Source organism: Sphingomonas guangdongensis, from assembly GCF_900199185.1.
GTDB classification, from domain to species: Bacteria; Pseudomonadota; Alphaproteobacteria; order Sphingomonadales; family Sphingomonadaceae; genus Sphingomonas; species Sphingomonas guangdongensis.
In genome coordinates this window covers 337,712-450,962 of the sequence record NZ_OBMI01000001.1, presented here as the reverse complement: position 1 = coordinate 450,962, position 113,251 = coordinate 337,712, and the positions used below count along the sequence as shown (strand labels likewise).

Genomic DNA, 113,251 nt, shown 5'->3' with positions numbered 1-113,251 from the left:
GCATGGCCGACGGGATCGGCACCGCGATCATCGACGTCCACGACGGCCATGTGACGGTGCTGGAGGCGGAGGCCGGGCACAGCGACTTCGCGCCGCAGAACGACCTGGAGTTCGCGCTGTGCAAGGCGATCGCACCGCTCGGCGGGCCGGTCACCTACGAACAGGTGCTGATCGGCGGGGAGGGGACGGCGGGTGCCGCCGCCGTGCTCGCGAAACTGAGCCCGGCGCAGCAGGCGGAGCTCCGCGGCAACATCCTGGGGCGCCTCGCCTCCAACCTCATCCTCGCGTCGGGCGCGTGGAGCGGGGTGATGCTGGACGGCCGCTCGCTGCCCACCTTCGATCCGGCGACCCGGCGCGCGTTCGACGCCGGCTTCGTCGCGCGCAAGTCGTTCCGGCGGCTGATCAATGCCGCGCCGTGCTGGCGGATCGAGCAGCAGCGCGAGGCGGTGCTGGCGGGTGCCGCGACGCTGATGCTCCAGCGTACCCGTCCGCAAGGCACCTGATCGCGCCACCGGCACCGACTCCACTTGCGTCAGAGATCGATGAGGATGCGTGTCGGATCCTCGATCGCGTTCTTGAGCGCGACCAGGAAGGTCACCGCCTCGCGCCCGTCGATCAGGCGGTGATCGTAGGAGAGCGCGAGGTACATCATTGGGCGCACCACGACCTGTCCGTCGCGGACGACCGGACGATCCTCGATCCGGTGGAGGCCCAGCACCGCCGACTGCGGCGGGTTGATGATCGGGGTCGACATCAGCGACCCGAACACGCCGCCGTTGGAGATGGTGAAGGTGCCGCCCTTCATCTCGTCCATCTTGAGCGTGCCGTCCTTGGCACGACGGCCGAAGTCGCCGATCGTCTTCTCGATGCCCGCGACCGACAGGTCCTGGGCGTCGCGGATCACCGGCACGACCAGCCCGTTCGGCGCGGAAACCGCGACCGAGATGTCGGCATAGTCGTGATAGACGATCTCGTCGCCCTCGATCGAGGCGTTGACGGCAGGAATGTCCTTCAGCGCCATGGTCGCGGCCTTCACGAAGAAGCCCATGAAGCCCAAGCGCACGCCGTGCTTCTTCTCGAACAGGTCCTTGTACTTGGCGCGCGCCTCGATCACCGCGGTCATGTCGACGTCGTTGAACGTCGTCAGCATCGCGGCGGTGTTCTGCGCCTCCTTCAGCCGCTTGGCGATGGTCTGGCGCAGGCGCGTCATCTTGACGCGCTCTTCCTTGCGGCCGCTGGTGGCGGCCTGTGCAGGGACGGCAGGTGCCGCGGCGGGGGCGGGAGCCGACGCGGGCGTCGACTTGGCGGCGAGCACGTCCTCCTTGGTGATCCGGCCGTCGCGGCCGGTGCCGCGGACCGTCGCGGGATCAACGCCGGTTTCCAGCACCGCGCGGCGGACCGACGGGCTGAGCGCGGCCGGTGCGTCACCCTGCGGGGCAGCCTCGCCGTGGTTGCCGTAGCCGCCGGCGACCGGGGCGGCAGCCGGTGCTGCGGCCGGTGCGGGGCTGGGCGTCGGGGCGGAAGCGGCCGCCGGCGCTGCGGCAGCGGCAGCGCCGTCACCCGCCTCGATCACGCCGATCGTCGCGCCGACCGACACCGTGTCGCCGACCGCCACTCCGTGGGCGCCCATGACGCCCGCGACCGGGGAGGGCACCTCGACCGAGACCTTGTCGGTCTCCAGGCTCGCGATCGGCTCGTCGGCGGCGACCTTGTCACCCGGCTGCTTCAGCCACTCGCCGAGCGTCGCCTCGGTGATCGATTCGCCCAGGACGGGAACTTTGATTTCGGTCGACATTCTCTCTTCCTGCCTCCCCGGCGAAGGCCGGGGTCCAGTTGCGAGACGCTCAGTGGCGAGCGCCGCGCTTCGTTACACCCTTCACCGCACCTGCACCTCAACCTCCGCCGGGGTGGCAGGCGCATTACATCTACGACCCGGCCTTGCCGGCGGTCTTCGGGTCCTCGCTGTCGCGAGCGCGACGTACTTCGGATCGGACGCTGTGGCCGAGCGCGTCGGCGATCAGCGCGCCCTGCTCCAGCTGGTGGCGCTTCATGAGGCCGGTCGCGGGCGACGCTGCCGCCGCGCGCCCGGCGTAGCGGGCCCGCGCGATGGTGGAGGTCGACGCGGCGAGTGCCTCCTCGATCAGCGGCTCGACAAAGAACCAGTAGCCGTTGTTGCGCGGCTCCTCCTGCGCCCAAACGACCTCCTCCAGGTTGGTCATGCGGTCGATCCGGGCGGTCAGCGGCTCGCCGGGGAAGGGGTAGAGCTGCTCAATCCGGATGATCGCGGTGTCGGTGTCGCCGGCCGCATCGCGCGCCTCCATCAGGTCGTACGCGACCTTGCCGGTGCAGAGCACGAGGCGGCGCACGTCCGCGTCGGCCGGCGCCTTCGGGTCCGACAGGAGCCGCTGGAAGTGGCTGTCGCCTTGGAAGTCGGCGGCGCTCGACACCGCCAGCTTGTGGCGGAGCAGCGACTTGGGCGTCATGACGATCAGCGGCTTGCGGAACGGCCGATGCATCTGGCGGCGCAGCAGGTGGAAGTAGTTGGCGGGCGTGGTGCAATTCGCGACCTGCATGTTATCGCCCGCGCACAGCTGCAGGAACCGCTCGGGCCGCGCCGACGAGTGTTCCGGCCCCTGGCCCTCATAGCCGTGCGGCAGCAGCATCACGAGGCCGTTGGCGCGGAGCCACTTCGCCTCGCCCGCGGCGATGAACTGGTCGATCATGATCTGCGCGCCGTTGACGAAATCGCCGAACTGCGCCTCCCACAACACCAGCGTCTTCGGGTCGGCGAGCGCGTAGCCGTACTCGAAGCCGAGCACGCCGTACTCGCTGAGCGGCGAGTCGAGCACCTCGAAGCGGCCGTGCTCGACGGTCGAGAGCGGCACGAACTTGTGCTCGTCGGTCTGATCGACCCACACCGCGTGGCGCTGGCTGAAGGTACCGCGACCAGAATCCTGCCCCGACAGGCGAACGCCGTAGCCCTCCGACAGCAGCGACCCGAACGCCAGCGCCTCGCCGGTCGCCCAGTCGAAGCTCGCGCCCGTCTTGAACATCTCGCGCTTGGCCTGGAGCACGCGATCGAGCGTCTTGTGGATCGTGATCGAGTCCGGAACCGCCGTCAGCGTCCGGCCGAGCGCGTCGAACAGGCGCTGGTCGATCCCCGTTGTGACGCCGCGGCGCGCGCTCTCCTCGTCGGCGGGGGCGTGAAGGCCCGACCAGCGGCCGGCGAACCAGTCCGCCTTGTTGGGCTTGTAGGAGGCGCCCGCCTCGAACTCGCCCTCCATCTTCTCGTCAAACTCGCGCCACTGCGCGTCGATCCAGGCCTGGTCGACGACGCCCTCGGCCAGCAGCCGATCGCCGTAGATCTTGCTGACGCCCGGGTGCCCCTTGATCTTGGCATACATCAGCGGCTGGGTGAACGACGGCTCGTCGCCTTCGTTGTGGCCGAAGCGGCGGTAGCACCACATGTCGATCACCACGTCGCGGTGGAACTGCTGGCGGAACTCGACCGCCATCTTGGTCGCGAAGGTCACCGCCTCCGGATCGTCGCCGTTGACGTGGAAGACCGGCGCCTGGACGCCCTTGGCAACGTCGGACGGATAGGGCGACGAGCGCGCGAACTGCGGCGAGGTCGTGAAGCCGACCTGGTTGTTGATAATGAAGTGGACGCAGCCGCCGGTGTTGTAGCCGCGGATGCCGGAGAAGCCGAGGCACTCCCAAACAATGCCCTGACCCGCGAAGGCCGCGTCGCCGTGGATCAGGACGGGCAAGGACGCCTTGTGCTCCGACAAGTCGTTCGCGAGCGTCTGGATCGCGCGGGTCTTGCCGAGCACGACAGGGTCCGCCGCCTCCAGGTGCGACGGGTTGGCGACCAGGCTCATGTGGACCTTGATCCCGTCGAACTCGCGGTCGGTGGAGGTCCCGAGGTGGTACTTCACATCGCCCGACCCGCCGACATCCTCCGGGTTGGACGACCCGCCCGAGAATTCGTTGAAGATCGCGCGGTAGGGCTTCCCCATGACGTTGGCGAGCGTGTTGAGCCGGCCGCGATGGGCCATGCCGAACACGATCTCGCGCACGCCCTGCTGGCCGCCGTACTTGATGACGCTCTCCAGCGCCGGGATCATGCTCTCGCCGCCGTCCAGGCCGAAGCGCTTGGTGCCGACGTACTTCTTGCCGAGGAACTTTTCATAGCCCTCGGCCGCGATCACCTTGGACAGGATCGCCTTCTTGCCCTCCGGCGTGAACTCGATCGCCTTGCCGCGTCCTTCCATCCGGTCCTGGAGGAACTTGCGCTCCTCCACATCCGCGATGTGCATGTATTCGAGGCCGATGTTGCCGCAGTAGTTGGCGCGCAGGATGTCGACCAGCTCGCGGATCGTGGCGCTCTGCAGCCCCATCGCGCCGCCCAGGAAGACGGGCGTGTCGATGTCGGCGTCGGTGAAGCCGTAATATTCGGTCTTGAGATCCTCGGGCAGCTCGCGCTTGGCGAGGCCGAGCGGGTCGAGCTTCGCCGCTAGGTGACCGCGGACGCGGTAGGTGCGGATGAGCGTCATCGCCCGGATCGACGCGTCGGCGGCCTTGCGGATCTGGTCCTCGGACGCGGGCGCCGCCGCGGCGGGGGCAGGCTTGCCGCCGCCCTTCGCGGGCTTGGGCGCGGGCTCCATCTGCGTCGGGTCGAGCCCGGCGGTGAGCGCATCCGTCTCGGACAGCGGCCAGTTCTTCTTGGCCCAGGACGGACCGGTGGCGACGCCCTCCAGCCCCTCGAAGAAGTCGCGCCAGCCGGGCTCGACGCTCGCTGGGTCGGCCTTGAACTTGGCGTAGAGCGTGTCGACGAACGCCGGGCTCACGCCGCCGGCGATGTCCGAGAAATCCTGGCCTTCGTAGCCCATCTTGCACCTACCCCGTCATCCCGGCGAAGGCCGGGATCCAGAGCCAAGAACGAGTCGTGCGTGGCTCTGGACCCCGGCCTGCGCCGGGGTGACGTTCTAAAGTTAACCCTTCAGCACCTGCACCAGCGTCTCGCCCAGCAGGCTGGGCGAGTCCGCGACCTTGATCCCGGCCGCTTCCATTGCCGCGATCTTGCTCTCGGCATCGCCCTTGCCGCCCGACACGATCGCGCCGGCGTGGCCCATGCGGCGCCCCGGGGGCGCGGTGCGGCCGGCGATGAAGCCCGCCATCGGCTTGCTCCGCCCGCGCTTCGCCTCGTCGCGCAGGAACTGCGCGGCCTGCTCCTCGGCGTCGCCGCCGATCTCACCGATCATGATGATCGATTCGGTCGCGTCGTCGGCCAGGAATAGCTCCAGCACGTCGATGAAGTTGGTGCCGTTGACGGGATCGCCGCCGATCCCGACCGCGGTGGTCTGGCCGAGGCCCGCGTTGGTGGTCTGGAACACCGCCTCATAGGTCAGCGTGCCCGAGCGCGACACGACGCCGACCGAACCCTTGGAAAAGATGGACCCGGGCATGATCCCGATCTTGCACTCGCCCGGCGTCAGCACGCCCGGGCAGTTCGGACCGATCAGACGCGACTTGCTGCCCGACAGCGCGCGCTTGACGCGGACCATGTCGAGCACCGGGATGCCCTCCGTAATGCAGACGATCAGCGGCACTTCGGCGTCGATCGCCTCCAGGATCGAATCGGCGGCGAAGGGCGGCGGCACGTAGATCACGGACGCGTCGGCACCGGTCTTCGCAACGGCTTCTGCCACGGTGTCGAACACCGGCAGGTCGAGGTGGGTGGTCCCGCCCTTACCCGGCGTCACACCGCCGACCATCTGCGTGCCATACTCCAGCGCCGCCTTGGTGTGGAAGCTGCCGGTCTCCCCGGTCATGCCCTGGGTGATGACCTTGGTGTTCGAATTGACGAGGATGCTCATGTCGGCGTCGGCCCTCTTCTTAGCCGTCACCCCGGCGCAGGCCGGGGTCCAGTTGCTACATCAGCGTCGGGTAGAGATCTTGCCAGTCGGGGTTGCTCGCCTCGATCTGGCGCAGCTTCCACGCTCGCCGCCACTCCTTCATCTGCTTCTCGCGCCGGATCGCATCGTCGATGCGGTCATGGGCCTCGAACCAGACCAACGTCCTGCACCCGTATCGCTTGGTGAAACCGTCCGCGATACCTTCACGGTGCTCCCACGTTCGCTTCAACAGGTCGCTGGTTACGCCGATGTAGAGCGTGCCGTTTCGACCACTCGCCATCATGTAGACGTACCCGCGCTTTTCCAATCATTGTTCCCGCTGCATCGTCGAGCTGGACCCCGGCCTTCGCCGGGGTGACGGCTGGATATCACTTCAGCGTTTCGTCGATCCCCTTGCACGCCACCAGCAGTTCCTTCACCGCGTCGACCGAAACCTGCAGGTTCTGCTGGGCCTCGTCGCTCAGCTTGACCTCGACCACCTTCTCGACACCGTCCTTGCCGATCACCACCGGCACGCCGACGTAGAGGTCGTCGACGCCGTACTGGCCGGTCAGGTGCGCGGCGGCGGGCAGGATGCGCTTTTGGTCGTGGAGATACGCCTCCGCCATCGCGATGCCGCTGGTCGCGGGCGCGTAATAAGCCGATCCGGTCTTCAGCAGCGCAACGATTTCGCCGCCGCCGCCGCGGGTGCGCTTCACGATCTCGTCAACGCGCTCCTTGGTGGAGAAGCCCATGGCGATCAGGTCGCTGACGGGAATGCCGCTGACGGTCGAATATTCGAGCACCGGCACCATGGTGTCGCCATGCCCGCCGAGCACGAAGGTGTTGACGTCCTTGACCGACACCTTGAACTCGTCGGCCAGGAAGTGGCTGAATCGCGCGCTGTCGAGCACGCCCGCCATGCCGACGACTTTCTGGTGGGGAAGGCCGGAGAACTCGCGCAGCGCCCAGACCATCGCGTCGAGTGGGTTGGTGATGCAGATGACGAAGGCGTCGGGCGCGTTGGCAGCGATGCCCTCGCCGACCGCCTTCATTACCTTAAGGTTGATGCCGAGCAGGTCGTCGCGGCTCATTCCCGGCTTGCGGGCGACACCGGCGGTTACGATGATCACGTCCGCGCCAGCAATGTCGGCATAATCGTTGGAGCCGGTGATCGTCGCATCGAAGCCCTCGACCGGGCCGCACTGGCTGAGATCGAGCGCCTTGCCCTGGGGCACGCCTTCCACCACGTCGAACAGGACGATGTCGCCCAGACCCTTCAGCGCCGCGAGGTGCGCAAGCGTGCCGCCGATGTTGCCGGCGCCGATCAGCGCGATCTTCTTGCGAGCCAAGCCAACTCTCCTTGTTGCGTCCGATTGGGGCGTGGGTGCGCCCGAAACGATCCTCAGACGCGCGAAAGTTCGCAGGCCCCATAGGCGTATTGCCGAAGCGGAGCAACCGCTAATGCTATAGCCTTATTGCGAGTTATCCGCAGTATCATTAAGCGGCGGATTGGGCACGTCGGTGATCCGCCACCCGGCCAGCGGCGTGATGACGAAGCGGCCGCTCAGATGATTGCCGCCGGCGCCCGAACCCTCGATCTCGTACCGACGTCCAGGCACGAGCGGGCGTTTCCGGACGACTGGACCAGCGGACTGGCCGTACCAGATCGGCAGGCTGGCGATGCAGTCGCCCGTGGCGGCGCGGCCAATCGCCCACATCTCCTCGCGCGTGTTCGCGTCGATGACGGCCAGGGTATGCACACAGTCGACCGCATTCCCGCTGACGGCCACGAAGGCCAACCGCGCGCCGATGAAGCGCGCGCTGACGTCGGTCCACTGCGAGCAGGAGCCGAGCAGCAGGACGAGGGCAGGGGCGAGCCGACGCATGTCCGACCCTACGCCGCGCCGTGCCCTTTCGCCAGATAGTCGTCGCTGCCCATCTCGCGCAGGCGGCTGACCGTCCGCTCAAATTCGAAGGCGCCGTCGCCCGCCACGTAGAGCGCCTCGGGCTCGGCGTCGGCCATCGCCAGCAGCTTGACGTTGTGTTCGTAGAGCGCGTCGATCAGCGTCACGAAGCGCGCCGCTTCGTTGCGGTTCTCGGGCGTGAGCCGCGGCACCGCCACCAGGACCACTGTGTGGTAAGCCCGCGCGATCGCGAGATAGTCGGGCGCACCGCGCGCGTCCCCGCAGAGCCGCTTGAACGAGAAGACGGCGACGCCCTTCAGGCTCTTGGGCACGTGTAGCGAACGCCCTGCCGACACGCGCAACTGCTCGGACGGCACATGCTCGCTGTCCTCCGGCGGGTAGTCGGTGAGGCGGAAGAAGGCGGCCGAGAGCGTCGCGGTGTTGGCGGGCGAAATCGGCACCAGCCAAGTCTGCACCTTGCCCAGCCGGTCGAGCCGGTAGTCGACCGGCCCATTGAGCGGCAGCACGTCGAGCTGCCCCTCCAGCAGGGCGACGAATGGCAGGAAGCTCTCGCGTTGCAGCCCGTCCTTGTAAAGTTCGGCCGGCGGTCGGTTGGAGGTTGCGACGACCGTCAGCCCATAACCCATCATCTCGGTGAACAGCCGCGACAGCACCATCGCGTCGGCGGTGTTGTTGATCACCATCTCGTCAAAAGCGAGCAGCCGCAGCCCGTCGGCAAGCGCCGCGGCCACAGGGGGCACGGGGTTGCCCGCCTCCTTCCGACGCTCGATGCTCAGCCGCTCGTGCACCTCCAGCATAAACTCGTGGAAGTGGACACGGCGCTTCTCGGCAATCGCGACATTGTGGAACAGCAGGTCCATCAGCATCGACTTGCCCCGCCCGACTCCGCCCCACAGGTAGACGCCGCGCGGGGGCGGTGCCGCCTGCCCGGTCAGCCGCGCCAGCAGCCGGCGGCGCGGCGGCCCGGCCTCCAGCGCCGTTGCGAGCGCATCAAGCCGCTTCGCCGCCGCCGCCTGTTCGGGGTCGCTGCGCAACTCGCGCGCGACGACGAGCGCGTTGTACCGGTCGAGAACGCTGCCCACGCGCGGATCAAATGATCCGCTCGACTTCCATCTTCTTGATCTCTGCGATCGCCTTGGCCGGCGACAGGCCCTTCGGACAGGCGTTCGCGCAGTTCATGATGGTGTGGCAACGATAAAGGCGGAACGGATCCTCCAGCTCGTCGAGCCGCTCGCCGGTCATCTCGTCGCGGCTGTCGGCGAGGAAGCGGTACGCCTGAAGCAGGATCGCGGGGCCGAGGAACTTGTCCGAGTTCCACCAGTAGCTGGGGCACGACGTCGAGCAGCAGGCGCACAGAATGCACTCGTACAGCCCGTCAAGCTTGGCGCGATCCTCCGGACTCTGGAGCCGCTCCTTGCCCGCGGGCGGCGGCGTGACCGTCTGCAGCCACGGCTTTACCGAGGCGTACTGCGCGTAGAAGTGGGTGAAGTCGGGCACCAGATCCTTGATCACGTCCATCGCGGGCAACGGCGTGATCCGCAGTTCGCCCTTGATGTCCTCGATCGCGGTGGTGCAGGCGAGGCCGTTCTTGCCGTCCATGTTCATGGAGCAGGAACCGCAGATCCCCTCCCGGCACGAACGGCGGAAGGTGAGCGAAGGGTCGTGCTCGGCCTTGATCTTGATCAGCGCGTCGAGGACCATCGGGCCGCAATCGTCCAGGTCGATCTCGAACGTGTCGTAGCGCGGGTTCTCACCCGTGTCGGGATCGTAGCGGTAGATCTTGAAGGATTTGACGCGTTGTGCCCCGGCCGGTGCCTTGTGCACGCGGCCCTTGCCCGTGATCCTGCTGTTCTTGGGAAGGGTGAACTCGGCCATCTGTTGCGTCCTTCGCGTCTGCGATGTTCCCGAAAGCGCAAGGAGCGGCGATCGTCAACCGCTTAGCCGCTCGCAGGCGCGCTTCGTCTCGCAGCTGCGATATAGGTCAGATGACGTCCAAAACCAACCCAAGCTCGCGCGCTTCCTCCGCCTCGATGTACCAATTGGACGGCGCGCGCTCCTTGAGGTCGTCGAGCGTCACGCGGCTACCCGCGACAATCGCGGCAAATCCTTCATCCTGGATCTGAATCGAATGCTCGATCTCGTGGAGCTTGGCCTTCAGCGTGTCGGGCAGGTCGCTGAGTGGGCCGGACAGCTGAAGCGTCGAGCTCATCAGCCGCTCGTGCAGCATTAGCCGCGTGCCGCGGGTCAGGAACCGCTTGTCGTTGGGGAAGGCGGACATGAGCGTCGCACCGGCCGAGTAGACCGCCACCTTGCCCAGAAACAGCGTCTCGCGACCGGTGTACTCGCGCAGCAGGCGGATGTCGTCGCCCATCGCGCGCGCCATCTCTGGATCGCCGCCGAGCGTGGTGATCGACAGCACGAGCGGCCCGTCGAGCGGCGCGGCGAGCAGCTGCTGCTTGAAGGTCGTGTACATGGCGTCGTCGACCGTCCCGTGCAGTTGCACGTGCGGCCGGGCGAGCAGGGGATAGTTGACGGCGTTGGAACGCTGATCGGTCATTCCCCGGCAACAGGCGGCGACCGGGCCGGTTCCTTTGCGCGGCAGAAATAGTTCAGGCGGCAGGCTGCTCGAACTGCTCCAGCACCCATTCCTCCTCCTGCGCGGCCGCGATCCAGTCCTGAATGAAGGGGTGCTGGAGCACCGCGTTCATGTAGGCGGGCGCGAAGCGGGCGACGGGCAAAGAGTAGGTGATCAGCCGCGTCACGACGGGGGCGAACATGATGTCGGCCGCGCCGAACTCGCCGAACAGGAACTGACCCTCGCCACCGAACCGCGCGCGGGCCTGCGCCCACAGCTCCATGATGCGGTTTAGGTCGGCGAGCACGTCGTCGTCGGGCGTCTTTGCCGAATAGACCTGGCGCACGTTCATGCTGTGCTTGCGGCGGAGCGCGGCGAAGCTCGAGTGCATTTCCGCCGCCATCGAGCGCGCCATCGCGCGCGCGGCGCGGTCCTCCGGCCAGAAGCGCGTGCCGCCGGTCGCCTCGTTGAGGAACTCGACAATGGCCAGGCTGTCCCACACCACGCAGTCGCCGTCCCACAGGATCGGCACCTTGCCGGAGGAGGGCGCGAACTCGTCACCCGCGCGCCGCTGTTCCCACTCCGAATCGTAGAGCGGGACCACGATCTCCTCGAACGGCAGACCCGACTGCTTGCACGCGAGCCAGCCGCGCAGCGACCAGGAGGAATAGGCCTTGTTACCGATGAAGAGCTTGAGCATGGGCGCGAGGGGTAGGGGAGCCGACCGCCTCCGTCCAGCGCCGGAATCCTAGCCGACCGCCTCCAGCACCGCAGCGCGCAGCTCGGGGATGCCGAGCCCGCCCTCGCTCGACGTCGGGATGATGTCGGGGTGCGCGGCCGGACGCGTGCGGACTTCGGCGGCGGTGCGCTCGGTCACCTCGGCGAGCGCGCTCGCCTTGACCTTGTCGGCCTTGGTGAGGACCAGGCGGTAGCTGACGGCGGCGCCGTCCAGCATGTCCATGATCTCGCGGTCGACTGGCTTGATCCCGTGTCTGCTGTCGATCAGCACCAACGCCCGCTTCAGCACCGCCCGCCCGCGCAGGAAGTCGTTAACCAGGAAGCGCCACTTCTTGACCAGATCCTTGGGCGCCTCGGCGAAGCCGTAGCCCGGCATGTCGACCAGCCGAAAGCGCGGCGGATCGCCGACGTCGAAGAAGTTCAGCTCCTGCGTCCGGCCGGGCGTGTTCGACGTGCGCGCAAGGCCGTTGCGGTTGGTCAGCGCGTTCAGCAGCGACGACTTGCCGACGTTCGACCGCCCGGCAAATGCCACTTCCGGCACCGTCATGTCGGGCAGGAAGTTGAGGGAAGGCGCCGACTTCAGGAAGCCGACCGGGCCGGCAAAGGCCTTGCGCGCGGCCTCCACCAGCTCCGGGTCAAAGGTCTCGCTCACTTTGCCGGAGCCGTCTTCAGCGCCGGATGCTTCGAGTAGAGCCACTGCTGCTGCAGGATCGTCAGGACGTTGGACGTGATCCAGTAGACCTGCAGCCCGACCGCGAACGGCGCCATGACGAACATCAGCACCCACGGCATCAGCGCGAACACCTGCTTCTGGACGTCGTCCATCGGCGCGGGGTTGAGCTTGAACTGGAAGTACATGGAGATGCCGAGCAGGATCGGGATCACGCCGATCGCGATGAACGCCGGCGGCGTGAAGGCGAGCAGCCCGAACAGGTTGACTGGGGTCAGCGGGTCGGGCGCCGACAGGTCCTTGATCCACGCGACGAACGGCTGGTGCCGCATCTCGATCGTCAGCATGAGCACCTTGTACAGCGCGTAGAAGATCGGGATCTGGAGCAGGGTCGGCGCGCAGCCGGCGAGCGGGTTCACCTTTTCCGTCTTGTACAGCGCCATCATCTCCTGCTGGAGGCGCGGCTTGTCGTCCTTGTAGCGCTCCTGCAGCGCCTTCAGCTTGGGCTGGATCGCGCGCATGGAGGCCATGGAGGCGAACTGCCGCTGCGCGATCGGGAACATGATGAGGCGAACGGTGAAGGTCAGCAGGATGATCGCGACACCGAAGTTGCCGAGCACGCCGAACAGCCAGTGCAGGTACTGGAAGATCGGCTTCATGATGACTTCGAACCAGCCCCAGTCGATCGCCTTGCCGAAGTGGGTGATGCCGAGCGTGTCCTCGTACCCGTCGAGCAGGTCGACTTCCTTCGCGCCCGCGAAGAACCGCGCGGTGGTGGTCAGCGCGGCTCCCGGCGCCAGCGACTTCGGCGCAACGGTGTAGTCGGCCTGGTAGCTCTTGTTCGCGCCGCCGCGGAACTGCGCGGTCACGTCCGCAGCCTGGTCGGGAATGGCCGCGGTCAGCCAGTATTTGTCGCTGAACCCGTACCAGCCGCCCTTCGACGTGTAGGTCGCGGGCGCCTCATCCAGGTCCTTGAAGTCGAGATCGTAGTCCGCGCCGCCGTTGTGCGCGCTCATCGGGCCGGTGTGGATGGTCCAGCTGTCCGGATCCTTCGAAACGCCGCTGCGATTCACGAAGCTGTACGGGGCGACCGGCACCGCTGCGCCGCCGCCGTTCGAAACCGTCTGCGTGACGGTGAACATGTAGTTCGCGTCGACCGCGATGCGAATTGCGAAGCGCTGCCCGGTCGCGTTGCTGGCGGCGAGCGTCACCGGGCGGCCGGGCGCGAGCTCGGTCCCGGTCGCCTGCCAAACCGTGTCGGCGGCGGGCGGCGCGAAGCCGCCGACGCCGCGCCAGCCGAACCCTGCGAAATAGGCGTCGCGCGTACCCGACGGCGAGAGCAGCCGGATCGGTGGCGAGTTGGCGGCGATCGATTCCTTGTAGCGGGTCAGCACCAGGTCATCGATCCGTGCCCCGCGCAGATTGATCGAGCCTTGAAGCGTCGGCGTGTTGATGCGGACCCGCGGCGATTCGGCGAGCACCTGCGCGCGGTCGCGGAGCGCGGCCGGGCTGTCGGCAGTCGGATCGGCCCCCGGGTTCGGCAGCGGCTGCTGCTTGCCCTTCTCGATCTTCGTGACGGGCGGGTTGGCGACGGGGAACACCGTGCGTGCGATATAGGGCCAGCCAAACAGGATCAGCGCCGCGAGCACCGCGAACAGCACGAAGTTCTTGTTGTCGTTGTTCACCGACGTGGTTTCCTCAAGATCGCCTCAGGGCACCGGATCATGGCCGTGCCCGCCCCAGGGATGACAGCGCGCGATCCGCTTCGCGGCAAGCCACCCGCCCCGTGCGGCGCCATAGCGGCGGATCGCCTCGATTGCATAGGCAGAACAGGACGGCGAATAGCGGCACGAGGGCGGGAGCAGCAGCGACGGCCCGAGCTGCCAGCCGCGCGCGAGCAGGATGAGCAGGCGGGCAGTCATCGCTAAGCGCCAACCCAACTAACAACCATTCGTGTCGAGTAGCGACCGAGTAGCCGCTGACGCGCTACTCGACGGCTACTCGAAACGAACGGGTGGGTGGTAAGGCTCACCGCCGCACCTTCGCCAGCGCCTTGACCAGATCGGTCTGGAGCGCCTGCCAGTCCGGCTCCGCCGTGCCGCCGCGCCCGATCAGGACATAGTCGGTCCCCGCCCTGGCGTGCTCCGGCAGCACGGCGCGGGCGAGTTCGCGGAAGCGGCGCTTCATGCGGTTGCGCACGACCGCGCGGTTGCTGACCTTCTTGGAGACGATGATGCCGATCCGCACCGTCGCGTCGTCGTCGCCGCGCGGGCGCGCCAAAAGAACGAAGCCGGGCATCGCTGCCCGGCGTCCGCCGTTTACCAGGAGGTAGTCGGCGCGGCGGGTGAGCCGCGCGAGCGCGTGGGCGCTTACGCCGACAGCTTCTTGCGACCGCGCGCGCGGCGGGCGCGGATCACGTTGCGGCCGCCCGGCGTCGCCATGCGCGAGCGGAAGCCGTGACGGCGGGCGCGCACCAGGTTGCTCGGCTGAAAGGTCCGCTTCATCGTTCATTCCCGCAAATACAGATGCCAAAAGGCCGCCCAGGCGGACGGCCGAACAGCCGTGCCCCATAGGCAGGTGGCGGGGGCAAGTCAACGCACCGCGTCGCGTTCGCGCCGTCGCCGGGCGCTCGGCCGACGCAGCCCGCGGTCGGCCAGCGCACCTGCGCGCGGGTAGCGGCGCTTGCCCCGCGCGAACTGACGCTTCGCCCACAGCGAGTTCTGGAGCACCAGGCCGAGCCCGGCCGCGAAGGAGAAGATGCCAAACGGGCCGGGCAGCAGCGCGACGACCGGGGTCAGCAGGATCAGGACGACGCCGCCGATCAGGAACGCGCCGCGGAGGGCGGGGTGGCGGGCGGCCGGTCGACTCACCCGCGTTCATGTGGTCGCGCCGTGTTGCACCTGCAAGACACTTCCGTACGCGCCATGTTCCGCTATGAGGTCAATCGGGGCAGGGGGAGCAGGCGCTTGGTCGCGATCGTCTCGACAGTGGCGTATCTGGGGCTGGAGGCGCGCAGCGTCGAGGTGCAGTGCACGCTGGTGGCGGGGCTGCCGGCGTTTGTGGTCGTCGGCCTGCCCGACAAGGCAGTGGCGGAAAGCCGCGAGCGGGTGCGCGGCGCGATCGCCGCCATGGGGCTGGCGCTGCCGCCCAAGCGGATCACGATCAACCTGTCGCCGGCCGACCTGCCCAAGGAAGGATCGCACTTTGACCTGCCGATTGCGCTCGCGCTGCTGGCCGCGATGGGCGTCGTGGATGCCGAGGCGCTCGCCGACTATGTCGTGGTGGGGGAGCTCGGGCTCGACGCGCGGATCGCCGCGTCGCCGGGCGTGCTCCTCGCCGCGCTGCACGCGAGCGGCGAGGAAAAGGGGCTGATCTGCCCCGCGGTGCAAGGGTCGGAAGCGGCGTGGGCGGGATCGATCGAGGTGCTCGCCGCCGCCGACCTGATCGGCCTGATCAATCACCTGAAGGGTACGCAGTTGCTCGGCGCACCGGTGCCGGGCGAGGCGGTGGCGGCGGGGTTCGGCCCGGACCTTGCGCAGGTGAAGGGCCAGGAGACCGCCCGGCGCGCGCTGGAGATCGCGGCGGCGGGCGGGCACAACCTGCTGCGGTCCTGGTCGCCGCTAAATGGAACGCACCGAGAACGACTTGACGACTTCGGCTTTCGGTGTCTTGAGCACTGTGGCGGGAGGGCATCGCGCCTGTTTAAGCAACAACTCACTTCCGCTTTGGGTAAAAGGCTGCCCGTCCGCTTTCGGGCAAAAGACGGGTTATCGGCCGACCGTACATCCTGTCCAAACGGCAGCTTGCCTATTGCAGAAAGTGTCGTCCAGTCTGTGCTCATGACCTTGCCGAAAAGGTCAGCGCGCTAGAGTCGCCGTAAGCAACAGCGGTCCATGTTTGATCTTCAGAACACCCAGTCGACTCCGACTCGCACGCTGCGCGGCTGGAGCGGGGTGATGTGCTGCTCGTCGCGGATAAGGAACGGCGAGCCGAGCGCGAAGCGGTTGCCACGCGAATCGAGCAGGTTGGTCGCCGTCAGGCTCACTCCGCGCCGCCCGTCGCCGACCCGCAGCTCCAGCCCGGTATCGAGATAGTCGCCCTGCAACCGACCGAGGATCGAGCCCACACCAAGCGACGATTGGCCGATGTAACGGCCGTACCCGGTCAGGTCGAAGGATAGTCGGTCGGAGAGGCCGCCCGAGTAGGTGAAGCCGAGCCGCCCGCTTCGGTCGGCGACGTTGGGCAGGCGCGATGCGTCGATCGCGCCGGTGCTGACCGGCAGGATGGTGAAGGCCGTGCGCGTCACCCGGCTGTCGTTAATGTAGAGCGCGGCGTCGATCTCCAGCCCCGGCACCGGACGCCAGCGCCCCGATCCACCAACCGACCAGATCTGGCCGTCGCCGATGTTGGCGGTGGTGGGAAAGCCGAAGCCATCAACGATGTCGGCCTGGATGTCGCGCCAGCGCGTGTAGGACAGGTTCAGCGCCAGATCGAAGCCGTTGCCGCCGATCCGCGCCCCCGCCTCCGCCGTCGACACCCGGTCGCCGTCGAAGCGCTGGATATAATCCTGACGTACCGCGATGCCGCCGGGGCGGAACCCCTGCTGGTAGCGGGCGAACAGCGTGACGCTGTCGTTCGGCCGCCAGGAGAGCGCGGCTGAGGGCAGGAAGCGCGTCTCCTCGCGGCGGTTGGAGGCGTTCGGATCGACCCGCAGCGCCACGGTGCGCAGCACGTCGCGCGACTCGCCGCCGAGCTCGGTGCGGGTGAGCCGGCCGCCGAGCGTCAGCGTGGTGCGGGCGAGCGGCACGATCGCATACTCACCGTAGAGCGTCTGCTCTTCCACCCGGTTGCGGACGCCGGTCAGCGGCGAGCGCATGCCCGGATCGCGCATCTGGCGCGCAACCCGGGAGGTATTGCCGAGGGTGCTTGCCGCCAGCAGCCAACCGCCGCCGTCGTCGCCGCGCCGCGACAGCCGCGTCTCCGCGGTGACCATCTCGATCCGGTTGTCCTGGGTGAACGCCGCCCGCGGCGCGTCGGCGCGTGGCGCCACGCCGGGGCTGAAGACGTCGAACAGCTCCGGCCCCTCGAACTGCTCGAACACGCGCTGGTTGGCGTAGCCGATCGACGACGACCACTCGAGCGCGCCCCAGCTCTTGCGGACGACCAGGTCGGCCAGCCAGTAATCATTGCGGTACGGCTGAGCGATGCTGCTGTCGCGCGACAGGCCATCCTCGACCCGGTCGGCGTACTGGCTGTCGTCGCCGCGGATGCGCTGACCGAGCCCGGTCAGGTCGACCGTCCAGCCGTTGCCCGGTGCAAGCCTGAGCGTCGCGCGTCCACCGGCGGTCACCACCCGATTGACGTCGTCGAGCCCCCGGCCGCGATCGTCGATATAGCCGCTATCGACTCCGCCGAAGCCGAGTACGCGCAAGCCGAGCATGTCGGAAACGAGCGGCAGGTTCAGCACCGCACCGCCGTCTACGCCCACGTCGCCGTGCTGCACCGCCTGTGCGCCCGCCCAGACGTGCCCGCCCGCAACGCCGAGATCGGGCGCGTTCGGAACCACGCGCACCAACCCGCCGAGCGAGCCCGCACCGTAGAGCGTGCCCTGCGGCCCCTCCAGCACCTCCACGCTCTTCACGTCGTAGAGGCGCAGGCTGGGATCGGGAGCACTGTAGGTGATGCGGCTGTTGCCCCAATACTGCCCGACGGTCGCCTGGGTCGGGCCGACAAAACTGGAATCGGCGATGCCGCGGATGAACAGCTTGTTGCGGCCGGGCCCCAGGTGGGTCGAGGTGACGCTGGCGGCGCGCGACTCGATCAGGTTGGTGCCGCGCGCCGCCTCCGCCAGCGAGAGCCGATCGCCCTCGATCACCTGCGCGCCGCCTGCGTAGAGATCGAGCGGCACGCCACGTTTCGAGGCGGTGACGACGATATCCGCGGCGACGGGCTCATCCTCCGGCAACGGAGCCGGACGGGGGCGCGCCGTCGGCGTCGCGGCGACGCGAGCACGCGTCGGCGCACGCTCGATCACGAAGGAGGAGGGAGCGACCCGGCGCGCGCGCATGGCAGTCCCGCTCAGCAGCCGGTCGAGTGCGGCGAGCGGCGTCAGCGTGCCGCGGACGGCGCGCACGGGGACGAGGGTCAGTCGCGCGTCCCGAAAGCCGATGGAGACCCGACCCTGCCGCCCGAGCACGCGGATCGCCTCGCCCGCGGATCCCGCCGGCACGTCGATCGCGACCGCGCGGTCGCGCGCCTGCGCCGGCACGGCAGCCACAATCGTTGCGAGGACGAGCGGGAGGCTAGCGGTGGCGCGCATCGCGTGATGTCATCGTCCATCCGTCACCCGCGCGGCGCAGCTGCACGTCGAGCACCGGCGCGATCTGCGGCATGACCGTTTCTGCGCCGCCCTCCAGTGACAGCGTGCCGGAGAAGCGCCGGTCGGCAAGCGCGCTGTCCACCGCTACCGGTACGCCGAGGCTGCGGGTCAGGTCGGTTGCGACGCTCGGCAGGGGCGCGTCGGTGTACTGAAGGTAGCCGGTCTGCCATCCGCCGACCGTCTCGCGATCAACCGGGCGCTTGACTGGGGAAGCGTCGGTTGCGGCGCGGGTCAGCATCTCGCCCGCGTCCAGCCGCACCTCCCGCGCCTGGTCGACGCCGCGGTAGACCACGGCTCCCTCCGACACACCGACGTCGAGCGCGCCGCCGTTCACCTCCACGTTGAAGATCGTGCCGACATCGACCAGCCGGGTGCCGTCGGCCGTGGTGACGACGAACGGATCGGTGGCGTCGTGGCGGACCTGGAACAGCGCCTCGCCATTCGCCATCGCCACAACGCGCGGGCGATCGGGATCGAGCGACAGGCGGGTGCCGCCGTTCAGCACGATCCGCGATCCATCCGCTAGCGCTACCGTGCGCCGCTCGCCGGGCTTGGTTTCGTACGTCTGCAGCTCGGCCCCGTGATCAAGCGTCAGCCAGCCGCCCACGCCGGCGAGCAATGCCACGCTTGCCGCGATCGCCGGCAGCCGCCAGCGCGGCGCGCGTTCGGGGGCGGTCGCGACCGGTTGGGCCGGCGTCACGTCGAACAGCGCGTCAGCGGCTTCCTGTTCGTCGAGCGCTGCCTCATAGGCTGCGTTGTTCGCGAGATCGGCCTCCAGCCACGCGGTGAAGCCGTCCCAGTCGGCGAACGCGGGATCGCGCACGCGCAGTGCCCAGCGCGCGGCCTCGTCTGCCGGCAGGTCGTCAGGTCGCGCTGTCATGGTCCGTTCCCTGTTGAGACGGCGCCCCTCCGTCGGTTCTATTCCTCATCGAATTTCCGCCGCAGCTCGGCGAGCGCGCGGTAGGCGCGCTGCAGGTCCTTCTCGACCGAGCTCAGGCTGACGCCGAGCTCCCGCGCGATCGCCGCCTGGCCGATCCCGTCCAGCCGGTAGCGCTGGAATACGTGCGCGACCCGTCCGCCCTGCGCGGCGAGCACGTCCTGCGCCTCGCGCAGCCGCTCGCGCGCGATCAGCAGGCGCTCTCCATCCGCCTCCTGATGCGTGCCGACGTGCGCATCCTGCCAGTCGGTCTGTCGCCGCTCACGGCTGAGCGTGCTGCGGCGGCGATCGCGTAGCAGGTTCTCCGCCGCGCGGAACAGATAGGCGACCGGATCGGCGACCGGCGCCTGCGGCGCTTCCGCGACCCGGCTCCACAGGTCCTGCAGCACGTCCTCCGCCTGGTCGCCCGCGCCACGCGCGGCGAGGAAGCGCAGCAGGCGCGCGCGCTCGGCGACGAGCACGCCGGCCAGTCCGCTCAAGACCCGTTCCTCCTGCATCGCGCGCGGCAAAGCACCGCGGGGCCGCGTTGCCAAGCACCCGATCGGGTCGAGGCGAGGCGCCAGCGCGATCATGGGCGAGCCCGTGCGACGTCGATCCCGCTTGGCAACCCGGCGTTCGCTTCCGCCGCGTCGCGCAGCGCGGCAAATTGCGAGCGATGCGGCTGCTCAAGCATGTCGGGCGCGCGCCGACGGGCAAAGGTCATGGTGCTGCCGGCTTGGAAATAGGGTGTGGGGTCGACGGCGGCGCCGGCCAGCCGGTATTCGAAGTGAAGGTGGTTGCCGGTCGAGCGCCCGGTGGAGCCGATCCGCGCGATCACCTGGCCCTGCGCGACGCTGTCACCCGGCCGTACCTCGATCGCCGACAGGTGCGCATAGCGGGTCGCGCTGCCATCGGGATGCGCGAGCTCGACGAGGTTGCCGTAGCCGCCCCGCCGCCCGGCGAAGCGCACCACGCCCGGTGCTGCCGCCAGCACCGGCGCGCCGGCCCGGCCCGGCAGGTCGAGGCCCTGGTGCACCGCGCGCCGCCCGTGAAAGGGATCGGAGCGCGCGCCAAAGCCCGACGACACGCGCGGCGCCTCGTTCGCTGGCACGGCGGTCGGCAGCACGAGCAGCAGGGCGACGGCGATCCGCATGCTCCACAAACGGAGTCGGGCGCCCGAACCCGGAACACGGCTCGTCGCACACCGCGATTTTATTCGCGGAACTTTTTGCGGGATGGCTGCGATGGCCGCGTCTTGCTCCCGAAACACCCACGCTAACCATTCGGGAGCCCCTCATGAACCCCACCGAGAGCGCGATGCTCGACATGCTCAAGAAGGGGCGCGACCACTACGGCGTCGTCGCCGTCAAGGCCGAGTTCGAGGCGGAGGGCACGCGCCCGGACGAGCTGCTGCGCCTGCTCGACCTCGCCCGCCGCGCCGACCTGAAGGTCGCGCTGAAGATCGGCGGGTGCGAGGCGGTGAGCGACCTCAGCGCCTCGCGCCTGTACGGCATCGACTACATCATCGCGCCAATGGTGGAGACACCCTACGCCCTCTCCAAGTTCGCCGACATGCGCGACAAGGTGTACGGCAAGGGGGCGACCGCCACCGACTTCCTGTTCAACCTGGAGACGGAGAGCGCGCTGGCGCAGCTCGACGCCATGCTGCCGCTCGCGGCGGAGCGGCTCGACGGGATCGTGTTCGGCCGGGTCGACTTCACGCTGTCGAAGGGCCTGCCGCGCGGTGCGATCAACGACCGCGCGATCACCGATGCGGTGCTCGTCACCGCCGAGGCTGCGCGACGCCATGACCTGGACCTGGTGGTCGGCGGATCGGTCGCGGTCGAGGCGGCGGGTGCGCTTCGCGAGGTCCGCCAGGTGCGGCTCGACCGGTTCGAGACCCGCAAGGTCATCTTCGACGGTGCCGCCGCGGAGAGCGCGTCGTTCGAGGACGGCATTGCCCACGCGGTCGCGTTCGAGCTCGCCTGGCTGGAGAACAAGCGCGACTATTACCGCGCGCTCGCCGAGGAGGACGCCGCCCGCATCGCGATGATGCGCGAGCGTCGCGCCCGCACCGACGCGCGCGAGCTGCAGGCGGCCTGAACACCATGAGTCTCGCCGATCAGGTCGCCGCGCTGATGCGGACGGTGGCGGAGCAGGTGATCCTGCCGCGCCACCGTGCGCTCGCGGCCGGCGACGTCACCGAGAAGAGCCCGGGCGAGCTGGTCACGATCGCCGACCGCGAGGCGGAGGACGCCTTGCGCGACGGCCTCGACGCGCTCGGCACCGGCGCGCGGGTGATCGGCGAGGAAGCGGTCGCGGCTGACCTGGCGCTGCTCGAGGGCGTCGGCCGCGGCCTGGTCTGGCTGGTCGATCCGCTCGACGGCACCGCCAATTTCGCGAGCGGCGCTGGCGCGTTCGGGATCATGGTCGCGCTGATCGCCGACGGCGATCCGATCGCGTCGTGGATGCTCGATCCGGTGAGCGGCCGGCTGTGCCACGCCGAGCGCAACCTCGGCGCCTGGATCGACGGCCGGCCGGCGTTCGCGCGCGGCAGCGGGCGGCTGCGGCCGGTCGCCTCGCTCGCCACGCAGTTCATGGCCGCGGACCAGCGCGCGGCCATGCACCGCGCGGCCGAGACCCGATTCACGCTGGAGCCGATCCCGCGCTGCGCGGCGGAGAGCTATCCGCGGCTCGTCACCGGCCGCAACGACGTGGCGCTGTTCCAGCGCATCCTGCCGTGGGATCACGCCCCGGGCGTCCTGTTCCTGATGGAGGCCGGCGGCCATGCCGCGCACTGGGACGGCAGCCGCTACCGCGTCGGCTCGGGCCGGGCGGGCCTGCTGGTCGCGGCCGGTGAGCGGCACTGGCATCACGCCCGTGAGGTTCTGTTCGACGCCCGCGAGAGTGCGCTTGCCGCATGATCGTCCGCGCGCGTTTCCTGCTTGCGAGCGCCACGCTCGCCCTTCTTGCCGCGCCGCTTCCGGCGCAGCTCACGTCCCCCGTCGCCCAGACGGGTGGGGCGGGCACGGCTGCGGGCCAAGGCCCCGGTACCGCGTCCGGAATCGCCGTGCCCCCCACGGCGCCCGCCCCCTTCTTCCCTGCCCGGATCGAACAGGCGTCGCCTGATCCCGATCCGGCAGCGCCTCCGGCCACGCCCCGGCCGGAGGCCCCCCCGCCTCCGCCGAGCGAGTTCGAGTCGCATGTCGCCGCCGTCGCCGGGAAGCCGCTCCGCCGCTTCGGCGCCGAGCTGCTGGTGCCCGAAGCGCGCGACTTCACCACGCCGGCGACCACCGCGATCCCACCCGACTATCTGCTCAGCCCCGGCGACCGGCTGCGCGTCAATCTGTCGGGATCGGTGCAGGCATCGAACCTCTCGCTGGCGATCGACAGCGAGGGACGCATCTTCATCCCCAGGGTCGGCGCGGTGATGGTCGGCGGCGTGCGCTACGGCGACGTGCGCGACGTGATCGCCCGCGCGGTATCGCGCCAGTTCCGCGGCTTTGACCTGGAGGTCGCGATCGCGCGGCTGAACGGCCTGACCATCTACGTCACCGGCTTCGCGCGGCGGCCGGGCGCGTACACCGTCGGCAGCGTGTCGACGCTGGTCAACGCCGTGCTGGCGGCGGGCGGCCCGACCGAGGGCGGCAGCTTCCGCTCCATCCAGCTGAAGCGCGGCGGCCGGATCGTGTCCGACTTCGACCTGTACGATCTGCTGCTGCGCGGTGACACCAGCGGCAACGCGGCGCTGCGGAACGGCGACGTCATCCACGTCAACCCGGCCGGCGCGCAGGTGGCGGTGATCGGCAGCGTCAATCGCGAGGCGATCTTCGAGGTCGGCCCGGGCGAGACGATCACCGACGCGGTCGGCTACGCCGGCGGGGTCAGCACGGTCGCCGACGCGTCGCGGCTGCTGGTGCTCGACTCGCTCGGCCAAGGCAACGGCGGCTGGCAGCAGCTGAGCGCCGCCGACGCCGCGACCCGCACCGCCCGCCGCGGTGACGTGGTGCGGGTGCTCTCCAACGTCGGCATCGCGCGGCCGCTCGCGCAGCAGCCGGTGCTGGTGACGCTGTCGGGTGAGGTCACGAAGCCCGGACGCTACTATGTCCAGCCCGGCACGCCACTGTCGGCGGTGATCGAGCAGGCCGGCGGGCTGACCCGCGAGGCGTTCCCCTACGCCAGCGTCATCACGCGCGAGAGCGTCAAGGCGCAGCAGCGCGCGAGTTTCGCGCGAGCGGTGGACGACATGGAGCAGCTGCTCCGCACCCAGCCGCTGGTGTCGGTCAATCGTGCGCAGCTGTCCTCCGCCGGCAACCTTCAGCTGATCGATCAGGTCGTCGCGCAGATGCGGACGCGCGAGCCGAGTGGGCGGCTGGTATTCGACCTGCCCGTCACCGCCGCCGCCCTCCCCGCCGATCTGGTGCTGGAGAACGACGACAGCGTCCACGTGCCGACCCGTCCCGTGACGATCGGGGTGTTCGGCGCGGTCGCGAGCCCCGCCTCCTTCGCCTATCGCGCAGGCCAGACCATCGGCGACGCGGTCGGCATGGCGGGCGGAATCCAGTCGCTCGGCGACAAGGGCGAGATCTTCGTCGTCCGGGCGAACGGCACGGTGCTCTCCCGCGGGAAGGCGACGCTCAAGGCGCCGGCGCTGCCGGGCGATCTGGTGTTCGTGCCCGTCGACGCCAACCGCGGCGAGTTCTGGGCGCGGCTGCGCGACATCACCGGCAGCCTGTTCGGCGGCGTGATCGGCGTGGCAACGGTCGCGAACGCGATCAACTGATGGCGCACGCGGTCACCTGGCTGCAGGACGCGCGCTGGCGCCGGCGGACCTATGCCGTGCTCGCCCTGCTGCTCGCGGTCCTGTGCGTCGTACCCCAGCCCTACGAAGCGCGCGCCAAGCTGTCGCCGCAGGAGCCGACCTCGCTCGGGCTCGGCTCGGCGCTGGGCGGGGCCGGCGGGCAGCTCGGCGGCCTCACCGCGCTGCTCGGCGGGTCCAAGCAGCCGATCGACCTGTACCTGGCGGTCGCGCGCGGGCGCGAGGTGACCGACGCGGTGATCGCACGGCTGAAGCTGGTCGAGGCATACGGCTCGGCGCGAAAGGCGCGGATCGCGCTCGGCACCAAGGTCGACATCCACTCGCTCACCGGCGGGATGCTGGAGGTGGAGGCGCGCACCCATGACGCGGCCGAGGCGGAGGCGCTGACCGCCGCCCATGTCGCCGCGATCACCACCCGCCTGAACGCGCTCTCCCGCGACCGCGTCCAGCGCAAGGAGCGGGTGGTGCGCGACCGCTTCCGCGAGGCTGGGACGCGCGCGGTGCAGGCGGAGGCGGCGCTGAATGCCTTTCGCCGCCGCAACCGGCTGGCGGCCCCGGAGGCGCAGCTCGGCGCCGAGCTGTCGCTGCGGGCCGGGCTCCAGGCGCAGCTCCAGGCCAAGCAGGTCGAGCTGCAGACCGCGCGCCAGTTCCAGGGCAGCGAGAACCCGCAGCTGCGCGCGCTCGAATCGGAGGTCGCGTCGCTGCGCGGCCAGATTGCGCGCGCCGGCAATCCGGCGTCCGGCGCCGCGGGGCCGAACGTCGCGGCGCTGTCCGAAGTGTCGGGCGAGTATCTCGACCTCTACCGCGACTACCGCTTCGCCCAGGCGCTGTACGAGGTCTACGCCCGTTCGTCGGAGGAGATCGCCGCCGAGGCACTCGCGGCGGAGAGCGCGTCGGACGCGCAGGTGGTGGAGGCGCCGCGCCTCGACGCCGACCGCAAGTACAACGTGCCCGCGGTCGCGCTGCTCGCGCTGGTGCTGCTGCTCGCCGTCTTCACGGAGCTGTACGCGCCCGCCACGGGCCTGCGCCTGCCGCTGATCGGCGGGGGGCCGCGATGACCCGTCCCGAGCTGTCGATCGTCATCCCCTGCTTCAACGAGATCGAGAATGTCGACGCGATCGTCGCCGCGGTCCAGACGGAGGCGGAGGCCCATACCTACAGCTACGAGATCATCCTGATCGACAACGGATCGACCGACGGCTCCCGCGACGCGATCCGGCGGATCTGCACGGTAAACCCTTATGTCCGCGCGATCCTGAACACCCGCAACTTCGGGCAGATGCGCTCCCCCACCCACGGCATCTACCAGGCGCGGGGCTGCGCGGTGATCGGGATGTGCGCCGATTTCCAGGATCCGCCGGCGGTGATCGGCCAGCTGGTCGCGCTGTGGCGGGGCGGGGCGAAGGTGGTGCTGGCGCAGCGCCGGGCGGAGCAGGGAGCGGGGCCGCTGCTGAAGCTCACCCGCGGCGCCGGCTACCGCGTCCTCGCCGCGATGTCCGATCATCCGCCGCTCCCCAACGTCACCGGCTTCGGGCTCTACGACCGCGAGGTCGTCGACACGCTGAAGCGCTGGAACGAGCCGGAACCATTCTTCCGCGGGATGCTGGTGGAGAGCGGCTATCCGATCGCGCTGGTGCCCGTCGAGCGCCCGGAGCGCGCCCGTGGCGAGAGCAAGAACGGGTTCGCGCCGCTGCTCGGCTTCGCCCTGTCGGGGCTCGCCGCCTCGGGCAAGTCGCTGCTGCGCCTGCCGATCATCCTGTCGCTGTGGGCGTTCGCGATCGCCGGGCTGCTGCTGCTTGCGTCGCTCGTCCTGCTCAGCGCAACCTTGCTCGGGTGGAGCGTCGGCCTGGCGGGGTTTGGCGTGCTGCTCCTGATCCTCGGCCTGATTGGCGATCAGGTGCGCCTCCTTGCGGAGCGGACCCGCGGGATGCCGCTGGTGATCGAGGAAGCGCGCCTCAACTTTCCGCCATCGTCATGAGCGCGCGCGCGCACCCCTCCGCCGAGTGGCTGCCGGCCGCGGCCGTGGTCGCCAGCGCCGCCTACACGCTCTGGTTCCTGCTCGCGCGCGGCTACCTGCCGCAGCCGTTCGTGTTCGACACCAACGACACTTTCATGGACTGGTTCAACACCGCCTATTGGGCGAACCGACCCGGCGCCTATGACGTATGGCGGTCGATCTACCCGCCGCTGTCGTTCGTGTTTCTCGACCTGACGACGCTGCCGGGCTGCTATGTGTCGGGGCCGTTCCACGCGCGCGACTGCGACTGGCTGGCCAAGGCGGTGATCGGCGGCGCCTACGCACTCGACGCGGCGTTGCTGTGGATCGCCTTCTCGCGCAGCGATCCCCGAACCGCGCTGCCCCGAACGCTCGCCTTTGCCCTTGGGCTGCCGATGCTGTTCACCTTGGAGCGCGGCAACCTGATCCTGGTCGGGTTCGCCGCCTTCGTGATCGCCTACGGCCCGATCACCCGATCGCTCGCGTGGCGAAGCGTCGCAAGCGCGGTGACGATCAACTTCAAGCCGTACCTGATCCTGCCCGCGCTCGCCGGCGCGGTGCGGCGCGAGTGGCGGCCGCTGGAGCTCGCCGGAATCGCGACGGTCGCCCTCTACCTGCTGACGCTCGCTTGGGTGGGTGCGGGGTCACCGGGCGAAGTCGTGTCGAACATGGCCAACTGGGTGCAGTTCCTGACCGGGCAGGTGTGGAACGAGGTCAACTATTCGACCAGCTACGCGCCGCTGCTCCAGATGCGCGGCGCCGGCCTGCCGCTGCTCGAGTTCCTGCCCTCGCGCACGGTGGAGGGGATCGAGGCGGTACTGCCGATGGTGATCCGCTCGACCCAGCTGGTCGCGCTCGCCGCGCTCGCGGCCGCGTGGCTCCAGCCACGCGCGCTGCCGCACGCCCGCATCGCCGCGATCCTGCTCGGTGCCTACCTCGTCACCCAGTCGCCGGGCGGCTACACGCAGGCGTTCCTGCTGTTCCTGGTGCTGCTCGAGCCCGCGAAGGGCGGCGCGGCGGTCGCGATCGGGTGCGCCTACCTGCTGTGCCTGGTCGGCGACTGGCCGCTCGCGACGATCCTGAACCTGGAGCTGAAGAGCTGGCTGACCGACCGTCCGGTCACGCCGCAGTTCGGGCTGACGGTCGGGCACTTCGCGCGGCCGGGGCTGATCGTCGCGATCGTGTGGGCGCTCTCGCTCGACGCGATCGTGCGGGTGGCGAAGGCGCACCGCTGGTACCAGCCGGTGCTGGGGTTCGCGGCATGATCCCCGACGAAGACCTGCGGGCGATCGACGCCGCGCTTGCCTCCCACTGGCCGAAACTCGACGGCGCGCGATTGTTCTTCACCGGCGCGACCGGGTTCATCGGGCGCTGGATGCTGGAGGCGCTCGCACGCGCACCGATCGACGTGGACGTGACGGTGCTGACCCGCGATCCCGTCGCCTTTGAGCGGCGCGCGCCGCACCTCGCCTGGCGGTACGAGCTGATCGCCGGCGACGTGCTCGATCTTCCCGCGCTGCCCGGCGGCTACAGCCACGTGATCCACGGCGCGACCGACGCCAGCGCGGCGCTGACCGCCGACGACCCGCGGCGGATGTTCGACACGATCGTGACGGGCACCCGCGCGGTCCTCGAGGTCGCGCACGCGGCGAACGCGCGCTTCCTGCTGATGAGCTCGGGCGCGGTCTACGGCCCGCAACCATGGTCGCAGGAGCGCGTCGGCGAGGACTGGATGGGTGGCCCCGACTCGCGCGATCCCCGTTCGGCCTACGCCGAGGGTAAGCGCGCCGCCGAAGCGCTGACCGCGATCTACCACCACCAGTTCGGGCTATCGACCACGGTCACGCGCATCTTCGCGCTGCTCGGGCCCGGCCTGTCGCTCGACACCCACTTCGCCGCCGGCAACTTCATCCGCGACGCGATTGCGAAGCGCGAGATCGTCGTGAACGGCTCCGGACAGGCGGTACGCTCCTACCTTTACGCCGCCGACCTTGCGGTGTGGATGTGGCGTCTCCTTCTCGATGCGCCGCCCGGCCGCGCGTACAACGTGGGGTCGGAAGAGGGCGTGTCGATCGCCAACCTCGCGCGCCGCACCGCCGCGCTGCTCGGCGCGCCGGACGTGGAGATCCGCGGACGCCCCGATGCCGGCTGGAACCTCGGCCGCTACGTACCTGCAACCGACGCGATCCGCCGCGACCTGGGCGTCGCCGCGTCGGTCGGCCTCGACGACGCGATCCGGCGCACCGCCGCCGCCAATGGATGGACCTCATGACTCTCGTTAAACTCTCCGACTGGGTGGCGGAGGCGCTGGCCGATTACGGCATCGCCGACGTGTTCATGCTGACCGGCGGGGGTGCAATGCACCTCAACCACTCGCTCGGCACGCACCCGCGGCTGAAGACGACCTTCTGCCACCACGAGCAGGCGCTGGCGATGGCGGCGGAGGCGTATGCGCGCTTCACCAATTGCCCCGCGGTGGTCAACGTCACCTCCGGCCCGGGCGGGACCAACGCGATCACCGGCGTCTACGGTGCGTTCGTCGATTCGGTGCCCATGATCGTGATCTCGGGTCAGGTGAAGCGCGAGACGACGGTGCGCGCGAGCGGGTTGCCGCTGCGCCAGCTCGGCGACCAGGAACTCGACATCGAGCCGATCGTCACGCCGATCACCAAGTACGCCGCGATGGTGGCCGATCCGCAGACAATCCGCTACCATCTGGAGAAGGCGCTCTACCTGGCCAGCAGCGGCCGGCCCGGGCCGGTGTGGCTCGATATCCCGCTCGACGTGCAGGCGGCGAAGATCGACCCCGCGACGCTCACCGGTTTCGACCGAGCGGAGCTGAACGAGCCGTGGCGCGCGACGCGACTGGATGCAACGGCGCGCACGATCCTCGATCGCATCGCCGCGGCGGAGCGACCGGTGGTGCTCGCGGGCACGGGCGTGCGGCTGAGCGGCGCGCATGAGGACTTCCTGCGCGTCATCGATCGGCTGGGCGTGCCGGTGGTCACCGCCTGGAACGCGCACGACGCGCTGTGGGATCATCATCCGCTCTACGCCGGGCGGCCCGGCACGGTCGGTGACCGCGGCGGCAATCTGGTGACGCAGAGCGCGGACCTGCTGCTGGTGCTCGGCAGCCGGCTCAACATCCGCCAGGTCAGCTACAATTGGGCGAGCTTCGCGCGCGCCGCGTACAAGATCTGGGTCGATATCGATCCGCTCGAGCTGCAGAAGCCGACCGTTCGCCCCGACCTGCCGGTCGTCGCCGACCTCGCCGACCTGCTCCCGGCGCTGCTCACCGCCGATTATGCCGGGCCGACCACCTCGCATACGGAGTGGCTCGGCTGGGCGCGGGCGCGCGGGCCGGCCTTCCCGGCGGTACTGCCCGAGTACCGCGAGCATGGCCCGCTCTGCCACCCTTATGTCGCGATGGAGGCGCTGTTCGATGCGCTAGACGCTGACGACGTGGTGGTGACCGGCAACGGCACGGCCTGCGTGGTCAGCTTTCAGACCGCCCGGCTGCAGCAGGGGCAGCGGCTGTGGACCAACTCCGGCTCGGCGACGATGGGCTATGACCTGCCGGCCGCGATCGGCGTCTGCGCGGCGACCGGCGGCAAGCGGCGCGCCATCTGTATCGCCGGCGACGGCAGCATCATGATGAACCTGCAGGAAATGCAGACGATCGCGGGCTACAACCTGCCGGTGAAGGTCTTCCTTCTCAACAATTCCGGCTACGTTTCGATCTTCCAGACCCACCGCAACTTCTTCAACGGCGTGGAGGTCGGCGGCGGACCCAAGAGCAACGTCACCTTCCCGAGCTTCGAGAAGGTCGCGGGCGCGTTCGGCTTCCACTACGCGCGTGCCGACGGCCACAACGACCTGCCGGCCGCGATCGCGGAGACGCTGGCAGCACCAGGACCGGCGTTGTGCGAGATCATGATCGACGAGCATGTCGCGTTCGCGCCCAAGCTCGGCGCCAAGGTGCACGCGGACGGCCGCATCACCTCTCCGCCGCTGGAGGACCTGTCCCCGTTCCTGCCGCGCGAGGTGCTCGCCGCCAACATGGCGATCCCGCTGGTGGAGGAGGGGTGACCCGCGCGTCCGCCGCGGGGCGGCCGCTGCGCTTCCTGGTCGCGGGCGCAGTGAACACCGCGTTCGGCCTCGCCATTTATCCGCTGCTGATGTGGAGCGTGCCGGGGCTGGACACGCGCTACCTGCTGGCGCTCGCGCTCGCGCAAGGCATCTCGCTCGTCTTCGCGTTCACGACGCACAAGCTCGGCGTGTTCCGCACCCGCGGCAACGTGCTGCGCGAGTTTGTGGCGTTCGCGAGCTTCTATCTCGCCAACTACGCCGCCAACTGGGTCGCGCTGCCGCTGCTGGTGGAGGTGGCGGGGCTGGCGCCCGTGGTCGCACAGACCGGCTTCACCGTGGTGCTGATCGTCACCAGCTGGTTCTGGCACAGCCGGGTCACCTTCGCGCGCGCCGCATGAGGGCACGGCTACTGCTCGCGGGCGTGCTGCTGCTCGCGCTCGCGCTCAGGCTGTACCAGCTCGATTTCGGCCTGCCGTCGCTCAACGATCCGGACGAGCCGGTGTTCGTGATGACCGCGCTCGACATGCTGCGCGAGGGGCGGCTGAACCCCGGCTGGTTCGGGCACCCGGCGACCCTGCTCTTCTACCTGCTAGCGCTGATCGCCGCCGGCGTCGCCGCGGTCGGCCTGGCGGCGGGCAGCTGGACCGATACAAGCGGTTTCGCTCAGGCGGTATTCGCCGATCCCGGTACCGTCGTGCTGCCGATGCGGGTCTTGAGCGCGCTGCTCGGCACGCTGAGCGTGTGGCTGACCTGGCGGCTCGGGCGGAGCGTCGCGGGGCCGCGAGCCGGGCTGATCGCGGCACTGCTGCTCGCCGTGTGCGCGCTTCACGTCGACTATTCGCAGGTCGTCCGGACCGACATGCTGGCGACGGTGCTGATGACGGGGTCGCTGCTGCACGCGCTGAGCATCGCGCGGGGCGGGAGCGTGCAAGATCACCTGCTCGCGGGCATAGCGGCGGGGCTCGCCTGCGCGACAAAGTGGCCGGCGGTGCTGGTTCTGGTCGCGCCCGCCGCGGCAACGCTGTGGCGACTGCACGACGATCGCAGGGCGTGGCGGTGGCTCCCGGTCGCGCCGCTGCTGGCGGCAGTGACGCTGGTCGTCACGTCACCGTACCTGCTGCTCGACTGGCCGGTGGTGCTGCGCGATCTTGGTGGCGAGGCGCGGCCGGTGCATCTCGGTGCGACCGGCTTCGGGCTGGTCGGCAACCTCGGCTGGTACCTGGGGCATCCGCTGCGCGAGAGCTTCGGCATCGCCGGCCTCGCGCTGCTCACCATCGGCTGCGCGGCTGTCTGGCGGCAGCGCGCCGCTGCAGTGGTGCTGCTGCCGACCGCCGCAGTGCTGCTCCTCGCGCTCGCGGCGCAGGCGCTCGTTTGGGCGCGGTGGATGGTGCCACTCCTGCCGATCGCGGCGGTGCTGGTCGCGCTGGGAATTGAGACGGTCGCGCGCGGTCACCGGATCGCCGTACCCGCCGTCGCGCTGCTGCTCGCCGGAACGATGGGCCGGGAGGCGCTCGCGCACGTCGCCGCGCGCACGGACGATCCCCGGCAGGCGGCGAGCGCGTGGGTGCTTGCCAACCTGCCGCCCGGTCGCACGCTGCTGGTCGAGCACGCCGCCTTTGACCTGCTCCGCTACCAGGGACGCCTGCTGTTCCCGATGGGGAGCGCCGGCTGCATCGACGTGCGGGCGGCGCTGCGCCGCGCGCCGAGCCACGCCAGCGTCAACCAGGCGCGCACCGGCCGCGCCATCGTCGACTTAGGGAATGTCGCTCCAGATCGGCTCTCGACCTGCCATGCCGACTACGCCGTCTTGTCAAATGTCGCCCGCTACCGCGTCGAGGCGAGGAAGTTTACTCAGCAGAATATCGTGTATCAGCGATACCTCACACGCTACGTCCGTGTGGCAGCGTTCACGCGAGGTGAGCTCAACATTGAGGTTTATGAACGATCGTCGGTCGCACGGGCTGAGCGTTGAAATTTCGAAGACGTGACACGGTGCGAGGAGTCGCCGTGAGATCCTTGCCGTTCAGAAAGTTTAGTCAATAAAGGAACTTCGGGTATGAACGTACGACCGAGTTTGGGAAGGAACGGTCGGCTGATAAGCGGCCGACCTGGGGTCGTAAACGACAGCCGCCCTCACGAAGACTTGAGGGTGTAGCCATATCCGACCTGCTGTGATCCTGATCGCCGCTTGATGGAACGCATTAAGAACGAGTTGACGGCTTCGGCATTCGGCGCGTTGAGCACTGTGGCGGGACGGCATCGCGCCTGTTCAAGCAACAACTCACGTCAGCTTCTGGGTGGAAAGCGGCCCGTCAGCTTTTGGGCGCTAATGCCGCGCAAGCGGGCGCTCGTTCATCAAGCGAGCAGCGACCGCTTTGCGCCTCATGGGCGGCCATTCACCTGCGCGAAGGGGATGCCTAAAAGCTGCCGTTCGACCGACGGACGCTGATCGTTCGCTATTGCGTGACCAGCGGGCGAGCGCGAGAAGCCCCAGGGGGCCGCTGCGGCCCGATATTCCAGATATAAGCCCGATGTTAACACGCTATCGGTAGTGGTTTTCCTTTAAAACAGGGAACTGGACCGGTGCCATGCGTGTCGCAACCGCAAAAATCCTGTGCGCGATCGGCTTCGCTCTGATTACCGCTTCAGCATTTTTCATCGCAACCCCTTTTGACTTGGGCGGGACACGCGAATGGAAGCGCTGCGAGAAGGAGCGGAGAGTTCATCAGCGGGGCATCTATGCTCGATCGCCGCGCTGTCTCGAACTTGAGGATCGCTTCAAAACCGGCGCAACCCTGGCGGCGGGCGGACTGGCGCTGGTGTTTGTCGCCCGCCCCGGCAGCCGCAAGCGCAGGGCGGCGCAGTCGCGCGCCGCTTGAAAGGTTGAACGTCAGGCCCGAGCAGCTTTGAAGCGGGTAGAATGGATTGACCGCGCTTCATGCGAGGAGGCGAAAAAGCCACAGAGAGATTTGGGTGACTGTCGTGTCCTGGCTGCTGCCGGCTATCCTGCTCGAGATAGCAATCCTCATGTTCCTCTGGTTTCGCCGAAGCCGGCGAACGCACCTGTTCATGATCGTGCCCGCCCTATTCGGCTTCTTCAGCTTGCTGATGTTCCTGTTAGTGATCGCCAGCTATGCGGCGAACGGTCCGCTAGACATTGATCCGCAGAGCCAAGCGGTTTTAATCACGACCTTCGTCGTCCTGCTTGTCCTGATCATCATCCTGCCGCGCAACAAGTCGGACTATGCGCGCAATCAATTCGGTGATGCGGCGCGCCAGCGTGATCTGCGAAATCCGCCGCGCAAACGGTCACGAATTGTTGATCTCCTTGGCTGCCTGAGCCTCGGCATTCTCGCGATCCTGATGCTGGGCCTGTTAGTGGCGTTTGGCAGCAGCGTGGGACACTAGGCGATGTTTCATCATACTGCGTCAGTCACGATTGCCGAGGATGTTGAGTTGTTCGAGAACTTTCGTCGCTTGTGAACGTCCACAATGGGATCGGCCAGAGGTCCGCTACGCCCCCCACAAGCGGGCGCTCGACGTTCAATCCGCCGATCCCGAAAGCGGACGCCCGCTGCGCACTCTCGAGGGCCTGACCTGCTGCCTGTTTCTTGGACCGCTTTGAGCTGGAAAATTCCAGTTATGACTGGAGGAGATTTGGGGAGCACGTCAGAGTGTTCCAACCGGCGAAGGCAGCGGTGAGAGCGACGACCGGGATCGGCGCCGCGCCACGAACGAGGAGATCGCGCATCGGGTGATCTAGTCGGGATCGTCGTTTGAATCACTGGCTAGTCCCGTCGACTGGGACCAGATGAAGGTCGTGATAGTCGTAGCTAAAATCCGCTGTTGGAGACAGCGCGCGCATGGTCACGTGCGTCACCCGTCGACCGTCGTTCGCGAAACTGATTATCGCGTCTTCCCCTATATCGGGGGCGAAGCGCGTTCGGAATGCATCCGGTCCCCACGCTTCAAGCACACTCGTAAGGGTAGGAGTCGGGACAAATCGCACCCGCAATCCTGTTGGCTGCCTTGTGATTTCGACATCACCGTACCAGGGATCGCGATATCGCCCGACATACGTATCTAGCGGCAAACTCGGGCTGCCTGCCGGCCTTGCTAGCGGTGAGGACGCGCCGGCTATACGCAATGACGCTTCCCGCTCGTCGAACTTGGCGACCTCGAATTCGAGCCAATCGTACGGGGGCGTCCCGATCAAATGATCGAGGATTGCGTTGCGAAGACCAAATGAATTGCGTCCGTTTGCGTTAGTATAGACGGCGATCCCGCAACCCAGATCGGGCAAGAGCACGTGGTGAGTCACCTGACCGATATCGCCTCCCTCGTGGTAGATCATCTTATGGCCGCGAAAAGACTGCACGAACCAGCCTAACGCGTAGGCGTTCAGGGCCGAGGCGGCAGGTGTGCCGGCGTAACCGAATAGGTCATCATTGATGAGGGTCTGAGGGGTCCACATTGCGTCGGCTTGACCCTCGCTCCAGAGCCTTCCGTTTGCCGTAAGGCCCTTGCTGAGTTGAACCGAAAGCCAGCGCGCAGCGTCACGGGCGCTGCAATAAACACCGCCGGCTGGGTCTGTTTTCCCATCATCGGCCATGGATACAACGCTCATCGGGCCTGTGCCGATCACCGGTCCACCGCGACGCGAATGCTGGCTGACCACGTTGTTCGTCCGTATCAGCGAGCGCGTCGGCACGCTGTCGATCATGCCCAATGGCTGCAGAACATGCGTGCTTACAAAGTCACGCCAGCTCAAGCCCGACACTTGGGCGATGACCTCACCTGCAACGACATAGAGAATGTTGTCGTAGGCGAACTTCTCCCTAAATCCGGTCTTGAGCGGCAGGTAGCGAATTCCGTGGACGAGATCGGCGACCGTCTTCGTCGTCGGCGGCGACCACATCAGGTCACCTGCACCCAATGGTAAGCCGCTACTGTGGATCAGAAGGTCACGGACGGTCATCATCTCCGTCACGCGAGGGTCGCTCATCGCGAAGTCGGGAAGGTAGCGGGTGACCGGTTGGTCCCAAGCAATCTTGCTATCGTCGACTAGGATGGCGAGCGCGGCGGCAGTCATCGCCTTGCTGTTCGATGCGATCGCAAAAATGGTCTTTTCGTCGACAGGTTCTGCCCGTCCGATCGTTCGTAGGCCGTAGCCACGAAATAGGGCCGGCCGGCCGGGGCGAACGATCGTCACGGCAATACCAGGCGTCTCGAAGCGCTCCATGAAGTCGCGCACGAGAGTGTCGAGCCAGGCCTCCCTTATATCACGTACGCTGCCGCCGGCTGAAGCAGGAACTAGCGCGCTGACGCCCGCTCCGATAAACATCTCACGCCTGTTCAGCTGGACCATCGGCATACCTTCGCGCCCATCCCAACCCGTTATTGCTGATGGGACAAGGGCTCCATGTATCATTCGATCATGGATCGACAACGATCGATCTGCGCCATCCGGCTTTCGGTCTTTGCCATCGTTTCAGGACTGTCGGTGTAGCAGTGCGCAGCAGCGTGGCTCAGCGATCCCGCTACCGGATTATGAACGAGCGGCAGAAATTGGTAAGGCAAGAGCAGGCTATGCGTGACTGCTTTTGGGTCAGCCTGGCGACGAATGTCACGACGTCGCAGCCGGCTGTGACCTGATCGCGATGGCGGCGTGGTCCTGTGCGGTGGTGATGCCGGCTGACTTCCGTTCGGAATAACGGTCGACAAGCTTCGTCGCGTGCGGGCGAAGCAGGACCGTGAAGCGCACCAGCTCCTCCATCACATCGACGATCCGGTCGTAATAGGCGGACGGCTTCATGCGCCCGGCTTCGTCGAATTCCTTGTAAGCCATTGCGACTGACGACTGGTTTGGGATGGTGAACATTCGCATCCAGCGGCCCAGAAGGCGAAGCGTGTTGACGGCGTTGAACGACTGCGACCCGCCCGAGACCTGCATGACAGCGAGCGTGCGGCCCTGGGTCGGACGCATGCCCTTCATCTCGAGCGGCAGGTGGTCGATCTGCGCCTTCATGATGCCGGTGATCTGGCCGTGCCGCTCGGGGCTGCACCAGACCATGCCCTCGGACCAGAGCGCGTGCTCCCGAAGCTCGTGGACCGCGGGGTGGTCGTCGCCGGGCACCTGATCGGGTAGCGGCAGATCGCGCGGGTCGAAGATGCGCGTCTCAGCGCCGAACAGTTGCAGCAGCCGGGCAGCCTCCTCGACCGCGAGGCGGGAGAAGGACCGCTCGCGCAGCGAGCCATAGAGGAGGACGATGCGCGGCGGCGGTTGATCCTCGCCAAGCCCCGCGGCGGGGCGCCGGATGACGAAGGCAGGATCGAGCGCGGGCAGATGGTCGGCGTTGGTCAGCGTGCGCAGGCGGCTCATGCGCTTGCTCCCTCGTACCATCCGCGCGTCCGCTTCACGATCGCAACGACGCTGAGCATCACCGGCACCTCGACCAGCACGCCGACGACGGTGGCGAGCGCGGCGCCGCTCTTCAAGCCGAACAGGCTGATGGCGGCAGCGACCGCCAGCTCGAAGAAGTTCGACGCGCCGATCAACGCGGCGGGTGCAGCGACACACCAGGCGACACCGAGCCGCTTCGACAGCCAATAGGCGATGCCGGCGTTCAGATAGACCTGAATGAGGATCGGCACCGCGATCAGCGCGATGACGGCGGGCTGTGCGAGGATCTGCTCGCCCTGAAAGCCGAACAGCAGAACCAGCGTCGCGAGCAGCGCGACCAGCGACGCTGGCCCGAGCGCCGCCAGCAGCCTATCGAGTGCTGCCTGACCGCCCGATACAAGCACTGCCCGGCGCACGACCTGCGCGGCGATGACAGGCACGACAATGTAGAGCGCGACCGACAGCAGCAGCGTGTCCCACGGCACGGTCACCGATGCGACGCCGAGCAGCAGCCCGACCAGCGGTGCGAACAGGAACACCATCAGCACGTCGTTCAGCGCGACCTGGCTTAGCGTATAGGTCGGCTCGCCGTCGCACAGGTTCGACCAGACGAAGACCATCGCCGTGCACGGTGCCGCCGCGAGCAGGATCAGTCCGGCGATATAGGACGAGATCTCGCCCGCGGGCAGCAGCGGCGCGAACAGCCAGCCGAGGAAGAAGGTGCCGAGCGCCGCCATCGAGAAGGGCTTCACCGCCCAGTTGACGAACAGCGTGACGCCGACGCCCTTCCAGTGCCGGCGCACCGACCCGAGCGAGCCGAAGTCGATCTTGAGCAGCATCGGCACGATCATCAACCAGATGAGGCCGGCAACAACGAGGTTGACCCGCGCCACCTCGGCCGCTGCGATCGTCGCGAACGCTCCGGGCAGAAGGTGGCCCAGCCCGATGCCCGCGACGATGCAGAGCGCTACCCAGACCGACAGATACCGCTCGAACGTGCCGATGCCCGGCCGCTTCGCCTCGCTTGCCAGCGTGTCCATCAGCGCACCCGCTGTCCGGCGGCATCGATGACCTGCTCGCCGTCTTCCTTTACGAACGCCGCCCGCTGCGGCTCGGGGAGGATGTCGAGCACAACCTCGGACGGCCGGCACAGGCGAACCCCGAGCGGCGACACGACCAGTGGCCGGTTGATGAGCACTGGATGCGCCATCATCGCGTCGAGCAACGCTTCGTCGGACAGATGCTCGTCGGCGAGGCCGAGCTCGGCATAGGGCGTGCCCTTCTCGCGCAGCAGCGCGCGCGGCGTCAGTCTCGCCCGTTCGATCAACTGGACCAGCATCGCGCGCGAAGGGGACGTCTTGAGATACTCTACGACGTGCGGCTCAATCCCGGCATTGCGGATCATCGCCAACGTGTTGCGCGACGTGCCGCACTCGGGGTTGTGATAAATGACGATGTCAATTGGCATTTTGGCTTCCTCAGCAGCAGGTCAGATCGGCGATCAGCGGCTCGCACAGCTCGGCCCGGCCCTCGCAGCAATCCTTGGCGAGGAAGGTCATCAGCTGTCGCAGGGTATCGAGCCGGGCGTGCTGGACCTGCTGCCGGCCGCGCTTTTCGGCGGACACGAGGCCGGCCTTCGCCATCACCGCGAGATGGGTCGAAAACGTGCTTTGCGTCAGGCCGCTTGCTTCGACGAGCGCGCCGGTCGGAAGCCCGCCCGGTGAATGCCGCACCAGCAGCCGAAATGCATCGAGGCGGGTCGGATGGGACAGCGCGGCGAGTGCCGCTAATGCGTCAGTCGTATCCATATATCGGCTTTAGCCGATTGGTTTAACCTGTCAATTCTGATCGGGATTTGTCGATACGTCCTGAGTGAGCGCTGCGTGAATGAATGTCCGCAACTCGGCAGTGCCTATCCGCAAACGGATGACCGAAACTGGGTCGATCCGAACTGACGAGAAATGAACCATCGAGTTACAACGAGCTCTCAGCCCGCATAATGGTCACCTGACGTTTGAAGACATCAGGCTGGCCACCGTCCGGACGATAGATCTCCAGCGTGTTGCCGAATAGGCGCGCGCGAATAGCATCGACGCCTTCCAGAGCGAAGCGGCCGTCACCGGTGAGCGGCGTGAGGATCGCACCTTGGGGCCAGCGCGGACGATCCTCTCGGTACAATCGAAGTCGGCCTTCAGCGTAGCGAATCTCGATCGGACCATAGCGACCGGCATAGCCGCGCAGCGCTGCATCGGTGACGACCGGCGGATCGATCCGCGCGTCAAGCAGGGAACTGCGCCAGCGGTACTGCGCGAGTCGGTCGAACGGCACGCCTGGCGCTGCCGCCAATCTCTTCAGGGCAGCTTGCTGGGCAACCTCGGACGCCAGCCGGGGTTCGCTGACGAGGTCCGGAGTAACGCCCACGCCTTCCCAGTTGGTGCCGCTGAGGGGATGGATCGGTCGGTTGTACGAGACACTCAGGATGAAGCTCGGGGCAATCGGGAGCAGCCGGTTGTTGTTTGCCGCCCCAAAGGTTCGCGTGCCGACAATGATGGCCCGCTTCTCGAGTTTGGCCGAGTAGGCCACGGCCTCCGCGGCCGAACCGACCAGGCCGTCGACGAGGATGTAGAATGGCCGCGTTCCGCCCAAGCGCCGCACGATTGTGTCCAGGCACGTGTCCGCGGCATCGCTTTCTCCGCCGCCATTGCCCCGCAGATCGAGGATGATGGCGTCGCCATCTGCAAGGAAGGCTGCGGCCTGGTCATAGGCGCGTGCCGTGGATCCGTCAGGAACCCACTTGAAGCCGGTGATCTTCAGATAACGGATGTTTCCGGGCAAGATCGCCTGCTCGGTCAACCCGTGATGCTCGCGAAGGGCCTGCGTGCGAGCAAAGGCGGCCAGTCCGGTGTCGCTGGTGGGCGGCGCGAGCGCGGCGGCATAGCGAGCGGGATCGTTGCGGAGGTACAGATGGCCGTCTCGGCTGACGGTCGCCAGATCGGCGGTGACGCGCTCGGCGAACTCGGCGGGATCGGCCGTATCGTAGCGGTGGTGCTTCGCCGCCGTGCGCAGCCGCGCGACTAGGGACGCGCGCAGATCGGCGAACACATAATTGGCGGTGATCCCGCGCACGATCGCGTCGATCGCTGCCGCGCGATCGGCTTTGCCTAGCGTGACCGGCTGACCGGCGGCGCACGATGGCGTGGCTCCGGCTACAATCATCACCAACGCCACGGCAACTGGAGAAAGCCGATTGCCCGCCAGCGACAAAGCCTGTCCAACATATCTCATGCCGCACCTCCAAACAGTCCGTTTAGGACTATCATGTCTGTCCTCTGATGCAAGCCGATGAACGCGGGTTGCTGAGCGAGCTGGAGGGCGCGATCCTATGCGAGCTCGCGCACCGCGGCGAGCAAACAGCGTTCAGGGTGCGTCGATCATTCGCATCCTCGCCATCGCTAGAGTGGCGCGGAAGCGCCGGCGCGGTCTACGCCGCGATCAAGCGACTGGAGGAGGCGGGCATGATCGCCGGCCAAGACGTCGGCGACAAGCGAGCGTCACGCCTGCTCAGCATCACGGGCCAGGGTCGGGCAATGCTGCATGCATGGGCTTGCGATCCGCAACGCGCGGTGAGCGTCGGCATCGATCCGATGCGCTTGCGTGCGGGACTGTGGCAGACGCTCGACGTGGGCGAGAGGATAGCGGTGGCTGCGCAGATGCGCGCAGCGTTGCAGGCCAGCATCGCCACGCTCGAGTCCTACTCCAATCACGACGACCTCGTCGAGCGCACCGGCCTCGACCTTGCCATCCGCTTACAGCGCAGCAGGCTGGAATGGTTACAGACGCTTGTTCAGGTCGATAAGGGGCGCGGCTCACTGCATGAACAAAGGGAAGAAAACGGGAAGAGCTAAGTTGGTTGCAAACGTCTGATTGTGGGTCGTACCGGACGCAGGCACGCCTTTATATCGCTGCCGGAGGTGCCAGGCGGCGCCTCCGGCGATGTCGGGCTTTGCTTAGATTGCCGACAGGCGAGAGCGACGGGTGTTGTGCCCGCCATTGCGGTAGAGGATGTCTGAGACGTCTTCGGGCGACACGCTGCCACTTGTGTCGACTGACACCAGCACGCCGCCTCGGCCGAGGTGATCGCCGTAGTAGTCAGCGTCCTCCCGATCGATGCCGTGCTTCAGAAGTGCCTCGTTGACGCTTCCGGCTGCGGCACCCGCTGCCGCTCCGATCGCCATTGCACCTGGAACCGCAGAAGCGGCGATCGCGCCTGCAGCGACCAACGGGCCGACTCCCGGGATGGCCAGTGCCGCTACGCCGAGTCCGGCTCCTAACGCACCGCCACCAAGGATGCCTCGGGCGATGCTGCCATGGTCCTCATCGGTGACCTCGCCATCGGCGTCCGCGGTGGTGGTCACGCCTTCGCGCCGCGTCACCACGGACAAGGCGTGATCGGAAACGCCTGCATCTCGAAGATCGGCGACGGCGCGCTGTGCCTCCGCCTGGGTGTCGAAGATGGCCGAAGCTGGTTGTGTGTTCATGGTTTACTCTCCTGTGATCAGCGCACTGCGCCGCGGCGGAAAAGGTTGATGATCGCAAGCAGCACGACCGCGCCCAGCAGCGAGATGAGCACCGACTGGATGCTGATCTCACCGCTCGTGATCGGGGCACCGCCGATCAGCGGCGTCAGGAGGAACCCGGCGAGCAAAGCGCCTATGATGCCTACGACGACGTTCAGGATAATGCCCTGCTGTCCGTCGGTACGCATGATCAGGCTGGCCACCCAGCCGATCAGTCCGCCGACGACAAGAAGCACGATGAGGCCCATGGTCATTCCTTCGCTTGTGATTGGATGCCGCTTCAACACTGCGGTGCGCCGGATCGTTCAGATCAAAGCCGAATGGCCGTTCTAGGGACTGATGCGGGTGCACTAGTGCGGTTGGTAGTACGGTGTGGAACACAGAAGCTGCTGCGGCGCTAATGCAGGATGACGACGGCTCCCCGGACCAGGCTGCGCGAGCCGACGCTCCGCCACCTCGAACAGTTGATCGCGCAACTGCTCGACGGCGTGATCCTGATCGATCCAACCGGCACGATCCTGAGCGCCAACGAAGCCGCTTTGAAGATGCACGGGGTGTCTTCCGCGGCTGAACTTGGCACTACCGCAGAGGAGTACGCCGAACGTTTCTCGCTTCGCTCGGCGGAAGGGCGACCACTCAAGCACCGCGACTACCCGTTGTTCAAGCTGCTCGCGGGCGAGAGCTTCCCCGACCTCGTTGTCCAGGTCGCGCCAGCCGGAGACGACGAGGTCCGGTGGGTTCATCAGGTGCGCGACGTCGTGATGGACGAGGACGGTGGCGAGCCCGACTGCCTCGCGCTGGTACTATGCGACGTGTCGAACCGCTTTGATGCGGAACGCCGGTTCGAGGCGATGTTCAACGCCAATCCAGCTCCTGCGATTGTTGTGCGGCTCTCGGATCAGCGGATCGCGCGAGTGAACCCCGGCTTCGTCGAACTAACCGGCTTCGCGCCTGATGCGGTCACCGGGCGGACGCTGTTCGACAGGGAACTGCTCACCAACATCGTAGATCCGTCGGCGCGCCGCTGCATTGAGGCGGGCAAGGTGGTGCGGCAGACGGAGGCGGAGCTCGCGACGGCGGACGGCAAGCGGCGTCTGGTGCTGTTCGCCGGGCAGCCGGTCGACGTCACCGATGAGGACGCGCTGCTCCTCACCTTCGCCGATCTCGAAGCACGGCGTGAGGCGCAGTCCGCACTAGCGGCGAGCGAACGACATCTCCGTTCTCTGTTCGACCTAGCGCCGGTCGCGATGGTGGTCACGCGTGACAGCGACCATCGGATCGTCAGCGCCAACGACGCCTTTCTTGCGCTTACCGAATACGCGAGGGAGGAGGTCAATGGTCAGTCGGCGGACAAGCTGCCGGTCTGGGCATCGGACGATCATCCGGAGGCACTCGCTCGCGCGCTCACCGGTGACGGAGGCTTTCACGACCTCGACGGACAGATCGCGACCAAGGACGGCAGAACGGTAGATTGTCTGCTGTCAGCCGACACCATCAGCCTTGACGGGGATGCCTGCGTGCTTTGGCTGTTCCATGACATCAGCGATCGGCGTCAGGCCGAGAACGAGCTGGTCGCGGCGGTGGATGCTGCGCTCAAGGACGCGAGCTGGCTTAGTCGTTCGATCCTGGACAAGCTCGCGAACATTCGTCGCCCCGGCGCATCGGCACCGGTCACGGAGCTTAGCCCGCGCGAGCGCGAGGTCCTCGACCTGATCTGTCGTGACGCAAGCGACGGCGAGATTGCCGAGCGACTGAACCTGTCACCAAACACCGTTCGCAACCATGTGGCGCGCCTCTACGCGAAGATCGGCGTCAATCGCCGCAGCGCTGCTGTCGTTTGGGGACGTGAGCGAGGCATGGGTGGTTCAACGCTTGCCCCCTGATGAGGACCGCCGGACTGCTCTAAAGGCTGGCCATCATCGAACGACTGAGAGACCTTGGTCAGCTGGAGGTGACCTGAAGCGCCGTAATGAGGTGAGTGCCGGCTGCTCGCCAAGCGAAGATTCCGAGCGTAAGTGGCAGGGTCAAATCGCTACACAAGGACGACGGCGTTATAACCGACCATATCGCACCTGACGTTTATGGCCTCCTGATACTAGCACCGGAAGTCGCGCTTGGCAGTGGTTGGTTAGGCGGTGACAGGGTTGTTGGCAGAGCAGCGATACGTGACCTCTTCATCAAGGCCGCTCGTTACAGTGACGATGAGCGGAAGAGGCTGAGCATTCATCTGCCCAGCAGAGCACTCACGCTCCGGTTGGATGAGATAGAAGTTGGCAGCCAAGCGTAACGCCACTGCCGAAGACAGGTGAACGAACGTCCGCTTCTGCGTAGCGCTTGCGGTGGCTTGAACGGCTGAAGTTGGGTCTCAGCAGCCGACTGATCAGTCGTTCAGGGCCGGCGACGTCCAGACCTTCGACTTTGTCGATGATCTCCTCCAGCAAGGCAGCCCGGCACTTGTCCGTGCCGACTATGTCGTCGAGTTCATGCTTGTACGACTGGTCCCGGGCTTGTTCCGTTTGTCTGCTGAGCGCCGGCGCTGCCGTCACGGCGTCGGCGCCTCGGGCGCACGCGCGCTCCGCTCCGGATCGGGGCCGAGCCGCTGCTCGGTGAGGATCTGCCAGCCGGTGATGAACAGCGCAGCCGCCGCCGGGCCGACTACGATGCCCGACAGGCCGACGAGGTCGATGCCGCCGAGCGTCGTCACCAGCACCAGCCAGTCCGGGATTCCAGTGTCGCGTCCGACGAGGATCGGGCGCAGGATGTTGTCCGCCAGCCCGATCACCAAGACACCCGATAAAATCACCACTACCGCCTGCCAGATCGCGCCCGTGGCGAAGAGGTACATCGCCACCGGTCCCCAGATGATCGCCGGGCCCACTGCGGGAAGCAGTGCCGCGATCGTCATAAGCAAACCCCAGAGCAGCGCCGCCGGCAGGCCCACGATCCAGAAGGTGATCGTGCCGAGCGCTCCCTGTACGATGGCGACGACCCCCGATCCCTTGATGGTGGCTCGAACCACGGACACGAACTTGGCGGACAACCGCTCCGCCACCGGTGGTTCGAGCGGGAGCGCCCGCACCACGGCCGGCCCGATCTCGTCGCCATCGCGCAGCAGGAAAAAGGTGACGTAAAGGCCGACGCCGAACGCCAGCAGGAAGACGCCGGCGCTGGCACCGATCGATAAAGCGCGCCGCGCGAGGATGCTGGCGCTGCCGCTGAGCGCCTGGCCGAGCCGGGCCTGCACACGCTCCAGGTTGTCGAGGCCCGACCTGTCGAGCAGGGCGCTCAATCGCAGCGGGAGGGCGTCGTGGACCTGCTGAAAATAGGTGGCGAAGTTGATGCGACCGGAGCGAATCTGCTGGTAGACATCCGTGCCCTGATCCACCACCAGCCCAGCGATGATCAGCGCCGGGATGATCACTGCTACGACGATGACGAGTAGGGTAATCAGCGCCGCCCGGTTGCGACGTCCGGGCCAGCGCGTCAGCAGGCGCTGGAACAGCGGCTGGAACATGAGCGCCGCCAGTGCCGCCCAGAGCAGCGCGCCGATGAACCCTGATACGACCAGCGTCAGCGCGATGGTAATCGCCACCAGGAAGAGGATCAGGCCGCCATGCTCAACCTTCGTGCGAGGCAATCCCATGCGCCGTACTTTCATGATGGTCGGCCCACGGGCTCTAGCACCAGCCGATCAGGCGCGGAAAGCACCCCTGTCACGTGGACGAATGTTCGAGGTGAACTCGAAGTTCCGGTGTCAGATGAGGCGTGTTCACAGCCTCGTCGGGTTGATCCTGTCGAGCCTATCACTGGCGGACGGCGGATGCTCCGGCGACTTCAAGCATATGTCTGGCTGAACAAGCGTCCAAAGTTGGGAAGCGGTCTCGTTCTGTCGAACGTCTCTGATTGGGTCAACACGGCGACGTATGTCACGACGTCGCAACCGGCTGCGACCTGATCGCGATCGCGGAGTAGTCGTCCTGTGCGTTGGTGATGCCGACTGACTTTCGTTCGGAATACCGGTCCACCAGCTGTGTAGCGTGTGGGCGAAGCAAAACGGTGAAGCGAACCAATTCTTCCATCACGTCAACGATCCGGTCGTAATAGGCGGACGGCTTCATGCGTCCGGCTTCGTCGAACTCCTTATAGGCCATCGCGACCGACGACTGGTTCGGGATCGTGAACATCCGCATCCAGCGGCCGAGCAGGCGCAGCGTGTTGACCGCGTTGAACGACTGCGAGCCGCCGGACACTTGCATGACGGCGAGCGAGCGCCCTTGGGTGGGACGCATGCCCTTCATCTCGAGCGGGAGGTGGTCAATCTGCGCCTTCATAATGCCAGTGATCTGACCGTGCCGCTCGGGGCTGCACCAGACCATGCCCTCGGACCAGAGCGCATGCTCGCGAAGCTCGTGGACCGCGGAGTGGTCGTCGCCGGGCACCTGATCGGGCAGCGGGAGGTCGCGTGGATCGAAGATGCGCGTTTCTGCGCCAAACAACTGGAGTAGCCGGGCAGCCTCCTCGACCGCGAGGCGTGAGAAGGACCGCTCGCGCAGGGAGCCATAGAGCAGGTGCTGTCAGTCTAATGCGAACTCGTCTTCGATCGACAGCAGTTTGGCTTCGAAGGGCAGGGGCTAGCTCGCGAGGACCTGCCACTCGGCAAGCGCTGCCGAGCGTCGTTCCTTGTAGGTCTGTCGGTCGGTGAGGTGGCGTTCGAGGCTGAAGTGGTTGTGGACGTTGGCGTGAACGGAGGCAAACTTCTGTAAGCTCTTCATCTGCCTGAACCGGAGCATCGCTCGCTCTCGTCGTCGGAACGGCAGGTGTGCGTTCTCGACCCGGTCGTTGGCCCAGCGACCCACCTCCTGACGATCACGACAGCCGAGCTCGTCCATGGCAGCGCCGTAGCTGCGCAGACCGTCGGTGGTGATCGCCTCAGGCGAGCCGTGGCGCTTGAGCGCCTTCTTCATGAAGGTGAGCGCCGCCTGCTTGTCGCGTGATCTCGTAACGAAGCTCTCTAGCACCTCGCCCTCGTGATCGACGGCATGCCACAGGTACACCATCTCGCCGTTCAGCTTCACGTACATTTCGTCCAGGTGCCAGCGCCAGTGCCGGTACCCGCGCATGCGGCTCACCCGTGCCCGGCGGATGTCGCCTGCGAACATCGGACCGAACCTGTTCCACCACAGCCTCACCGTCTCATGGCAGAGGTCTATCCCGCGCTCGAACAGCAGGTCTTCTACGTTCCGCAAGCTGAGCGGAAAGCGCACGTACATGAGCACTACCAGCCGGATCACCTCCGGCGACGAATTGAAGTAGCGGAACGGACTGGCTGGCTTACGGGGGCGGGGCATGCCACGGGTCTAGCCGCGCTCAATTACCAGCGGGTGCACTTGGTTTGACAGTGCCCTCCTCGCACAATGGCGTCAGATCTACATCGGCATCGGCGGCTGTGCTCAGGTAGGAGATCTGAAGCATATGCTACCGTTTGGCATGGATGAGGCAGGCACGCACCATAACCGTCTGGGCGCCACCCATCAGAACATAGATCAACATGCTCGCGAAAGATTGCCGCTGAGATCGCTACGATGATGGTCTGCCGGCTGAGGGTAGCGAGAACAGCAGTCGCACTCGCTCGAACGAACGATGATCTGCGGCTGAGTGTCCGATGTTAAGCGAAAGCGGACGTTCGCTGCCGTCCCGCACCCGATGTCCGCTGTTGGTGGAAACCGGACATCTATCTGGCTTAAAGCTGGTCAATCGCCGCCTTTGTTCGGATCAATGTCACGGCCGGCTTTTGCCAAGTCCTGCGTCTTGGTCTCGGTATCTGCGGCAGAGCCACCTCTGCGCTTCGGGTCGTTTTTCTCAGCCGACGGGAAAGACGGCGCCTTCTGATCTTCATGCAGGTGACTGTCATCACCGTTGCGCTCAGTGCTGCTGTCGTCCTCGCCACCGGTGGAACCAGCAGGTTCGGCTTGAGTGTCCTCAGGCTTGTCGTTCTGGATCATGGTCGGTCCTCTCGCATTACGTAAGTCATACAGCGTCAACAGCAGACCGCTGCCATGCTACTGGTCGGAAAACGGCTTTCTGCTGTCTAGTAACGCGTGACGTCGCGTTAATGTTCGACCCTAAAACGTTTGCTAAGTGAGTCACCATTGAATCATAGTCCTCAATTCTAGTGGATAGTGGAAAACTAACGGTGGACGTCAATCTTAGTTAATGCGATTTGCTCGACGCTAAAACGCGGCCATATATATTTTAGTTCGCCTCTGGCTTAGCAGGCGAGGCGCTCCCATATTAGCTTCATCAATTGTGATCCTTCCGTGAGCACGCGATTGGCAGAGAGGTTAACCTCTCGCTTGCAGAGTTAGGTATCTGCCATGAGCAATGTCCATAACACAGCTGCGTATCCTCAGTTTTCGATGGCTGCGCCGGTCCGTTTGATGGCTGTGGCTCCACCCCTGGTTTCTCCCGATCCGGCAACAGTGATGCTCCAGATGCCGGACGCCTACGCAGTCGGGCGGCCTGTTGGCCCGAGCAAGGATTCGCTCAAGTGATCGGGCGCGGACAGACCGTCACAGACACGGACCGGATCGAGTCTCGCGCGGTCAACATCGACGCGACCCCCACCGACGTCACTACACGATGCGCCGCCATGGGCATCGCCATCAGTTCAATCGAGCCACTCGCAACGCGCGGAACACACGTGGTTCTGATGAATATGTCCGGCGCATCTGCGCTACGACAGGCCTTCGGCGCACGGGTGCTTTTATCGCAGGTGAAACGTAACCTGTGGCAGGCCCGTCGTTCGGACGCTCTCTATGGAGGATAGGCCTATAGGCACCGCGTACGTGTTAGCGCGCCGCCTTGTCGGTGCGCTCGTGACGGTCGATGTCGCATCCACCGCCAGAACTGCGGCTCAGATTCCTTGGAGTAGCGCCGCAGTCGGGAATGGCATGGGTGGAGCGACCCTCTCCCAATGCGTGCATCAATGGGGAAGGCTCAAGACAGCATCCGGACGGGGTGCCGCTACAATCAGGTGCGAGAGCGCAGTTCAGCTGCCCGGCTGGTCAGTGCCACTTCGAGAGTTTGGTGCCGAGCAGATCGGCGATCTCTCACGCCTACTCGATGTGGTCAGACATGCCGGCCCGAGATGGTGAGGGCTCAATCGTGAGCCGCTCACTGCAAGGATAGCGGTGGCGGCAGGAGGCTAGAGATGACGATCAATTACCTACTGCGTCGAGAGCAGGAAGAGCTACATCGTGCAGAGAGCGCGAAATCGCGATCAGCGCGTTTGGTACATAAGGCTCTTGCGCTGGCTTACGGCAAGCTGCTTTCCAAATCGACTTATCCCCACAACCGCTTCGAGAGCGACGCAGAACGTGGCGTCAAGCATCGATCACGCTTGGAAGCTGAGGCCGAAGACGCTTCGTGGGAGAATGAAGGTGGAGCAAAGCGCTGATTTACTCACCAGCTCCGGTGCGCTGAACGTCCGTAACTGGGCGATTGTGTTGAAGAAGGCCGGCTTGAAGTGGTGTCGGTAGTCTAATTCAATCTCTGCAAGGCAAGCGGAGACGGGCCGATGATGGGCGAGCGGACAGTGGCGCAGGAGGCGCTGTTCTACAGCTTCAGCCTGGAGCGGCACGTACCGGGGGACCATCTGCTTCGCTCGATCGACCGGTTCGTGGACCTGTCGGGTATCCGTGAACATCTGAAGCCCTTCTACAGCGAGACGGGACGGCCATCGATCGACCCGGAGCTAATGATCCGGATGCTCGTCATCGGCTATTGCATGGGCATCCGTTCCGAGCGCCGGCTGTGCGACGAGGTGCATCTGAACCTGGCCTATCGCTGGTTCTGCCGGCTGGGATTGGACGGCGCCGTGCCCGACCAGTCGACCTTCTCGAAGAACCGGCACGGGCGCTTCCGCGACAGCGACCTGTTGCGCCGGTTGTTCGAGACGACGGTCGCGCGATGCATGGCCGAGGGTTTGGTGGGCGGCGAAGGGTTTGCGGTCGACGCCAGCCTCATCCGCGCCGATGCCAATCGCCAGACCGGCGGCCCGGGCAGCGACGGCTTGGCACCGGACGCCGACAGCCGTGCGGTACGCGAGTATCTGGCCGTGCTCGACGATGCCGCATTTGGTGCAGCGACACCGGTGATGCCGAAGTATCTGGCGCCGGCCAATCCGGCAGCGCGCTGGACCAGCGCGCATCACGGGCCGGCCTTCTATGCCTACTCGACCAACTAGCTTATCGACCTCGACCACGCCGTCATCATGGACGTGGAGGCGAGCACCGCGGTGGGTCAGGCCGAGGTGACCGCGTGCAAGCGCATGATCGCGCGGGTGCAGGACCGCTTCGGCGTCTGGCCCGAGCGGCTGGCCGCCGACATCGCTTTCGGCTCGGCGGAGATGCTGGCCTGGCTGGTCCATGAGCGCGACATCCAGCCGCACATCCCGGTGTTCGACAAGTCCGCCCGCCGCGACGGCACGTTCGAGCGCGATGCACTCACCTACGACCATGGCGATGACAGCTACGTCTGCCCTGGCGGCAAGCGCCTGAGGCCCAGGAACCGCAACTTCGCGACTTTGGTATGCTGAAAATCAGTTGTCGAGCAGCAGATCAGTGTAGCTATATCGAATTTGCTCAATTCGTTGCCCCCTTGAAGATATATCGTAGAACGTTGAGGGGATGGGTTTGCGTTAACAGGTTTCTCGGCAAGTTTGGTGGGAAGCTGCCCGTCCGTTCTTGGCGCCTCTAGCGCTAAGCTGCCGTTGATTCAGGCTCAGCCGACAGGCAGGTCTGCGCCCCAATATCGGTCGTGTGAACGGTAAGCCGTCGATCTGAAAGCCGTCGTTCGTCCATCTCGCTAACTACGGCCTCTAGAACAGCTGACTGTGCAGGTTCCCCGCCGGACAGCTTTCTCTTCGGCGCAAAAAAGCAGTCCTTCCGCGACCGTCGTGTCACAAAGCTCCGGATGGTGAATGTTTTCATCCTTTGTCGCATCGAACTTCCTGCTCCAAAAAAGCTCCGAAGGACGTAGGCCTCTGCAAAAAGAGTTTTCAGCCACGTCGGCATTTAGGCCAGTAGATGGCATGGTGAAGAACGGCGAGACCGGCAGCTAACCGGCCGATCTAACTCATTGCTAAAACGGAACAGAACCTTCCCGCCACTGGAAGAGTAATCTACGCACAGAGCTAGGGCGGGGGCGCTTGCCGTGGTCGAGGGAATAGCATGGGGGATGCGACGAGCGTATATCACAAGTATCGGGGAGACAGCCCCTTTACGGAAAGCATCCTTACAGACCGCAAGGTGTTCCTTGCGACCGCCCATCAGCTGAACGATCCATTCGAATGCTCCATTGCCGATCTCAGCCGAGATTGGATCAACGAGCAGGTCGAGCAAGCGACGCAAGCCGGTCTCGCTGGGTTCGTTATGGAAGCTGGGCGGACCCTGCGCTCGGGAGAGCCCTTCTTCAAAGCCACCCGCGGTGAGGTACAGTTGATATTAGATGCGATCCGCGCTGCGGAGACGCTGGAAGCCAAGGATGCGATACGGATCCGTTTCATGCTTGAGCAGACAGGGCACGCCCCGACAGATGTCCGGCCATTGTTTGGCAGGCTCGACGCACAATTGGTCGAGATCGGCATCTTCAGCCTGTCACGAGATCCCGTTCAGCCGCTTATGTGGGCGCATTACGCGAACCAGCATCATGGTCTTTGCTTCGGCTTTCGCGCCGCACCAGGCTCTAAGCTTTCCGATCCAAACCATTGCCTGCCGGTACACTACTCAGATGCATTGCCGCACATGGACGACCGCGGACTCAGAACCGTGACTGCGTTCTCGGCCGACGCGCATGGTCGCTTGTACCCTTCGAGCCTGAAGATTGCGTTCGAAGACACCACGCTCCAACGCGTCATCTCAACCAAGTCGACACACTGGACCTATGAAGCTGAAGTCCGGTATGTCGAGCCGTTCGGAGGCCTGTTCGACTGGCCGGGAGAGCTCGCCGAGTGTACATTCGGCTGGCGTTGCCACGACGATCGGCGACGCCACTATATCGAGTTGCTTGAGTCTCATGTGCCGAACGCCGTGAGCCTATTCGAAATTCGCCCAGTCGCTGGAACCAACGCGTTTGAACGCGTGCCTCTCGATCCGTCCGCCACGCAGTCACGGGCCGCCCCCAGAGCGGTTCAGGAGCGCAATGAGACAGGAGCGCTTCCGATCGAAGAGTTCATAAAGCGCATGGAGCGGCTCATGCAGGAGGAGCGCTACGGGGAGGTCATCTATCAGACTGGTCAGAATCTCAAGCGCAGTCCCGACGCGGCGATTTTCTTGCACATCAAGGCCAATGCGCATGGGATGGCCCAAGAGCACGAGGAGGCCCGCGAGATTTTCGACAATCTTTCGAAGACGTATCCGGATAACGGCCAAGTCTGGTATGGTCTCGCCTGTTCCCTGGAAGCACTTGGCAGGATGAGCGAGGTCGTTCCCGCACTGCGGCGCGCAGCCGAGCTAGACAATAAAGACGCAAGTATTGCGCTAAATCTCGGAGTGCATCTCGCACGCGACCTCGAAACTCAAGCGGAGGCGGTCGAGTATCTGCGAAAGGCACAACGGCTTGGGCATCGCAGGGCGGCGAGAATTATCGCTGAGGTTCAACGGGACGCGAGTTCCAAGTAGGCTAGCCATCCAAAATCGCCGGCGACGCGGCAAACCGACCTCAGTCGGCGACAATCGGCTGTGGTGCTTCGACTACGGCTTGATTGGGTTCCTGCGCAGCCAGTCTGGCGTCGCGTCGATGCAGCCATGACGACTGGAACGCTGGACCCCGAGAATCCGGAGGCGATGCGGGGCGTCGGACGAAGATCGGCACCGGCGCGGGTAGCTCGGGCCCGATCACGACGGCCTCGCCCGGCGCAAGCATTGGCACGAACTGCGCGGCGCCGCGATCGAGGTCGCCACAGGCACGTTCGACGGTCTCGCGATCTTGATCGTTTGTCAGACGGTGGACGATGAGCGTGCCAAGCTGGCTCAGGACATCCGCCGGGACGTCTCGGGGGCGTTGCGTGGCGAGTACACAAGTGAGGCCGTATTTCCGCCCTTCCTTAGCGACGATGCCGAACGCGTCCAGCTTCACTGACGCGTATTCGTCGCCGACCGTGCGACCGAGGAATTGGTGCGCCTCGTCGAGAAAGACGACCATTGGTGCCTCACGGAAGCTGCCGCGCCTTGCTTCGGCCAGCAAGAACCTGCCGATGACGTTAAGCAGGATTTCACGCGTGTTGTGCTCGAACCGCACCTCCTTAAACGAGACGACGGCAACGTCGCGTGTTTCGTCGGCGAAGAAGGCGCGGAGCCCGTCGACGAGTGATGCGCCTTGCTGGCCGAATACGCACTGCAGCTCAGGGGACGCGACCAGTGTGTTAATCCGAGCAATTAGCGTTTCGCAATGCGCTAGGGTGCTATGATCGACGTTGCCGTAGCAGTTCGGGTGCTGGTTGCTCATCGCCTGCACGCATTCCTGTTTTATCTGCTCGGCCAACCGCTGGATGTCGAAGGCGCACCCGGGAGCGTGGAGCTGCTGCGCGTTCGCGCGGACAGCGTTCTGGAACGGGGCACGCTGTTTGGCGACCTTCACGATCAGACCTTCATGGACCGTGACGCCTTCCGGCACGTTAGCGCCAACCGCCGTGGCGAGCTTCAGACTGCGGATGGCTTCGCGTAGCTTCGGTCCTTGGCTCTGGCCCGACGGGCGAAACAGCGAGAAGAGGTCGTCCTCGGTCATCTGCTGGTAGGGGAAGTGCGCTAAGATCTGACCGTCGGACTCTCCGAACGTGTAGACTGAATCCACACAATCCATGTCGGCGAACTCGCCCGTCGGATCTAGGACGATCGCCTTGCCGCCCGCCGCTTTCAGCTGCTCGACAAGGGTTGCGACGGTCCAACTTTTGCCGCCGCCTGTTGCGCCGAACACACCGCAGTGCCGACCAAACAGCTTGTCCGGCGGCAGGCAGACGTCGACGCCGTCGGCGGCATCGATCCTTCCGATGCTAAGCGTCAGGTCGTCCGCGTCCGCCACGGCGTTCCTGATCAGCGTGGCAAGCAGATGAGATTTGGCGAGATAGACGCCGTCACCGATGCGCGGAAACTGCACGACGCCGCGCTTCAGCTTGTTCGACTGCTGCTCGACAGCAGCGAGGAGTTGCACTCTGCCGATCGGGTTCACCGCCCCATCGGTTCCGATCAAGGGCTCGACGCTCAGCCGCTCTCCGTCAGGAAGGCGCGTCTCGACGACGCGCCCGAGGATGTATGAGCGCTCGCAGTCTACGAACACGAAGTCGCCGACCGCGCCGCGTGAGGTCCCGCGCTGTTCGCGTCCCGGCGCGGCGTTGGGGAGGTTCACGTGCACGTATGACGCAGTCACCTGCGTCACGGTGCCGACATAGCGGTCGCTTTCGACGGGGTTCGTCAGCGTCACAGGTTGCCTCCGGCCGCGTCTCGAAAGCTGCGCATCCGTTGGACGTGCCGCTCGCGGTCGTCCTCGCCGATTAGATCGGGAAGCGCGGAGGTGAGGTCCTCGAAGCGGCCGTTCATCAGATGGATGCGGGCGTCACCGGCATCGGCTAGCGCTCTGAAGAAGGCGATGAAGCGGTGCTCCGGCGGCGCGCCGGCGGGAATATCATGCCCGTCAGCTTCCAGCGTCTCGTCGCCGAGGAATGCTGGATCGCAGATTACGAGCCGGAGGGACATGTTGGATTCAACCGCCGACATGATCGGACTGCTGATATGGTCGTCATTGAAGCCGAATCCGGACACGAGGAGGGCGGTGTCTGGTTCCCGAAGGGCGGACTGGAACGACGACAGCATGTCTAGGTAAGGAGCGTCGAAGCTCTCCTGATATTTGCTCGATCTCGGGTAGATCAGGACTGGACTGCCGACCTGCTTGCGCGTGCGCAGGATTTCGCCGCCATCTCGGCGCCAGTCGATGGACCCGTGCAGTTTGTAGAACTGGAGGGCGTTCTGGACGTAATCCGGACTATCCCTGCCGCCATCGCGCCTGACCACGTCCAGTCCGAAATTGAGCCGGTCGTAGGTCTGCTGCAGCGTATGCGAGAACCCGTCGATGAGCATGAAGCGTGAGCGCCTCGCCACTTCCTCGAAGCACAGATCGTAGTTGGTCGTGAAGAGCTTCGCGCGGGGCTTTCGCGCCCCCCGGCGACCGATCTTCTGCATGAGGGCAGCATGGGCGTCGAGGTTCGTCGCGGAGTTGACGAAGTCGACCCTACTCAGGATCGCCGTCTCCGCCGCGACGGCGAAGGCTGCGATGCGCTGACGCTCCTCGTTCTGCTGTCCTTGCGGCGCTGCCTCCTTGAGCTCAAGATAGAGGCGGCACATCGACAGGAGCCTCTCGATGTTCTGTCCGATGCGGGCCTCTCCGAACGTCGCGACCACGGCGTTGAAGGCCTCGTCTCCGGTTGCCGCGCGGACTGCCTCCCAGACCTCCCACATGCCCGCGGGCGAAAGCCCTTCCGGCGGGTTAACGGCGGCGAACGAAGATCCGGTTCCGGTCAGGACGACTACGTGTGTCGCGTTCAGGACGTTCAGCAGTACGCTCGAGATCCCGGCCGCGGCGCCGGACTTAGGCTGCTCTCCGTCGACCACCGGCGGTTCGTCCGTAGCTTTTCGCCAGCTTGATCCAGGCACGTAGAGCCGAATGTTGGACGCGCTGGCAGGACGGTTCTCCCAATACGGCATGCTTTCCCCTTCTCAGCAGCATACTAACGGCGAGCTGGGGATTGGCGAGAGGTCTAGGCGGAGCGTTGGGCACACCGAGCGAGACGTGCCAGTACGCATAGCCAGTATTCCCCGACACGCGTCGACTCACGCCGGGCGAACCTGACGCTCCACCACACCAGTCCGCGTTTCCGAGCGGTCTTCGCCCGGCCCACCGCGTCACGCGCTCGTCGCTCGGCCATCCATTTGCGATCTCCTATGCCTCCAGGACTGAGCGGTATCCGGCGGTCAATATCCAAGTTGTCGTGGTATCGCCGTGGTCTGGGTTGGGGAAACAAGCCACCGATCAGAAAGGTTGATCCTCGTCCCCGTCGAGGTCGTCCTCTTCTTCCTCGTCGTCGTATTGGCTTGAGCGCTCTTCGATGGCGAACGCGACTGAGCTGAAGTCGTTCTCGTCGAGATCCTGGAACACGCTCGGAAGCCTATTGGGAGCGAACAGCGTGATACCTTGCTGTGCGAGATCTTCGATGAGTTCGTTCCCGAGCGTCAGGTTAGCGCTGCGGGGCCATTGTCGCGACCGCCATTCCAGAAGCAGCGGCCAATAGGGTCCGGACGCGGTTTCGTTCACCACTATTTCGGCGACAGTCTCGAACACGGCCGGTGCGACCAGCGTCTGCTCCACGCAGGAAAGAAGTGCCATCACGGTTAGGGGGCTGCAATTCTGAGCTATAAAGTTGGCCGTGCTGATGGGGATCTCGACCCCAAGCCGGATCGCGGCATAGAGCGCCCACGAAACCTCACCGTCGTTTCCAAGGCGCCCGTGCCGATCCAGTATCGCCACTAAAATCGGGGACCAATCGGCGATGACGAGGTCGCGGAACGCCAGATGGCGCCAGACGATCATGCGTGCGACGTAGTCGATGGAATGGCCAAAATGCACCGCAGCGCGCTTGAGGAAGGGCTCTGCGACGGACCACTGAGTGGCGGCGAGGTTCGACCGGTCCAAGTAGCGCAGGGTGTATTTGAGCACTCCGTCGTCGCTATTTCTCGCGGTGAGGGAGAACGCATATTCGAGCGCTGCTCGAAGGCGCTCGGGAATTCGCCGATCAAGCGATTTGCTAGCGAACTCGAACTTGGCGGCTATGTCGGTCGGCCAGGTATCCGAGAATGAGAAGTTGTCGGAATAGATCGCTGTCTTCGTTTCGTTGATGTCTAGCTCGAAGAAGCGGATGGCCTCCCTGTATCGCCACAGGGCCTCCTCGGCTGCGGCGTGGGTGTCGGCGCCGATCCATACGTCGTCGACGTGCCGGATTAGGTCGCAATTCTGGCGCCCGCCGCGTCGGACAAATTCTTGATCGATCGCAGTGCCGATTACCTCAGCGACATATCGCGACGCGTCCGGTCCAACCGGAACGCCGACCGTCTGACCGTCCTGTCCGGCTCGGACGATCAAATCGAGACGGTTGGCATAGCAGTTCGTAGATGCGGGAGCGCGATCCGCCTTCGCGGCCGCCCGTCCGTGCACGGCCCAGGGTATCGAGTGGGTATAGATCGTATGGTAGAACCGCGAGATGTCCGTCCGCGCGACGAAGCGATACCGGGCCAGGCGAGAGAGGCGGGCGCTTTCGAGTTCCGAGTGCGATGCGATCGTAACAGCCCTGTCCATATCGGGATCGTGGACAGGTTTTGACAGGCTGAAGTCCGAAAGCGCGAAATGGTGCGTCAGCTCCGCCTCGCGGTCTGCGACGAAACGGGCGAGGTCGTGCGACGTAGATGGATGAACGAATGAGAACTCGCGTCGCGTCATTCCGCGCTTGGAGGCGTTGAACGGGGACGACCGGACCGGATTCCTTCCGTCGGTGAGCCAACCGTTCCGCGCCGCGAGATCGGCACCGATCGCCGTCGTCACGAACGTCGGCGGCAGGTTTTCAGGTAGGTACCCTTTCTTGAGCAGGTCGTCCTTCAGTGCCATCAGTGACATAGTGACACCATGCCTTGATCATGGCCAATGAAAGTCGGCTGCAAGGGAGGCGAATTGATCCGGAAAATGTTCGGGTGATATCGCTGCGGGAGCGAAGGTCCCTCTAGCGATCCGCAGAGGGTTTGCTCGTTAACTCGACCGTCGAAGGGCGTCTGGTCCGTCCGCTTTCACGACCTGCTGTCGCAAACCACCCAATCAGCAATTGGCCCAGGTTCAGCCACGCAGCCGGACATGAACCAACGACCGGTTCCGGGGAGCGATCAACCCGCGACGAACGTCCGCATCCGGGTCTAACCAGCTGTCTACCGAGATGCTTCACGCTGCGGTCGAACGTTCACGACCTTCGATCATAACCAGCGTTAGATAGACTTCGACCCTCATTACTCAGGCGAACCCGATCCTGCGCAGCCACTCGCCGTAGCGCGGGTCGGACCGGATCGGCGCGAGCAACGGGTCGGTCTTGAAACCGTTCAGCCCTGGGTCGAGCCCGTGCCAGGCGCGCCCAATGGCGGCGAAGGCGAGGTCGGGCTCGCGACGCCAGGCGTGAACCTGGGCGATCTGATACTGAGCATTATAGCCATACTTCTCGGTCAGGGCCGCCAACGAGCGATTGGAGGCGGTGCGATCGGTCGCCGAATAGGCCGCGGCCTCGAGCGTCAATCGAAAGGGATCATCGGCAGTAAGCACCGCGAGCGCCTGCAGCGCTTCGCCTGCTCGACCCTTGGCGAGAAGCGCGGTCGCCAACGCCGCGCTTCCCTGCGGATCGCCGGCATGCTCGGCCAGGAAGCTCTGCGCCGAGGCAATCGCATCGTCGAACCGCGCCAGATAATTCTGCATGGAAGCGCGATTCACCGCGTTTCGGGCGCGCAGCGGGTCGAGTGCCTCCGAGCGCTGGTAAAGGTTGATCGCTTCACTGTCGCCGAACTGGGCCAGGAAGTCGCCTCTGGTACGCAGGACGATCGCATCGCCAGGAGAGCGGGCGTAGGCCGCGTCATAAGCCTTTCGAGCGCCGTTGAGGTTGAGACGAGTCTTCAGCACAAGAGCGAGCGCCGAATAGGACTGGCCGAGATCCGGCGCGAGCGCGATCGCCCGCCGTGCATCGGCTTCAGCCCTAACGAGCTCGTCGCGCAGCGCGTTTCCGCCGAAGTTTGTGCCCGCCAGGATCGCCCGGTTAGCCGCCCTGCTCGCGTACGCCTTGCCAAAAGCCGGATCGGCGGCGATCGCCGCTGCATATTCCTCGACCGCGGGCGCGATCTGGTTCTTGCGCGCGAGCTCGGAGCCGCGGAGGAACGCGTCCTGCGCCGCCGGATTGGTCGTGCTGCCCGCCGTCAGCAGCGCCTTCTGCGCCTTGCCGAGCGCGATGCTGAGCGCTCCGGCCACGCTTTCGGCGATGCCAGTCTGGATCGCCAGCGCATCGCCGATTGGGCGGTCATAGGCCTGCGACCAGCGGGCGAGCCCGGTGATACCGTCGACCAGCTCGGCATTGATCCGGATCAGCCCTGCGCCGCGGCGCACGGTGCCGCTCAGGATCGTGGCGACGCCTAGCTTGGCCGCGGCGGTTGGGCCGTCGGCGTCGCGCATCAGCTCGGACGAGCTACGCCCCGCGACCTTCAGTCCGGCGATGCGGGTGAGGGCGTCACGGAGCTCCTGGGCGATGCCATCGGAGAAATAGGCCTGCGCCGGATCGCCGCTCAGATTGTCGAACGGCAGCACCGCGATGCTGTCCCCCGGCGCGCTCTGTCGATTGAACGCCCACCAGCCGCCTGCGCCGAGCGCGGCCACCGCCGCGACGCCGCCGCCGATCACCAGCCGCCGGTCGATGCCGCGCTTGGGCTGATATGCCGGCGGGATCGGCCGCGGCGTGCCCGCGGTCACCGCCTCCACCGCCGCCAACAGCGCTTGGTAGTGCGGGTCGGTCCGGTCGCCCCTCCAGCCGATCAGCGACATGGCCTGCGTCTCGCCGAAGCCGAGCGGCGGCTCGACCGGGTCGATGCGGACGGGCAGGTAGGCGCCGCGCCGCATCGCCCGCGTCGCCTCATCGCGGACGAAGCTGCCGCCGGGGCCCGTCGAGCGCTCGCTCCACACCACCAGCACGCAGCGCGCGGCGTTCAGTTCGCGCTCGATCGAATCGCGCCATTCGGTGCCGCCGCCGATATGGGCGTCCCACCAGACCCCGACGCCGTCCGCTTCCAGCGCGGCGACGAGCGGCGCGACGCGCGCGCGATCCTCCGACTTGTACGACACGAACAGATCGGTCACCGCGGCCCCCATCTTTCCCCGGCTTCGTCTTAGACTTGCTTTCACCGCAAGAATAGCGGCTTTGCGGCCGCTAAATGCTTGGCCGCGGCCGGTGATGATCTTACCGTAGTCACAGCCGGGCAGATGGGGGTTGAGCGCGTGCGTCGATGGAGAATGGAGCGCCTGGGTGGACGCGCGATCGGCACCGGGTGGCCGCGATGAATGCGCCGATGTCCCGCGCGATCGCCGCGGAAAGCGACGACGCGCCGATCGCGGTCGGCGTCACCGGACACCGGCCGCCCCGGCTCGCCGAGGTCGACATGGCGGACCTGCGGGCGCGTATCGACGAGGTAATGGCGGCGCTGGCGGCGGCGTCCCCGACCAGCAGGTTCCGCCTGATCGGGAGCCTGGCCGAGGGAACGGACATGGTCGCCGCTGACGCCGCGTTCGCCCGCGGCTGGCAGGTCGACACGGTGCTGCCCTTCGCCCGCGCCGATTATGCCGCCGATTTCGGTGATGCCGCCGCGGCCGGCCTCCATACGCGGCTGGATCGGTCGACCAACGTGCTCGAACTGCCGGGCCGGCGTGATGAGCCGGGCGGAGAGGCCGCCGCGTACGAGCGGGCCGGTCGGGTCGTGCTGACCCAGTGCGATATCCTGCTCGCGGTGTGGGACGGCGATCCGCCGCGCGGCCGCGGCGGCGCGGCCCAGATCGTCGCGGAGGCGGTCAGCCACGCCATTCCGGTGCTGATCCTGTCCCCCGATCGGTCCAGGCCGCCGGTCCTGCTGTGGAGCGGGCTGAACGAGCATGATTCCGGTCCGGAGGCGGTCGACACGGTCGCGCGCGGCAGCCTGGCGGACCTCCCGCAGTTGCTGACGCGGCTCGACGGAATGGCCGTGAACGGTGGCAAGGTTCGGGGTCGGAAGGCCACACGGACGGCTCCGCCGCTCTTCGCAGTCGCCTACCCCTTGCTGCTCGCACTCACGGGTGTCCGGCGCTTTCGACTTGCCGATCTGCGGCGTCCTCGACCAGCCGGCCGGGTGCCGGCCACCGTCACAGCCGAAGCGATGCCGGCGCGGATCGACGCGCAGCTCTGGCCGCGGTTCGACGCCGCAGATTGCGAGGCAAGCCTCGCCGCGCAGCTGTTCCGCAGCGCCTTCGTCAGCAGCTTTGCGCTCGCGGCGCTGGCGGTCACGCTGGCGCTGCTCGGGCTTGTCGTGCCGGTCGCGGTCAAACCGCTGCTTGCCGCCGGCGAGTTCGCGTCGATCGCGATGATCCTGGTCATCACCAGCTGGGGCTCTCGCGCCGGCTGGCATGGCCGCTGGCTGCAGCAGCGTACGCTGGCAGAGCAGCTCCGCTGCCTGGCGGTGTCCGCGTCGCTCGGAGACCTGTTCCTGCGCGGCGCACAGGCGCACGACGCTGATGACGCAGGGCGCGAACGGCGCCGGATCGCGCGTCGGCTGGGGCTGCCCTCCGCCCGGATCGACGCCGCCTATCTGGCGGAGGCGCACTTAAGCCTGGCGGCGCTGCTCAACGACCAGATCGGCTATGTCGAGCGCGAGGCCGGGCGGATGCGGCGTCTGGAGCATCGCCTCCATCGCCTCGGCGCCGCGCTGTTCGCGACCACGGCGCTGGTCTGCGCCGGCGTCCTCGGCATTGAGGTCGTCTGGACCTTCTCGCACGAGCCGGGCGCCGAGCACTCGCTGCCGCTCGGCGTCACGGTGCTGAGCGCGGCGCTGCCGGCGATCGGGGCGGCCATCTACGGCATCCGCATGCAGGGCGACTTCGCCGGCGCGGCCGAGCGCAATGGCGCCCTGGCGAAGCAACTGGCCGAGTTGCGCCGCGTCGTCGCCGACGAGTCGCCAGGCTTTGATGGACTGAGGCGTTTGATCAGGCGAACGGCCGAACTACTGACCGCCGATGTCTCACAATGGGTCCGTGCCACCCGTGCGCGCCCGCTCAGTCTTCCGGGATAATGTCGTTCCATTTGACAATCCGGCTCCCCCAAGCAGATCATCACGCGTGAGACAGGCTTCTGCTCGTTCACTTCGCGTGTGCGAGATGAACGAACGGCTGCTTCTAGAAAGTGCAGCAGCTGGTCTCAGCGTCCGCAAGTGGGTCTGTTCGGCCGCGAAGCAACTCGACCCGGTGTGCTCATGGTCAGTCGCTGGCTGTAAGCGGGCCCGCAAGCCTGCGGGCCCGTCGGTCACTCTAGCCTGCTTGCGACCAAGCAATCGCGTCGGCGCCCGCAGGCAGATGCGCCGGCGCGCTGATGTCAGTCACCGCGCGCCAGACTGCCTCCGCAACGTCCTCGGATGAGGTGGTCGGTCCGGTGTCCTGCTGCCAGCCCGCCATCACCTGCTCGACCAACGGCATGTAAGGTTCAGGAAAGCCGCCGGTCATCAACGCACGGGCATTCTCGCCAAAACGCGTCGTCGGTGCCCGGCCCGGCAGAACAACCCGGACGCGCACATTAAAGGGCGCAAGCTCCACTGCGACACTGTCCGAGAAGGCGTTCACGGCTGCCTTGCTTGCCGTGTAGACCGACAGCAGCGGCAGCGGCCGGTACGTCACCGAAGAGGTGACGTTGACGACGACGCCGTCGCGCCGTTCGCGCATCTGCGGCAGCACCGCCTGCATCATCGCAATGGTGCCGAGCGTGTTGGTCTCGAAGATTTGCCGGGCAGCCTCGGCCGGCGTTCCCTCTAGTGCGTTCAGGAAGCCGATACCGGCATTGTTGACGAGCACGTCGATCGACCCCGCCGCCGCAACGACTGCGGCGATGCTGTCGGCACTCGTCACGTCGAGCGGGAGCACTCTCACACGCTCCGACGCGGGCAGCACATCCTCGCGCGGGGTCCGCATCGTGGCGACGACGTCCCAGTCGCGCGCGGCGAAGTGGCGGGCGATCTCGAGCCCGAAGCCGGACGAACACCCGGTGATCAATATGGTCGGCATGCTAGCTCCTGTCGTTGGTGCCATCAGATGGCATCCTCGCTGAGACATGCTACGTTCAACCGTCCGCATCTGTTTAGCGAGCGTCCAGAATTGACCGATCCTCTCGCGCAGGTAGTCAGCCTGCTCCAGCCAGACCTCTCCTATGCCAAGTTCGTCGAGGCGGCAGGTTGCTGGCGCGTGCGCCGGGTGGAGGACGGCCGCGCCTTTTTCTTCGCAGGTCTCGAAGGCACGCTGCGCCTCGAGGTCCCAGGTCAGGCAATGCTGCTGATCGAGCCTGGCGATTTCGTGCTGATTCCGGCGGCTTACGACTTTACATCGTCCAGCATCGCCATCGCTCCCCCGACCGGCCTCGACAGCATGCCAGTGGAGGTACGGCCTAACGTCTTCCGCCTCGGCGACCAGGTCGGCGACCCCGATGTCCGAATGCTCGTCGGGCACTGCGCCTTCGCCTCGCCCGACGCCGCGTTGCTCGTGTCGTTGCTACCGTCGCTGATCCACGCCCGCGGGGAGCCACGCCTGACGACCCTGATCCAGCTCGCTGTCGAGGAGTCCCGGTGCGAGCGGGTGGGGCGTGAGGTGGTTCTCGCCCGGTTGATGGAGGTGCTCTTCATCGAGGCGCTACGCTCGTCCGGTCCGCACTGCCCGTCTGGCATGCTGCGCGGGCTTGGTGACGAGCGGGTCGCCGCCGCCATGCGCGCCATCCACGAACGTCCGGCCGCGGCTTGGGACGTGCCTGGCTTAGCCAAGGCCGCGGCGATGTCGCGCTCGGCCTTTTTCGAGCGTTTCCGCCGCACTGTCGGCATGGCGCCGATGGAATACCTCCTTCATTGGCGCATGGTGCTCGCCAAGCGATTGCTCGAGGAGGGCAAGTTGAGCGTCGCCGAGATCGCGCTGCAGGTCGGCTACAGCTCGGCCAGTACCTTCAGCGTCGCCTTCTCGCGCCATGTCGGCGTTTCACCGACCATATACGTACGACAAAGTTTGTTCGGTGACCGGACTGCGAGCGACCCGCTCCTGGATCGTGAACCGATATCGGTTTTCGGATAGCGCCCGAAGAGCGTTGAGTGGCCGGGTTTGGGTCCACCTGTCGCCGGCTGATCTCGGCAACAGGTGGACGGGTCGGTGAAGGTCAGGCTTCCGCAATCCGAGCGGCCATTTCGCGGTAGCTGTGAAGGGGCCGCCCCAGCAGCGCGGTCAGGCGCTCGCGATCGCCGTCCTCGGGGATCATGCCGTCGCTGACGTAGCGCTCGGCCATCAACCGCATCTCATAGGCGGTCCATTTGGGCATGAACGTCGCCATGTTGGCCTCGAACCCACTCGGATCGTCGCCGCCATAGGCGATCGGGCGGCCGAGCACCTCCGACCAGATCGCGGCTACCGCGTCGCCGGTCAGCGTGTCCGGCCCGACGACGTTGATCGTCTCGGTCGGCAGCGCGGCGTCGGCGGCGTCGCGGCGCATTAGCTCGATCGCGGCGACCTCGGCGATGTCGCGCGCGTCGACCATCGCCACGCCCTTGCCGCCGATCGGCATCGGATAGACACCATGGTTCAGGATCACGTCCTTCACCATGACCTCGTTGTCGATGAAATAGGTCGGCCGCAGAATGGTGACGCTGAAGCCCATCGCCTCCAGCATCCGCTCGGCGCCATACTTCACCGCGAAATGGGGCACGTTGACGGCCAGGTCGGCCTCAAACACCGACAGGTACACCACACGCTCGATCCCGGCCTCGCGCGCCAGGTTGAGCGTGATGAGCGCTTGGGTGAACTCGTCTCCGGTGACGGCATTGAGGAGGAACAGCGTCCTAACGCCAGCGAGGGCAGAACGCACCGCATCGATGTCGAGCAGCTCGCCCTGCGCAACCTCGACGCCGGCGGGGAAACTTGCCTTGGCGGGGTCGCGGGTGAGCACCCGGACAGCGGCATCGCGGCTGACGAGTTGGTCGACGACGTGGCGGCCGACACGGCCGGTGGCTCCGATCACGAGAATGGTCATGGCATTGGCTCCTTCGCTGGGTCTTGCTGACGAGGCGAAGATGCGTGATCCAAGGACGTGCAAATAGACGCGCATTCTGGACGCGCCGTCTCACCGGTGGAACGATATGGACCTGCTCGCCCTCGCCGATTTCACGCTCGTTGCCCGGCATGGCGGCTTCGGAAAGGCGGCTCGTGTCACGCGCCGGCCGAAGGCCACGCTATCCCGGCGGGTGGGGGAGCTGGAGGCAGCGCTCGACCTGCGCCTGTTCGAACGGGGACGGCGTGATCTCAAGCTGACCGAGGAAGGGCGCGCGCTGTTCGAGCGCGCCGGTGCGCTGCTGACCGAGCTAGAAGAGACCGCCACGGCGATCGCGTCGGGCAGCGAGCGTGTGCGGGGGCGGCTGCGCATCAGCGCGCCACTCCTGTTCTCGCAAACGGCCATGGGCCGTCTGGCCGCCGAGTTCGCGCGTCGGCACGCGGAGGTCCGGCTGGAGGCGACCACCGACGACCGCGCCGTCGACATGATTGAGGAGGGCTAAGACCTCGTGATCCGCGTTGACCCCGCAGCGGACGATGCGCTGGTCGGCCGCCCGTTCCTGCACGATCGACTGGTGGTGGTGGCCGATCCCGATGTTCCGCGGCGAGAGGGCGGCATCGTGCCGGCGGTGGTGCGCGGGAGCGAGGCCGCGACCATTTGGACCCTGAGCGTTGCCGAGGGGTCATCGACTCTGACGGTCGACCCGGTGCTGCGCCTGTCGTCGCTGATCATGATCCGCGACGCGGTGCGCGCCGGGGCCGGCGTCGCGCGGCTGCCACTGTCGCTGGTCAGCCGCGACATCGCCGCAGGGCGACTGGTACGCTGGGGCGATGTCGCGGGATCCAGTATCGCGCTCTGGGCACTCTATCCGTCACGCAGGCTGCTGAATGCCAGAGTGTCTGCCTTCCTCGACCTGCTCCGCGCGTCCTTTCCAGACGGCACCCCGGAGGAACTCGCCGCCTACCTTGACGGGTGATCTCCGAGGCACGTTCGACTCGTGACACTACGTCCACGTAGAAGCCGCCAGCGGGCCGACCGGGCACGATGAACGAGCGTCCGCTTTCGAGAAGGGCAAAGATACCTACGGAAGTCCGCAACTGGGTCGAAGCGACCGTTGCCGCTTTAGATCGGTGGCAATCGTCCCTGGGCAGGATGAGGGTGCAGTCATATCATCTCCGGGCACGACCGAAGAGGCTAGCGCTGATAGAGATCAGGGGAAGCGTCATCGTCAGCACCACGATCGATCCAGCCATGAAGTCACCGAGGTACGACGTGACAGTCCACATGACCGAGCCGACTACTCCAAGAGAAGTCGACAACATCAACAGAGGGAGAATTGGTCGCGGGCGTATTGGTGCCACTGTGCACCGGACGTTCATCACGGCTGGGTGGCGGCGGGGCGCTCGGCACCCGTGAAGCGCACCAAGAGGTCGTGCTGATCGACGCTGAACCCAGCTGCGAACAGAGCTTCCGCCGCGGCAGGTTTCATCCCACTCGCACCGCGCCAGTTTATGACCGCGAGCCTGCGGAGTGTTTCCAGGCGTGGATTGGCGAGCTGAGGATTCGTGCGCACCCGGAAGAACCGTTGCGCGACGACGCTCAACCGGGAGGGTTGTCGAACCGAGGACAAACTATCGTTGCGGGCGAGCCTGATGACTGACCATTCCAGTTTGGTGAAGCCGACTGGATCAAGATCGGCGATCGGTTTGGGGGCGGGCTCCGTCGGCTTCCGGACCGCGGCATCTAGGAAGAGAAAGGCCATGGGACGTCCTGTGGGTCAGGGCACGGTGCCAAGCACCGCGCCGCGCATGGTCTGGATGGACTATCGAGCGGCGACCGCCGTCGAGGCCGCCGCGCGGACGCGGTTGCTAGCGGGCTGGGATGTCAGCGCTGTCAGCAGCTTCGAGGCGTCGTTGAAGGCACCGCGCGCGTGGTCGTACGGAACGTAGGACCCCGACACATGCCAGGGCTTGCCGTTGCGGAACGTCGCGAGCTTTACTAGCGGGCGGCCCGTGACCGCGTCTTGGGCCTGCAGCTCTTGACTCGCGCCGCCCGCGGACGGACGGAAGAGACCAATTCCCCCGAGCGCGACCTGCGCTACCTGCGCGGGGACGTTGTAGTACCAGCGCGACGGCCGGGTGCCCGTGATCGCGCCGCGGACACGCAGCACGCCGGGGCCCGCCTGATCGGCGCCGACGACCTCGTACCTGGTGCCGAAGCTGCGGACGAGCCGCTCGTGGAAGTCGGCGATGAGCCTCGCCTGGACCTTGTCGCTGCGGGCGGGCGCGTGCCACTCGACCGGGTCGACGATGACCTTGGTATAGTCCGAGGCCGTATAATCGGGCGCTACGTAGATCGAGGCCTTCTTGTGCTCCTTGGTCGGCGCCATCTGCGAGTAGTCGGACAGGAAGCCCGTTTCCGTCAGCCGCTGGCCGCCGGTCGAGCAGGCGGCGAGCGCGACGAGCGGAACGGCGGCGAGTGCGGTGGCGGCACGACGGCCGCGGCGGCGGGAGGCGGTGGTCATGGGTGCTTCTCCTTGGGCGCGCTTCACGGCGAAGCGTCTGACCGGCGGATAGGCGGACGTTTGGTGGGGTGACGGCACGCATTCGCGACCGCGCGGATTACCGCGGCAGCGCGCGTCCGGGCTTCGCGAGTTCGTGCATTTGCGACCGCGACGGCCGCAATTCAGTCAGGGCAGACGTAGGGCGTTCAGCAGGAACCGCGATGAGGACCGGCCGAGCTCCTCGACCGATCGCCCAAACCCGAGCCGGTCGGACAGGTGGAGCATGACGAGGCCATGCAGGGTTGCCCATATCAGATGCGCCTCGTCCAGCGCATCGACTGCGGAGCGGTGGTCGCCCATCTGCTGCAACGCGTCGAGCAGCACGGTCCAGGCAGGCGTGGTGCCGCGATCGTCGCTCTCCACCGCCGATCCGCGCGTCAGAAAGATTAGCCGATACTCCTGCTCGTTGCGGACGGCGAACCCGACATAGGCGGTGCAGAGCCGGTGGAGGCGATCGGCCGGCTCGTTTGCGCAGACGGCCGCTTGCTGGAGGTGCGCCGCGAAACCGCTGCGTACCCGCGCCCGGACTTCCGCCACCAGGCTCTCCTTCGCTGGAAAGTATTTGTACGGCGCCATCGGGCTAACGCCGACGGTCGCCGCCAGCGCGCGCATGTTGAGCGCGTCCAGCCCCTCGCGGCGGATCAGGGCGTGCGCGGCGTCGCACAGCACCTCGCGGGTCGCGGTCGCCCCGTGCGCGTCCCGCCAGCGCGCCGCGAAGTCTCCGTCGTCGCTCAATCGGCTGCGGCGGCCAGGCCGCCCCAGGTGCGGACGGCAAACGCGAGATACGGCTGCGACACAGGCACGGCCGTGCCGTTGCTGAGGGTGAGCTGCGCGGTGCGCCCGTTCCGGCGAAGCGCGGTGACGGCGCCGGTCGCGACCCACCAGGATCGGTGCACCTGCGCCCCAGGCAGGTGATTGATCCCGCGCAGCGCATCGGAGAAGCGCATCAGCACCATCGCGCTGCTGTGATGGCCGTGGACACGCACGTAGTGATCCTCGACCTGCAGGCACAGGATGTCGGAGCGGATGTGCGGCGGCAGGCGGTCGATCAGCGCGTTGTCGGCCGCCGCGGCGTCGCTCGCACCATCGCCCGCGACGTCCGGCACAGCGAACGGCAAGGCGGTCGATCCACTGGTCGGCTCGGCGTGCGCGTCGAGCATGTCGGTCATCAGCCAGTCGGCGAGGAAGGTGTAGGCGCCGCCAATCAAAGTGATCGAGACGAACAGCTCGGCGACCTCGCTCGGTTCAGGCTGCCAGCCGCTAATCATGTTGTTGGCGATGCCGGTCACCACCATCATCGGCAGCGCGGCGAGGATGACCGCGGCGATCCGCTGCTGCACTACGGAGCGCGCCCGCATCGCCGGCAGCTGCGCCAGGATCCACGTCACCACCTGCGACAGCACCAGCCATGCCGCCATCTGGATCGTCCAGTAGCCGATCAGCTCCACCGTCCTGAACCGATAGGTGCCGAACGGCGCCAGGAAGGCGAGCAAGGCGGCGAACAGCACGGCCAGCCCGGCGCGACCGGCGACGCCGAGCAGCCATCGCTGCGCCTGCAGCTTCGCGAAATCGCGCATCGTGAACGTCCCTCCGACCCGCCGCGAGTGTAGGTGTACGAAGTAAATGGTGCAACGGCGAAGGGCCGCTGGTCGGCGGGCTGCTACCCTTCCTACCCCGCCTCTCGACGGTGGATCGCGCTGATCCGCCGAGAGGGAGTAGCAGATGAACAAGTCCTATCTCTGGCTCGCAACGGCCGCAGCGTGCACCCAGGCCGCGCCGGTCCATGCTCAGGAGGCGCTGGGCGCGCCGCCGACCGTCGAGCCGGAGGCTGCCGCACCAGCCGCGGTCGAGGTCGACGAGGACCGCGGCGGCGGGGTCGACGGCTTCTTCGCGCTCGGGCCGGGCGTGGTGCCCGCGTTCGACGGCGCGAAGAAGTACCAGCTGATCCCGCTGCTGATCGCCAACCTGGGCTGGCGCGGCGTCAACCTGGAGGTCCGCGGGCTTGGCGCGCGGCTCGACTTGCTCGGCAACAGCCGCGTGCAGGTCGGGCCGGTGGTGAACTTTCGCGGCGACCGCAATAGCGCCGACGACGGCAGTGGCCGCGTCAAGCTGCTGAATGACGTCGACAGCTCGCTGGAGGTCGGCGGCTACGTCGGCTACCGTTTCGGCGGCGATCGGTACGGGCAGGGCGAAGTCGCCTTCGACCTCAGCCTCGCCAAGGACGTGACCGACGGCCACGACGGCGTCGTCGGGTCGGCGCAGGTTTCCTATGCAGCGTATCGCAGTCAGAAGTTCTTCCTGAACGTCGATGCCCAGACCAGCTTCGCCGACAAGAAGTACATGCGCGCGTTCTTCGGCATCACCCCGGCGGAGGCGGTGCGCTCCGGCCTGTCCGCCTACCGCCCCGACGGTGGCCTCCGAGACATCGGCGCCGGGCTGACCGCCGGCTACCAGTTCAACGAACGCTGGGGCCTGATCGCGCGGGCCGGCGCAACCCGGTACGTCGGCGACGCCAAGGACAGCCCGGTCGTGGACGAGGGTTCGAAGACGCAGGCCGTCGGTGGCCTCGCCCTATCGTTCCGCTTCTGACCGGGCGGGTCACCATGGCGATCTCCAGAGCCCTGGCCGGAGCGGCGCTGATGGCGTGCGTTCCCGCCTGCAGCGATCCACCGTCATCGGCGGACCCGACACCGCTCACCCCCGCGCTGGCGCCACACGCCGACGCGCTGACCTTCGCCCAGGTCCGGCGGGCCGACGGGCAGGTCGCGACCGTGCTGGTGACGCGCTTTGCGGGCGGATGGGTGCGGGGCATCGACTTGGTGGCTCTAGGCGCGCCACCCGGCGCCGACCCGTTCGCCGCATTGGCTGCGATCGGCCCGGACCGGCTGCGGCGCGCGGTCGCGGTCGGGCCGGCCGGCCGCGACTACCCGTTTGCCAACCTGCTCTCACCGGCGGGTCCCAGCACCCGCCACGTGGCGACCGGCACCAACTTTCGCGAGCACGCGAAGGAGGTCGAGATCGAGGGTGTTTTCAACTTTCCGAAGTTCGGTCGCGCCACCCCGGCCGGATCGACTGTGGCGGCGGTGTCCGGCGCGCTGCTCGACTATGAGGTCGAGATCTGCGCCCGGTTCGATCGCGCCATCCGATCGCCGGCGGACTTCGACGCGGCGCAGAAGGGATTCTTCCTGTGCGGCGACTTCACCGATCGTGCCACGCTGATGCGGCGCGTCGATCCCAAGGACATCGGCTCCGGCCGCGGCTTCAGCGATGCGAAGAGCGGTGTTGGCTTCTTCCCGACCGGGCCGTTTCTCGTCATTCCGCGCGACTGGCGCGCGTTCGTGCAGACGGAGCGGATCACTACCCAGGTCAACGGTGATCGGCGGCAGGATGCCCGCGGCGCAGAGATGATCCTCGATTTTCGCGCCCTCGCGGTGAAGGCACTCACAAATAGCGGCGGCCGCTACACCTTTCACGGAATGCCAGTGCCGCTGCTCGCCGGCGGCAAGATCGGCAAGGGCACGGCGTTGATGTCCGGAACATCGGCCGGCGTAGTGTTCAGGCCGCCCCGGCTCGGCGACCTGATCGGAGGTGTCGCCGCCTACCTGTTCAATGGCCCAATGCTGCGCGGTGCGACGCCGCAGCGAGTGCTGATCGAGCGCTACATCGCGAAGGAGCGCGCGGCAGGTCGCTACCTGAAGGCAGGTGACGTCGTGCGCCATAGGTCATCCTCGATGGGTGAGCTTCAGGTCCGCATCGTCCCGCCGACGCCGGCGCGGCAGTAGGAGAGGGATCATGACCGACATCACCACTGGCACTCTCCGGGTCGCTTCTTGGCGTGCCTCACGTTTGCCGCGCCGAGGCGCGCTCGGTCGCGCACTGGTCTACGGCCTGGCCGTCCTGGTCGCGCTGTTCTCCCTCCGCTACGTACTGGGGCTGCCACCGGTGCCCGACGGCATTGCTCTGAACCGATTTCGCCTGTTCTGGCTAGTCCTGCACGCCAGTGCGGCCTCGATAGCGCTGCTCTTAGGAGGCATCCAATTCAGCGTAGCTCTGCGTGTGCGCCGGCTGGGCGTGCACCGCTGGATCGGCCGGGTCTACGTGGTCACTTGCCTCATCGGTGCGATCTCGGGCCTAGTACTCGCCATCGGAACGAGCGCCGGGCCGATCGCCGGTCTTGGCTTCGGCGGACTGGCGGTCGCCTGGTTGGTGACCAACGCGCTTGGGTGGCAGCGCGCCCGCGCGAGGGAGTTCGCGTCACACCGCCGCTGGATGATGCGCTCCTGGGCGCTGACCCTCGCAGCGGTGACGCTGCGGATCTACATGCCGCTGTTCGAGGTGCTCGGCGTACCGGAGCTACTCGGTTACCGCGTGATTGCTTTCCTCTGCTGGCTGCCAAACCTCGCGATCGCGGAAGCACTGCTCGCCCGGGAGCGACACCGGGCGACCAACCGCCCGGCGCTCGTGCGGATCTGGTGAGCCATGCGCTGGATCACTGGTGGTTCACCTCGTGGACGGAGCGGAGGCGGGTTGCTCCCGAGCTGCCGCAATTGCGGACACGCGCGCCATGTTGCGGGTGCCCCAGTCGCACACCGCGGCGAAGCTCTCGCAGAAGTCGCGTCCGAGCGCCGTCAGCTCATACTCGACGCGCGGCGGGACCGTCTGGTAGTCGATGCGGCGCACCAGCCCGTCGAAGACTAGGCCCTTGAGCTGCTCGCTCATGATCTTCTCGCTGACGCTGCCGACCAGTCGCCGGAGCGCGCCGAACCGCTGCGGCCCGCTTGCGAGATGATAGAGGATCAGCAGCTTCCACTTGCCCGCGATCAGATCGAGCGCCGCCTCCATCCCGCAACTGAACCGGTTCTCGACCATCAAACCTCCAACAATCTTTCACTTACATAATAGTACGTACTAGACTCGGCGCTAGTGCCAGCACCACCTTCCGGCGCGAAGGAGAAATGCCATGCCGACCAACGAAGAGATTGTTCGTGACGTCTATGCCGCTGCCGAGGCCGAGAACCTCGATCTCGACAGGTTCGCGTCGCTGTTCGCGGACGATGGTTACTTCCTCGACATGGCGTCGGGGCTGCGCTGGGTGGGACCGGATGTGCGCCAGCCAATCGAGGGCCTGGGCACGCCCTTTCCCGATTTCCACCGCGAGCTGCTCAAGCTCTATACGACGACAGACGGAGTGGTGATCGTTGAGCTGAGGCTGCAGGGCACGCATGCGGGCAACTTCACCTTTCCTGACGGCACCGTGCTACCCGCCAGCGGCAAGAGATTCGACGTGCCCTGCTGCGACGTCTTCGTCGTGGAGGACGGGAAGGTGAAGGCTTTCCACTGCTACAACATGAAGTCCGTCTGGCTGGAGCAGCTTGCGTTGCCAGCGAGCTGATCCTGATCGCTCCAGAACATCGGAAGTATCGAGTTCCGGGTGTTGCATGCGTGGTATCGCTTTAGAGGCTTCTAAGGCCTTGCTCATTGGGATCGACGGCGTTGATCCGGAAAGGTTCTTGGACGCGAATGGCAGTGACGCACGCCTCGTCATCCGAGGCCTACTGACGGCCTGACAATCACCGAGCGGAAGATCGCACCTGGCAGCTGAACGAGCGTCTGGTTCCGGGAAGACGCAATGTAGACGCGAACGTCTGCAACTGGGTCCTATTGATCGGAGGGCCGCGCCTAACGCGCTTCTCATCTCACTTGTTCTTGTTGACGGTGATCATGGAGGAGGTGTCGACGTCCAGTACGACGCCGCCCCATGTCATGGATTCGCGCGCGTCAGAGATCACAACGTCGAGCAGGCGATGGTTGTCGAGGATCCGATGACTGATGACGTCACCGATCCGCTTGCCGATGGCTGCCTCCCGCACGACATCCGGCAGTTGACACTTCAGGGCGATGAATGTTGCGCCTATCCAGAGCCCATCGAGCTCGACACAATTGACCGCCTTGAAGTCCGCGGGGAGGGGCGCGAGCGCATCGCAGCCGCGCAGATCGAGGGGGCCGTGGCATTCGACAAGTGATCCAATCGATGCCAGCAGGCTGCATCCTACGGCGCTCAGCCCGAAGAGCTCCCGTACGGTCGGCGGCAGACTTTCGATCCGAGCGCAGCCGTCCAGCGTCAGCTTCCCCGCACGACGAGTCTCTCCGGGAGGGCTCCGAGTTCGACGCATCCTCCGATATCGAGATGGCCGTCAACGCACAGAGCGTCGCACAGAAACTCGACGCTGGTGTCCCGCAGTGTCAGAGGTTCGGGCACGTGAACGGGGCCGTCGAAGCCTAGACCGAGCCGTATCCTCGCGCGGAATGTATCCGCCTTCATTCTCGTCAGCCTTTCCGCCATCTTGCCCACCCGAAAAATCTCAACCGGGTGTAGCCATACCGAACCTGCTGATGGTCGGCCCGCCGGGTGCGGGCAAGTCGCTGCTCGCCTCCTGCCTGCCCGGGATTCTGCCGCCGCTCGACGCTGGCGAAGCGCTGGAGGTGTCGATGGTCCAGTCGGTCGCTGGAACGCTGACCGGCGGTAAGCTGACGCGTACCCGGCCGTTCCGCGCACCCCACCACTCCGCCTCCATGGCGGCGCTGACCGGCGGCGGGCTGCGCGTGAAACCGGGCGAGGTGAGCCTTGCGCATCAGGGCGTGCTGTTCCTCGACGAGCTGCCCGAGTTCGGGCGCGCGGTGCTCGATTCGCTCCGCCAGCCGCTAGAGATGGGTACGGTCAGCGTCGCGCGCGCCAACGCCCACGTGACCTTTCCCGCCAACGTCCAGCTGGTGGCGGCGATGAATCCGTGTCGCTGCGGCCACCTGGGCGATCCTGCGCTCGCCTGTGCGCGGGCGCCGAAATGCGCGGCCGATTACCAGGCCAAGGTGTCGGGCCCGCTGCTCGACCGTATCGACCTGCACGTCGAGGTCGCGGCGGTCAGCGCGGTCGACCTGATGCTGGCGACGCCGTCCGAGCCGTCCGCCGCGGTCGCCGCGCGGGTGACCGCGGCGCGCGAGCTCCAGACGGCGCGCTACGCGGGCACCGACGCGCGCACCAACGCCGATGCGGAAGGGCCGGTGCTGGAGGCGCACTGCACCCCCGACGAAGCCGGCCGAGCACTGCTCGCCCAGGCGGCGCAGGCAATGCACCTGTCCGCGCGCGGCTACACCCGCGTGCTCCGCGTCGCGCGCACGATCGCCGACCTGGCGGGAAGCCAGACGGTCGGCCGCATCCATGTGGCGGAGGCGCTGAGCTATCGGCGGCAGGCACCGCGCGCTTGACGGTTGCGGGTGCGCTCGCGCTCGGCTAGCTCTGCGCCCAGTGCGGGTGTGGTGAAATTGGTAGACGCGCCGGACTCAAAATCCGGTTCCGCAAGGAGTGTCGGTTCGAGCCCGACCACCCGCACCATCAACGATCACGGTCATTCGGCCTCTCGCTGACGGCCAGGCGCGTCAGCAGCTCGGCCAGGATCAGGCGCTCGCCCGGAGTGAGGCCGTCGGATGCCGGCAGGTGCGCCAGCAAGCCAACTGCCAACGCAGCGGTCTTGTTGTCGGTCCCGGGTGCATCCAGCAGAACGGCCTCGACCGCTCTTAGCGCGAGTTCGGCCACTCCGTCATGACGTTCAGCCGGGGGTAGGCTCAAGAGGGTTTGGACCACGCCCGTGCCGACGGCGTGGATCAGCGCAACCGCACGCTCTTCGGGAACCCGCAAACGCCCCGCACGGGCAAGCCGCGACACGCGTGCGCGCAGCACCGCTATCCCGGCCGAGGCGGCAGGTGGCGGCGGCCGATCACGGGCCGCGGCCGTCATGATCGTGAACACCGCCGGATGGGCGAGACCGAACGCGACATAGCCCTGCCAGGAGGCGCGCAGATCCTCGACCGGATCGGGGAGCGGAACCGCGGCCTGCTTCTGCGCGATCCACTGCGCCAGCCCCCGCTCCGCCACTGCGTCGAGCAGCCCACCCTTGTCGCCGAACAGTCGGTAGAGCGTGGGAGCCTGCACGCCCGCTGCCACGGCGACGGCTCGCGTGGTCAGCGCCGCCACCCCGCCGCGCGTAACCAAATCGAGCGCCGCTGCAAGAATACGTTCGCGCGCATCCGCCGCGTCGCCCTCAATCATGCCGGTCGTCACGTTGCCCTCGTAGCATCGCCGAGCGGCCTGCAACATCGTTCGTTGAGCTTTGATGCTAACGATGATAACATCTGTACGATAGCGCTGGAAAGGATTGCGGGTCATGATAGTGGTCACCGGAGCAAACGGCCAACTCGGCCAAGCGGTCGTGGATCGCCTGCTCAACCGTCTTCCCGCCGCCCACGTCGCGGTCAGTGTCCGTGATCCAGTCGGGGCGGCGGCGCTGGCCAGCCGGGGCGTCGAGGTGCGTCAGGGCGACTTCGCCGATCAGGCCGCGATGACGACAGCCTTCGCCGGCGCCGACCGTGTGCTGATCGTGTCGGCCAATGCGCTCGGCGAGCAGGCGCTCGCCCTGCACCGCACGGCGATCGCGGCGGCGCGCGCGGCCGGCGTGGGCCACGTGTTCTATACCAGCCACATGGGAGCGCGGATCGGCTCGGCGTTTGCCCCGACCGATCAGCACGCCCGCACGGAGGAAGCGCTCGCCGCCAGCGGCATCCCCTACACGGCGCTGCGCCACGGCTTCTATGCGGAAAGCTGCGCCATGATTCTCAAGGACGCGCTGCGGACGGGTGAACTGCGGGTGCCGGAGGACGGCCCGGTCAGCTGGACCGGGCGCGACGACCTGGCCGACGCCGATGCGGCATTGCTGGCCGCAGCCGAGGTGAAAAAGGGTCCGACGCCGCCGCTGACTTCAGCGGTCAGCGTGACCATGGCGGATGTGGCGTCGCTGGCGTCCGAGATCACCGGACAACGGATCAGCCACGTGACAGTCGATGATGCGGCGTGGCGCGACGCGAAGGTCGCCGCCGGGGTACCGCCACGCTACGCCGACCTGCAGCTCGGCATCTTCCAGGCGGCGCGGGCCGGCGACTTCGCCGCCACCGACGATGCGCTCGCCACCACGATCTGCCGTGCGCCGGATACGCTGCGCGCCGTGCTGACGCGGGAGCTCGCCCGCGCCGCGTGACGGCCTATCGCGAACGCAGCTGTTCCAGCATGTCGGCGGCGAGCAGGCTGAGCGTGTCGTCGCGGGCGCCCATCACCACGATGCGGTCACCGGCGCGGGCGTGCGCGACCAGGTGCGCGGCGGCGGCCGCTCGGTCGGGGACGTGAAGCGCGCGGCGGCCTGCGACGCTCACGTCGGTGGCGATGTCGCCGCTTGTCACCTCGCGCGCGACCGTGCCGCCCTGGTAGACGGGATCGGGCAGGACAAGGACGTCGTCGGACGCCAGCTTCTCGGCGAAGGTCGCGACCAGCTCGCGGCGCATATTCTTCAGCGGGCCGAAGCCGTGCGGCTGGAAGAGGACGAGCAGCCGGCCGGGGAAGGCGTGGAGCGTGTCGAGCGTGGCGGCGATCTTGTCCGGGTTGTGGCCGAAGTCGTCGATCACCGCGACGCCCGCCGCCTCCCCGACCAGGTCGAAGCGGCGTTTCAGCCCGGTGAACCCCTCGATCGCGCGAACCGCGTCGGGAAGCGGAATGCCGGCGGCGCGCACCGCGGCCAGCGCGGCCAGCGCGTTCGCGACATTGTGGACGCCCGGCACCTGCAGGCGCACATCGTGGCGTTCCGGACCGGCGACGAGCGTGAAGCGGATCGCGAAGGGTTCGGCCGCGAGCGCGGTGGCGGACAGGTCCGCCTCGCGCTCCACGGCGACCGTGACGAGCTTGGCGCGATCGAGCGTGGCCGCGAGCGCCGCGGCCTCCGCGTCACCGACGTTGACCACGGCCGTGCGCGCCTTGGCGGTAAAGTCGCCGAACAGCGCACGCAGCTCCTCCAGCGACTTGTGGTCGAGGCTGACGTTGTTCAGCACCGCGACAGTTGGGCGGTAGAGCGCGATCGACCCGTCGCTCTCGTCCACCTCGCTGACGTGAGCTTCCGCGCCGCCGACCAGCGCGGAGGCGAACGGCGCGTCCGCCCGCGCGAAGTTCTTCATGACCGCGCCGTTCATGACCGTCGGATCGCGGCCGAGCGCGTGAAGGATCCAGCCGATCATCCCGGTTACCGTCGACTTGCCGCTGGTGCCCGCGACGCCGACGGAAGTCTGGGCAGCGTTGAACAGCTGCGCGTTCAGCTCGGCACGGGTCAGCCTTGGCGCGCCGACGACGGCCGCGCGGACCATGTCGGGCACGCTTTCCTCCACGGCGGCGGAGGCCACCACCGTCTGGTCGGCGCCGGTGACGCCGCTGCCATCCTGCGGGTGGAGCGCGATCCCGAGCGCCTCAAGCGCCGCGAACTTGGCGGGCACCCGACCCTGGTCGAGCCCGCGGTCGGAGCCGGCGACCACCGCGCCGCGGCCGGCCAGGATCATCGCGAGCGGCATCATGCCGGATCCGCCGATCCCGACGAAGAAGAAGCGTTTGCCGGAGAGCATGTGGCGGCGCTATCGATCCGGCGGGGCGGGGGCAAGATTGTCCCGGTCCGTTCGTCCTGAGGAGTCGCTGAGCTTATCGAAGCGACGTATCGAAGGATGCTTCGATACGAGCCTTCGCCGGCGCTCAGTCTCTACTCAGCACGAACGGTGGGGCAGGCAGGGGGACCGAGATGAAAATTGCCGTTGTCGCCCCCGCGCGATCGATCAGCCAGGCGGGCGCGGCCCGGGTGGCTGCCTTTGCGGCGCTCTACTATCCGCAGGTCGACATCCACTTCGACCCTCAATCGTTCTTGGAGGCCGGGCACTTCGCGGGGCCGGATGCGCTGCGGGCCGAGTCGTTCCTGCGCGCGGCCAATGATCCGGGCGTCGACGCGGTCTGGTTCGCGCGGGGCGGCTACGGCTCCAACCGCATCCTGGCGGAAGTGATGCCGCGATTGGCGCCGGCCGCGCAGGCCAAGACGTACATGGGCTTCTCCGACATGGGATTCCTGCTCGGCGCACTCTACGCGCGGCGGATCGGGCGGCCGGTGCACGGGCCGATGGCGTCCAACGTCAGCGAGCGGTCGGGAGGAGTGCCGGTCGGGCGCGCGCTCGGCTGGCTGGTCGACCAGGACCGCCGCGTGCTGGAGCCGACGCTCGGAGGGCAACCGGCCGCGGCCTTCAACCTCGTCATCCTGTGCTCGCTGATCGGCACGCCCTGGATGCCCGACCTGACCGATCATATCCTCTACATCGAGGAGGTGGGCGAGGCGTATTACCGCATCGACCGGCTGCTGTTCCAGCTCGCCAATGCGACGCAGCTGAAGGGGATCGCGGGCGTGCGCTTGGGCAGCGTTACCGACGTGCCGGCCGGCGACACTGAGGCAGAGTTCGGCGAAACGCTCGACATGATGATGACGCGGTGGTGCCGCGAGATGGGCGTGCCCTATCTCGGCCGTGCCCGGATCGGGCATGACGCCGACAACATGGTCGTGCCGTTCGGGGTCGCGTGAGCCCGTTCGAATTCATCTTCAGCCTATTCGGGCTGCTGCTGGGCTTCAGCCTGGTTGAGGTGCTGGGCGGCCTGGCGCGCGCGCTCGCGGTGCTGCTGCGCCCGGTGGAGCAGCGCCCGGCCGGGTTCCGGCTCGGCTGGCTGACGCCGCTGTTCGCGCTGTTCGTGCTGCTTGATCTGGTGTCGTTCTGGGGCGCGGCCTGGTTCGCGCGCGACGTGCTGAGCGTTCGCCCCGGCACGTTGTTCGGCGGGCTGTTCTTCGCCGGCGCCTATTACCTGTGCGCGCACCTGGTGTTCCCGCCGGACATCGACGCGGCCGGCGATCTCGACCGGCACTATCGTCGCATCCACCGCACCGTGCTGCCCGGACTGCTCGCGCTGCTGCTGCTGCAGCTCGGGTTCTACGCCGCCACGCCGACGCTGGCACCGGCGCTCACGCAACCCCGCCCGCTGATCTTCACCGGGGTGCTGATCGCGCTGATGATCGCCGCGATCATCGTCCGGTCGCCACGGTGGAGCGCGGTCCTGCTGGTTGCTCTGGTCGTGCGCTACCTGGTTGTGCTGATCTGACGCTCATTCGTTAATGGGAAGGCACCAAGTGAACCATTATGCGTTTAGAGGCTGTCATGCCGTGGGATAGTCTGGATGCAGACGCATTGCGCCGCTTCGTCCGCGAGACGGTGGCGGTTTCCTGGATCGTCGATGGCAACGGCCATGCGGTCAACCTGCCCGAGTGGGAGCGGCTGACCGGGCAGACGGCCGAGGAAGTCCGCGGGAGCGGGTGGACCAGCGCGGTCCATCCGGAGGATCGGGCGCGGGTGGAAGCGGCTTGGAACACCGCGGTCGACCATCATGCCACCTACAACACCGACTACCGGCTACGCTGCGCGGACGGCGTTTACCGCTGGTTCAATGCCCGCGGGATCCCGTTGCTTGATCGTGACGGACACGCGCTGCAATGGATCGGCGTGGTGGTCGCGATCGGCGATCAGGCGCGGCTGCGACGCTCGGTCAAGCGGCGGGTGGAGGCGGACGACGCGCCAACCGCGATCCTTCCTCAGGCATTGCGCGCGATCCGCGCGATGCTGGGGCTGTCCGCGGAGCAACTGGCCGACGCGACGGGGCTCAGCCGCTCCACGGTTCGGCGCCTGGAGTCCCACGGCGACAGTACCGCGCGGGACAGCAGCATCGCGCCCGTCCTGGCCTATGTGCAGGGGCATGACCTCGATCTCATCATCGACGACGGCGTGGTGGTCGGCGTCACTGCCCGGCGCAGCGATCCCGCCGGCCGGGCCTAGCGATGCCAGTCGAGCAGCGATCAGGCTGCGGCCTCGATGCGTGGCACGGCAAAGGTTTCGACCAGGAAGGTCATCTCCTCCGCCGTCAGCGGTCGCTCGAACTGCAGCCCGGCGGCGAAATCGTCGGACCACACGATGGATGCCCTCATAGGCGGCATGTACCTGATGTGGAGGGTTACGGCCGCGCCCGCTTCGAACAGGTCAAAGGTCTTCAGGCCGGCACCATGGTAGGAGATGTTTTCCAGCCGGCAGAGCACCGGCCGTGCCTCGCGGCGGACGATCGAACCGTCTGCGCTAATCGCGCGGCGCGGACTACGCCGACCACTCTGCGCTTTTCTGGAAACGCTAACTACAACGGCGACCATTTTGCACTCCATTTTGGCATAGTCCACGCGATATTAAACCAAAATGGATCAAACTAGTATTAATGCGGAGGTGATCTGATGCCCTTTGTTCGGTAGCGCACCGACAAGCTGACGCGCGGGGCCTGATCGATGTCGCATCGATACTGGGGCAGGCCCGACGCGGCGGATGCGCGGTTCGACTTGCCCTCCTCCCGCTGCTCGCGGCATAGGCGGCAACTCTCCAACCGAGGCTCCCGCACCAATGACCGCGTTGTTCCGCATCACGCTTCCCGATGGCTCCGTGCGCGAGATGGCGCCCGGCACTACCCCGGCGGACGTGGCGGCGGCGATCGGGCCGGGGCTCGCCAAGGCGGCAATTGCGGCGCGTGTCGACGGCGAGCTGCGCGACCTGTCGCGGCCGTTCGAGGGCGATGCTGAGCTCGCGTTGGTGACGGCCAGGGACGAGAAGGACGCGCTGGAGCTCGCCCGCCACGACTTCGCCCACGTGCTGGCGGAGGCGGTGCAGCACCTGTTCCCGGGCACGCAGATCACCTTCGGCCCCGCCACGGACGACGGCTTCTACTACGACTTCGCGCCCAAGGACCGACCCTTCACGGAAGAAGACCTCCCCGCGATCGAGGCGGAGATGCGGGCGATCATCGCGCGCAACGAGCCGTTCCAGCGCGAGGTGTGGAGCCGCGAGCAGCTGATCGAGACGTGGCAGCGTCAGGGTGAGACCTTCAAGGCGGAGTGGGCGGCCGAGCTGCCCGACGGCGAGGAGCTGACCATCTATCGCCAGGGCCAGTGGCTCGACATGTGCCGCGGCCCGCACATGCCCTCGACCGGCCGGCTCGATCCGCAGGCGTTCAAGCTGACTCGCGTGTCGGGCGCCTATTGGCGCGGCGACCAGAACAACGCGATGCTCTCCCGCATTTATGGCACCGGCTGGCTGAACAAGAAGCAGCTCGACGCCCACCTCCACATGCTGGAGGAAGCGGCCAAGCGCGACCACCGCAAGCTGGGGCAGGAGATGGACCTGTTCCACCTCCAGGCCGAGGCGCACGGCAGCGTCTTCTGGCACCCCAAGGGCTACATGATCTGGCGCCAGCTGGAAGCCTACATGCGTCGCCGGCTCGACGCCGCGGGCTACGAGGAGGTCAAGACCCCGCAGATCATGGACGCGCGCCAGTGGGAGCAGAGCGGCCACTGGGGCAAGTACCGCGAGAACATGTTCGTGATCCCCGACGAGGTCCCGAACGTCGAGGACGAAGGGCCGGTGGTGTCGAACGACGCCGACTGGATGGCATTGAAGCCGATGAACTGCCCGGCGCACGTCCTGATCTTTCGCCAGGGGATCAAGTCGTACCGCGACCTGCCGATCCGAATGGCGGAGTTCGGCTGCTGCCACCGCAACGAGCCGCACGGCGCGCTCCACGGCATCATGCGCGTCCGCCAGTTCACCCAGGATGACGCCCACATCTTCGTTCGCGCCGACCAGCTGGTGGGCGAGGTCGCGAAGTTCGTCGACCTGCTCGACGTTGTCTACAAGGACCTGGGCTTCGACCAGTACGCGATCAAGCTCGCGCTGCGCCCGGACAAGCGCTTCGGTAGCGAGGAGATGTGGGACTGGTCGGAACAGTCGCTGCGCGATGCGGTGGCGGCGACCGGGCGCAACACGGCCGCGTTCGGGTGGGAGGAACTGCCGGGCGAAGGCGCGTTCTACGCGCCCAAGCTCGAGTTCCACCTGACCGACGCGATCGGCCGGACGTGGCAGGTCGGCACGATCCAGACCGACACGGTGCTGCCCGAGCGGCTCGACGCGAGCTACGTGGGTGAGGACGGCGAGCGCCACCGCCCGATCATGCTGCACCGTGCGATCCTGGGCAGTTTCGAGCGGTTCATCGGGATCCTGATCGAGCACCACGCCGGGCGTTTCCCGCTGTGGCTCGCGCCGGTGCAGGCGGTCGTGGCGACGATCGTCAGCGACGCCGACGATTACGCTCGCGAGGTGCAGGCGAAGCTCGCCGCCGCGGGCATCCGGGTCGAGACCGACCTCAGGAACGAGAAGATCAACTACAAGGTGCGCGAGCACAGCCTGGCGAAGGTCCCGGCGCTGCTGGTCGTCGGCAAGCGCGAAGCGGAGGAGGGCAAGGTCGCCGTCCGGCGGCTCGGCTCGGATCGGCAGGAGTTCGTGAGTCTGGACGAGATCGTTACCCGGCTGGTCGAGGAAGCGACGGCGCCCGACCTGCGCTGACGCAGGGGCACCTTTCGCTCAGGCCGCAGTTTGACTATATCGCGGTAGCAACAACACCAAGGAGCAACACTTATCCGACCGCCCATGATGCGCCGGCCGATGCAGGCGCCGCCGATGAACGGCCCCCGGTTCAATGAATGGATTCAATCCCAGAAGGTCCGCGTGATCGACCATGAGGGAGAGAATCTCGGGGTGATGTACACCCGCGAGGCGATCGCCGCCGCGGCCGAGGTCGGGCTCGACCTGGTCGAGGTGTCGCCGAACGCCGACCCGCCCGTCGCCAAGTTCCTGGACGTCGGCAAGTTCAAGTACGAGGCGCAGAAGAAAGCGAACCTCGCCCGCAAGTCACAGAAGACGCAGGAGATCAAGGAGATCAAGATGCGTCCGAACATCGACGACCACGACTACGACACCAAGATGAAGAAGGTGGTCGAGTTCATCGAGGAGGGCGACAAGGTGAAGGTCACCATGCGCTTCCGCGGTCGCGAGCTCAGCCATGGCCAGCTCGGCATGAACGTGCTTCAGCGCGTCGCCGAGCAGGTCGCCGAGGTGGCCAAGGTCGAAGCTTATCCGCGAATGGAAGGCAGGCAGATGCTGATGGTGCTCGCGCCGAAGTAGCACGACGTACCGAGCCAATTCAGGGCCGTCGGCAGCGATGCCGGCGGCCCTTCTTCGTTCGGCGGCGGGGAAGACGGGCGATTGTGACGTCGCTTGTGTTTGTTATGGCGGCGAACGACGCTGTTGCAATCCGGCACCTTTAGCCATGAAAGCGTGCCGCAAGCACGATTTCGCGCTGGCGCACGTTAAAACGCCGCGTTACGCTATGGTACAACAACAAACCGAATATTCAAAAAAGAAGCAGAGAGAGGATCGCCGCCCATGCGCACGCCCGCATTGTTCCTGTCGGCCGCCACCATCGCGCTGATCGCCACGCCTGCGGCGGCGCAGGATGTGCCGGCGCCGAGCACCAGCTCCGCCGAAACGGCGAGCGATCCGGGGCAAGAGGCGGAGGAGACGCGGGGTAGCGCCGGCGACATCGTTGTGACCGCGACCCGACGTGCCGAGCGGCTGGCCGACGTGCCGGTCGCGGTGTCCGCCGTCTCGCAGGAGAGCCTGCAGCTCTCGGGCGCGAACGACATCCGCCAGCTGAACCAGCTCGCCCCGTCACTGCTTGTGTCGTCGACGGGCTCGGAGGCGAACGGATCGGCCCGCGTCCGCGGCATCGGCACGGTCGGCGACAATCCGGGTCTGGAGAGCTCGGTCGCGGTGTTTATCGACGGCGTCTATCGCTCCCGCTCGGGCATCGGCCTCAACGAACTGGGCGAAGTCGAGCGGGTCGAGGTGCTGCGCGGGCCGCAGGGAACGCTGTCGGGCCGCAACGCTTCGGCCGGTGTTATCAACATCATCTCCCGCCAGCCGAGCTTCTCCGGCATCGAGGGCATGGGGGAGATCACCTACGGAAACTACGACCTGATCCGCGGGCAGGCGGCGATCAACCTGCCGCTCGGCGACACGCTCGCCGTACGGGTCGACGGTATCTACACCAAGCGCGACGGCTTCTACTACGATCCGACCAACAACACCGACGTCAACGACCGCGACCGGTACTTCGTGCGCGGGCAGCTCCGCTTCCAGCCGAGCGACGCGCTCAACATCCGGATCATCGGCGACTTCACCCGCCGCGACGAGAAGTGCTGCGCGGCGACATATGTCGATCGCAGCGTCAACGAATACGTCGGCAACCTCAACGATCCGGCCACCCCGCTGCTAGTCACCGGCGGCGTGCCGAACCCGAACGGCAACAACATCGTCAACGTCATCCGCGATCTCGGGCAGCCGCTCGCCCGGGTCAACGCGGCCGGGTACGACCGGACCATCTCCACCTCGCTCGGCCGCAGCTTCGCCGGCGTGACCGAAGACAAGGGCATCTCCGGCCAGATCGACTATGATTTCGGCGGTGCGACGCTTACCTCGATCACCGCGTACCGCGACTACAAGAGCGACCAAGGCTCGGACACCGACTATTCGCAAGTCGACATCCTTTACCGCGCGGCGAACGGCAACTCCTCGCGCCAATTCAAGACCTTCTCGCAGGAGCTGCGCCTCCAGGGCGAGGCGTTCGGCGGCAAGCTCGACTGGCTGGTCGGCGGCTACTACGCCGACGAGGACCTAGAGGTCGTCGACAACCTGCGCTTCGGCAACCAGTACGGCCGCTTCGCCACCTGCCGCATCATTTCCGGCAGCGCGCTGGCGCAGTTCTACACGCCGGGCGACACGTCCTGCCTGTCGGCGACCGGGCGCGCGGTGCTGTCGGGCGTGGTGCCCGGCGTGCCGTCACCGTTCGGTGCGGCGGGGCCGACGATCGTCGCGGCGCTCGGCCGCCTGGACGCGATCAACGACCGCGGCTCGACCGCCGACCGCTACCTCCAGAACAGCCGCAACTACGCGTTCTTCACGCACAACATCATCCACTTCACCGACCGCCTCGATCTGACGCTCGGCGTGCGCTACACCAACGAGCGCAAGAAGTTCTCGGCCGCCTTCACCAACGACAATGTCGGCTGCGTCCAGAACCAGCAGGCGCTGGCGCCCTTCCTCACCAACGCAGCACTCGCTGCGACCGCGGGAGGCATCCTGGCGCTGTCGTGCCAGGGCAACTCCACGGCCGAGCTGAACGGGGTCACCATCAACGACCGGCGCAGCGAGGACGAGTTCACCGGGACTGCGGTGCTGTCGTACAAGCCGGCCGACCCGCTGCTCATCTACGCAAGCTACTCGCGCGGGTACAAGGCGGGCGGGTTTAACCTCGACCGGTCGGCGCTGAAGAACCCGATCCTACCGTTCGCGGCGTCTGGGGGCGCGCAGGCGCTGACCGGGAACCTTCAGTTCGATCCGGAGAAGGTCAACGCGTACGAGATCGGCGCCAAATACTCGCGCGGACCGTTCACGCTGACGGCCGCGGCGTTCCGCCAGGAGTTCGAGAACTTCCAGCTGAACACCTTCAACGGCACCGTCTTCCTGGTCGCGACCGTCAACTCGTGCAAGACGGGGCTGAACGGGGGCGACCGCGACACCAGCGCAACCACGGGCGCGTGTGCGGCCGACGACGTGACCTATGGCCTGCGTTCGCAGGGCATCGAGCTGGAGGCGTCGCTGCAGCCGGCACGCGATGTCAACTTCAACATCGGCCTTACCTATTCGGACACCAAGTTCCGCAACAACCTGGTCGGCAGCGCGCGCGGGCTGCCGCTCGATCCGGCGCTCCGCAAGCTCCCGGGCGACAATCTGTCGAACGCGCCGGAGTGGGTGGCGACCTCGTCCTTTGCGTGGACGCCGGAGCTCGGCAGCTCGGGGCTGTCCGGGCTGTTCTACATCGATGGTCGCCTGTCGGACGACTACAACACCGGGTCCGACCTGTTCCCGCAGAAGGAGCAGGACAGCTTCTTCGTCGCCAACGCGCGTATCGGCATCCGCGGTGATCGCGAGCGCTGGGCGCTGGAGTTCTGGGGCCAGAACATCTTCAACAAGGACTATGCGCAGGTCGCCTTCAACTCGCCATTCCAGCAGGGCGCGACCAGCGCGCCGTTCGTCGACCCGCAGTACCCGGGCGGGCGGCAGATCTTCTCGCAGTATCTGGCCGAGCCGCGGACCTATGGCATCACGGGCCGGGTGAGGTTCTGACACGGGCGCCTTCGGTTTGCGCAAGCAATCCGAAGAGTCGCCACGTCAGGCAGCGAGGCCAGCGTAGCCGGCCTCGTCTGACGGGCGTGGCGGTGATCAAGTCCCAAGTACCTCCCCGCGCTGGGGAGGTACTCTACGTTAAGCCGCCGGCGGCTCCCACAGCTCGATAGCATTGCCTTCCGGATCGTGGATACGGGCGAACTGGCCCGCCTCCGGGCTGTTCCACTCGGGCTTTACCGTGATCGCGATCCCCGCCGCGTTCAGCTGCTCGAGCAGGCCGTCGAGGTCGCTCACGCGCAGGTTGATCATGAACACCTTGTCGGCGGCGAAATAATCGGTGGTCTGCTTGAAGGGCGCGAAGATCATCGGCCCGCCCGAGACCCGCCACGACCACTCGTCCGCCTCGCCCTCGCCGCTGGAGTTGCACCCGGCGCCGACGCCTAGATGCTCCTTGTACCAGGTCCCGAGCGCATCGGGATCGTGAGCGCGGAAGAACAGGCCGCCCATTCCGAGTACCGGCATCGTCACCCTCCCTCGACCAGCGCCACCGCCTCGACGTCGCCGATCGCCGCCGCCAGCAGCCGCTTCTCCAGCGCGCGCAGGCGCGTGGTGCTGCTGATCTTATCACCGAGCAGGTCGGTGACATAGAAGGTATCGACCGCGCGCTCGCCATAGGTTGCGACGTGCGCCGAACTGATCGTCACCTTGGACTGGAACAGCGCCTGCGCAAGGTGGTGGAGCAGGGCGGGGCGGTCCCGCGCGTTCACCTCCACCACCGTGAAGCGGTTGGACGCGGCGTTGTCGATCAGCACGTCGGGCTGGACGGTGAAGGCATCGGAGCGCAGCCGCGGCGCGGGTTTAGCGAGCAGCCGCTCGCCCAGCCGCCCGCGGTTGGCGAGCGCGTCCTCGATCCCCTGACGGATGCGGGACAGCTGGCCCGGATCGTCGAAGGGGCGACCGAGCGGATCCTGGACGAGGAAGTTGTCGAGTGCGCGGCCGTCGCGAGTCGTGTGGATGCGCGCGTCGATGATATTGCCGCCGGCCGCGTGGATCGCGCCGGCGATGCGGTAGAACAGCCCGGGGTGGTCGGATGCATAGACCGTCACCAGCGTCGCGCCCTGTTCGGAATCGGGCGTCGCCTCGATCGACAGCGGCACGCCGCCGGAGCGCTCGACCAGGCGCATGTTCGCCTCCAGCACCTCGCCCGGCTCCGCCACCCAGTAGCTCTCGGGCAGTCGGCGGCGGGCGGCCTGCAAGCTCGCCTCGTCCCAGCCCATCGCGGTGGCAACGGCGGCCTGTTTCACCGCGACGCGCTCGCCGCGGCCACGCTGCTTGTGACCGAGCCGCAGCACCTCCTCCGCCGACTCGTAGAGGTTCTGCAGCAGCTGGCGCTTCCAGCCGTTCCAGATGCCGGGACCGACAGCGCGGATATCGACCACCGTCAGCACCAGCAGCATCATGAGCCGCTGGGGAGAGGCAACCTGTTCGGCGAAGTCGAGGATCGTTTTGAAGTCCGACAGGTCGCGCTTGAACGCGGTCGCGGACATCAGCAGGTGCCAGCGCACCAGCCAGGCGACTGTCTCCGTCTCCGCCGCGGAGAGGCCAAAGCGCGGGCAGAGCCGCTCGGCGACCTCCGCGCCCAGGATCGAGTGATCGCCGCCGCGCCCTTTGGCGATGTCGTGGAGCAGCACTGCGACGTAGAGCGCGCGGCGTGCCACGATCTTGTCGAACAGCGCGGTCGCGAGCGGGTGATCGTCCTTCAGCAGCCCGCGCTCGATCCGGCTGAGCAAGCCAATCGCGCGGATGGTGTGTTCGTCCACGGTGTAATGGTGGTACATGTCGAACTGCATCTGCGCGACGACGCGGCCGAAGTCGGGCACGAAGCGGCCGAACACGCCTGCCTCGTTCATCCAGCGCAGCGCCGTCTCGGGATCGCGGCGTCCGGTCAGCAGGTCGAGGAACAGGGCGTTGGCACGCGGATCGCGGCGGATGCCGGCGGCGAGCGGCGCGTCGCGGGCGGCGGCCCGCATCGCGAGCGGATGGATTTCGAGCCCGTTCGCCTCGGCCAGGGTGAACAGCTCCACCAGCCGGACCGGATCGGCGCGCAGGAAGTCGTCGGCCGGGAGCGCCAGCCGTCCGCGGTCGAGCACGAAGCCGTCCAGCCGTCGCGGACGCCGGCGGATCGTGGGCAGTCCAAACCGGCGCCCGCGCGCCGCGAACGTCTCGTCCAGATGCGCGAGGAAGACGCCCGACAGGTGCCCCACCGCCTTCGCCTGGAGGAAATAGAGCTGCATGAAGCGTTCGACGCGCGACTTGCCGGGCCGATCGGTGAAGCGCATCCGCTCCGCGATCTCGCGCTGCATGTCGAAGGTGAGGCGGTCCTCCGCCCGGCCGGCGAGCAGGTGAAGGTGGCAGCGCACCGCCCACAGGAAGTTCTCCGCGCGGTGGAACTGCCGGTACTCGGAGGTGGTGAGCAGCCCTGCATCGACCAGCGCGGCGCTGCTGCCGACGTTGTAGGCGTACTTGCCAATCCAGAACAGCGTGTGAAGGTCGCGCAGCCCGCCCTTTCCCTCCTTGACGTTCGGCTCGACCACGTAGCGGCTGTCGCCCATCTTGCGGTGGCGCACATCGCGTTCGGCGAGCTTGTCGGCGATGAAGCTGCGGGCGGTGTCGGCCTGGACCTCCGTCTTGAAGCGTCGTGCGGCGTCCGCGTAGAGCGCGGTGTCGCCCCACACGTAGCGTGCCTCCAGCAGCGCGGTGCGGATCGTCACGTCGGCGCGCGCCTGGCGCACCATCTCGTCGAGCGAGCGCGACGAATGGCCGACCTTCAGCCCCAGGTCCCACAGTGAGTAGAGCATCGATTCGATGACCTGCTCGTGCCAGGGCGTCTGCTTCCAGGGCGTGAGGAAACCGATGTCGATGTCGGAGTGCGGCGCCATCTCGCCGCGGCCGTAGCCGCCGACCGCGATCAGCGTCATGCGCTCCGCCGCCGTGGGGTTGGTGTTGGGGTAGAGCCGCTGGGTTGTGAAATCCCACAGCAGCCGCAACACCCGATCGAACAAGTACGCGCCCGCCGCCGCCGCCTCCAGCCCGCGCGAGGGCTGGTCGCTCAGACGCTGGGCGGTGCGCGCGCGACCACCCTCCAGCGCGTCCTTCAGTACCGCAGTCGCCGCGCGGCGAAGCGCGGCTGCGTCACCGTCCGGGATCGCCGCGAGCTGCTCGGCGATGATCCGCCGGTCGAACAGCTGACGGCGGTTTGGGACCTGATCGAAGCGGGTGACCGCCGCGCCCGCGGCGACGGGGGCGGCGGCGGGCAGCGTGTCTAGTCCGAAGCCTTGGCGACGCCCACGAGTGCCGGGCGCAGCAGCCGGTCCTTCAGCGTATAGCCGGCCTGCATCTCCTGCACGATCGTGCCCGCTTCCGCATCGGCCGTCGGCACCTCGAACATCGCCTGGTGCCGATTCGGATCGAGCCGCTCGCCGAGCGCCGTGATGCGGGCGATGCCGTGGCGCTGGAACACGCTATCGAGCTCGCGACCGGTCGCTTCCAGCCCCGCCACCAGCCCCTTTAGCTTCTCATCCTCACGCAGCTCGGCCGGGATCGCGGCGAGCCCGCGGGCAAGATTGTCAGCGACCGACAGGAGGTCGCGGGCGAAGCCGGTCACAGCATAGGCGCGCGCGTCCTGCGCCTCCTTCTCCGCGCGGCGCAGCATGTTCTGCCCCTCGGCGCGGGCATAGAGCGTCGCGGCCTTCGCCTCGGCCAGCTCCGCCTCGAGCGCCGCGACGCGGTCGTGATCGGCTACCTCGGGGGCGGTCTCCGCCGTCTCCTCCCGCAGGTCCACCGTGTCCGCGGTCAGGCCCGCATCGTCCGTGTTGTTCTGATCTGTCATGGTTCCCGTTCGTAGTCCGTCTGGCCGCGCTACGCCAGCAAGGGCGCCAGGGTCGCGGCCGTGAAATCCACCATGGGCACGACCCGCGCGTAGTTCAAGCGCGTGGGGCCGATCACGCCGACGACGCCGACGACGTGCCCGTCGAGCGCGCGCACCGGCTGCGCGATCACCGACGATCCGCTGAGCGCGAAAAGCTTGTTCTCCGACCCAATAAAGATGCGCGCGGCGTCGCCGTCACGCGCGCTGTCGAGCAGGCGGGCGATCTCCTCCTTGCCTTCCAGCTCGTCGAGGAGCCCGCGAACCTTGTCGAGGTCGGCCGCGGCCTGCGGGTCGATCAGGTTGGCCTGGCCGCGGACGATCAGCACCGGGCGCCGGCCGCCGTCCTCGCTCCACACGGCAAGGCCGCGCGCGACCAGGGCGCGGGTCGCGGTGTCGAGCTCGGCGCGCTCGTCGGCGATCTGGCGCCCGAGCCGCTGGCGGGCTTGGCTGAGCGTCAGACCGCCGAGCGTCGCGCTGAGATAGTTGGCGGCGCTCTCCAGCGCGCCCGGCGCGACGCCGCCGGGCAGGTCGAGCACGCGGTTCTCGACCGATCCGTCCTCGCCGACCAGCACCGCCAGCGCCTTGTCGCGGCCGAGCGGCACGAAGCCCAGCTGGCGCAGCCGCGGCTCGCGCTTGGGCACCAGCACGAGGCCCGCGCAGGACGACAGGCCCGAGAGGGCGGCGGTCGTGGCGGCGATCGCCTCCTCGACCGAGCCGCGCTCGCGCGCGCCGGCGGCGAGCGCGGCGCGCTCCTGCGCGGACGGCGCGACCGCGTGCATCATCCCGTCGACGAACAGCCGGAGCCCGCTCTCTGTCGGCACTCGCCCGGCAGAAGTATGCGGCGCGGCGAGCAGCCCCGCCTCTTCCAGGTCCTGCATGACGTTGCGGATCGACGCGGGCGACAGGTTCAGCCCCGAGATGCGGCTGACGGTGCGCGACCCGACCGGCGTGCCCGTGTCGAGATAGCTCTGCACGACGTTCCTGAACACGTCGCGCGCGCGATCGGTGAGTTCGGGAATGGACGGCGTCATATGAGATACTTAGGGGCAGGAGGGAGACGGCTCAACATGGCCGTCACCCCGCCGCCTGCAGCGCGTGACGGCTGTAGGTCAGCGTTGGCCCGCGAACGCTGCACGGTCGCCAATCAGTGCGGCAAGCGGCAGCAGGTCCGGCGCGGCGCGGAGTGCGTCGGCGACCCGGGGATTGTCGCGCGCGCACCCGTAGTAGAAGTCGATGCCGCGTTCGGCGCCGTTCACGCGGACCTGCACGCTTGGCATGTCGGTCGGGGCGCCCGGGCAGTTCGCCTCGCCGGGCTGATATCGGGTGACGCCGCTCGCCGGCAGCAGCGGTAGCAGCCTGGCCGCGAAGGCCTGCGCCTGCGCCGGTGTCATCGAAAGGGTGTGCTCGCCCACCGCGGCGGTGAAACGGATGCCGGTGAACCTAGCGGCGCCACTCGGCGACACCGTCACGCTGTAGACCGGGCACGATCCGAAGCACGGGCCGGTCGAGTAGGTGATCGTCGGCGCGGCCTCTGGCGACGAACCAGGAGCGACCGGGGCGCACGCCGCGAGGGCCAGGAGCGGGAAGAGGAGGCGCGTAATTCCGGGCGGTCTGGCGCATCGTGGCGGCGGCGTCTACGGGCGAGCGCTACCACAGGAGTACCGCATGCGACCTTCCGGCCGCGCACCCGATGAGATGCGCACCATCACGATTGAGCCCGCCTTCACCCGCCACGCGGAAGGATCGGTGCTGATCGGCTTCGGCGACACCAAGGTGCTGGTGACCGCGAGCGTCGAGGAAAAGGTGCCGCCGTTCCTGCGTGGGCGTGGCGAGGGCTGGGTGACGGCCGAGTACGGCATGCTCCCTCGCGCCACCCACACCCGCGGCAACCGCGAGGCGGCGAAGGGCAAGCAGTCGGGGCGCACGCAGGAGATCCAGCGGCTGATCGGGCGCTCGCTGCGCGCGGTCACCGACCTGAAGGCGCTGGGCGAGCGGCAGATCGTGCTCGACTGCGACGTGATCCAGGCCGACGGCGGCACCCGCACCGCGTCGATCTCCGGCGCGTGGGTCGCGCTGCGCATCGCGGTCGACAAGCTGCTGGCCGAGGGCAAGCTTTCCTCCGACCCGATTCAGCAGAAGGTCGCGGCGATCAGCTGCGGCATCCACCAGGGGACGCCGGTGCTCGACCTCGACTATCCCGAGGATTCGACCGCGGAGGCCGATGCCAACTTCGTGCTGACCGGCGACGGGCGCATCGCGGAGGTGCAGGCGACGGCCGAAGGCGCAACGTACGACGAGGAGGCGCTGCTGCGGCTGCTGCGCCTGGCGCGGATCGGCTGTTCGCAGATCTTTGCCGCGCAGGACAAGGCGACCGGGCGGTGAGCGGCGAGGGCCGCGTTCCCCAGGCGATCCGCAAGCTCCAGCCCGGTCGGCTGGTGATCGCGAGCCATAACGAGGGCAAGGTGCGGGAGATCCGCGCGCTCCTGGGGCCGTACGGGGTCGAGCCGGTGTCGGCCGCCGAGCTCGACCTGCCCGAACCGGAGGAGACGGGGACGAGCTTCGTCGCCAATGCCGAGCTGAAGGCGCTTCAGGCGGCGGACCTGTCCGGGCTGCCCGCGCTTTCGGACGACAGTGGGTTGTGCGTGGAGGCGCTGAACGGCGATCCCGGCATCTTCTCCGCGCGCTGGGGCGGGTCGGATAGGGATTTCGCCCGCGCCATGGGGCTGGTCGAGGAAAAGCTCGCCGCACTCGGCCCGGACACGTCGCGCGACGCGCACTTCGTGTGCGCGCTGGCGCTCGCCTGGCCGGACGGGCACGTCGAGTGGTTCGAGGGGCGGGTCGACGGAACGCTGGTATGGCCGCCGCGGGGCGAGCGCGGGTTCGGCTACGACCCGATGTTCGTGCGCGATGGTGACAGCGAGACGTTCGGAGAGATCGACCCGGACCTGAAGCACTCGATCAGCCACCGCGCCGATGCGTTCCGGCAACTGGTCGCGGCGGTCTTCTAGCGCTCGGATGACCGACCAGCCGCTCGCGCTCTACGTCCACTGGCCGTTCTGCGTCTCCAAATGCCCGTACTGCGACTTCAACAGCCATGTGCGCGAGAGCGTGGATCAGGAGCGGTGGCGCGCGGCGATGCTCGCCGACCTGGCCTATGAGGCGGCGCAGCTGCCCGGGCGGCGGCTGGGGTCGGTGTTCTTCGGAGGCGGCACGCCGTCGCTGATGCCGCCCGCGACGGTCGCGGCGGTGCTGGACGCGGCGGCGGGGCACTGGGCGATGAGCCCGGACGTCGAGATCACGCTGGAGGCGAACCCGTCCTCGGTGGAGGCGGCGCGCTTCGCCGATCTGGCGCGCGCGGGGGTGAACCGGGTGTCGTTGGGGTTGCAGGCGCTGGACGACGACGCGCTCCGCTTGCTCGGCCGCGCCCATGACGTGGGCGAGGGGCTCGCGGCGCTGAACGTGGCGCAGGCCGTGTTCAGGCGGGTCAGCTTCGACCTGATCTACGCGCGACCGGAGCAGAGCCTGCCGGCGTGGGAGGCGGAGCTGGCGCGGGCGCTGTCGTTCGGGACCGAGCATCTGTCGCTCTACCAGCTGACGGTGGAGCCGGGGACGCGCTTCGCGACGCTGGCGGCCAAGGGCGAGCTGGTGCTGCCGGACGGGGACGCGGCGGCGGCGCTGTTCGAGGCGACGCAGGCGATGACCGCGGCGGCGGGGCTGCCGCGCTACGAGGTGTCGAACCATGCACGGCCGGGGGCGGAGAGTCGCCACAACCTGACTTACTGGCGCTACGGCGACTATGCGGGTGTGGGGCCGGGCGCGCACGGGCGGCGCGGGGGCGTGGCGACGGTGCGACGCAAGAAGCCGGAGAACTGGCTCGCGGCCGTCGATCGTAACGGCCACGGTGGTGAGGCGGAGGAAGCGCTGGATCCCCGCGACCGCGCGACGGAGGCGCTGCTGATGGGTTTGCGCCTGCGCGAGGGGATCGTGCCTGACCCGGCGGTAGTGGACGAGGCGGCGGTCGAGCGGCTGGTTGCGCAGGGCCTGCTGGAGCGGCGGGGGACAAGGATCGCGACGACGGAGGCGGGGATACTGTTGCTCGACGGCATTCTGGTTCAGCTCGCCCGCGACTGAACACCGCACCCGTCCGCGCGTTACCGGACCTTGCGCATGGCGCGCGAGGAGTAGCGATCAGATGGGTATCTTCAGCAGCATCCGCGACAAGATCTTCGGGCACAAGAAAGCGGCGCCCACGCCCGCCCCGGCTCCGCAGGCGCCGCGCCAGCAGGCCCCCGCTGCGCCCACGCCGCAGCAGGCAGCACCCGCCCCGGCGCAGGCCGCCCCCGCGCCCCAGCCGGTCGACGTCGAGGAGGTGCTGACCGACATGGAGCAGGCGAAGGGCAACCCGGACCTGAACTGGCGCACCTCCATCGTCGACCTGATGAAGTTGCTCGATCTCGATTCGAGCCTCGCCAACCGCAAGGAGCTCGCGACCGAGCTCGGCTACTCGGGGGAGAAGGACGGGAGCGCGGAGATGAACATCTGGCTGCACAAGCGGGTGATGCAGGAGCTGGAGAAGAACGGCGGCAAGGTGCCGGCGGGGCTCAAAGATTGACGACGCGAACCTAGGCGTAGCGCAAGCTACGCCTAGGCGTCCGAGCGCCGACCGACCCCGGCCTTCGCCGGGGCAGGCTCACGGCTTTGCTGCGGCGCTGATCGAAAACCACTCCTTCCCCCAAACCGGAGCCCGCCCATGTCCGACGCCGCGCTGCTGCCGCTGATCCACGGGGTGACCCGTGTGGTGGAGCTGCTCGGGATCGCGCTGATCCTGGTCGGGGCCGCCTATTCGGGGGTGCGCTACGTCAGCCAAGCCGTGGGCGGCGCGCGGGAGGCGGCGTACAGGGCGCTGCGGTCCAACCTGGGGCGGTCGATCCTGCTCGGGCTGGAGCTGCTGGTCGCGGCGGACATCATCAACACGGTCGCGATCGAGCCGACGCTGGACAGCCTGGCGGTGCTGGCGGGGATCGTCGCGATCCGGACCTTCCTGTCGTTCTCGCTGGAGCTGGAGATCGAGGGGCGGTGGCCGTGGCAGCGCGAGCCAAAGGTGTAGCGAAGGTTAGGCCAAGAAAAGACCGTTGCCCGGCCGGCGGGGAGCATCGGGTCGGTCATGCCCCCGCATGACCCGAATAGGGCGGGGCGCTGTTCACCCGGTGCCAGCGCCGACCGACCCCGGCCTTTGCCGGGGCAGGCTCACGGCTTTGCCGCGGCGCTGCCAAGGCTCCGTGAAGTCGAGCCTTGACCACCCAACTTCTGTAGTTACATATTTGACAGGTAAGCGAAAGCCACGACGCCGAGAAGCGCGTCTGGATGCTGGTCGAGCGGGGCATCGACTTTGCCGAGGCAGCGGCGATCTTCGCGGGGCCGACGCTCACACTGGAGGACGACCGGTTCGACTATCCGGAGCCCCGCTACCAGACCTACGGCCTGCTGGCCGAGCGGCTGGTGCTGATGGTCTGGACGCCGACCAAGACCGGCATTCGCGTGATTTCGATGAGGCACTGCCATGACAAGGAAGCAAGGCGCGTCACTCCCCGCCTGGGATGACGAGGATACCCCCGAGTGGAGCGACGAGCAGTTGGACCGGGCGGAGGTGCGGCTCGGCGGCGCTGTGGTGCGGCCGGCGACCGGCACGCTGACCCGCGCCGGCCGTCCGCCGCTGCGTGGGCAGGCGAAGCGGCAGGTGACGCTGCGGCTGGACGGCGACGTGATCGAGCGGTTCCGGGCGAGCGGGCCGGGGTGGCAGGCGCGGATCAACGCGGCGCTGCGCAAGGCGGCGGGGCTGCCCGACTAGGCGGCGGATGCTCGCCGTACCGCCGCACATGTTCCCATTGTGTTCCGCCGATTCGCCGTGCCACACCGCGCGGCATGGCCGATCATCGCGTGTGGGTGACGTGGGAGTTCAAGACCAAGCACCAGTGGGCGGAGGTGACGTGCACCGCGTGCGGGTGGCGCGTGATCTATCCGGGCGACAGCATGAACCTGCTGTTCCGCCCCGGCGTCCCCCTCGCCGCCGCCCAAGGCCGCTTCCGCTGCCACCGCTGCGGCAAGCGCGAGGCGCGGGTGCGGGCATTGAGGGCGAGGGAGTATCATGGCTAGCGCCGCGAGGGATTAGCGCAGCTAATCACGAGCGCACCGGCGCTGCCGTGGTCGGCAAGGCTAAAGTCCCGACTAACGGGCCGAGATTTACACCCGCGTCGACGCTGATTTTATAACAGAACGGTTTGACCAGCTTTAGCGATCGGTTACGCTGAAGGGAGTGGGAGTTGACTGGCCGATGGCACGACAGGAATATGAGACCGTTCGTTATACCGCGAGCCTCGTCAGTCAAGGTGAGCACCGCTTCTACACCCTTACAATGCCGGCAGATGTGCTCGCACGAACTTGTTTTGTGACTAATCGTGATGAGGATCCTGCAGAGGGATTTCAACGACTTTTGAACAAGAGTCGCGCTAAGGAAATTGCTGAGTATATCGACTCAGGATTCGGTACAATTCCTACTTCTGTTGTCCTGTCGGCTCAAGCTGATGCTGAATTTGAATACTCACGTTCAAATAAGACGGTCAGCTTCAAAGAGGCTCCGCACTCTTTTCTTATTTTAGATGGCCAACACCGCGTCTACGGTTTCAGGCTAGCGAAGTCCGATCTTCGAGTTCCAGTAGTCATATACGCCGGACTGTCACGCATCGACGAAACTAGACTTTTTATAGATATAAATACGACGCAGAAACCTGTACCAAACGAGTTGTTGCTCGATATACGTAGACTAGCTCAGTATCAGGATGACTCAGAGACCACACTTGGCGAAGTGTTTGATCTCTTTGATACCGAACCGAATAATCCATTGCTTGGCAAGATGTCGGCGCGTGCAAGAAAGCGTGCTTTGATATCCCGTGTAACTTTTAACGCTGCTTTTAAGCCACTGCTGGGCCTATTTTCAACCCCTGACCCTCATCGCATATTTGAGATCATGTCTGCTTATTATTCATCGACGTTGAGACAGATTAGCGAGAACAAGGTAGGCATTGATATCACAAACCCCGTTGCATTCCGAGGTATAACGATGATATTCCCGGATGTGGCTCAACGTGTGGCTGACCTTCACGGACGAGAGTATTTACAGGCGCACTTTGACGACGTTACATCTGATATTTATAGTCGTGTAAAGCCATCGGCGCTTAAAAGCGCCGGTAATAGCGTTAAGGCTTATGCTCAAGTATTAACTTTGGCGATGAAGCCGAGATCAATTTTTTGATAGATGCTCGCCGCAAGAGCATTGATAGCTTATCGGGCGGTGCCCTTATCTCGCTACGGCGCGTCCGTAGCTAGATCTTTTTCGACATGGCTTGGTAGCGGGCTTTATCAAATATCGGTCAATGGATCGGCCGTCTCTTTGGCAAATATCAATCCAGATACACTCGCTAAGGAAATATCCGCGGACATACTGCGTCTAGCAAATGCGGCACGTGAGACGTGCGCCGGAGTTCAGGCTGCAACAACCGAGCAAATGGCTGGATGGTCTGCCATACATTTGTACTACGCAGCTTTTTACTACGCCTCAGCTATTCTGCGCTTGTGTGGCCGTTTTCCGTCATATATTCGAACTTCTGAATTCCAGGAGATTAGAAAATACCTAAACTTGGCAGGCCTTGCGTCTCCGTTCAAGCTTTCCACTGGCCAATTTCAGATTAACATTTCTCCGAACTTGACAACCGTCCAAATTAACAAGCCCAGCTCGAAAGACGGCGTGCATGAGTATGTCTGGGCCGAGCTAACTCGCTTTCTTGCAGATGCCCTTTCCGGTCTTGAAACCTCGTCGTTTACCGCCGCGGATCAAGGGAACGCTAAAGAGCAGCTCACACGGGCGGGTAGCGCTGTCCAGTACATCTCCACTGGATCGGAATATCTTTCCGTGGGGCGCAATAATATACAATATCGCCATGAGATGGGCGCGTGGGCACCTATAAATAAAGCCGTAAAAAAGCAAAGCTACGCCGCACTTTGCAGCGCTATGTGGGTTTCGTCTGATCTAAGCGAATTCGAGTTTTCGATTGGAGTTGATTACGCTAAATTCATTAATAGATGCGCGCTGATTTGCTCACTCGGACACAGGTTCTTGGCTGAAAGCGCAGCGGCTGATGGCGGTTTCCTTAATAATAGCTACGGCAAATATCACGCGAGCCTGATAAAAAATTAATACGTGTTTGCCGAGATCGAGCACCCAGTCGGCGGTCTTGATGACCCCGGCCTTCGCCGGGGCAGGCTTCGCAACCGTGGTCGCCCGGACGCGAGCGCGCCGTGACCAAGTTGTTGTCATTCAGCCGCCTCGGCGTGAGTCCTCAAGAGCGGGGCGAGGTACTTGCCGGTGAAGGACCGACCTTCGCCCGCGACGTGCTCGGGGGTGCCTTCCGCGACGATTTCCCCGCCCTTGATGCCTCCCTCTGGGCCCAGGTCGAGTACCCAATCGGCTGTTTTGATGACGTCCAGGTTGTGCTCAATGACAACAACTGTGTTGCCCTGCTCGACCAGCGCGTGGAGCACCTCCAGCAACTTGCGCACGTCCTCGAAGTGCAGGCCGGTGGTGGGTTCGTCGAGGATGTAGAGGGTGTTGCCGGTGGCGCGGCGGCTGAGTTCCTTGGCGAGCTTCACGCGCTGCGCCTCGCCGCCCGACAGGGTGGTCGCCTGCTGCCCGACCTTGACGTAGCCGAGGCCGACCTCCGCCAGCATCGCCATCTTGTCGCGGATCGGGGGCACGGCCTTGAAGAACTCCACCGCGTCCTCGACCGTCATGTCGAGCACGTCGGCGATCGAGTGGCCCTTGAACTTCACCTCCAGCGTCTCGCGGTTGTAGCGTGCCCCGTGGCAGACGTCGCAGGTGACGTAGACGTCGGGGAGGAAGTGCATCTCGATCTTGAGCACGCCGTCGCCCTGACACGCCTCGCACCGCCCGCCCTTCACGTTGAAGGAGAAGCGCCCCGCCTTGTAGCCGCGCGCCTGCGCCTCCGGCAGCCCGGCGAACCAGTCGCGGATCTGGGTGAAGGCGCCGGTGTAGGTCGCTGGGTTCGACCGGGGCGTGCGGCCGATCGGCGACTGATCGATGTCGATCACCTTGTCGAGGTGCTGGAGGCCGGTGACCTTGTCGTGCTTTCCCGCGAGCAGGCGCGCGCCGTTCAGCTCGCGCGCGGCGGCCGCGTAGAGCGTGTCGATGGTGAAGCTCGACTTGCCCGAGCCGGACACGCCGGTGATGCAGGTGAAGGTGCCCAAGGGGAGCGAGGCGGTGACGCCGCGCAGGTTGTTGGCCTGCGCATTGTGGACGGTGAGCTTCTTGCCGTTGCCTTTCCGGCGCTTGGCCGGGACGGGAACCTCGCGGACGCCGTTCAGATAGTCGGCCGTGACCGAGGCCTCGCTCGCCAGCAGCTCGGGGAGCGTGCCGTGGGCGACGACCTCCCCGCCGTGGACGCCCGCGCCCGGCCCCATGTCGATCACGTAATCGGCGGTGCGGATCGCGTCCTCGTCATGCTCGACGACGAGCACGGTGTTGCCGAGGTCGCGCAGGCGGCGCAGCGTCGCGAGCAGCATGTCGTTGTCGCGCTGGTGGAGGCCGATCGAGGGCTCGTCGAGCACGTAGAGCACGCCCGACAGCCCGGAGCCGATCTGGCTGGCGAGGCGGATGCGCTGCGATTCGCCGCCCGACAGCGTGCCGGAGGTGCGGTCTAGGTTGAGGTAGTCGAGCCCGACGTTGTTGAGGAAGCCGAGGCGCTCCAGAATCTCCTTCAGGATGCGCTCGGCGATGGCGCGCTGCTGCTCGTTCAGCGTCTCCGGCATGGCGGTGAACCAGGCGAGCGCGTCGACGACGGAGAGGCGGGTGGCGTGGGAGATGTCCTCCCCGGCGATCTTCACCGCGAGTGCTTCAGGCTTGAGGCGGGCGCCGCCGCAGGTCTCGCAGGGTTGCGAGGACTGGTACTTCGACAACTCCTCGCGCATCCACGCGCTCTCCGTGGAGAGCATGCGGCGGTTGAGGTTGCCGATCACGCCCTCGAACGGCTTCTTGACGTCGTACGCCTTGCGGCCGTCGATGAAGGTGAGGGTGACGGGCTTGCCGCGTGTGCCGTGCAGGATCGTGTCACGCGCCTCCGCGGGCAAGTCCTGCCAGGGCACGTCGAGCGAGAAGTCGAACGCCTTGGCGAGGCTGCCCAGCACCTGCATGTAGTAGGGCGAGGGCGGGTTGGACTTGGCCCAGGGCACCACCGCGCCCTTCTTGATCGAGAGACCATGGTTGGGGACGACCAGGTCCTCGTCGAACACCAGCTTCTCGCCGAGACCGTCGCAGGCGGGGCAGGCCCCCTGGGGGGCGTTGAAGGAGAACAGGCGGGGCTCGATCTCCGGAATGGTGAAGCCGCTGACGGGGCAGGCGAACTTCTCGGAAAAGACGATGCGGTTGGCGGGCACGCCGGCGTTCTTCATGGCGCCGCCGGCGGAGGCTTCGTCCTCGCGGCCGGGGACGACGGTGTCGACCAGGTCGACGTAGGCGAGCCCTTCCGCGAGCTTCAGCGCGGTCTCGAAGCTTTCGGCAAGGCGGGTGGCCTGGTCGGGGTTCACGACCACGCGGTCGACCACCACCTCGATGTCGTGCTTGTACTTCTTGTCGAGCGCGGGGGCCTCGTCGATCGCGTGGAGCTCCCCGTCGATGCGGACGCGGCTGAAGCCGGCCTTCTGCCACTCGGCGAGCTCTTTCCGGTACTCGCCCTTGCGGCCGCGGACGACAGGGGCGAGCAGGTAGAGGCGGGTGCCCTCCGGCAGGGCCAGCACGCGGTCGACCATCTGGCTGACGGTCTGCGCGCTGATCGGCAGGCCCGTGACCGGGGAGTAGGGCACGCCGACCCGCGCCCACAGCAGGCGCATATAGTCGTAGATCTCCGTCACGGTCGCGACGGTCGAGCGCGGGTTGCGACTGGTGGTCTTCTGCTCGATCGAGATCGCGGGGGAGAGCCCCTCGATATGGTCGACGTCGGGCTTCTGCATCAGCTCCAGGAACTGGCGCGCATAGGCCGACAGCGACTCGACGTAGCGGCGCTGCCCCTCGGCATAGATGGTGTCGAAGGCGAGGGAGGACTTGCCCGATCCCGACAGCCCGGTGATCACCGTCAGCGTGTCGCGCGGAATGTCGATCGACACGTCCTTGAGGTTGTGCTCGCGCGCGCCGCGGACGGAGATGTGGGAGAGGCTCATGGGACGGGCATGTTCCATATCTGTTCGGGAGGCAAGCGGCCGGAGCCGCCTGCTCGCGGCGAGATGGGGTAGCCACGCGGCGGGGGCAAGCACCGGTGCCGATCCGCCCAGCGGAGCCTGCGGCGCGACCGATCATTTCGCGAGCGAATTCAATCTGTTCACGATGCGGTAACATGCCGCGCTACACAGGAGGAGTCGCGGCTCGGCAGGGGCCGGCGGCGGGGTGGGCCATGGCACGAGTTACGTTGACGCCGGAGCAGATCCTGGTCGGGCTGAACGAGGATGGCTACGGCCTGGGCGCGGGCCAGTACACCTACTCGGTCCCGACCGCCGGAAGCGCGTGGCCGACCTATGCGGCCGGGACGGAGCCGTTCTCCGGCTACTCGGTGCTGAGCGCGGCGCAGGCCGCGAACTTCCGCGCGGCGCTCGCCACCTGGGACGAATTGATCGCGCCCAGCTTCACCGAGGTCGCCGATACCGCGGCGACCCGCGGCGAGATCCGCATCGCCTATACCAGCTACGGCATGGCGCAGGGCACCGCCGCCTATGCCTATCAGAGCGTGCCCCAGGCGGCGGGCGGCAAGGTGGGCGACGTCTGGCTGAATGCCGACGCGACCAACCTCAGCTACGCGCGCGGCACCTACGGGTTCGAGACGATCGTTCACGAACTCGGGCATACCCTCGGGCTCAAGCATCCGTTCGATCCACCGCCAATTCCTGCGCCGTTCGAGAACCGGCGCTACACGGTGATGTCGTATACGGAGCCGACCGCGGGGCAGGTGGTCACCTTCGCGCCGAACGGGAATGTGCTGCGGGCGAGCTTTTCCTTTGTTCCGTCCGTGACGCCGATGGTGCTCGACATTGCCGCCGTGCAGCAGATCTACGGCGCCGACCCGGCGACCCGCAGCGGCGATACCGTCTACAGCTTCAACCAGGACGACCGCTTTCTGCAGTCGATCTACGACGCGGGCGGCACCGACACGATCGACCTGTCGAGCTTCACGCGGTCGAACACGGTTGACCTGACGCCGGGCGCCTACTCGTCGGTCGGCGAGTGGGGGCTGGAGGCGCAGATCGCCTACTGGACGGCGCTGTACCCGAACTTCTCCAACTTCATCCGCTCGACGCTTAGCGCGCGGGACCTGTTCGTGAACTCGGACAATCTCGGCATCGCGCTGTCGAGCGTGATCGAGAACGCGACCGGCGGGGCCGCCGCCGATCGCCTCACCGGCAACGCGGTGGCGAACGTCTTGCGAGGCCTCGGCGGCAACGACGTCCTGGACGGCGGGGCCGGCGACGACCGGCTGGAGGGTGGCGCGGGCGACGACGTGCTGACCGGCGGGAGCGGCGCCGACGTCTTCGCGTTCGGGGCGGCGGAGGGGGCGGACCGGATCACCGACGTCGTGCTGGCCGAAGATCGCTTCGACCTCGGCGGAGGCAGCTTCACGGCGCTCGCGGACACGGCGGGTGGGGCGCTGCTGACGCATAGCGGCGGAACCGTGCTGCTGGCCGGCGTGTCCGGCCTGACGCTCGCGGAGGCGAACGCGCGGGTGATCGGCGCAGCGCCGACGCCGACACCCACACCCACACCCACCCCCACGCCTACTCCGGCGCCGACGCCCACCCCGACGCAGACGGTGCTGCTCGCCGCGGCGCCTGGCGACGGCGCGACGGACGTGCCGCTGACTGCGCCGATCCGGTTCGTCTTCTCCGGCGTGCTCGCCCGCGGTACCGGCGAGCTGGTGCTCACGCGGGGCGACGGAACCGTGGTCGAGACCTTCGCCGCCGCCAGCCCGCGGCTGACGCTGACCGGCAACGTGCTGGTGGTCGATCCGACCCGGGCGCTGGAGCCGGGGACGGCGTACCGGCTGAGCGTGGCCGCCGGCGCCGTCCTGGTCGGCGGAACGCCGTTCGCCGGCGCGAGCGACTACCACTTCACGACCGGTGCCCGCCCGGTCGCGGCGGCAGACGGCTACGATCTCGTCCTCGCCGACGGCGCGCAGGCGACCGCGACCGGCAGTGGCGACGTGTTCGGCACGGCCGGGGCACAGCGCGTCCTGGTCGCCGACCAGACCAGCCGCGTGACGCTCGACCCCTCGTTCAATGCGGGCGGCGACACGCTGGTGCTGGCGGGCGCGGCGAGCGGGTGGAGCGCCGTGCGGACCGGTTCCTCGCTCCAGCTGTCGGACGGGGACACGGTCGTGGTGGTACCCGTCGGCTTAATCGGCCTCGACGTGCAGTTCGCCGACGGTCCGCGCACGCTGCAGTTCAGCCCGGGCGCGAACGCCGTGCTGCTCGGCGACCAGGTGGTGACGACGACCGAGGCGCCGGTCGCCGCGCTGCCCAACGCCGCCACCGCGATCGGGCTGATCGATGCGAGCATCGCGTCGCAGCTGATCGTCGCACCGGGGGGCACGGCGACCGCGAGCGGGCTCCTTCAGGTCTTCGGCACCGCCGCGGCGGAGAGCGTGGTCACGCGCGGGACCCGCATCACCTTTGATCCGTCGTTCAACAGCGGCGGCGACGTGCTGGTGCTCACCGGGAGGGCGGGAGAGTATAGCGCGGTCCGCAGCGGCAGCACGCTGGTGCTCGCGAGCGCGCAGCAGCAGGTGACGATCCCGGTCGGCATCGCGGGCGCTACCGTGCGCTTCGCCGATGGCGACCGGACGCTCGGGTTCGAACGCGCCGCAAACGGCAGCGTGACGGGAGTGAGGCTCGGCGAGCAGTCGGTCGGCACCACGGCGGCGGCGGTCAGTCCGGTCGCGACGGGCGCCGCGACGCTCGACGGCGACGACGACGGCAGTCTGCTGACTCCCTTCACCATCGACGCGGCCGTCGGCAACCTGCGCTTCGCCGACGATCCGCTGATCGCGCAGAACGTCCGGCTGACGGGGTTCGGGCGCGGCGACCAGCTGATGCTCGCGGGCAGCCCCGACGATTACCTGTTCGCGCGCAGCGGCGGCGACCTGATCGTCCAGCGGGTCGGCGTGGGCGGCGTGCTATCGACGACGACGCTGGTCGGAATCGCGGATCCGAGCGTGATCGTCACCTCCGAGGCGACGGCCGAACTCGCCGCCGGCTTCGACTTCGCGACCTTCACGGTGTGACTTGATCGCGGCCGACAGTGTCTTACATGAATGACACACAGGAGGCGTGAGATGGCGAAGGCTGGCAAGATTCCGAAGAAGGTGGCGGGGATCAAAATTCCCAAGAAGCTACGCAAGTCGGGCGAGAAGCTGATCGAACAGGCGAAGTCGCCGGAGGGGCAGCAGGTAATCGCCTCCGGCCTGGCCATCGCGGCGGCGATCGCGGCCAAGAAGAAGGCGGCGGCGATCGCGCCGCACCTGACGCCCGCTGCCCCGGACGGCGTGGGCAAGGAACCGCCGAGCGGCACCGCGACCGATACCGCCCCGATCGTCGACGCGCTGAGCGCCGCTGCGAGCGCGTTCATGCAGGGGCTGGCGGGGCGGAAGGCGTAGCCTGCACCTCGCATCGCCGCCGAGCCTCGCGGATCGGCCGATCGATGAACCAGGCCGGCGGGACAGGTGCTTCGATCCGCGTCTTCGGCTGCGCTCAGTCGCTACTCAGCACGAACGGTAAAGCGTGCGCCGGTCCCCACCCGTTCGTCCTGAGTAGCCGCTGAGCCCGCCGAAGCGGCGTATCGAAGGACTTTGTTCGCGGGACAGGTGCTTCGATACGCGTCTTCGGCTACGCTCAATCGCTACTCAGCACGAACGGTGGTGCGGTCAGGGCATCAGGCGCGCATCTCGCCCCGGAACGGCAGGATCGTGTCATAGCGGTGGAGCTCCGGAGCGCCCGGGACGACCCGGCCGGCGCGGAGCAGAAAGGCGTGGCGGACGATCTCCGCCTGCTGCTCGAGCCCGTAGCGGGCCAGCCGCCAGCCGGGCTTCAGGCTGTAGCTGTAGCGGCAGAAGGGATGGCGGCGGAGCGGCAGGTTGATCCCGCGCTGGTGCTGCCAGATGTGCGTCATCTCGTGAATGAACAGCCCCTGCGCATCGGGGTGCGCGTGGCCGAAATCGTCGCAGTATAGATCGCCCTTGGGGTGAAAGTGGATGCAGCCGCTGGGCGCCATCACCGTGTTGCGCGGCTGGAAGAACGCCCATTTGGTGCGGGACACGCTCGCCGCTGCATAGTCGATCGCGTCGCCGAACACGGAGGCGGCGAGCGCGGTTTCGGCTGGGGTGAGCGGGCGGGCGGTCATCCTCCGCCCGATAGCGCAGCCGGGCGCGAGCCGGTAGGGTCGTGCACATGGCCCCGATCACCTATCGCTCCTACCTGCGGCTGCCCGAGCTCCTCGACCTGCTGACGCCGCTCAGCGACGCACATGACGAGCTGCTGTTCATCGCCATCCACCAGGCGTCCGAGATCTGGCTGAAGCTGTGCTTGCACGAGCTGCGTGGCGCGCGCGCGATGATCGCCGCCGACACGCTCAGCCCGGCGTTCAAGATGATGAGCCGGGTGGCGCGGATCCAGGCGCAGATGATCCAGTCGTGGGAGGTGCTCGCGACCATGACGCCCGCCGATTACGCGGCGATGCGGGACAGGCTCGGCACGTCCAGCGGCTTCCAGTCGGACCAGTACCGGCTGATCGAGTTCCTGCTCGGCAACAAGAAGGCGGAGGCGCTGGCGGTGCACGCAGACGAGCCGGCGGTGCGCGCGGCGCTCGCCGCGGAGCTGGGGCGGCCGAGCCTGTACGACGAGGCGCTGCGGCTGCTCGCGCGGCGCGGGTTCGACCTGCCCGCCGCGGTGATCGATCGGAACTGGTCGGAGCCTTACGCCGCGCACCCGGCCGTCACTGCGGCGTGGGCAAGCGTCTACGCCGACACCGCGCGCTGGTGGGACCTGTACGAGCTCGCCGAGAAGCTGGTCGACCTGGAGTACCACGTCCAGCTGTGGCGGTTCGGGCATCTGAAGACGGTGGAGCGGGTGATCGGGTTCAAGATCGGGACCGGGGGCACCGCCGGCGTATCTTACCTGGCCAAGGTGCTGGAGCAGGGATTCTTCCCCGAACTGCTTCAGGTGAGGACCGCGCTGTGACGCGGGACGAGGCGCGCGCGCTCGACGCGGCGGATCCGCTGGCGGCGCTGAAGGAGCGGTTCGTGCTGCCGCCGGGCGTGCTGTACCTCGACGGAAACTCGCTGGGCGCGATGCCGGCGGCGGCGCCCGCGGCGAGCGCGCGTGCTGTTGCCGAGGAGTGGGGAACCGGGCTGGTCCGCAGCTGGAACGATGCCGGCTGGATTGACGCGCCGAGCCGGCTCGGCGACCGGGTCGCCACGCTGATCGGGGCGGCGCCGGGCGAGGTGGTGGTCGCCGACACGACCTCGGTCAACCTCCACAAGCTGCTCGCCGCGGCGGTGACGGCGGGCGAGCGGCGCGTCATCCTGACCGAGCCCGGCAATTTCCCGACCGACCTCTACGTCGCGCAAGGCGTCGCCGCCACGATCCCGGGGGTGAGCGTGCGCACCGCCCCGCGCGACGCGGTTCCGGCGGCGATCGACGAGGACGTCGCGGTCGTCATGCTGACCCACGTCCACTACCAGAGCGCGGCGACGTTCGACCTTCGCGCCGTGACCGCGGCTGCGCAGGCGGAAGGCGCGTTGATGCTGTGGGACCTCAGCCACAGCACGGGGGCGGTGCCGGTCGACCTGAACGCCGCGGGCGCCGACCTAGCGGTCGGATGCGGGTACAAGTATCTGAACGGCGGGCCGGGCGCGCCCGCGTTCCTGTTCGTGGCGGCACGGCACCAGGCGCGGCTGCGCTCGCCGCTGTCGGGCTGGATGGGGCACGCCGCGCCGTTCGACTTCGTCGACGATTACGCGCCGGCCGCCGGCATCCGGCGCTGGCTGGCGGGGACGCCGCCGGTGCTGGGGATGGCGGCGCTGGCGGCGGGGCTCGCGACCTTCGACGGGGTCAATCTTGCCGCGCTGTTTGCCAAGGGGCGCGCGCTCTCCACGCTGTTCGTGGCGGAAGTGACCGCGCGCTGCCCGCAGGTACGGCTCGCCAGCCCCGCCGACCCGGCGCAGCGCGGCAGCCACGTCAGCTTCGCGCATCCGGACGCTTACCCGGTGATGGCGGCGCTGATCGATCGCGGCGTGATCGGCGACTTTCGCGCGCCCGACCTGCTCCGCTTCGGCTTCACGCCGCTGTACCTGGGCTTTGAGGATGTGTGGCGTGCGGCCGACGTGCTCGCGGACGTGCTGGCGAGCGGTGTGTGGGATGACCCGCGATATCGGCGGCGGGCTGCGGTGACCTGACCACCGTCCGTGTCCGGGGGAACGGTTTAGCTCACCCCGTCGGCGTGCACCGATACGCCAGCCGCTCGTTTGGTACGCTGGGCAAGGCCGCGCGCAGGGCGGCCTGCTGGGTCTGGAGGTTGGCGCGGGCGGCCTGATCGGCGGTGCAGGCCTTGACCGTGACCGACTGGCGCAGGCGACGCAGCTCCGTCATGCGGGCGGCGTCGAGGAAGTAGCGTGTCTCGCTGTAGCCGCGCGTGCCCGGCTGGTACTGGAGCACGCTGACCGTCGCCTCGCCATCGGGCACCAGGATCCGCTGCCACCCGCCGCGGCCGTCCTCCGCATACTGGGTTCGGCCGTTCATGCAGCCGTCGGCGCTCCAGGCGAGCCGCACGGCCTCCGGCTGTGACGACACGACTCGGCTGCGCTCCGCGTCGAAGCTGCACGCAAGCGGCCCGATCGCCTCAACCGCCGCGGTCGTCGGCGCGGTCGCGGCGGCGGCCTGTGGCAGGTCGGCCGGGTCGAAGCCGGGCCGCAGCAGGAAGGTGACAACCGCGCCCACCATCAGCGCCCCGCCGCCGCCCGCCGCCCAGCGCCAGCGCCGGTCGCCCCGCGATGCCAGCAGCCCCGCGCCGCCAACCGCCAGCGCGCCGAGCACGAGCAGCACCGCCGCCGCCGCCATGACGTTCTCGCGCGCGACCTCGTTATCCGCGCGCGCCTGCGCGATCGCGGCGGTCCGCTCGGCCGCCGCGCGCTCCGCGGCGGCGCGGGCGGCGGCGTCGCTCGCCGAGCGGGCATCCTCATCCGCGGCGCGATCGGCGGCGAGGCGCTCCTCCATCGTCACGCACGGCGTGCCGATGGTGGTGACGCTCTGCCCGGCCTCCCGCAGGAAGGTGAGCAGCTCGGCATCCGCGATCGCGAGGGCAAAGCTCGCGTCGCCCTCGTCCCCGCGGGTCAGTGCCGAGTTGACACCGAGCACCCGCCCACAGCGGTCGAGCAGCGGCCCGCCTGAATTCCCTCGCGCGATCGAGGCGGTGTGGAGCAGCATCTGCGTGCCGGCGAGCGCGCGCCGGCCGGAGAACACGCCCTGGCTCCTGACCGGGCTCTGCGGCGTGATGAAGTCGGCGGCCGAGCGCGCGGTCGCGAGGTCGACGTTGCCGGGATAGCCGAGCGCGATCATCGCCTCGCCCTCGCTCGGCGGGCCGGCGTAGAGCGCCAGCGGCGCCAAACGGATGCCGCTCACCTCGACGAGTGCGAGATCGCGTTCCGGATCGACCGCGACCAGGCGGCCCTGGACCGACTGGTCGCCCTCCGACGGGACCACCCCGATGACGACGTTGCCGGGATAGCGCGCGGCGAGCTCCACCACATGGGCGTTGGTGACGATCCGGGTGGGGGAGATCGCGAAGCCCGAGCCGTGGCCGAACCCCACCACCTCATCCTCGGCGACGGCCACCGTGACGATCCGCACGACACCGCGACCGGCGGCGGAAATATCGTCGGCGCGCGCAGGTGCCGCCATCGCGAGGACTGCAAGCAGGGTGAAGAGGAGGCGACGCATCGTGGGTCGTCGATACAGGGGCGTATGACAGCGCGAAAGACGGTAAGCGCGTGTTTGCGACCGACCTCTCTGGCCAACTACCCCGCGAGATGCCCCGCCACGGCGATGAACCGAGCGGCGACACACCAAGCTGATATTGTGCGGCGCAGCAACATTCCGCTACAATGCGGTTCAAGCGCAAAATCAGATGGATAGGCTGTGTCGACGAACAGTGTGATCACGCGGCGAGCAGCCTTGCGCTACGGTGCGGCTGCTGCCGGCCTCGTACTCACCGGCTGCGGCGATAGCGGTAACAGTCCGGCCGGGGCGATCTCCGCTCCGCCTCCTGCCCCAACGCCCACTCCGGCCCCGACGCCTGCTCCTTCACCGGCGCCGACGCCGCCGCCGGTCGCGACCTCGCTGCGGCCCACGTCGACCACGCAGGGCATTCATAACGAGAGCATCGGTGCCGCCAACGTACAGGTTGGCGCGACCACGACCCACATCCACTATGAAGATGTCGCCGACGGACTGGAGTTCTGGTGGTGGCCGGGCCGGGCGACGTCTGGTGAGGGGGAGATCGGTCCGGCCGCCACCGTTACCGCACGCGCGAGCGTTACCTGGGTCAGCCGCGACGGCGTGACCACCACCACGCAGCTGCAGGCGGTGGGCGGCGGCACCACCGCGTCCGCGAGCGCGGCCACCGACTTCCTGAAGTTCACCGCGGCGATTCGTCCGCGCGTCGGCAGCCGGCTGATCGTGACGTTCTGGGGCAACTTTCCGGCTGGCGGCGTCTACGCGCACGGGAAGGCCGATTACGCCAGCGGCGACCGGCTGCAATATGGCGCGAACGTGCCCGACCAGACCGCCTCGGGCGCGATGTACCGTAACATCTGGGAAGGCGGCTTCGACTATTTCGGACCGTGCTTCATCGGTGGGCGCGGCGCCCGGCCGACCTTCGTCAACGACGGCGACAGCCAGGAAGCGGGGGTACTCTCAGCCGGGCGGCCGGGCGACATCGCCGATAACGGCTACGGCGCGCACGGCGCCTGGGGCCGTGTGCTCGCGCCGTACCTGGCGGGCATCAACATATCGGTAGCAGGCGCGACCGCGCGCGAGATGGCCGACCCGGCCCGCACCGTGGTCCGCGATACGCTTGCCAGATTGTGCCAGGTCCGCGTGTACGGTCTCGGCGTCAACGACATCATCTTTCAGGGCCGAACCTCGGACGAGGTGGCCGCCGACGAGGCCACGCGTGCGGCCCGGCTGGGCTTGCGCACGCTGGTCAAGACGATCAATCCGGTCCTGGCGGGCGCCACCGACAACCGACCGTTCAACCCTGCGCGGGACGTGGAACGTATCCGCGAGAACGTCCGCCGCCGGTCGCTACCGGGCACCTATGATATCGCGGCGGTGGTGGAGAGCGGCACGAGCGGCGCCACTGTCAACCTCGGCTTCTACAATGACGATACCCACAACAGCGCGGCAGGGAACAAGGCGCCGATTCCTACCTACGACGTGCCGGCGAACATCGGTGGCGTCACGTTGGTGCCACTCGCGGTGTAATCGTCGCGGGGCTACAGGAAATTGTAGGGGTCGACGTCAACCGCGACCCTGACCTTCGGCCCCCAGTCCAGTGCACCCAACCAGTCGCGGATGACGTCCTGCACGTCCAAACTCCGCGTCGCATGCACCAGTAACCGGAAGCGGTGCCGCCCGCGGAGCATGGCAAGGGGGGCGGGGGCGGGGCCGAAGACGTGCATGCCGTCGACCTGTGGCACCGAGCGGGCGACGGTGCGGGCGGTCTGATCGGCCAGCGCCTTGTCCTCGCTCGACACGACAATCGCGGCGAAGCGGCCGAAGGGGGGCGCGTCGGCCTCCCGCCGCGCGTCCGTTTCGGCAGCGTAGAAGCTCTCGGCGTCGCCCGACACCAGCGCCTCGATCACGCGGGCGCCGGGCGCGTGAGTCTGGACCAGCACGGTGCCGGGCTTGGTGCCGCGGCCGGCGCGGCCGGCGACCTGGCTGATCTGCTGAAAGGTGCGCTCGGCGGCGCGCAGGTCGCCGCCCTCCAGCCCCAGGTCGGCGTCGATCACGCCGACCAGGGTGAGGTTGGGGAAGTGGTAGCCCTTGGTGACGAGCTGGGTGCCGACGACGATGTCGATGTCGCCTGCCTCCATCCGCCCGACGAACTCGGCGGCCTTGGCGGGGCTCCAGATCGTGTCGCTGGTGACGATCGCGGTCTTGGCGTCCGGATAGAGCGCCGCCACCTCGTCGGCGATGCGCTCGACGCCGGGGCCGCAGGCGACCAGGCTGTCCTCGTCGCTGCATTCCGGGCAGGCGCGCGGCGTCGGGTAGGCGTGACCGCAGTGATGGCACGACAGGCGGTTGATCAGCCGGTGCTCGACCATCCAGGCGGTGCAGTTCGGGCACTGAAAGCGGTGGCCGCAGGTCCGGCATAGCGTCAGCGGTGCGTAGCCGCGGCGGTTGAGGAACAGCAGGACCTGCTCGCCGCGGGCGAGCGTGGCGTCGATCGCGGTGACCAGGCGGGGCGCGAGCCAGCGGCCGCGGACCGGCGGCTCCGCAAGCAGGTCGATCGCCTCGATGCGGGGCAGCTGCGCGGCGCCGTAGCGGTCGGGTAGCTTGACCTCGCGATATCGGCCGAGCTCGACCTGGTGCCGGGTTTCGATCGCCGGGGTGGCGCTGGCGAGGATCACCGGGCAGCCCTCGAACCGCCCCCGCATCACCGCGACGTCGCGGGCATGGTAGTGGACGCCGTCCTCCTGCTTGAAGCTGGTTTCGTGCGCCTCGTCGACGACGATCACGCCGAGCCGGGCGTAGGGGAGGAACAGCGCGGAGCGGGCGCCGACAACCACCTTCGCCTCGCCGGTCGCGATCGCGCGCCACGCGCGGCGGCGTTGGGACGACCGCAGGCCCGAGTGCCAGGCGACCGGCTCGACGCCGAAGCGGCCGGTGAAGCGCTTCAGGAACGGCTCGGTCAGCGCGATCTCGGGGAGCAGGATCAGCGACTGCCGGTCGGCTCGCAGCGCCGCGGCGACCGCCTCCAGATACACTTCGGTCTTGCCCGATCCGGTGACCCCGTCGAGCAGGAACGGCTCGAACGCCGCCGCGGTGGTGGCGGCGGCGAGCGTGTCGGCGGCGGCGCGCTGTTCGGGCGAGAGCAGGGGCGGCGCGTGGTCCGGATCGGGGAGCGGGAAGGGACTGTCGAGGTCGACCTCCACCCCCTCGATCGCGCCGGCCTTGACCAGCCCGCGGATCACCGCATCGCTGACGTCGGCGATCGTCGCCAGCTCGCGGATCAGCCCCTGCCGATCGCCGATCCGCACCAGCGCCTGCTCACGCTGCGGGGTCAGCCGCGGCGGCACCGTTCCGGTCGCGCGGTACTCGACGATCAGCTTCTGCCCCTCCAGCGCCGAGGTGCTGGCGAGCGCCATGCGGAGCACGGCCGACAGCGGCGCGAGGTAATAGTCGGCGGTCCACTCGACCAGGCGGCGGAGCGGTGCGGGGATCGGCGGCACGTCGGCGACCGCGAGCAGGTTGCGGAGGCGGTTGTCGCCTACCTCCTCCGTGCCGAGGCGCTCGGGCTCCCACACTACGCCGAGCAACTGGCGCGGGCCGAGCGGCACCACCACGATCGATCCCGGCTCCACCGTCATCCCGTGCGGCACGCGGTAGTCGAGCGGGCCGAGCGCGGCGTTCATGACGATGACACGGGTACGGGACACGGGCGGCGATATGGGGGAATGGGGGCGAGAGGGCTAGAGTCATGATCCGCGTCGACCAAGACCGTCACCCCGGACTTGATCCGGGCTCCCGCTCCCTTCTCCGTCGCAGTAAGAAGCGGGATCCCGGCTCAGGGCAGGGGTGACGGAGGATCGGGTGATCGTCACAGAGACAGAGCGGCTGGTCATCCGCGAGATGGAGGTCGGCGACGCGGTGCCGCTCCACGCACTGCTGACCGACGCCGACTTCCTGCGCAACATCGGCCACCGCGGGGTCGACACGGTCGCGGAGGCGGAAGCGGCGATCGTCGAGCGGTATCGCCCCGCCTACGCCCGGCACGGCGACGGCATGTGGGCGGTGGTGGAGCGGGGGAGCGGCGCGTGGGTCGGCATGGCCGGGCTGGTGCGGCGACCGGGAATCGACCATCCCGACATCGGCTTCGCGCTGCTGCCGGCGGGGCGCGGAAAGGGCTATGCGCGGGAGGCGGCGGGCGCGGTCTCGGCGTGGGCGACGGCGCGCGGGATCGCGCCGGTGGTGGCGATCGTGAACCCGGAGAACGCCGCGTCGCGCGCCGTCCTAGCCGGGCTGGGGCTGGTGCCCGACCGCCCGATCAGGCTGCCCGGCGGCGATGCCGACGTGCTGCTCTACGTGCCCGTCACGCCAGAAGGCTGAGGAAGCGGGCGCCCGCATCGAAATCGGCGCGGTGCGCGGCCGTCGCTTGCGCGGCGAGGTCGTCGCGGCCCCACATCTCCTCCTGCCAGTCGTCGTCGATCCGCGCTGCCGCCCAGATCGTGTCCGCGTCCGCCGCCCCCTCGATCAAGGCGAGCGCCAGGAGGAGCGAGCCGGTAACCGTCACCACCGGCGACAGCCCCGCGAGCTCGAACGCGTTCCGTGCAGCCACCGCATCGGCGAGGCGCGCCAGCGTGGCAGGAGGCTGCGCCACGTGCATGACGCCCGACGCGACCTCCAGGTGGA

General features: G+C 67.2%; 102 protein-coding genes, 1 tRNA gene and 6 pseudogenes (2 of these 109 cut by a window edge). 51 read left to right on the top strand and 58 right to left on the bottom strand.

Going from position 1 to position 113,251, the window contains the following annotated elements; all coding sequences use genetic code 11:
• A protein-coding gene (locus tag CRO12_RS02115; protein WP_179640815.1) for a glucokinase crosses the window boundary here: on the top strand, positions 1–503 show its 3' portion. The gene continues 454 nt to the left of window position 1, outside the view; the window shows 503 of its 957 coding nt (coding positions 455–957); its start codon lies beyond the left edge, outside the window; the stop codon is at positions 501–503.
• Between the two features lie 29 nt (positions 504–532).
• On the opposite strand, the gene odhB is transcribed toward CRO12_RS02115, so the two are convergent.
• The 16 genes and pseudogenes from odhB to CRO12_RS02035 form a co-directional block, all read right to left on the bottom strand.
• A complete protein-coding gene (gene odhB, locus CRO12_RS02110; RefSeq protein WP_097062363.1) occupies positions 533–1,795 on the bottom strand; it encodes a 2-oxoglutarate dehydrogenase complex dihydrolipoyllysine-residue succinyltransferase in 1,263 nt (420 codons plus the stop codon).
• 130 nt (positions 1,796–1,925) lie between these two features.
• Entirely contained in the window at positions 1,926–4,892 is a 2,967-nt protein-coding gene (locus tag CRO12_RS02105; protein WP_097062362.1) for a 2-oxoglutarate dehydrogenase E1 component, read from the bottom strand.
• A gap of 102 nt (positions 4,893–4,994) precedes the next feature.
• Positions 4,995–5,879 carry a succinate--CoA ligase subunit alpha gene (gene sucD, locus CRO12_RS02100; protein ID WP_097062361.1) on the bottom strand — a complete coding sequence of 295 codons (885 nt, stop codon included), beginning with the start codon at positions 5,877–5,879 and terminating at the stop codon, positions 4,995–4,997.
• A gap of 55 nt (positions 5,880–5,934) precedes the next feature.
• The gene (locus tag CRO12_RS02095; protein ID WP_097062360.1) at positions 5,935–6,225 is read right to left on the bottom strand and encodes a GIY-YIG nuclease family protein; all 291 of its coding nucleotides are present in this window, start codon (positions 6,223–6,225) and stop codon (positions 5,935–5,937) included.
• A 61-nt stretch (positions 6,226–6,286) separates the two neighbouring features.
• On the bottom strand, positions 6,287–7,249 hold the full coding sequence (mdh, locus tag CRO12_RS02090; protein WP_097062359.1) for a malate dehydrogenase: 963 nt from the start codon (positions 7,247–7,249) through the stop codon (positions 6,287–6,289).
• A 123-nt stretch (positions 7,250–7,372) separates the two neighbouring features.
• On the bottom strand, positions 7,373–7,786 hold the full coding sequence (locus CRO12_RS02085; RefSeq protein WP_097062358.1) for a hypothetical protein: 414 nt from the start codon (positions 7,784–7,786) through the stop codon (positions 7,373–7,375).
• Between the two features lie 8 nt (positions 7,787–7,794).
• Positions 7,795–8,907 carry a cell division protein ZapE gene (gene zapE, locus CRO12_RS02080; RefSeq protein ID WP_097062357.1) on the bottom strand — a complete coding sequence of 371 codons (1,113 nt, stop codon included), beginning with the start codon at positions 8,905–8,907 and terminating at the stop codon, positions 7,795–7,797.
• Between the two features lie 7 nt (positions 8,908–8,914).
• The gene (locus CRO12_RS02075; protein ID WP_097062356.1) at positions 8,915–9,700 is read right to left on the bottom strand and encodes a succinate dehydrogenase iron-sulfur subunit; all 786 of its coding nucleotides are present in this window, start codon (positions 9,698–9,700) and stop codon (positions 8,915–8,917) included.
• Positions 9,701–9,806: 106 nt separating this feature from the next.
• Positions 9,807–10,382: a ClpP family protease gene (locus CRO12_RS02070; protein WP_097062355.1), complete on the bottom strand. Its 576-nt coding sequence runs from the start codon at positions 10,380–10,382 to the stop codon at positions 9,807–9,809.
• Between the two features lie 52 nt (positions 10,383–10,434).
• Positions 10,435–11,100, bottom strand: coding sequence for a glutathione S-transferase family protein (locus CRO12_RS02065; RefSeq protein ID WP_097062354.1), 666 nt, complete (start codon positions 11,098–11,100; stop codon positions 10,435–10,437).
• Positions 11,101–11,148: 48 nt separating this feature from the next.
• Entirely contained in the window at positions 11,149–11,790 is a 642-nt protein-coding gene (gene yihA, locus CRO12_RS02060) for a ribosome biogenesis GTP-binding protein YihA/YsxC (RefSeq protein ID WP_097062353.1), read from the bottom strand.
• A complete protein-coding gene (gene yidC, locus CRO12_RS02055; protein WP_097062352.1) occupies positions 11,787–13,493 on the bottom strand; it encodes a membrane protein insertase YidC in 1,707 nt (568 codons plus the stop codon). Before yidC ends, yihA begins: the two co-directional genes overlap by 4 nt.
• A gap of 24 nt (positions 13,494–13,517) precedes the next feature.
• Entirely contained in the window at positions 13,518–13,730 is a 213-nt protein-coding gene (yidD, locus tag CRO12_RS02050; RefSeq protein ID WP_097062351.1) for a membrane protein insertion efficiency factor YidD, read from the bottom strand.
• A gap of 106 nt (positions 13,731–13,836) precedes the next feature.
• A pseudogene (gene rnpA / locus CRO12_RS02045) lies at positions 13,837–14,151 on the bottom strand (ribonuclease P protein component); the annotation flags it as partial.
• Between the two features lie 26 nt (positions 14,152–14,177).
• Positions 14,178–14,312 (bottom strand): 50S ribosomal protein L34, encoded by a 135-nt coding sequence (gene rpmH, locus CRO12_RS02040; protein ID WP_055760664.1) that lies wholly within the window; start codon positions 14,310–14,312, stop codon positions 14,178–14,180.
• A gap of 87 nt (positions 14,313–14,399) precedes the next feature.
• Entirely contained in the window at positions 14,400–14,678 is a 279-nt protein-coding gene (locus CRO12_RS02035; RefSeq protein WP_245858114.1) for a hypothetical protein, read from the bottom strand.
• A gap of 96 nt (positions 14,679–14,774) precedes the next feature.
• Here CRO12_RS02035 and CRO12_RS02030 point away from each other — a divergent pair.
• Positions 14,775–15,428: pseudogene (locus tag CRO12_RS02030) on the top strand (magnesium chelatase domain-containing protein); the annotation flags it as partial.
• Positions 15,429–15,712: 284 nt separating this feature from the next.
• On the opposite strand, the gene CRO12_RS02025 reads toward CRO12_RS02030, so the two are convergent.
• The 4 genes from CRO12_RS02025 to CRO12_RS02010 form a co-directional block, all read right to left on the bottom strand.
• Positions 15,713–18,127, bottom strand: a complete 2,415-nt coding sequence (locus CRO12_RS02025) for a TonB-dependent receptor (protein WP_097062350.1) — start codon at positions 18,125–18,127, stop codon at positions 15,713–15,715.
• Positions 18,111–19,067, bottom strand: a complete 957-nt coding sequence (locus CRO12_RS02020; RefSeq protein WP_097062349.1) for a FecR family protein — start codon at positions 19,065–19,067, stop codon at positions 18,111–18,113. The genes CRO12_RS02025 and CRO12_RS02020 overlap by 17 nt, the downstream gene beginning before the upstream one ends.
• Before the next feature lie 38 nt (positions 19,068–19,105).
• On the bottom strand, positions 19,106–19,603 hold the full coding sequence (locus CRO12_RS02015) for a sigma-70 family RNA polymerase sigma factor (protein WP_425442976.1): 498 nt from the start codon (positions 19,601–19,603) through the stop codon (positions 19,106–19,108).
• A gap of 89 nt (positions 19,604–19,692) precedes the next feature.
• A complete protein-coding gene (locus tag CRO12_RS02010) occupies positions 19,693–20,256 on the bottom strand; it encodes a M23 family metallopeptidase (RefSeq protein ID WP_097062348.1) in 564 nt (187 codons plus the stop codon).
• A gap of 143 nt (positions 20,257–20,399) precedes the next feature.
• Here CRO12_RS02010 and CRO12_RS02005 point away from each other — a divergent pair, with 143 nt between their 5' ends.
• The 12 genes from CRO12_RS02005 to CRO12_RS01955 all read left to right on the top strand — a co-directional run bounded on the left by CRO12_RS02005 (position 20,400) and on the right by CRO12_RS01955 (position 33,415).
• Positions 20,400–21,206, top strand: a complete 807-nt coding sequence (locus tag CRO12_RS02005; RefSeq protein WP_245858112.1) for an aldolase/citrate lyase family protein — start codon at positions 20,400–20,402, stop codon at positions 21,204–21,206.
• A gap of 5 nt (positions 21,207–21,211) precedes the next feature.
• Positions 21,212–22,027, top strand: coding sequence for an inositol monophosphatase family protein (locus CRO12_RS02000; RefSeq protein WP_097062347.1), 816 nt, complete (start codon positions 21,212–21,214; stop codon positions 22,025–22,027).
• The gene (locus tag CRO12_RS01995; RefSeq protein WP_097062346.1) at positions 22,024–23,886 is read left to right on the top strand and encodes an SLBB domain-containing protein; all 1,863 of its coding nucleotides are present in this window, start codon (positions 22,024–22,026) and stop codon (positions 23,884–23,886) included. Before CRO12_RS02000 ends, CRO12_RS01995 begins: the two co-directional genes overlap by 4 nt.
• Complete coding sequence (locus CRO12_RS01990) at positions 23,886–24,980, top strand: capsule biosynthesis protein (RefSeq protein ID WP_097062345.1); 1,095 nt, start codon at positions 23,886–23,888, stop codon at positions 24,978–24,980. Before CRO12_RS01995 ends, CRO12_RS01990 begins: the two co-directional genes overlap by 1 nt.
• Positions 24,977–25,900 (top strand): glycosyltransferase family 2 protein, encoded by a 924-nt coding sequence (locus CRO12_RS01985; RefSeq protein ID WP_097062344.1) that lies wholly within the window; start codon positions 24,977–24,979, stop codon positions 25,898–25,900. The genes CRO12_RS01990 and CRO12_RS01985 overlap by 4 nt, the downstream gene beginning before the upstream one ends.
• On the top strand, positions 25,897–27,183 hold the full coding sequence (locus CRO12_RS01980; protein ID WP_097062343.1) for a hypothetical protein: 1,287 nt from the start codon (positions 25,897–25,899) through the stop codon (positions 27,181–27,183). The genes CRO12_RS01985 and CRO12_RS01980 overlap by 4 nt, the downstream gene beginning before the upstream one ends.
• Positions 27,180–28,190: an NAD-dependent epimerase/dehydratase family protein gene (locus tag CRO12_RS01975; RefSeq protein WP_097062342.1), complete on the top strand. Its 1,011-nt coding sequence runs from the start codon at positions 27,180–27,182 to the stop codon at positions 28,188–28,190. Before CRO12_RS01980 ends, CRO12_RS01975 begins: the two co-directional genes overlap by 4 nt.
• Entirely contained in the window at positions 28,187–30,007 is a 1,821-nt protein-coding gene (locus CRO12_RS01970) for a thiamine pyrophosphate-binding protein (protein WP_097063278.1), read from the top strand. Before CRO12_RS01975 ends, CRO12_RS01970 begins: the two co-directional genes overlap by 4 nt.
• Positions 30,004–30,405 carry a GtrA family protein gene (locus CRO12_RS01965; protein WP_097062341.1) on the top strand — a complete coding sequence of 134 codons (402 nt, stop codon included), beginning with the start codon at positions 30,004–30,006 and terminating at the stop codon, positions 30,403–30,405. The genes CRO12_RS01970 and CRO12_RS01965 overlap by 4 nt, the downstream gene beginning before the upstream one ends.
• Positions 30,402–31,979, top strand: a complete 1,578-nt coding sequence (locus CRO12_RS01960; RefSeq protein WP_097062340.1) for an ArnT family glycosyltransferase — start codon at positions 30,402–30,404, stop codon at positions 31,977–31,979. Before CRO12_RS01965 ends, CRO12_RS01960 begins: the two co-directional genes overlap by 4 nt.
• A 616-nt stretch (positions 31,980–32,595) precedes the next feature.
• Positions 32,596–32,886, top strand: coding sequence for a hypothetical protein (locus CRO12_RS17600; protein WP_144033500.1), 291 nt, complete (start codon positions 32,596–32,598; stop codon positions 32,884–32,886).
• A gap of 103 nt (positions 32,887–32,989) precedes the next feature.
• The gene (locus CRO12_RS01955; RefSeq protein ID WP_097062339.1) at positions 32,990–33,415 is read left to right on the top strand and encodes a hypothetical protein; all 426 of its coding nucleotides are present in this window, start codon (positions 32,990–32,992) and stop codon (positions 33,413–33,415) included.
• A gap of 373 nt (positions 33,416–33,788) precedes the next feature.
• Here the strand turns inward: CRO12_RS01955 and CRO12_RS01950 are convergent, their stop codons facing one another.
• The 6 genes from CRO12_RS01950 to CRO12_RS01925 form a co-directional block, all read right to left on the bottom strand.
• Positions 33,789–35,375, bottom strand: a complete 1,587-nt coding sequence (locus tag CRO12_RS01950) for a serine hydrolase (protein ID WP_179640813.1) — start codon at positions 35,373–35,375, stop codon at positions 33,789–33,791.
• A 258-nt stretch (positions 35,376–35,633) separates the two neighbouring features.
• Complete coding sequence (gene arsH, locus CRO12_RS01945) at positions 35,634–36,389, bottom strand: arsenical resistance protein ArsH (protein ID WP_097062337.1); 756 nt, start codon at positions 36,387–36,389, stop codon at positions 35,634–35,636.
• Positions 36,386–37,450 (bottom strand): ACR3 family arsenite efflux transporter, encoded by a 1,065-nt coding sequence (gene arsB / locus CRO12_RS01940; protein WP_097062336.1) that lies wholly within the window; start codon positions 37,448–37,450, stop codon positions 36,386–36,388. Before arsB ends, arsH (CRO12_RS01945) begins: the two co-directional genes overlap by 4 nt.
• Positions 37,450–37,878 carry an arsenate reductase (glutaredoxin) gene (arsC, locus tag CRO12_RS01935; protein ID WP_097062335.1) on the bottom strand — a complete coding sequence of 143 codons (429 nt, stop codon included), beginning with the start codon at positions 37,876–37,878 and terminating at the stop codon, positions 37,450–37,452. Before arsC ends, arsB begins: the two co-directional genes overlap by 1 nt.
• A 10-nt stretch (positions 37,879–37,888) precedes the next feature.
• The gene (locus CRO12_RS01930; RefSeq protein ID WP_097062334.1) at positions 37,889–38,218 is read right to left on the bottom strand and encodes an ArsR/SmtB family transcription factor; all 330 of its coding nucleotides are present in this window, start codon (positions 38,216–38,218) and stop codon (positions 37,889–37,891) included.
• 166 nt (positions 38,219–38,384) lie between these two features.
• On the bottom strand, positions 38,385–39,695 hold the full coding sequence (locus CRO12_RS01925) for a S41 family peptidase (protein ID WP_097062333.1): 1,311 nt from the start codon (positions 39,693–39,695) through the stop codon (positions 38,385–38,387).
• A 47-nt stretch (positions 39,696–39,742) separates the two neighbouring features.
• On the opposite strand from CRO12_RS01925, the gene CRO12_RS01920 reads away from it, so the two are divergent.
• Entirely contained in the window at positions 39,743–40,315 is a 573-nt protein-coding gene (locus CRO12_RS01920; protein WP_097062332.1) for a PadR family transcriptional regulator, read from the top strand.
• Between the two features lie 102 nt (positions 40,316–40,417).
• Here CRO12_RS01920 and CRO12_RS01915 read toward each other — a convergent pair whose 3' ends face one another.
• Entirely contained in the window at positions 40,418–40,948 is a 531-nt protein-coding gene (locus CRO12_RS01915; protein WP_097062331.1) for a hypothetical protein, read from the bottom strand.
• A gap of 17 nt (positions 40,949–40,965) precedes the next feature.
• Positions 40,966–41,235: a GlsB/YeaQ/YmgE family stress response membrane protein gene (locus tag CRO12_RS01910; RefSeq protein ID WP_097063277.1), complete on the bottom strand. Its 270-nt coding sequence runs from the start codon at positions 41,233–41,235 to the stop codon at positions 40,966–40,968.
• A gap of 159 nt (positions 41,236–41,394) precedes the next feature.
• On the opposite strand from CRO12_RS01910, the gene CRO12_RS01905 reads away from it, so the two are divergent.
• Entirely contained in the window at positions 41,395–42,870 is a 1,476-nt protein-coding gene (locus CRO12_RS01905) for a PAS domain S-box protein (protein WP_097062330.1), read from the top strand.
• Positions 42,871–43,230: 360 nt separating this feature from the next.
• On the opposite strand, the gene CRO12_RS17595 is transcribed toward CRO12_RS01905, so the two are convergent.
• From CRO12_RS17595 to CRO12_RS17590, 5 genes and pseudogenes are all read right to left on the bottom strand, one after another.
• Positions 43,231–43,533: a hypothetical protein gene (locus CRO12_RS17595; RefSeq protein WP_144033498.1), complete on the bottom strand. Its 303-nt coding sequence runs from the start codon at positions 43,531–43,533 to the stop codon at positions 43,231–43,233.
• On the bottom strand, positions 43,530–44,630 hold the full coding sequence (locus CRO12_RS01900) for an AI-2E family transporter (protein ID WP_097062329.1): 1,101 nt from the start codon (positions 44,628–44,630) through the stop codon (positions 43,530–43,532). The genes CRO12_RS17595 and CRO12_RS01900 overlap by 4 nt, the downstream gene beginning before the upstream one ends.
• 283 nt (positions 44,631–44,913) lie before the next feature.
• Positions 44,914–45,555: pseudogene (gene arsH, locus CRO12_RS01895) on the bottom strand (arsenical resistance protein ArsH); the annotation flags it as partial.
• Positions 45,556–45,618: 63 nt separating this feature from the next.
• Positions 45,619–46,335: an IS6 family transposase gene (locus CRO12_RS01890; RefSeq protein ID WP_097062328.1), complete on the bottom strand. Its 717-nt coding sequence runs from the start codon at positions 46,333–46,335 to the stop codon at positions 45,619–45,621.
• 402 nt (positions 46,336–46,737) lie between these two features.
• Positions 46,738–46,989, bottom strand: a complete 252-nt coding sequence (locus CRO12_RS17590; RefSeq protein ID WP_144033497.1) for a hypothetical protein — start codon at positions 46,987–46,989, stop codon at positions 46,738–46,740.
• Between the two features lie 1,208 nt (positions 46,990–48,197).
• Here CRO12_RS17590 and CRO12_RS17585 point away from each other — a divergent pair.
• The 3 genes and pseudogenes from CRO12_RS17585 to CRO12_RS01880 all read left to right on the top strand — a co-directional run bounded on the left by CRO12_RS17585 (position 48,198) and on the right by CRO12_RS01880 (position 51,666).
• The gene (locus CRO12_RS17585; protein WP_144033496.1) at positions 48,198–48,443 is read left to right on the top strand and encodes a hypothetical protein; all 246 of its coding nucleotides are present in this window, start codon (positions 48,198–48,200) and stop codon (positions 48,441–48,443) included.
• A 120-nt stretch (positions 48,444–48,563) separates the two neighbouring features.
• Positions 48,564–49,571: pseudogene (locus tag CRO12_RS01885) on the top strand (transposase); the annotation flags it as partial.
• Between the two features lie 646 nt (positions 49,572–50,217).
• Complete coding sequence (locus CRO12_RS01880) at positions 50,218–51,666, top strand: DUF2971 domain-containing protein (RefSeq protein ID WP_097062327.1); 1,449 nt, start codon at positions 50,218–50,220, stop codon at positions 51,664–51,666.
• Between the two features lie 40 nt (positions 51,667–51,706).
• On the opposite strand, the gene CRO12_RS01875 is transcribed toward CRO12_RS01880, so the two are convergent.
• From CRO12_RS01875 to CRO12_RS01860, 4 genes are all read right to left on the bottom strand, one after another.
• On the bottom strand, positions 51,707–53,464 hold the full coding sequence (locus CRO12_RS01875) for an ATP-binding protein (RefSeq protein ID WP_097062326.1): 1,758 nt from the start codon (positions 53,462–53,464) through the stop codon (positions 51,707–51,709).
• Complete coding sequence (locus CRO12_RS01870; RefSeq protein ID WP_097062325.1) at positions 53,461–54,741, bottom strand: SIR2 family protein; 1,281 nt, start codon at positions 54,739–54,741, stop codon at positions 53,461–53,463. Before CRO12_RS01870 ends, CRO12_RS01875 begins: the two co-directional genes overlap by 4 nt.
• Before the next feature lie 325 nt (positions 54,742–55,066).
• A complete protein-coding gene (locus CRO12_RS01865) occupies positions 55,067–56,692 on the bottom strand; it encodes an RNA-directed DNA polymerase (RefSeq protein ID WP_097062324.1) in 1,626 nt (541 codons plus the stop codon).
• A gap of 393 nt (positions 56,693–57,085) precedes the next feature.
• A complete protein-coding gene (locus tag CRO12_RS01860) occupies positions 57,086–58,960 on the bottom strand; it encodes a TIR domain-containing protein (protein ID WP_179640811.1) in 1,875 nt (624 codons plus the stop codon).
• Between the two features lie 188 nt (positions 58,961–59,148).
• On the opposite strand from CRO12_RS01860, the gene CRO12_RS01855 reads away from it, so the two are divergent.
• Entirely contained in the window at positions 59,149–60,915 is a 1,767-nt protein-coding gene (locus CRO12_RS01855) for a hypothetical protein (protein ID WP_097062322.1), read from the top strand.
• Positions 60,916–61,150: 235 nt separating this feature from the next.
• Here the strand turns inward: CRO12_RS01855 and CRO12_RS01850 are convergent, their stop codons facing one another.
• Positions 61,151–61,897 carry an SDR family oxidoreductase gene (locus tag CRO12_RS01850; protein ID WP_097062321.1) on the bottom strand — a complete coding sequence of 249 codons (747 nt, stop codon included), beginning with the start codon at positions 61,895–61,897 and terminating at the stop codon, positions 61,151–61,153.
• 27 nt (positions 61,898–61,924) lie between these two features.
• Here CRO12_RS01850 and CRO12_RS01845 point away from each other — a divergent pair, with 27 nt between their 5' ends.
• Complete coding sequence (locus tag CRO12_RS01845; protein WP_097062320.1) at positions 61,925–62,944, top strand: helix-turn-helix transcriptional regulator; 1,020 nt, start codon at positions 61,925–61,927, stop codon at positions 62,942–62,944.
• A gap of 82 nt (positions 62,945–63,026) precedes the next feature.
• On the opposite strand, the gene CRO12_RS01840 is transcribed toward CRO12_RS01845, so the two are convergent.
• Complete coding sequence (locus CRO12_RS01840) at positions 63,027–63,893, bottom strand: SDR family oxidoreductase (protein ID WP_097062319.1); 867 nt, start codon at positions 63,891–63,893, stop codon at positions 63,027–63,029.
• Between the two features lie 106 nt (positions 63,894–63,999).
• On the opposite strand from CRO12_RS01840, the pseudogene CRO12_RS01835 reads away from it, so the two are divergent.
• Positions 64,000–64,887 (top strand): annotated as a pseudogene (locus CRO12_RS01835) (LysR family transcriptional regulator).
• 402 nt (positions 64,888–65,289) lie between these two features.
• On the opposite strand, the gene CRO12_RS17580 reads toward CRO12_RS01835, so the two are convergent.
• From CRO12_RS17580 to CRO12_RS01820, 4 genes are all read right to left on the bottom strand, one after another.
• Complete coding sequence (locus CRO12_RS17580) at positions 65,290–65,673, bottom strand: hypothetical protein (RefSeq protein ID WP_144033494.1); 384 nt, start codon at positions 65,671–65,673, stop codon at positions 65,290–65,292.
• A 60-nt stretch (positions 65,674–65,733) separates the two neighbouring features.
• Positions 65,734–66,435 (bottom strand): DUF3313 domain-containing protein, encoded by a 702-nt coding sequence (locus CRO12_RS01830; RefSeq protein WP_097062318.1) that lies wholly within the window; start codon positions 66,433–66,435, stop codon positions 65,734–65,736.
• Positions 66,436–66,600: 165 nt separating this feature from the next.
• Entirely contained in the window at positions 66,601–67,209 is a 609-nt protein-coding gene (locus tag CRO12_RS01825) for a TetR/AcrR family transcriptional regulator (protein ID WP_179640809.1), read from the bottom strand.
• The gene (locus CRO12_RS01820) at positions 67,206–68,051 is read right to left on the bottom strand and encodes a LytTR family DNA-binding domain-containing protein (protein WP_097062316.1); all 846 of its coding nucleotides are present in this window, start codon (positions 68,049–68,051) and stop codon (positions 67,206–67,208) included. Before CRO12_RS01820 ends, CRO12_RS01825 begins: the two co-directional genes overlap by 4 nt.
• Positions 68,052–68,196: 145 nt before the next feature.
• Between CRO12_RS01820 and CRO12_RS01815 the strand changes: the two genes are divergently transcribed.
• The 3 genes from CRO12_RS01815 to CRO12_RS01805 are packed head-to-tail and all read left to right on the top strand — an operon-like array spanning position 68,197 to position 70,950.
• A complete protein-coding gene (locus CRO12_RS01815) occupies positions 68,197–69,063 on the top strand; it encodes a MipA/OmpV family protein (protein ID WP_097062315.1) in 867 nt (288 codons plus the stop codon).
• A gap of 14 nt (positions 69,064–69,077) precedes the next feature.
• The gene (locus CRO12_RS01810; protein ID WP_097062314.1) at positions 69,078–70,256 is read left to right on the top strand and encodes a fumarylacetoacetate hydrolase family protein; all 1,179 of its coding nucleotides are present in this window, start codon (positions 69,078–69,080) and stop codon (positions 70,254–70,256) included.
• A 10-nt stretch (positions 70,257–70,266) separates the two neighbouring features.
• Entirely contained in the window at positions 70,267–70,950 is a 684-nt protein-coding gene (locus CRO12_RS01805) for a DUF2306 domain-containing protein (RefSeq protein WP_097062313.1), read from the top strand.
• Between the two features lie 24 nt (positions 70,951–70,974).
• Here the strand turns inward: CRO12_RS01805 and CRO12_RS01800 are convergent, their stop codons facing one another.
• Positions 70,975–71,343 (bottom strand): winged helix-turn-helix transcriptional regulator, encoded by a 369-nt coding sequence (locus CRO12_RS01800; RefSeq protein ID WP_097062312.1) that lies wholly within the window; start codon positions 71,341–71,343, stop codon positions 70,975–70,977.
• 91 nt (positions 71,344–71,434) lie between these two features.
• Here CRO12_RS01800 and CRO12_RS01795 point away from each other — a divergent pair, with 91 nt between their 5' ends.
• Complete coding sequence (locus CRO12_RS01795) at positions 71,435–71,866, top strand: nuclear transport factor 2 family protein (RefSeq protein WP_097062311.1); 432 nt, start codon at positions 71,435–71,437, stop codon at positions 71,864–71,866.
• A 304-nt stretch (positions 71,867–72,170) separates the two neighbouring features.
• Here the strand turns inward: CRO12_RS01795 and CRO12_RS01790 are convergent, their stop codons facing one another.
• Positions 72,171–72,647 (bottom strand): hypothetical protein, encoded by a 477-nt coding sequence (locus CRO12_RS01790; protein WP_097062310.1) that lies wholly within the window; start codon positions 72,645–72,647, stop codon positions 72,171–72,173.
• Between the two features lie 211 nt (positions 72,648–72,858).
• Between CRO12_RS01790 and CRO12_RS01785 the strand changes: the two are divergent.
• Positions 72,859–73,737: pseudogene (locus tag CRO12_RS01785) on the top strand (YifB family Mg chelatase-like AAA ATPase); the annotation flags it as partial.
• 42 nt (positions 73,738–73,779) lie between these two features.
• Positions 73,780–73,864, top strand: a tRNA-Leu gene (locus tag CRO12_RS01780).
• Here CRO12_RS01780 and CRO12_RS01775 read toward each other — a convergent pair.
• Positions 73,865–74,695 (bottom strand): TetR/AcrR family transcriptional regulator, encoded by an 831-nt coding sequence (locus tag CRO12_RS01775; protein ID WP_245858109.1) that lies wholly within the window; start codon positions 74,693–74,695, stop codon positions 73,865–73,867. It lies immediately after the preceding tRNA gene.
• On the opposite strand from CRO12_RS01775, the gene CRO12_RS01770 reads away from it, so the two are divergent.
• The gene (locus CRO12_RS01770) at positions 74,694–75,560 is read left to right on the top strand and encodes an NmrA family NAD(P)-binding protein (RefSeq protein WP_097062309.1); all 867 of its coding nucleotides are present in this window, start codon (positions 74,694–74,696) and stop codon (positions 75,558–75,560) included. The genes CRO12_RS01775 and CRO12_RS01770 overlap by 2 nt on opposite strands.
• Positions 75,561–75,564: 4 nt before the next feature.
• Here the strand turns inward: CRO12_RS01770 and CRO12_RS01765 are convergent, their stop codons facing one another.
• Positions 75,565–76,962 carry a glutamate ligase domain-containing protein gene (locus CRO12_RS01765; protein ID WP_097062308.1) on the bottom strand — a complete coding sequence of 466 codons (1,398 nt, stop codon included), beginning with the start codon at positions 76,960–76,962 and terminating at the stop codon, positions 75,565–75,567.
• A 170-nt stretch (positions 76,963–77,132) separates the two neighbouring features.
• Between CRO12_RS01765 and CRO12_RS01760 the strand changes: the two genes are divergently transcribed.
• Genes CRO12_RS01760 through CRO12_RS01750 form a run of 3 tightly spaced genes read left to right on the top strand, consistent with a single transcriptional unit; the run spans position 77,133 to position 79,251 of the window.
• The gene (locus CRO12_RS01760) at positions 77,133–77,954 is read left to right on the top strand and encodes an LD-carboxypeptidase (protein ID WP_097062307.1); all 822 of its coding nucleotides are present in this window, start codon (positions 77,133–77,135) and stop codon (positions 77,952–77,954) included.
• Positions 77,951–78,523, top strand: a complete 573-nt coding sequence (locus CRO12_RS01755) for a hypothetical protein (protein WP_097062306.1) — start codon at positions 77,951–77,953, stop codon at positions 78,521–78,523. Before CRO12_RS01760 ends, CRO12_RS01755 begins: the two co-directional genes overlap by 4 nt.
• Positions 78,524–78,561: 38 nt before the next feature.
• A complete protein-coding gene (locus tag CRO12_RS01750) occupies positions 78,562–79,251 on the top strand; it encodes a PAS domain-containing protein (protein WP_097062305.1) in 690 nt (229 codons plus the stop codon).
• A gap of 20 nt (positions 79,252–79,271) precedes the next feature.
• On the opposite strand, the gene CRO12_RS01745 is transcribed toward CRO12_RS01750, so the two are convergent.
• The gene (locus CRO12_RS01745) at positions 79,272–79,643 is read right to left on the bottom strand and encodes a PilZ domain-containing protein (protein ID WP_097062304.1); all 372 of its coding nucleotides are present in this window, start codon (positions 79,641–79,643) and stop codon (positions 79,272–79,274) included.
• A 214-nt stretch (positions 79,644–79,857) separates the two neighbouring features.
• Between CRO12_RS01745 and thrS the strand changes: the two genes are divergently transcribed.
• From thrS to CRO12_RS01730, 3 genes are all read left to right on the top strand, one after another.
• A complete protein-coding gene (gene thrS / locus CRO12_RS01740; RefSeq protein WP_097062303.1) occupies positions 79,858–81,849 on the top strand; it encodes a threonine--tRNA ligase in 1,992 nt (663 codons plus the stop codon).
• Positions 81,850–81,933: 84 nt separating this feature from the next.
• Positions 81,934–82,467, top strand: a complete 534-nt coding sequence (infC, locus tag CRO12_RS01735; RefSeq protein WP_097062302.1) for a translation initiation factor IF-3 — start codon at positions 81,934–81,936, stop codon at positions 82,465–82,467.
• 261 nt (positions 82,468–82,728) lie between these two features.
• The gene (locus tag CRO12_RS01730; RefSeq protein WP_097062301.1) at positions 82,729–85,530 is read left to right on the top strand and encodes a TonB-dependent receptor; all 2,802 of its coding nucleotides are present in this window, start codon (positions 82,729–82,731) and stop codon (positions 85,528–85,530) included.
• Between the two features lie 138 nt (positions 85,531–85,668).
• On the opposite strand, the gene CRO12_RS01725 is transcribed toward CRO12_RS01730, so the two are convergent.
• The 5 genes from CRO12_RS01725 to CRO12_RS01705 all read right to left on the bottom strand — a co-directional run bounded on the left by CRO12_RS01725 (position 85,669) and on the right by CRO12_RS01705 (position 90,975).
• Positions 85,669–86,052: a VOC family protein gene (locus tag CRO12_RS01725; RefSeq protein WP_097062300.1), complete on the bottom strand. Its 384-nt coding sequence runs from the start codon at positions 86,050–86,052 to the stop codon at positions 85,669–85,671.
• A gap of 2 nt (positions 86,053–86,054) precedes the next feature.
• Positions 86,055–88,847, bottom strand: a complete 2,793-nt coding sequence (locus CRO12_RS01720) for a [protein-PII] uridylyltransferase (RefSeq protein WP_097062299.1) — start codon at positions 88,845–88,847, stop codon at positions 86,055–86,057.
• Between the two features lie 5 nt (positions 88,848–88,852).
• Positions 88,853–89,419, bottom strand: coding sequence for a nucleotide exchange factor GrpE (gene grpE, locus CRO12_RS01715; RefSeq protein WP_097062298.1), 567 nt, complete (start codon positions 89,417–89,419; stop codon positions 88,853–88,855).
• Between the two features lie 29 nt (positions 89,420–89,448).
• Positions 89,449–90,489 (bottom strand): heat-inducible transcriptional repressor HrcA, encoded by a 1,041-nt coding sequence (hrcA, locus tag CRO12_RS01710; protein ID WP_097062297.1) that lies wholly within the window; start codon positions 90,487–90,489, stop codon positions 89,449–89,451.
• A 78-nt stretch (positions 90,490–90,567) separates the two neighbouring features.
• The gene (locus CRO12_RS01705) at positions 90,568–90,975 is read right to left on the bottom strand and encodes a DUF6438 domain-containing protein (protein ID WP_281253379.1); all 408 of its coding nucleotides are present in this window, start codon (positions 90,973–90,975) and stop codon (positions 90,568–90,570) included.
• Between the two features lie 148 nt (positions 90,976–91,123).
• On the opposite strand from CRO12_RS01705, the gene rph reads away from it, so the two are divergent.
• From rph to CRO12_RS17575, 10 genes are all read left to right on the top strand, one after another.
• Positions 91,124–91,840, top strand: a complete 717-nt coding sequence (rph, locus tag CRO12_RS01700; RefSeq protein ID WP_097062295.1) for a ribonuclease PH — start codon at positions 91,124–91,126, stop codon at positions 91,838–91,840.
• The gene (gene rdgB / locus CRO12_RS01695; RefSeq protein ID WP_097062294.1) at positions 91,837–92,466 is read left to right on the top strand and encodes an RdgB/HAM1 family non-canonical purine NTP pyrophosphatase; all 630 of its coding nucleotides are present in this window, start codon (positions 91,837–91,839) and stop codon (positions 92,464–92,466) included. The genes rph and rdgB overlap by 4 nt, the downstream gene beginning before the upstream one ends.
• 7 nt (positions 92,467–92,473) lie before the next feature.
• Positions 92,474–93,589, top strand: coding sequence for a radical SAM family heme chaperone HemW (hemW, locus tag CRO12_RS01690; protein ID WP_097062293.1), 1,116 nt, complete (start codon positions 92,474–92,476; stop codon positions 93,587–93,589).
• Between the two features lie 61 nt (positions 93,590–93,650).
• A complete protein-coding gene (locus CRO12_RS01685) occupies positions 93,651–94,070 on the top strand; it encodes a DUF3597 domain-containing protein (protein ID WP_097062292.1) in 420 nt (139 codons plus the stop codon).
• 138 nt (positions 94,071–94,208) lie between these two features.
• Entirely contained in the window at positions 94,209–94,565 is a 357-nt protein-coding gene (locus CRO12_RS01680; protein WP_097062291.1) for a DUF1622 domain-containing protein, read from the top strand.
• A 257-nt stretch (positions 94,566–94,822) separates the two neighbouring features.
• Complete coding sequence (locus CRO12_RS01675; protein WP_097062290.1) at positions 94,823–95,059, top strand: BrnT family toxin; 237 nt, start codon at positions 94,823–94,825, stop codon at positions 95,057–95,059.
• Complete coding sequence (locus CRO12_RS01670) at positions 95,019–95,306, top strand: BrnA antitoxin family protein (protein ID WP_097062289.1); 288 nt, start codon at positions 95,019–95,021, stop codon at positions 95,304–95,306. Before CRO12_RS01675 ends, CRO12_RS01670 begins: the two co-directional genes overlap by 41 nt.
• Positions 95,307–95,380: 74 nt before the next feature.
• Positions 95,381–95,611, top strand: coding sequence for a hypothetical protein (locus tag CRO12_RS01665; protein ID WP_144033492.1), 231 nt, complete (start codon positions 95,381–95,383; stop codon positions 95,609–95,611).
• Between the two features lie 178 nt (positions 95,612–95,789).
• Positions 95,790–96,767 (top strand): DGQHR domain-containing protein, encoded by a 978-nt coding sequence (locus tag CRO12_RS01660; RefSeq protein ID WP_097062287.1) that lies wholly within the window; start codon positions 95,790–95,792, stop codon positions 96,765–96,767.
• A gap of 3 nt (positions 96,768–96,770) precedes the next feature.
• Complete coding sequence (locus CRO12_RS17575) at positions 96,771–97,709, top strand: hypothetical protein (RefSeq protein ID WP_144033491.1); 939 nt, start codon at positions 96,771–96,773, stop codon at positions 97,707–97,709.
• A gap of 116 nt (positions 97,710–97,825) precedes the next feature.
• On the opposite strand, the gene uvrA is transcribed toward CRO12_RS17575, so the two are convergent.
• Positions 97,826–100,741 (bottom strand): excinuclease ABC subunit UvrA, encoded by a 2,916-nt coding sequence (uvrA, locus tag CRO12_RS01655; protein WP_097062286.1) that lies wholly within the window; start codon positions 100,739–100,741, stop codon positions 97,826–97,828.
• Between the two features lie 230 nt (positions 100,742–100,971).
• Between uvrA and CRO12_RS18440 the strand changes: the two genes are divergently transcribed.
• Together CRO12_RS18440 and CRO12_RS01645 are read left to right on the top strand one after the other, a co-directional pair.
• The gene (locus tag CRO12_RS18440; RefSeq protein ID WP_179640807.1) at positions 100,972–103,848 is read left to right on the top strand and encodes a M10 family metallopeptidase C-terminal domain-containing protein; all 2,877 of its coding nucleotides are present in this window, start codon (positions 100,972–100,974) and stop codon (positions 103,846–103,848) included.
• A gap of 51 nt (positions 103,849–103,899) precedes the next feature.
• Complete coding sequence (locus tag CRO12_RS01645; protein ID WP_097062284.1) at positions 103,900–104,220, top strand: hypothetical protein; 321 nt, start codon at positions 103,900–103,902, stop codon at positions 104,218–104,220.
• A gap of 275 nt (positions 104,221–104,495) precedes the next feature.
• On the opposite strand, the gene CRO12_RS01640 is transcribed toward CRO12_RS01645, so the two are convergent.
• Positions 104,496–104,963 (bottom strand): vgr related protein, encoded by a 468-nt coding sequence (locus tag CRO12_RS01640; RefSeq protein WP_097062283.1) that lies wholly within the window; start codon positions 104,961–104,963, stop codon positions 104,496–104,498.
• Positions 104,964–105,010: 47 nt separating this feature from the next.
• On the opposite strand from CRO12_RS01640, the gene CRO12_RS01635 reads away from it, so the two are divergent.
• Positions 105,011–105,799: a tryptophan 2,3-dioxygenase gene (locus CRO12_RS01635; RefSeq protein WP_097062282.1), complete on the top strand. Its 789-nt coding sequence runs from the start codon at positions 105,011–105,013 to the stop codon at positions 105,797–105,799.
• Positions 105,796–107,016 (top strand): kynureninase, encoded by a 1,221-nt coding sequence (gene kynU / locus CRO12_RS01630; RefSeq protein ID WP_097062281.1) that lies wholly within the window; start codon positions 105,796–105,798, stop codon positions 107,014–107,016. Before CRO12_RS01635 ends, kynU begins: the two co-directional genes overlap by 4 nt.
• Positions 107,017–107,047: 31 nt before the next feature.
• Here kynU and CRO12_RS01625 read toward each other — a convergent pair whose 3' ends face one another.
• Positions 107,048–108,556: a S1C family serine protease gene (locus tag CRO12_RS01625; protein WP_097062280.1), complete on the bottom strand. Its 1,509-nt coding sequence runs from the start codon at positions 108,554–108,556 to the stop codon at positions 107,048–107,050.
• Positions 108,557–108,754: 198 nt separating this feature from the next.
• Here CRO12_RS01625 and CRO12_RS01620 point away from each other — a divergent pair, with 198 nt between their 5' ends.
• On the top strand, positions 108,755–110,101 hold the full coding sequence (locus tag CRO12_RS01620; RefSeq protein WP_179640805.1) for an SGNH/GDSL hydrolase family protein: 1,347 nt from the start codon (positions 108,755–108,757) through the stop codon (positions 110,099–110,101).
• A gap of 11 nt (positions 110,102–110,112) precedes the next feature.
• On the opposite strand, the gene CRO12_RS01615 is transcribed toward CRO12_RS01620, so the two are convergent.
• Positions 110,113–112,278 (bottom strand): primosomal protein N', encoded by a 2,166-nt coding sequence (locus CRO12_RS01615; protein WP_097062278.1) that lies wholly within the window; start codon positions 112,276–112,278, stop codon positions 110,113–110,115.
• Positions 112,279–112,432: 154 nt separating this feature from the next.
• Between CRO12_RS01615 and CRO12_RS01610 the strand changes: the two genes are divergently transcribed.
• On the top strand, positions 112,433–112,948 hold the full coding sequence (locus tag CRO12_RS01610) for a GNAT family N-acetyltransferase (protein ID WP_144033490.1): 516 nt from the start codon (positions 112,433–112,435) through the stop codon (positions 112,946–112,948).
• Here the strand turns inward: CRO12_RS01610 and CRO12_RS01605 are convergent.
• Positions 112,932–113,251, bottom strand: the 3' end of a protein-coding gene (locus CRO12_RS01605; RefSeq protein ID WP_097062276.1) for an ATP12 family chaperone protein. The gene runs 373 nt beyond the window's last position; the window shows 320 of its 693 coding nt (coding positions 374–693); its start codon lies beyond the right edge, outside the window; the stop codon is at positions 112,932–112,934. The genes CRO12_RS01610 and CRO12_RS01605 overlap by 17 nt on opposite strands.

Bases quoted from the DNA above. Each gene is read 5' to 3' on its own strand.
- CRO12_RS01775 (WP_245858109.1), bottom strand. From the start codon at position 74,695: ATGACCCGCAATCCTTTCCAGCGCTATCGTACAGATGTTATCATCGTT.
- arsB (WP_097062336.1), bottom strand. From the start codon at position 37,450: ATGGACACGCTGGCAAGCGAGGCGAAGCGGCCGGGCATCGGCACGTTC.
- CRO12_RS01985 (WP_097062344.1), top strand. From the start codon at position 24,977: ATGACCCGTCCCGAGCTGTCGATCGTCATCCCCTGCTTCAACGAGATC.
- CRO12_RS01680 (WP_097062291.1), top strand. From the start codon at position 94,209: ATGTCCGACGCCGCGCTGCTGCCGCTGATCCACGGGGTGACCCGTGTG.
- CRO12_RS01725 (WP_097062300.1), bottom strand. From the start codon at position 86,052: ATGCCGGTACTCGGAATGGGCGGCCTGTTCTTCCGCGCTCACGATCCC.
- CRO12_RS01980 (WP_097062343.1), top strand. From the start codon at position 25,897: ATGAGCGCGCGCGCGCACCCCTCCGCCGAGTGGCTGCCGGCCGCGGCC.
- CRO12_RS17590 (WP_144033497.1), bottom strand. From the start codon at position 46,989: ATGATCCAGAACGACAAGCCTGAGGACACTCAAGCCGAACCTGCTGGT.
- CRO12_RS02070 (WP_097062355.1), bottom strand. From the start codon at position 10,382: ATGACCGATCAGCGTTCCAACGCCGTCAACTATCCCCTGCTCGCCCGG.
- CRO12_RS01625 (WP_097062280.1), bottom strand. From the start codon at position 108,556: ATGCGTCGCCTCCTCTTCACCCTGCTTGCAGTCCTCGCGATGGCGGCA.
- CRO12_RS17600 (WP_144033500.1), top strand. From the start codon at position 32,596: ATGCGTGTCGCAACCGCAAAAATCCTGTGCGCGATCGGCTTCGCTCTG.
- CRO12_RS01865 (WP_097062324.1), bottom strand. From the start codon at position 56,692: ATGGCACTGAAGGACGACCTGCTCAAGAAAGGGTACCTACCTGAAAAC.
- CRO12_RS01645 (WP_097062284.1), top strand. From the start codon at position 103,900: ATGGCGAAGGCTGGCAAGATTCCGAAGAAGGTGGCGGGGATCAAAATT.
- CRO12_RS01960 (WP_097062340.1), top strand. From the start codon at position 30,402: ATGAGGGCACGGCTACTGCTCGCGGGCGTGCTGCTGCTCGCGCTCGCG.
- CRO12_RS01815 (WP_097062315.1), top strand. From the start codon at position 68,197: ATGAACAAGTCCTATCTCTGGCTCGCAACGGCCGCAGCGTGCACCCAG.
- CRO12_RS01635 (WP_097062282.1), top strand. From the start codon at position 105,011: ATGGCCCCGATCACCTATCGCTCCTACCTGCGGCTGCCCGAGCTCCTC.
- infC (WP_097062302.1), top strand. From the start codon at position 81,934: ATGATGCGCCGGCCGATGCAGGCGCCGCCGATGAACGGCCCCCGGTTC.
- grpE (WP_097062298.1), bottom strand. From the start codon at position 89,419: ATGACAGATCAGAACAACACGGACGATGCGGGCCTGACCGCGGACACG.
- CRO12_RS01790 (WP_097062310.1), bottom strand. From the start codon at position 72,647: ATGCGTCGAACTCGGAGCCCTCCCGGAGAGACTCGTCGTGCGGGGAAG.
- CRO12_RS01920 (WP_097062332.1), top strand. From the start codon at position 39,743: ATGCAAGCCGATGAACGCGGGTTGCTGAGCGAGCTGGAGGGCGCGATC.
- CRO12_RS01890 (WP_097062328.1), bottom strand. From the start codon at position 46,335: ATGCCCCGCCCCCGTAAGCCAGCCAGTCCGTTCCGCTACTTCAATTCG.
- CRO12_RS17575 (WP_144033491.1), top strand. From the start codon at position 96,771: ATGCTCGCCGCAAGAGCATTGATAGCTTATCGGGCGGTGCCCTTATCT.
- CRO12_RS01750 (WP_097062305.1), top strand. From the start codon at position 78,562: ATGCGTTTAGAGGCTGTCATGCCGTGGGATAGTCTGGATGCAGACGCA.
- CRO12_RS01910 (WP_097063277.1), bottom strand. From the start codon at position 41,235: ATGGGCCTCATCGTGCTTCTTGTCGTCGGCGGACTGATCGGCTGGGTG.
- CRO12_RS01870 (WP_097062325.1), bottom strand. From the start codon at position 54,741: ATGCCGTATTGGGAGAACCGTCCTGCCAGCGCGTCCAACATTCGGCTC.
- CRO12_RS01675 (WP_097062290.1), top strand. From the start codon at position 94,823: ATGCTGGTCGAGCGGGGCATCGACTTTGCCGAGGCAGCGGCGATCTTC.
- CRO12_RS01770 (WP_097062309.1), top strand. From the start codon at position 74,694: ATGATAGTGGTCACCGGAGCAAACGGCCAACTCGGCCAAGCGGTCGTG.
- hemW (WP_097062293.1), top strand. From the start codon at position 92,474: ATGACCGACCAGCCGCTCGCGCTCTACGTCCACTGGCCGTTCTGCGTC.
- CRO12_RS01760 (WP_097062307.1), top strand. From the start codon at position 77,133: ATGAAAATTGCCGTTGTCGCCCCCGCGCGATCGATCAGCCAGGCGGGC.
- CRO12_RS01640 (WP_097062283.1), bottom strand. From the start codon at position 104,963: ATGACCGCCCGCCCGCTCACCCCAGCCGAAACCGCGCTCGCCGCCTCC.
- CRO12_RS01950 (WP_179640813.1), bottom strand. From the start codon at position 35,375: ATGGTCCAGCTGAACAGGCGTGAGATGTTTATCGGAGCGGGCGTCAGC.
- CRO12_RS01975 (WP_097062342.1), top strand. From the start codon at position 27,180: ATGATCCCCGACGAAGACCTGCGGGCGATCGACGCCGCGCTTGCCTCC.
- CRO12_RS18440 (WP_179640807.1), top strand. From the start codon at position 100,972: ATGGCACGAGTTACGTTGACGCCGGAGCAGATCCTGGTCGGGCTGAAC.
- CRO12_RS01915 (WP_097062331.1), bottom strand. From the start codon at position 40,948: ATGAACACACAACCAGCTTCGGCCATCTTCGACACCCAGGCGGAGGCA.
- rph (WP_097062295.1), top strand. From the start codon at position 91,124: ATGCGACCTTCCGGCCGCGCACCCGATGAGATGCGCACCATCACGATT.
- CRO12_RS01670 (WP_097062289.1), top strand. From the start codon at position 95,019: ATGACAAGGAAGCAAGGCGCGTCACTCCCCGCCTGGGATGACGAGGAT.
- CRO12_RS17580 (WP_144033494.1), bottom strand. From the start codon at position 65,673: ATGGCCTTTCTCTTCCTAGATGCCGCGGTCCGGAAGCCGACGGAGCCC.
- hrcA (WP_097062297.1), bottom strand. From the start codon at position 90,489: ATGACGCCGTCCATTCCCGAACTCACCGATCGCGCGCGCGACGTGTTC.
- CRO12_RS01995 (WP_097062346.1), top strand. From the start codon at position 22,024: ATGATCGTCCGCGCGCGTTTCCTGCTTGCGAGCGCCACGCTCGCCCTT.
- CRO12_RS01800 (WP_097062312.1), bottom strand. From the start codon at position 71,343: ATGGTCGAGAACCGGTTCAGTTGCGGGATGGAGGCGGCGCTCGATCTG.
- CRO12_RS01925 (WP_097062333.1), bottom strand. From the start codon at position 39,695: ATGAGATATGTTGGACAGGCTTTGTCGCTGGCGGGCAATCGGCTTTCT.
- CRO12_RS01930 (WP_097062334.1), bottom strand. From the start codon at position 38,218: ATGGATACGACTGACGCATTAGCGGCACTCGCCGCGCTGTCCCATCCG.
- arsC (WP_097062335.1), bottom strand. From the start codon at position 37,878: ATGCCAATTGACATCGTCATTTATCACAACCCCGAGTGCGGCACGTCG.
- CRO12_RS01900 (WP_097062329.1), bottom strand. From the start codon at position 44,630: ATGGGATTGCCTCGCACGAAGGTTGAGCATGGCGGCCTGATCCTCTTC.
- CRO12_RS01660 (WP_097062287.1), top strand. From the start codon at position 95,790: ATGGCACGACAGGAATATGAGACCGTTCGTTATACCGCGAGCCTCGTC.
- CRO12_RS02065 (WP_097062354.1), bottom strand. From the start codon at position 11,100: ATGCTCAAGCTCTTCATCGGTAACAAGGCCTATTCCTCCTGGTCGCTG.
- CRO12_RS01905 (WP_097062330.1), top strand. From the start codon at position 41,395: ATGACGACGGCTCCCCGGACCAGGCTGCGCGAGCCGACGCTCCGCCAC.
- yidD (WP_097062351.1), bottom strand. From the start codon at position 13,730: ATGACTGCCCGCCTGCTCATCCTGCTCGCGCGCGGCTGGCAGCTCGGG.
- CRO12_RS01850 (WP_097062321.1), bottom strand. From the start codon at position 61,897: ATGCCGACCATATTGATCACCGGGTGTTCGTCCGGCTTCGGGCTCGAG.
- CRO12_RS02000 (WP_097062347.1), top strand. From the start codon at position 21,212: ATGAGTCTCGCCGATCAGGTCGCCGCGCTGATGCGGACGGTGGCGGAG.
- CRO12_RS02075 (WP_097062356.1), bottom strand. From the start codon at position 9,700: ATGGCCGAGTTCACCCTTCCCAAGAACAGCAGGATCACGGGCAAGGGC.
- CRO12_RS01730 (WP_097062301.1), top strand. From the start codon at position 82,729: ATGCGCACGCCCGCATTGTTCCTGTCGGCCGCCACCATCGCGCTGATC.
- CRO12_RS02105 (WP_097062362.1), bottom strand. From the start codon at position 4,892: ATGGGCTACGAAGGCCAGGATTTCTCGGACATCGCCGGCGGCGTGAGC.
- CRO12_RS01765 (WP_097062308.1), bottom strand. From the start codon at position 76,962: ATGCTCTCCGGCAAACGCTTCTTCTTCGTCGGGATCGGCGGATCCGGC.
- CRO12_RS01830 (WP_097062318.1), bottom strand. From the start codon at position 66,435: ATGACCACCGCCTCCCGCCGCCGCGGCCGTCGTGCCGCCACCGCACTC.
- CRO12_RS02010 (WP_097062348.1), bottom strand. From the start codon at position 20,256: ATGCGGATCGCCGTCGCCCTGCTGCTCGTGCTGCCGACCGCCGTGCCA.
- CRO12_RS02005 (WP_245858112.1), top strand. From the start codon at position 20,400: ATGAACCCCACCGAGAGCGCGATGCTCGACATGCTCAAGAAGGGGCGC.
- CRO12_RS01990 (WP_097062345.1), top strand. From the start codon at position 23,886: ATGGCGCACGCGGTCACCTGGCTGCAGGACGCGCGCTGGCGCCGGCGG.
- CRO12_RS01810 (WP_097062314.1), top strand. From the start codon at position 69,078: ATGGCGATCTCCAGAGCCCTGGCCGGAGCGGCGCTGATGGCGTGCGTT.
- CRO12_RS01665 (WP_144033492.1), top strand. From the start codon at position 95,381: ATGGCCGATCATCGCGTGTGGGTGACGTGGGAGTTCAAGACCAAGCAC.
- CRO12_RS01795 (WP_097062311.1), top strand. From the start codon at position 71,435: ATGCCGACCAACGAAGAGATTGTTCGTGACGTCTATGCCGCTGCCGAG.
- CRO12_RS01820 (WP_097062316.1), bottom strand. From the start codon at position 68,051: ATGCGCGATTTCGCGAAGCTGCAGGCGCAGCGATGGCTGCTCGGCGTC.
- CRO12_RS01805 (WP_097062313.1), top strand. From the start codon at position 70,267: ATGACCGACATCACCACTGGCACTCTCCGGGTCGCTTCTTGGCGTGCC.
- odhB (WP_097062363.1), bottom strand. From the start codon at position 1,795: ATGTCGACCGAAATCAAAGTTCCCGTCCTGGGCGAATCGATCACCGAG.
- CRO12_RS01845 (WP_097062320.1), top strand. From the start codon at position 61,925: ATGGCATCCTCGCTGAGACATGCTACGTTCAACCGTCCGCATCTGTTT.
- CRO12_RS02020 (WP_097062349.1), bottom strand. From the start codon at position 19,067: ATGACAGCGCGACCTGACGACCTGCCGGCAGACGAGGCCGCGCGCTGG.
- CRO12_RS17585 (WP_144033496.1), top strand. From the start codon at position 48,198: ATGACGATCAATTACCTACTGCGTCGAGAGCAGGAAGAGCTACATCGT.
- arsH (WP_097062337.1), bottom strand. From the start codon at position 36,389: ATGAGCCGCCTGCGCACGCTGACCAACGCCGACCATCTGCCCGCGCTC.
- sucD (WP_097062361.1), bottom strand. From the start codon at position 5,879: ATGAGCATCCTCGTCAATTCGAACACCAAGGTCATCACCCAGGGCATG.
- CRO12_RS01970 (WP_097063278.1), top strand. From the start codon at position 28,187: ATGACTCTCGTTAAACTCTCCGACTGGGTGGCGGAGGCGCTGGCCGAT.
- uvrA (WP_097062286.1), bottom strand. From the start codon at position 100,741: ATGAGCCTCTCCCACATCTCCGTCCGCGGCGCGCGCGAGCACAACCTC.
- rpmH (WP_055760664.1), bottom strand. From the start codon at position 14,312: ATGAAGCGGACCTTTCAGCCGAGCAACCTGGTGCGCGCCCGCCGTCAC.
- thrS (WP_097062303.1), top strand. From the start codon at position 79,858: ATGACCGCGTTGTTCCGCATCACGCTTCCCGATGGCTCCGTGCGCGAG.
- CRO12_RS02025 (WP_097062350.1), bottom strand. From the start codon at position 18,127: ATGCGCGCCACCGCTAGCCTCCCGCTCGTCCTCGCAACGATTGTGGCT.
- CRO12_RS02085 (WP_097062358.1), bottom strand. From the start codon at position 7,786: ATGCGTCGGCTCGCCCCTGCCCTCGTCCTGCTGCTCGGCTCCTGCTCG.
- CRO12_RS01840 (WP_097062319.1), bottom strand. From the start codon at position 63,893: ATGACCATTCTCGTGATCGGAGCCACCGGCCGTGTCGGCCGCCACGTC.
- CRO12_RS01685 (WP_097062292.1), top strand. From the start codon at position 93,651: ATGGGTATCTTCAGCAGCATCCGCGACAAGATCTTCGGGCACAAGAAA.
- CRO12_RS01880 (WP_097062327.1), top strand. From the start codon at position 50,218: ATGGGGGATGCGACGAGCGTATATCACAAGTATCGGGGAGACAGCCCC.